At 64.5% G+C, this 107,779-nt stretch carries 77 protein-coding genes and 3 pseudogenes; 48 read left to right on the top strand and 32 right to left on the bottom strand.

The annotated features are described in order from the left end of the window. Positions 1–989 precede the first annotated feature (989 nt). The 4 genes from rsmG (at position 990) to J1M87_RS20755 (ending at position 4,746) form a co-directional block, all read left to right on the top strand. Entirely contained in the window at positions 990–1,667 is a 678-nt protein-coding gene (rsmG, locus tag J1M87_RS20770) for a 16S rRNA (guanine(527)-N(7))-methyltransferase RsmG (RefSeq protein WP_206491570.1), read from the top strand. Between the two features lie 82 nt (positions 1,668–1,749). Next, entirely contained in the window at positions 1,750–2,760 is a 1,011-nt protein-coding gene (locus tag J1M87_RS20765) for a ParA family protein (RefSeq protein ID WP_241257287.1), read from the top strand. A gap of 4 nt (positions 2,761–2,764) precedes the next feature. Beyond that, the gene (locus J1M87_RS20760; RefSeq protein WP_206491569.1) at positions 2,765–3,841 is read left to right on the top strand and encodes a ParB/RepB/Spo0J family partition protein; all 1,077 of its coding nucleotides are present in this window, start codon (positions 2,765–2,767) and stop codon (positions 3,839–3,841) included. Between the two features lie 224 nt (positions 3,842–4,065). Next, the gene (locus J1M87_RS20755) at positions 4,066–4,746 is read left to right on the top strand and encodes a GNAT family N-acetyltransferase (protein ID WP_206491568.1); all 681 of its coding nucleotides are present in this window, start codon (positions 4,066–4,068) and stop codon (positions 4,744–4,746) included. Between the two features lie 25 nt (positions 4,747–4,771). Here J1M87_RS20755 and J1M87_RS20750 read toward each other — a convergent pair whose 3' ends face one another. The 8 genes from J1M87_RS20750 to J1M87_RS20715 all read right to left on the bottom strand — a co-directional run bounded on the left by J1M87_RS20750 (position 4,772) and on the right by J1M87_RS20715 (position 16,338). Continuing rightward, a complete protein-coding gene (locus J1M87_RS20750) occupies positions 4,772–5,965 on the bottom strand; it encodes an N-acetylmuramoyl-L-alanine amidase (protein WP_206491585.1) in 1,194 nt (397 codons plus the stop codon). Between the two features lie 137 nt (positions 5,966–6,102). After that, entirely contained in the window at positions 6,103–6,435 is a 333-nt protein-coding gene (gene trxA / locus J1M87_RS20745) for a thioredoxin (protein ID WP_008711582.1), read from the bottom strand. A 47-nt stretch (positions 6,436–6,482) separates the two neighbouring features. Further along, a complete protein-coding gene (gene trxB / locus J1M87_RS20740; protein WP_206491567.1) occupies positions 6,483–7,472 on the bottom strand; it encodes a thioredoxin-disulfide reductase in 990 nt (329 codons plus the stop codon). A 127-nt stretch (positions 7,473–7,599) separates the two neighbouring features. Beyond that, the gene (locus tag J1M87_RS20735; protein WP_206491565.1) at positions 7,600–8,370 is read right to left on the bottom strand and encodes a hypothetical protein; all 771 of its coding nucleotides are present in this window, start codon (positions 8,368–8,370) and stop codon (positions 7,600–7,602) included. A 26-nt stretch (positions 8,371–8,396) separates the two neighbouring features. Beyond that, positions 8,397–8,978, bottom strand: a complete 582-nt coding sequence (sigM, locus tag J1M87_RS20730) for an RNA polymerase sigma factor SigM (RefSeq protein ID WP_206491564.1) — start codon at positions 8,976–8,978, stop codon at positions 8,397–8,399. A 99-nt stretch (positions 8,979–9,077) separates the two neighbouring features. Continuing rightward, complete coding sequence (locus J1M87_RS20725; RefSeq protein ID WP_206491563.1) at positions 9,078–13,358, bottom strand: murein biosynthesis integral membrane protein MurJ; 4,281 nt, start codon at positions 13,356–13,358, stop codon at positions 9,078–9,080. Further along, positions 13,355–15,736 (bottom strand): DUF6049 family protein, encoded by a 2,382-nt coding sequence (locus J1M87_RS20720; RefSeq protein ID WP_206491562.1) that lies wholly within the window; start codon positions 15,734–15,736, stop codon positions 13,355–13,357. The genes J1M87_RS20725 and J1M87_RS20720 overlap by 4 nt, the downstream gene beginning before the upstream one ends. Next, positions 15,733–16,338 carry an NUDIX hydrolase gene (locus J1M87_RS20715; RefSeq protein WP_206491561.1) on the bottom strand — a complete coding sequence of 202 codons (606 nt, stop codon included), beginning with the start codon at positions 16,336–16,338 and terminating at the stop codon, positions 15,733–15,735. Before J1M87_RS20715 ends, J1M87_RS20720 begins: the two co-directional genes overlap by 4 nt. Positions 16,339–16,434: 96 nt before the next feature. Between J1M87_RS20715 and J1M87_RS20710 the strand changes: the two genes are divergently transcribed. Beyond that, positions 16,435–17,901: a CCA tRNA nucleotidyltransferase gene (locus tag J1M87_RS20710; RefSeq protein WP_307830889.1), complete on the top strand. Its 1,467-nt coding sequence runs from the start codon at positions 16,435–16,437 to the stop codon at positions 17,899–17,901. A 20-nt stretch (positions 17,902–17,921) separates the two neighbouring features. On the opposite strand, the gene J1M87_RS20705 is transcribed toward J1M87_RS20710, so the two are convergent. The 3 genes from J1M87_RS20705 to J1M87_RS20695 are packed head-to-tail and all read right to left on the bottom strand — an operon-like array spanning position 17,922 to position 21,715. Next, complete coding sequence (locus J1M87_RS20705) at positions 17,922–19,424, bottom strand: DUF4185 domain-containing protein (RefSeq protein ID WP_206491560.1); 1,503 nt, start codon at positions 19,422–19,424, stop codon at positions 17,922–17,924. A 55-nt stretch (positions 19,425–19,479) separates the two neighbouring features. Beyond that, the gene (locus J1M87_RS20700) at positions 19,480–20,766 is read right to left on the bottom strand and encodes an MFS transporter (protein ID WP_206491558.1); all 1,287 of its coding nucleotides are present in this window, start codon (positions 20,764–20,766) and stop codon (positions 19,480–19,482) included. A 10-nt stretch (positions 20,767–20,776) separates the two neighbouring features. Then, entirely contained in the window at positions 20,777–21,715 is a 939-nt protein-coding gene (locus J1M87_RS20695) for an NAD-dependent epimerase/dehydratase family protein (protein WP_206491556.1), read from the bottom strand. Positions 21,716–21,833: 118 nt separating this feature from the next. Here J1M87_RS20695 and J1M87_RS20690 point away from each other — a divergent pair, with 118 nt between their 5' ends. Beyond that, entirely contained in the window at positions 21,834–22,523 is a 690-nt protein-coding gene (locus J1M87_RS20690; protein WP_206491554.1) for a TetR/AcrR family transcriptional regulator, read from the top strand. 87 nt (positions 22,524–22,610) lie between these two features. Next, positions 22,611–23,228 (top strand): YqgE/AlgH family protein, encoded by a 618-nt coding sequence (locus tag J1M87_RS20685; RefSeq protein WP_206491552.1) that lies wholly within the window; start codon positions 22,611–22,613, stop codon positions 23,226–23,228. Positions 23,229–23,295: 67 nt separating this feature from the next. On the opposite strand, the pseudogene J1M87_RS20680 reads toward J1M87_RS20685, so the two are convergent. The 4 genes and pseudogenes from J1M87_RS20680 to J1M87_RS20665 all read right to left on the bottom strand — a co-directional run bounded on the left by J1M87_RS20680 (position 23,296) and on the right by J1M87_RS20665 (position 27,079). Continuing rightward, a pseudogene (locus J1M87_RS20680) lies at positions 23,296–24,657 on the bottom strand (glutamate decarboxylase). A 34-nt stretch (positions 24,658–24,691) separates the two neighbouring features. After that, positions 24,692–25,681: a bile acid:sodium symporter family protein gene (locus J1M87_RS20675; RefSeq protein WP_206491550.1), complete on the bottom strand. Its 990-nt coding sequence runs from the start codon at positions 25,679–25,681 to the stop codon at positions 24,692–24,694. A 9-nt stretch (positions 25,682–25,690) separates the two neighbouring features. Then, a complete protein-coding gene (locus J1M87_RS20670; RefSeq protein WP_206491549.1) occupies positions 25,691–26,668 on the bottom strand; it encodes a DUF1648 domain-containing protein in 978 nt (325 codons plus the stop codon). 6 nt (positions 26,669–26,674) lie between these two features. Further along, the gene (locus tag J1M87_RS20665; protein WP_206491548.1) at positions 26,675–27,079 is read right to left on the bottom strand and encodes an SdpI family protein; all 405 of its coding nucleotides are present in this window, start codon (positions 27,077–27,079) and stop codon (positions 26,675–26,677) included. A 68-nt stretch (positions 27,080–27,147) separates the two neighbouring features. Here J1M87_RS20665 and leuS point away from each other — a divergent pair, with 68 nt between their 5' ends. Further along, positions 27,148–29,970: a leucine--tRNA ligase gene (gene leuS / locus J1M87_RS20660; protein WP_206491547.1), complete on the top strand. Its 2,823-nt coding sequence runs from the start codon at positions 27,148–27,150 to the stop codon at positions 29,968–29,970. 17 nt (positions 29,971–29,987) lie between these two features. Here leuS and J1M87_RS20655 read toward each other — a convergent pair whose 3' ends face one another. Beyond that, positions 29,988–31,445 (bottom strand): helix-turn-helix domain-containing protein, encoded by a 1,458-nt coding sequence (locus tag J1M87_RS20655; RefSeq protein WP_307830888.1) that lies wholly within the window; start codon positions 31,443–31,445, stop codon positions 29,988–29,990. 51 nt (positions 31,446–31,496) lie between these two features. On the opposite strand from J1M87_RS20655, the gene J1M87_RS20650 reads away from it, so the two are divergent. The 11 genes from J1M87_RS20650 (at position 31,497) to J1M87_RS20600 (ending at position 42,379) form a co-directional block, all read left to right on the top strand. Next, a complete protein-coding gene (locus tag J1M87_RS20650; RefSeq protein ID WP_206491546.1) occupies positions 31,497–32,483 on the top strand; it encodes an isopenicillin N synthase family oxygenase in 987 nt (328 codons plus the stop codon). 195 nt (positions 32,484–32,678) lie between these two features. Further along, positions 32,679–33,671, top strand: coding sequence for an isopenicillin N synthase family oxygenase (locus J1M87_RS20645; protein WP_206491544.1), 993 nt, complete (start codon positions 32,679–32,681; stop codon positions 33,669–33,671). After that, positions 33,668–33,958, top strand: a complete 291-nt coding sequence (locus J1M87_RS20640) for a 2Fe-2S iron-sulfur cluster binding domain-containing protein (RefSeq protein WP_206491543.1) — start codon at positions 33,668–33,670, stop codon at positions 33,956–33,958. The genes J1M87_RS20645 and J1M87_RS20640 overlap by 4 nt, the downstream gene beginning before the upstream one ends. A gap of 20 nt (positions 33,959–33,978) precedes the next feature. Further along, complete coding sequence (locus tag J1M87_RS20635) at positions 33,979–34,383, top strand: VOC family protein (protein ID WP_206491542.1); 405 nt, start codon at positions 33,979–33,981, stop codon at positions 34,381–34,383. 80 nt (positions 34,384–34,463) lie between these two features. After that, positions 34,464–35,774, top strand: a complete 1,311-nt coding sequence (locus J1M87_RS20630; RefSeq protein WP_206491541.1) for a uracil-xanthine permease family protein — start codon at positions 34,464–34,466, stop codon at positions 35,772–35,774. After that, a complete protein-coding gene (gene hydA, locus J1M87_RS20625; RefSeq protein ID WP_206491540.1) occupies positions 35,774–37,195 on the top strand; it encodes a dihydropyrimidinase in 1,422 nt (473 codons plus the stop codon). The genes J1M87_RS20630 and hydA overlap by 1 nt, the downstream gene beginning before the upstream one ends. 33 nt (positions 37,196–37,228) lie before the next feature. Then, positions 37,229–38,251 carry a TIGR03842 family LLM class F420-dependent oxidoreductase gene (locus J1M87_RS20620; RefSeq protein WP_206491539.1) on the top strand — a complete coding sequence of 341 codons (1,023 nt, stop codon included), beginning with the start codon at positions 37,229–37,231 and terminating at the stop codon, positions 38,249–38,251. A gap of 37 nt (positions 38,252–38,288) precedes the next feature. Then, positions 38,289–39,596 (top strand): M20 family metallo-hydrolase, encoded by a 1,308-nt coding sequence (locus tag J1M87_RS20615; protein ID WP_206491537.1) that lies wholly within the window; start codon positions 38,289–38,291, stop codon positions 39,594–39,596. A 63-nt stretch (positions 39,597–39,659) separates the two neighbouring features. Further along, complete coding sequence (locus tag J1M87_RS20610) at positions 39,660–41,018, top strand: aminotransferase class III-fold pyridoxal phosphate-dependent enzyme (protein WP_241257284.1); 1,359 nt, start codon at positions 39,660–39,662, stop codon at positions 41,016–41,018. Between the two features lie 46 nt (positions 41,019–41,064). Then, the gene (locus J1M87_RS20605) at positions 41,065–41,790 is read left to right on the top strand and encodes a molybdopterin-dependent oxidoreductase (RefSeq protein ID WP_206491532.1); all 726 of its coding nucleotides are present in this window, start codon (positions 41,065–41,067) and stop codon (positions 41,788–41,790) included. Then, complete coding sequence (locus J1M87_RS20600; RefSeq protein ID WP_241257283.1) at positions 41,774–42,379, top strand: cytochrome b/b6 domain-containing protein; 606 nt, start codon at positions 41,774–41,776, stop codon at positions 42,377–42,379. Before J1M87_RS20605 ends, J1M87_RS20600 begins: the two co-directional genes overlap by 17 nt. A gap of 48 nt (positions 42,380–42,427) precedes the next feature. On the opposite strand, the gene J1M87_RS20595 is transcribed toward J1M87_RS20600, so the two are convergent. From J1M87_RS20595 to J1M87_RS20585, 3 genes are all read right to left on the bottom strand, one after another. After that, positions 42,428–43,852: a phenylacetate--CoA ligase family protein gene (locus J1M87_RS20595; protein WP_206491530.1), complete on the bottom strand. Its 1,425-nt coding sequence runs from the start codon at positions 43,850–43,852 to the stop codon at positions 42,428–42,430. A gap of 77 nt (positions 43,853–43,929) precedes the next feature. Further along, positions 43,930–45,822, bottom strand: a complete 1,893-nt coding sequence (locus J1M87_RS20590; protein WP_206491528.1) for an ATP-binding protein — start codon at positions 45,820–45,822, stop codon at positions 43,930–43,932. Between the two features lie 46 nt (positions 45,823–45,868). Further along, positions 45,869–47,125, bottom strand: a complete 1,257-nt coding sequence (locus J1M87_RS20585; RefSeq protein ID WP_206491527.1) for a TetR/AcrR family transcriptional regulator — start codon at positions 47,123–47,125, stop codon at positions 45,869–45,871. Positions 47,126–47,298: 173 nt separating this feature from the next. On the opposite strand from J1M87_RS20585, the gene J1M87_RS20580 reads away from it, so the two are divergent. Next, complete coding sequence (locus tag J1M87_RS20580; protein WP_206491526.1) at positions 47,299–47,694, top strand: LuxR C-terminal-related transcriptional regulator; 396 nt, start codon at positions 47,299–47,301, stop codon at positions 47,692–47,694. Positions 47,695–48,269: 575 nt separating this feature from the next. After that, positions 48,270–48,401 carry a hypothetical protein gene (locus J1M87_RS29080; protein WP_274611015.1) on the top strand — a complete coding sequence of 44 codons (132 nt, stop codon included), beginning with the start codon at positions 48,270–48,272 and terminating at the stop codon, positions 48,399–48,401. A gap of 139 nt (positions 48,402–48,540) precedes the next feature. On the opposite strand, the gene J1M87_RS20575 is transcribed toward J1M87_RS29080, so the two are convergent. After that, entirely contained in the window at positions 48,541–49,182 is a 642-nt protein-coding gene (locus J1M87_RS20575; protein ID WP_206491525.1) for a GntR family transcriptional regulator, read from the bottom strand. A 531-nt stretch (positions 49,183–49,713) separates the two neighbouring features. Here J1M87_RS20575 and J1M87_RS20570 point away from each other — a divergent pair. From J1M87_RS20570 to J1M87_RS28785, 8 genes and pseudogenes are all read left to right on the top strand, one after another. Further along, positions 49,714–51,099, top strand: a complete 1,386-nt coding sequence (locus J1M87_RS20570) for an MFS transporter (RefSeq protein ID WP_206491524.1) — start codon at positions 49,714–49,716, stop codon at positions 51,097–51,099. 46 nt (positions 51,100–51,145) lie between these two features. After that, positions 51,146–51,958: a carbon-nitrogen family hydrolase gene (locus J1M87_RS20565; RefSeq protein WP_206491523.1), complete on the top strand. Its 813-nt coding sequence runs from the start codon at positions 51,146–51,148 to the stop codon at positions 51,956–51,958. After that, positions 51,955–52,641, top strand: coding sequence for a DUF2848 family protein (locus tag J1M87_RS20560; protein WP_206491522.1), 687 nt, complete (start codon positions 51,955–51,957; stop codon positions 52,639–52,641). The genes J1M87_RS20565 and J1M87_RS20560 overlap by 4 nt, the downstream gene beginning before the upstream one ends. 2 nt (positions 52,642–52,643) lie before the next feature. Continuing rightward, positions 52,644–54,101: a 4-hydroxyphenylacetate 3-hydroxylase family protein gene (locus tag J1M87_RS20555; protein WP_206491521.1), complete on the top strand. Its 1,458-nt coding sequence runs from the start codon at positions 52,644–52,646 to the stop codon at positions 54,099–54,101. Positions 54,102–54,105: 4 nt separating this feature from the next. After that, a complete protein-coding gene (locus J1M87_RS20550; protein ID WP_206491520.1) occupies positions 54,106–54,456 on the top strand; it encodes a cupin domain-containing protein in 351 nt (116 codons plus the stop codon). Positions 54,457–54,465: 9 nt separating this feature from the next. Beyond that, positions 54,466–54,990 carry a flavin reductase family protein gene (locus J1M87_RS20545; RefSeq protein WP_307830887.1) on the top strand — a complete coding sequence of 175 codons (525 nt, stop codon included), beginning with the start codon at positions 54,466–54,468 and terminating at the stop codon, positions 54,988–54,990. A gap of 874 nt (positions 54,991–55,864) precedes the next feature. Further along, positions 55,865–55,942, top strand: a pseudogene (locus J1M87_RS29485) (hypothetical protein); the annotation flags it as partial. Positions 55,943–55,987: 45 nt separating this feature from the next. Next, positions 55,988–56,914, top strand: a complete 927-nt coding sequence (locus J1M87_RS28785) for a hypothetical protein (RefSeq protein WP_241257281.1) — start codon at positions 55,988–55,990, stop codon at positions 56,912–56,914. A gap of 544 nt (positions 56,915–57,458) precedes the next feature. Here J1M87_RS28785 and J1M87_RS20530 read toward each other — a convergent pair. Beyond that, positions 57,459–58,130 carry an SDR family oxidoreductase gene (locus J1M87_RS20530; protein WP_206491518.1) on the bottom strand — a complete coding sequence of 224 codons (672 nt, stop codon included), beginning with the start codon at positions 58,128–58,130 and terminating at the stop codon, positions 57,459–57,461. Positions 58,131–58,215: 85 nt separating this feature from the next. Here J1M87_RS20530 and J1M87_RS20525 point away from each other — a divergent pair, with 85 nt between their 5' ends. Then, on the top strand, positions 58,216–58,881 hold the full coding sequence (locus J1M87_RS20525) for an XRE family transcriptional regulator (protein ID WP_206491516.1): 666 nt from the start codon (positions 58,216–58,218) through the stop codon (positions 58,879–58,881). A gap of 66 nt (positions 58,882–58,947) precedes the next feature. Here the strand turns inward: J1M87_RS20525 and J1M87_RS20520 are convergent, their stop codons facing one another. Beyond that, positions 58,948–60,303 carry an ammonium transporter gene (locus tag J1M87_RS20520; RefSeq protein ID WP_206491513.1) on the bottom strand — a complete coding sequence of 452 codons (1,356 nt, stop codon included), beginning with the start codon at positions 60,301–60,303 and terminating at the stop codon, positions 58,948–58,950. 152 nt (positions 60,304–60,455) lie between these two features. Here J1M87_RS20520 and J1M87_RS20515 point away from each other — a divergent pair, with 152 nt between their 5' ends. The 7 genes from J1M87_RS20515 to J1M87_RS20485 all read left to right on the top strand — a co-directional run bounded on the left by J1M87_RS20515 (position 60,456) and on the right by J1M87_RS20485 (position 68,038). Beyond that, on the top strand, positions 60,456–61,055 hold the full coding sequence (locus tag J1M87_RS20515) for a HutD family protein (RefSeq protein WP_206491511.1): 600 nt from the start codon (positions 60,456–60,458) through the stop codon (positions 61,053–61,055). A 149-nt stretch (positions 61,056–61,204) separates the two neighbouring features. Beyond that, positions 61,205–62,395: an FAD-binding oxidoreductase gene (locus J1M87_RS20510; RefSeq protein ID WP_206491509.1), complete on the top strand. Its 1,191-nt coding sequence runs from the start codon at positions 61,205–61,207 to the stop codon at positions 62,393–62,395. 35 nt (positions 62,396–62,430) lie between these two features. After that, the gene (glnT, locus tag J1M87_RS20505; RefSeq protein WP_206491575.1) at positions 62,431–63,786 is read left to right on the top strand and encodes a type III glutamate--ammonia ligase; all 1,356 of its coding nucleotides are present in this window, start codon (positions 62,431–62,433) and stop codon (positions 63,784–63,786) included. Positions 63,787–63,812: 26 nt separating this feature from the next. Then, a complete protein-coding gene (locus J1M87_RS20500) occupies positions 63,813–64,712 on the top strand; it encodes a glutamine amidotransferase family protein (protein WP_206491507.1) in 900 nt (299 codons plus the stop codon). Further along, complete coding sequence (locus tag J1M87_RS20495) at positions 64,697–65,407, top strand: protein glxC (RefSeq protein WP_206491504.1); 711 nt, start codon at positions 64,697–64,699, stop codon at positions 65,405–65,407. Before J1M87_RS20500 ends, J1M87_RS20495 begins: the two co-directional genes overlap by 16 nt. A 9-nt stretch (positions 65,408–65,416) precedes the next feature. After that, positions 65,417–66,733 (top strand): FMN-binding glutamate synthase family protein, encoded by a 1,317-nt coding sequence (locus J1M87_RS20490; RefSeq protein ID WP_206491502.1) that lies wholly within the window; start codon positions 65,417–65,419, stop codon positions 66,731–66,733. A gap of 51 nt (positions 66,734–66,784) precedes the next feature. After that, positions 66,785–68,038: an allantoate amidohydrolase gene (locus tag J1M87_RS20485; RefSeq protein WP_206491499.1), complete on the top strand. Its 1,254-nt coding sequence runs from the start codon at positions 66,785–66,787 to the stop codon at positions 68,036–68,038. Positions 68,039–68,047: 9 nt separating this feature from the next. On the opposite strand, the pseudogene J1M87_RS20480 reads toward J1M87_RS20485, so the two are convergent. Then, positions 68,048–68,551 (bottom strand): annotated as a pseudogene (locus tag J1M87_RS20480) (DinB family protein); the annotation flags it as partial. A gap of 107 nt (positions 68,552–68,658) precedes the next feature. Here J1M87_RS20480 and J1M87_RS20475 point away from each other — a divergent pair. Further along, on the top strand, positions 68,659–69,996 hold the full coding sequence (locus J1M87_RS20475; RefSeq protein ID WP_206491498.1) for an amylo-alpha-1,6-glucosidase: 1,338 nt from the start codon (positions 68,659–68,661) through the stop codon (positions 69,994–69,996). 10 nt (positions 69,997–70,006) lie between these two features. Here J1M87_RS20475 and J1M87_RS20470 read toward each other — a convergent pair whose 3' ends face one another. After that, on the bottom strand, positions 70,007–70,693 hold the full coding sequence (locus tag J1M87_RS20470; RefSeq protein ID WP_206491497.1) for a thioesterase domain-containing protein: 687 nt from the start codon (positions 70,691–70,693) through the stop codon (positions 70,007–70,009). Positions 70,694–70,922: 229 nt separating this feature from the next. Here J1M87_RS20470 and J1M87_RS20465 point away from each other — a divergent pair, with 229 nt between their 5' ends. Further along, complete coding sequence (locus J1M87_RS20465) at positions 70,923–71,597, top strand: glycoside hydrolase family 25 protein (protein ID WP_206491574.1); 675 nt, start codon at positions 70,923–70,925, stop codon at positions 71,595–71,597. 22 nt (positions 71,598–71,619) lie between these two features. On the opposite strand, the gene J1M87_RS20460 is transcribed toward J1M87_RS20465, so the two are convergent. The 4 genes from J1M87_RS20460 to J1M87_RS20445 all read right to left on the bottom strand — a co-directional run bounded on the left by J1M87_RS20460 (position 71,620) and on the right by J1M87_RS20445 (position 90,812). Further along, positions 71,620–72,633 carry an alpha/beta hydrolase family protein gene (locus J1M87_RS20460; protein ID WP_206491496.1) on the bottom strand — a complete coding sequence of 338 codons (1,014 nt, stop codon included), beginning with the start codon at positions 72,631–72,633 and terminating at the stop codon, positions 71,620–71,622. Then, entirely contained in the window at positions 72,630–87,233 is a 14,604-nt protein-coding gene (locus tag J1M87_RS20455) for a non-ribosomal peptide synthetase (protein ID WP_241257280.1), read from the bottom strand. Before J1M87_RS20455 ends, J1M87_RS20460 begins: the two co-directional genes overlap by 4 nt. A gap of 348 nt (positions 87,234–87,581) precedes the next feature. Next, positions 87,582–89,633 carry a PhoX family phosphatase gene (locus J1M87_RS20450; protein WP_206491494.1) on the bottom strand — a complete coding sequence of 684 codons (2,052 nt, stop codon included), beginning with the start codon at positions 89,631–89,633 and terminating at the stop codon, positions 87,582–87,584. A 72-nt stretch (positions 89,634–89,705) separates the two neighbouring features. Continuing rightward, positions 89,706–90,812, bottom strand: coding sequence for a beta-mannosidase (locus tag J1M87_RS20445; protein WP_241257279.1), 1,107 nt, complete (start codon positions 90,810–90,812; stop codon positions 89,706–89,708). A gap of 325 nt (positions 90,813–91,137) precedes the next feature. Between J1M87_RS20445 and J1M87_RS20440 the strand changes: the two genes are divergently transcribed. Genes J1M87_RS20440 through J1M87_RS20425 form a run of 4 tightly spaced genes read left to right on the top strand, consistent with a single transcriptional unit; the run spans position 91,138 to position 97,746 of the window. Then, on the top strand, positions 91,138–93,093 hold the full coding sequence (locus tag J1M87_RS20440) for a hypothetical protein (protein WP_206491493.1): 1,956 nt from the start codon (positions 91,138–91,140) through the stop codon (positions 93,091–93,093). Then, positions 93,090–94,598 (top strand): hypothetical protein, encoded by a 1,509-nt coding sequence (locus J1M87_RS20435; protein ID WP_206491492.1) that lies wholly within the window; start codon positions 93,090–93,092, stop codon positions 94,596–94,598. Before J1M87_RS20440 ends, J1M87_RS20435 begins: the two co-directional genes overlap by 4 nt. After that, complete coding sequence (locus J1M87_RS20430; RefSeq protein WP_206491491.1) at positions 94,595–96,103, top strand: glycosyltransferase; 1,509 nt, start codon at positions 94,595–94,597, stop codon at positions 96,101–96,103. The genes J1M87_RS20435 and J1M87_RS20430 overlap by 4 nt, the downstream gene beginning before the upstream one ends. Continuing rightward, entirely contained in the window at positions 96,100–97,746 is a 1,647-nt protein-coding gene (locus tag J1M87_RS20425; RefSeq protein ID WP_206491490.1) for a glycosyltransferase family 39 protein, read from the top strand. The genes J1M87_RS20430 and J1M87_RS20425 overlap by 4 nt, the downstream gene beginning before the upstream one ends. Positions 97,747–97,755: 9 nt before the next feature. Here the strand turns inward: J1M87_RS20425 and J1M87_RS20420 are convergent, their stop codons facing one another. The 4 genes from J1M87_RS20420 to J1M87_RS20405 form a co-directional block, all read right to left on the bottom strand. Beyond that, positions 97,756–98,484, bottom strand: a complete 729-nt coding sequence (locus J1M87_RS20420; RefSeq protein ID WP_206491489.1) for an amino acid ABC transporter ATP-binding protein — start codon at positions 98,482–98,484, stop codon at positions 97,756–97,758. Between the two features lies 1 nt (position 98,485). Beyond that, entirely contained in the window at positions 98,486–100,294 is a 1,809-nt protein-coding gene (locus tag J1M87_RS20415; RefSeq protein WP_206491488.1) for an ABC transporter substrate-binding protein/permease, read from the bottom strand. Positions 100,295–100,371: 77 nt separating this feature from the next. Beyond that, a complete protein-coding gene (locus J1M87_RS20410) occupies positions 100,372–101,136 on the bottom strand; it encodes an LLM class F420-dependent oxidoreductase (protein ID WP_206491487.1) in 765 nt (254 codons plus the stop codon). A 53-nt stretch (positions 101,137–101,189) separates the two neighbouring features. Continuing rightward, positions 101,190–101,699, bottom strand: coding sequence for a TIGR04338 family metallohydrolase (locus J1M87_RS20405; protein ID WP_206491485.1), 510 nt, complete (start codon positions 101,697–101,699; stop codon positions 101,190–101,192). Positions 101,700–101,807: 108 nt separating this feature from the next. Here J1M87_RS20405 and J1M87_RS20400 point away from each other — a divergent pair, with 108 nt between their 5' ends. The 5 genes from J1M87_RS20400 to J1M87_RS20380 form a co-directional block, all read left to right on the top strand. Then, positions 101,808–102,533, top strand: coding sequence for an ATP-binding cassette domain-containing protein (locus tag J1M87_RS20400; protein WP_307830886.1), 726 nt, complete (start codon positions 101,808–101,810; stop codon positions 102,531–102,533). Beyond that, a complete protein-coding gene (locus J1M87_RS20395; RefSeq protein ID WP_206491482.1) occupies positions 102,530–103,279 on the top strand; it encodes an ABC transporter ATP-binding protein in 750 nt (249 codons plus the stop codon). Before J1M87_RS20400 ends, J1M87_RS20395 begins: the two co-directional genes overlap by 4 nt. A 17-nt stretch (positions 103,280–103,296) precedes the next feature. After that, entirely contained in the window at positions 103,297–104,778 is a 1,482-nt protein-coding gene (locus J1M87_RS20390) for an ABC transporter substrate-binding protein (RefSeq protein ID WP_241257278.1), read from the top strand. A 3-nt stretch (positions 104,779–104,781) separates the two neighbouring features. Beyond that, positions 104,782–106,545, top strand: coding sequence for an ABC transporter permease subunit (locus J1M87_RS20385; RefSeq protein WP_206491481.1), 1,764 nt, complete (start codon positions 104,782–104,784; stop codon positions 106,543–106,545). Continuing rightward, on the top strand, positions 106,526–107,779 hold a 1,254-nt coding region (locus tag J1M87_RS20380), incomplete at its 3' end, for an MFS transporter (RefSeq protein WP_206491480.1). The genes J1M87_RS20385 and J1M87_RS20380, both read left to right, overlap by 20 nt.

Below are 107,779 nucleotides of genomic sequence, written 5' to 3'. Positions count from 1 at the left end.
GCCCGGTTCGACCCCCGCCCGGTTCGACAGCACCTTCATCGGCTGGTTCCTGTTCGGCTTGGTTCCTTTCGACCGGCACCTGTCGACCGTGGACGCGTGTCGACTTCTGGTGCTCTCCGGTGGACGTCGGTTTCACGTGAAACGGTGTTCCGCCGTGGGGTGGTGATCGGATCAATCGGCTGCGATTTCGTGACCGCAGGACCTCGGTTCTCCCCGGCGGACAGCGATCTACGGCGAGTCGGTTTAGCAGCCGGGCGACATGACTTTCCCGGTCCGCCAAGTTTCACGTGAAACGTTGACCGGGACGGTCCGGCTCCAACGCGACATGGGCGGGCCGTTCGGAGACAGAGGATGCGGAGTTGTGCGCGGACCGGCAACAGACCGGTGGCCGTCCAATCGAGCCCGTAGCCGATGCAGAGTTGCAGAAGCGATCGACAGAGCGACGCTCGACACCGAGTGAATGGCGAGTGGAGCGGCGATCAGAACACTGGCACGAGACAGGGTAACGGCGTCTTCGGTAACCGCTCCCCCGTCGACTGGTTCGCGTCGGACGGACGCCGATTAATCGGTGTCCCAGAGATGCGTTGTCGTCCCCGGGTTCGGACCGCCGGCGTCGATCCGTGTCGAGGATCGCGTCGTTCGGTTTCACGTGAAACATGTGCCGGGTCCCCGAACCATATGACCGACTGTGGGTCGTGCCCGATCGTGCGCGCGTTGGATCTGGGTGGCGGCTCGACCCCTTGTGATGGATGGTCGGTTGGTTGGATTCCCGTTGGTCGGAATCTCGTTGCCCGGCGGTGCCGACTCTGTGTCTATTCGAGCGCGAGTGGCTGATTGCGTACGAGGACCGGTCGCGTCGCCGGCCGACCGAACCGGTCATCCGTCGTGGACTCTCTGGTGCACCGGCATCGCCGTTCGGCGGAAGAAATGAGACGGCGCGCCGGTGTTACAGCGATGTCGTTTGGCGATCCGAGTCTGGGCACGGGAAGATGTTTCACGTGGAACAAGAACCCTCGGATAGCAACCAGCTGATGGCCGTCGCGGAGCAGGTTTTCGGGGATCGGCTCGAGTTGGCGCGGAGATATCACGACTCGCTCGCGACAGCTGGTGTCGAGCGGGGACTCATCGGACCGCGTGAGGTCCCACGATTGTGGGAGCGTCACATCCTCAACTGTGCCGCGATCGGTGAGCTCATCGACGAAGGTGAGACCGTGGTGGATATCGGAAGCGGTGCGGGGTTGCCCGGGATCCCGTTGGCGATTGCCCGACCCGATCTGCGCGTGACGCTCGTCGAGCCGCTTCTTCGCCGGACGGTGTATCTCGCCGAGTTCATCGACGAGCATGATCTGGACGTGTTGGTCGTTCGCGGCCGCGCCGAACAACCGGGGGTCAAGAAGGAAGCAGGCGGTGCAGACGTCGTCACGTCGAGAGCCGTGGCACCGTTGGAGAAGCTTGCCAAGTGGTCACTTCCTCTCGTTCACGAGAACGGGCGGATGTTGGCTCTGAAGGGATCGAGCGCCGGAGAAGAGATCGAACGAGACCGGGCTTCCCTGACTCGGATGGGTGCTGGCAAGCTGGAGGTAGTGGAGTGCGGAGTGGGCCTGTTGCCCACTCCCACCATCGTCGTCAGAGCGGTGCGTCAGCCGCGGAGACTGAGTCGTCATTGAATATCGATCGTGGGTCCGCACATCCCGCGCTCGTTCCTATCGACCGTATTGAACACAGTCAGTTCCGCACTAAGGAGCACATATGTCGGGTGGGTCCGATCCCGCTGTTTCACGTGAAACAGCATCCAAGCAGAACACTACGAGTTCGTCCGAAGGCGGTTCGGAGGTGAAGTCGAGTTCCGGGTTCGAGTACACCAACGCGATCTCACCGAACGACACTCCGATCGGTGCCGCCGCCCATCGGGCCAGTCAGGTTCTGCATCCCGGATCTGTATCGCTCCCCAAGCCGGCGAAACGACGAATGCTGACGATCGCCAATCAGAAGGGTGGGGTCGGCAAGACCACCACCGCTGTGAACCTGGCTGCCGCTCTGGCGCTCCAAGGACTGACGGTCCTGGTGGTCGATCTGGACCCGCAGGGCAACGCCAGCACCGCTCTGGGCGTCGAGCATCACTCCGGTGTGCCGTCGAGCTACGAGGTCCTCATCGGTGAAGTGAGCGCCAAGGACGCGGTGCAGCAGAGCCCACACAGCGAGCGCCTGTACTGCATCCCGGCAACCATCGATCTTGCCGGGGCCGAGATCGAACTGGTGTCGATGGTCGCTCGCGAAGGGCGCCTCAAGACGGCGTTGTCGGTCGAGGAGCTCGCAGGAATCGACGCAGATTTCATCCTCATCGACTGCCCACCCTCGCTCGGTCTGCTGACGGTCAACGCACTCGTCGCTGCGACCGAGGTGCTGATTCCGATTCAGTGCGAGTACTACGCCCTCGAAGGTGTGGGTCAGCTGCTCCGCAATATCGAGCTGGTGCAGTCCCATTTGAATCCCGAACTGCACGTGTCCACGGTGATCCTGACGATGTACGACGGTCGTACGAAATTGGCGGATCAGGTAGCGGAAGAGGTCCGCAAGCACTTCGGCGATGCCGTCCTGCGGGCCGTCATACCGCGGAGCGTCAAGGTCTCCGAGGCACCCGGCTACGGCATGACGGTGCTCGATTACGACCCCGGTTCACGAGGTGCCATGAGTTACTTGGACGCGGGACGCGAAATGGCCGCCCGCTCGGCCGGCATCGAACAAGCACGAAAGAAGTAACCAGATGAGTCAAACGCGCAAAGGTGGCCTCGGTCGTGGTCTGGCCTCGCTCATCCCTACCGGCCCCGATGCCGGTCCGCGTCTGGGCAACGCTGCCGCGGACGTGATCATCGGTGCCGACCGCCACGCACCGGATCGACCGGACACCTCCACCAAGTCCAAGCAGAGTGCCTCGGCGGACGACACCACCGAGACCGCGACGGCACCTACGCCGACCCCACCGGTGCTCAGCGGTGAGGACCTCTCCCCTGTCGGTGCCGTGTACCGCGAGATCGCACCGGACCGAATCGAAGCCAATCCCAAGCAGCCGCGACACGTCTTCGATGATGAATCGCTCGGCGAATTGGTGCACTCGATCCGCGAATTCGGGCTCATGCAGCCCATTGTCGTTCGCCTGGTGTCGGGTTCGGCAGCCGCCGGAGACGCGAAATATCAGCTCGTCATGGGTGAGCGTCGGTGGCGCGCGAGCCAGGAAGCGGGCCTCGAATCGATCCCGGCGATCGTCCGCGAGACGGCAGACGACGCAATGCTGCGCGATGCATTGCTCGAGAACATTCATCGGGTACAGCTCAATCCGCTCGAAGAAGCAGCCGCGTATCAGCAGCTGCTCGAGGAATTCGACGTCACGCACGAGGAGTTGGCGGCGAAAATCGGTCGATCACGTCCGGTCGTCACCAACATGATCCGGTTGTTGAGACTGCCGATTCCGGTGCAACGGCGAGTGGCAGCAGGCGTTCTCTCGGCCGGGCACGCCCGCGCATTGCTGTCGTTGGACGCCGGATCGGATGCCCAGGAAACCTTGGCGGCACGCATCGTGGCCGAGGGTCTCTCGGTCCGCGCGACGGAAGAAGCCGTCACTCTCATCAACAGGGAAGACGGCAAGAGCCCGGAACCGGCACCCCGGCGTAAGCCGATTCAGATGCCGGGCCTCCAGGACGTCGCCGATCGGCTTTCGGATTCCTTCGACACACGGGTCACCGTCAGTCTGGGTAAGCGAAAAGGCAAGATCGTCGTCGAATTCGGGTCGGTGGACGACCTCGAGAGGATCGTCGAGATGATGGAAGCACAGAAGAAAAAGTAGCCGCGATTTTTCAGGACCAGTCATACGCGACCGAAACGTCACTGTGACGTAGCTGGTCGCGAAAGTTCGAGTTTCGGTCGAAATATGTTGTTATGCACTGTATTTCGGCTACCGGGTCCGCCCGGTGGAGTGGGCCGCGGAGTCACCTATCCTTGTCGAGGAGAGTGTCGGCTCCGAAGGAGAATTCTCGGGTTGGAACGAGTGCACGAAGGCAGAGGTACGCGGTGTCGGCGATGGTGACCGGTGTGACGCTCGGATCGTTCGAACATTTGCCGGCGCATTCGCGGCGGTGCAGCTTCTGGGTACTCGATCCGGCGTCGGACAGTTCCTCGGTCGATCTCGAATTCGAGAACGAAGTGTGGCTGTCGACCATCATGCTCGAGTGGGGATCGTGTGGGCAGCTGTTGTCGGCCGACGGCAAGACGATCGGATGCGCGCTCTATTGCCCACCACGTGCGGTCCCCCGGGCATCGACCTTCCCCACATCACCCGTCAGTCACGACGCGGTTCTGCTGACGCAGTTACGGATCGATTCGGCAGACAATCCCGACGTGCACTCGGCCACCCTGATTCAGGCGGTCGTGGGTGACCTCGTCAATCGAGGAGTTCGCGCGCTCGAAGCATTCGGCATTCGGCACAATGCCGACGACGCGGCACCGGCGGTTCCGAACGCCACTGCCCATCTCACATGCTCGGCGTCGACCTGCATGATCGAAGCGGACTTCCTCGAAAAGGTCGGCTTCGAAGTGATTGCACCCCACCAGAGATTTCCGCGACTGCGGCTCGAACTCGATCGCGATCACGGTTGGAAACAGGACGTCGAATCTGCGCTCGAGCAGTTGCTCATCGCGGCCAGCATTTCCGTCGTCGATATCGAACAGAAATCCACCGTGGGCGCCCGCTGAGAGCGGGCGGTCACATCGTCCGGGTTCAGGGACGGTCGGCGGCGGCGAGTTCCTCGGCGAGCAACTCGGCGAAGGTGAACGTTCCGGTCGGCTGGTCGTCCTGACCCAGAAGGTACAGACGCTTGACGGCAATCAGGATTGCCTCGGCGATGATGTCGCGGTACCGGGGATCGCTCAGCACCTCGACGTCGGATTCGTTGGTGAGGTATCCCAGATCGATCTGAATGGTCGGCATGTTGGTCAGCCGCAACAGATCCCAGGTTCGGCCATGACTGCGGCAGTCGAGTAACGGTGTGCGAGCGACGATCTCACGCTGCACGTAGCTGGTGAGAACCTGGCCGATCATGGACGTGGAACCATGCGAATTTCCGAAGTGGAAGCTCGCGACACCATTGGCAACCGGGCTGGAACTCGATGCGCACCGCAACGAGATCATCAGATCGGCACCCCATGCATTGGCCGTCTCGGCTCGATCGGCTACCGAGGGATTGCTGCCGCGGGCGCGCGAGAGGAAGGTCTCCATTCCCGTCGCAGCCATTCGTCCTTCGAGGCGACTCGCCAAGTCCCACAGGATCTCCGATTCGGACACTCGCCCCAGAGAACCGTCGACGATGCGGCCGGTGTCGGCGCCGCCGAGATCGGGATCGATGACGATGCGCTTGCCGGTCAGCTGCGGGCCGGACTTGCGGACGAGTTCCTCTTCGCTCATGGCGTGCGGTGATCCGCCGGTGACGCGGGTACCGAGCAGATCGAGGGAACGGAGCGTGGCCGGTCCGCAGATACCATCCGGCGCGAGTCCGATCTCACGCTGGAACGAGGACAGGCCCTCGTGAGTCCGGGGACCGAAGAAGCCGTCGACACGGTCGCTGTAGAAACCGAGGTCCTGAAGTCGCGTCTGCAAGGACGCGACATCGTCTCCGTACAGCGGAGCCGACAACTGGTAGATGAGGGTTCTCGCACCGAGGTGGTACGACGCTTCCTTCAATGCGCGATATGTGGCCGGACCGACTACCCCGTCGACCAACAGACCGCGGTGTTGCTGGAAGGCGCGGACGGCCCCGCCGAGGGCACCGTCGAAGACCGAACCGGGGGCGGTCCAGTGACCGTCGTCCATCGGGCCGGGGGGAACCACAGCTTCATGGAGAAAGCCGAGCGCCGAGAGCGTGCCACGAACCTCGGCGACGGCGGGACCGGAATCGCCGTGACTGAGCTCCTGCATCCTCGACACGCCTCTCCATCGTTGCGACTGAAACCACATGTTGATGCGGCTGATGTGCCGACGCTGAGCATCGGCACATCAGATGATTGTCGCAGAAAGACTGCCTTCCGCTGCAATCCACATGCTGGCGAAGTGAATCAGATAACGCCTTCGAGGTCCTTGAGCAGCGCGGCCTTGCCCTTGGCGCCCACGATCTGCTTCACCGGCTTGCCACCCTGGAACAGGATGAGCGTCGGAATGGACATGACCTTGAAGTCACGTGCGGCCTGCGGGTTGGCGTCGATGTCGAGCTTGGCGATGGTGAGCTTGTCCTTGTGCTCGGCAGCAATCTCCTCGAGAACCGGAGCAACCATCTTGCACGGGCCGCACCAGGTTGCCCAGAAGTCGACCAAGACGGGCTTTTCGCTGGTCAATACATCATCGACGAACGATGCATCGGTGATGGTGACTGTGCTCTTGTCGTCGGACATGTCTATCTCCTCGAGGTATGAAAACTGGATGTGAAATGCGGACTTGATCAGGCGGTGACGGCGTCGACCGGTCGGTCGGCGTTGGCGAGCGTGTTGGTGGTGATGTCGCCCTGCTCGGCCAGCCAACGCTCCGCGTCGATCGAGGCGGTACAACCCGTACCGGCAGCGGTGATGGCCTGCTGATACACGTGATCGACGAGGTCGCCCGCCGCGAAAACGCCCTCGATCGAGGTGGCCGCGGTCGGCGAAGAGACTTTGACGTAACCGGCGTCGTCGAGTTCGACCTGGCCCTTGACCAGTTCGCTGCGGGGATCGTGCCCGATCGCGACGAACATTCCGGTCACGTCCAGGGTCGACTTCTCTCCGGTCTCCGCGTGCTCGAGCGAAATTCCGGTGACGCTCGTCTCGCCCAGGACCTCGAGCACCTTGGTGTCGGTGAGGAATCGGATCTTGTCGTTGCTCTTGGCGCGCTCGAGCATGATGCGCGAGGCGCGGAACTCACTGCGGCGGTGCACGATCGTGACACTACGAGCGAATCGAGTGAGGAACGTCGCCTCCTCCATCGCCGAGTCGCCGCCGCCGATGACGGCGATGTCCTGGTCGCGGAAGAAGAAACCGTCGCAGGTGGCACAGGCGCTGACGCCGCGGCCGAGCAACTTCTCCTCACCCGGAACGGACAGGTAGCGAGCGGCTGCGCCCATCGCGAGGATGATCGCGCGCGCCTGGTACGTTTCGCCGCCCGCCGAGACGGTCTTGATCGGGCCGGTGAGGTCGAGTTCTTCGACGTCCTCGGTGCGAATGTCGGCACCGAAGCGTGCGGCCTGCTCGCGCATCTGTTCCATCAGATCCGGGCCCATGATGCCCTCGCGGAACCCGGGGAAGTTCTCGACCTCGGTCGTCGTCATGAGCGCACCGCCGAACTGCGTTCCCTCGAACAGGATCGGTTCGAGTTCGGCGCGGGCCGCGTAGACACCGGCGGTGTATCCGGCCGGTCCCGAACCGACGATGATGAGATCGTGAACCTTGGGGGTACTCAATGCAGACCTTCCGATCTTGTGCGGCGTGTACTGGGGTGCCGACAGCCGAGTGCGCACTGCACACGTCGGTCGACGTACACCTGATCAACACCACCCTAGAGGCAGTTGTTCCCCGGTGAGCGGTGTGTCAGCCGATATCGCGCCGCGTCAGTACGTCCGGGTTGGTCGCACTGCAGTCGTTGCCGACAGCCAGAGCGATGAGCTGGGCTGGTTGCGGACCGGCGAGGACGAGCAGGGTTCCGCTTCGGCCGTCGATCCGGACCTGAGTCGAACCGAGCACCGTGGTCGCGGGGTCGAGGTCGTTGGCCGCCAGGCACGCAGTGAGATCGGCTGGATCGGAGAGGACGCCGGAATCGTGTTTGCCGATGATGCTGAACGCGACACCGGAGTCCACGTCCGCCGAATCGATCGTCAGTGACCCGTCGGGAGCAGCCACAGGGCCGGCAACAACGGAGTCCTGGGTGTCCTGGTTGTTCCACAGTGCAGCGAAGGCGATGGAACCACCGATGAGAAGCGCTGCGGCAGCGGCACTTCCGAGCACGGCGTAGCGTCTGCGTGGGCGGAGCGGAACCACGACGGAGTGGTCCTCCGGCCGAGCGGTGCGTTCGACGCCGCAGATCGTTCGACCGATCTGCTCGGCGACCTCGGGCGGAACGGGCAGCGTCCCCCGTGTGTCCTCGCCCACCTCGTGCAATCGAGCCGTCACGGCGTCGAGACCGGCGAGTACACGCATCGACTCCTCGTCGCGGAGGACCAGAGGCCACAGCCGGCTGCTGACGTCCTCGGGCAGTGCGTCCGCGTGCAGTTCGGCAAGTAGTTCCGGCGAGAACGGGGCAGCGTGCTCGACGTCGGTGTCCGACGACATGGTGTTGCCTCCCCTCACCGAATCTACTTTCACTCTCACACGGTATAGACGCGAGCGCGCTAGATTCGGTTCCCTGCGTCTTTCAAGTAAGCGAGCTGGGACGAGAGCTTGAGTCGACCACGCGCGCATCGACTCTTGACGGTACCGATGGGCACCCCGAGCAATGTGGCGGCGTCGGCCACCGAGTATCCCTCCATGTCCACGATCACGACGGCTGCACGCTGATCGGGTGGCAACGCCATCAGCGCCTGCCGAACCACGATGGTGGTTTCGGTCTCGGAGATGTGGTCTCTCGGAGAGGCCGGCTCGTGACTTTCGTTCTCGCTCAGCGGAACCGAGGGTCGTGCTTTGTTCCGCCGGATGCGGTCCAGGCAGGCATTGACGACGATCTTGTGCAACCAGCTGCGCACTGCGGCGTCCGCCCGAAACGACCCGGCCGTGCGATGTGCGGAGAGCAGCGCCTCCTGCAACGCGTCGGACGCGTCCTCGGCCGTATAACTCGTTCGGCGAGCCGTCAGCCACAGATGCTCGTGATGCCGGTAGATCAATGTCGCAAATGCGTTCGGCTCCCCGGCCGCATGAGCAGCCAGCAGGTCCGCATCCGTGCGCTCCCCTGGCGCCGAATCGATACGTTCGGTCATACGAAAACGGCTCCCCCCGTGTTAACGCACTGGGGGGAGCCTAGGCCATGAAGACCATGAAGTACGAAACAAGCCCGAATTGCGGACCGGTCGTTGGGTTCAGGAGTCGAAACCGATCTCGGAGATCGAGGTGGCGATGCGGCCGCCCTGCTCTCCGAGTTTGGTGATCCAGACGAGTACGTCGGCGGTGGGCTCCACGTCGTCGAGAGCGATATCGGTTCTGCCGTTCTGCAGGGTGGCTTCACCGAGCAGGGTGGTGTCGCTCAGGCTGGGAGAGCCGTTGGGTGCCGACCTGATCTCGACGACGGTTCCCGGCGATGTCGACTCGATCCACGCGTTCTTCAGCTGGGTCGACGGGATGGAGACGAGCAGGCCGACGCCGTTCTTGAGGGCCGGGAACTGCTGGAAGTAGCTGTCGGTGGTCCACGCCGTGGCAGGGTCGTTGTCGATCGCATTGCCGGCCGAGCCGGGGTTGTCGGCAGATCCCTGCGGGGAGAAGACACTGACTCCGTCGAGGGCGACCGGGCCACCCGTCGCTTCCGGTGCGGGCGGCGCAGCGGTATCGCCCGTGGGCGGTGCCTCGGCCGGAGTCGTCAGACCGAACTCCTGGGTGTCGAGGGGCGTGTCGTTGCTGTCACCGGCGATCGAGGTGAACAACCAGTAGCCGGCGAACGCGAGAATGACCACCGTCAGCGCGCCGAGAACTGCGATGGCGATGTTCGTACGGGTCGATTTCGCCTTTTCGGCGGCGATCTCCTCGGGGTCGGCAAGAGAGTGGCCGCTGGCACCCGGTGCGCGTTGTCCCAACCGAAGAGCCGGCATCAGATCGGTCTTGTCGTTGACGACGGCCGCCTGGTCGAGGACGTGCTGCACGGTGGCGGCCGTGCGGATACCACTGTTCTGCTCCAGCGCCCGCACGGCGACGGCGGAAATCTCGAACGGAACATCCGGACGAACCTGTCTCGGCTCGAGCGGGGTGCCCTCGTCGTCGCGGTCGGCCGGACGCATGCCGCCGACGCTGCGAGCCGGGCTGCCCTCGCCGGACACGACGGCTGCGCCGGTGGCGTCGGACAGCGGCCATCTGGCCGTGATCAGTGCATAGAGCATCGCGCCGAGCCCGCGGACATCCGAGCTGGGATCGGCGTCGGCCAAGGTCGCCGGGAATGCCAACACAGCGTTGCCACTGGAGCTGATGCGCACACGATCGGGATGATCGATCGACAATGCACCACCACTGCGGTGTGCCGCCTCGGCTGCCGCAGCGAGCACCTTGATCGCGCGAGCAGCACCGGTGGGTGACGGCACGGTGTCGGCCATTTCGCGTAGCGATCGGCCGGGAGTCCATTCCGCCACGACGATGCCACCCGAGCTGCCGCGCACCACGTCGAGCACGCGTGCGAGGCCGGGTGAGTTGATTCGGCCCAGCCGTAGCGTGCGCGAGAGGATGGCCTGTGGCCCCTCGGTGCGGTCGTTGGGTGACGCGGTGGACTGCTGTTCGGCATCGACGAACGTCAGCGCGACCTCGCGATCGAGTTTGACGTCGTGGGCTTGCCAGAATTTGAGGCCACGCGCGCCGCCGTGCGGCACCAGTAGTCGATACCGGCCACCGGCGACGGAGGCACCAGGAATGAGGGTGGGTCCGCGCAGAGTGCGCTCGGACGCGTCCTCGGGGGTGGCCGGCTGGTCTGCCTTGTCGGCGTCCTCGGCTGTGCCTGCCTTGTCGACCTTGCCTGCTTTGTCGGCGGTGCTTGCCGTGTCGGCGGGCTCTGCCGGTTTGTCCGCTGCCGCCTTCGCCGCAGAATCGGCTGCGGACTCGGATTCGGTGCTGGGCTCGCTCGGGGAGGCAGACTCTGTCTTCGAGTCCTTCGCTGCCTTCTCGTCGGCTGCAGTCTCGGGCGGCAGTTGTGCCTTGGAAATCGAGATCGTCTTGTCGGTCGGGCGCGAGGCCAGCGTGGCCTTGGAAATGGCAATCGTCTTGTCGACGGGCTTCGGAGGCCGCTTGTCGGAGGTGGTCTTCTCGCCCGACTTCTCGGTGCCCTGTTCGGGCTTCTCGGCGGCGCTCTGTGGCTTCTCGGGCGCAGGCGTTTTAGGGGGTGCAGGCGTCTTCGAGGGTGCCGCATCCTTCGAGGAAGCTGGTGTCGTGGACGAGGACGGGGTCTTGGCAGCAGACGCAGCCTCACCTGCTTCGGAGTCGGCGCGGTTCTGGGTGTCGACTTCGACTCCGCCGCTCGTTCGGTCGGCTTCGTTTGCTGGAGACTGCGCCGGCCCCCCAGCAACATCGTCGTCGGTCACTGTCACTCCTTCAGGCGTATATGCCCCGTGTTGTTCTGCAAACGGTCGACCTTCGTTGGCTTGTGCCCCCGGGCGCCGATGACCAGGGTACGGGAGCCGATCCCGCGCAGTGTCCCTTGTGGCCTCGGTTCGAATAACCGGAATGACGCCGGTTTCTGCCGAGGCCGGATCTGCGTCCTGCCGATCGTGCGCACCGCGGAATCTGCGAACGATGCGGCTCAGCGCCACGGTGACCGCGAGTACTTCGGGGATCTTCCCGAACCAGAGTATCGAGAACGTGATGCCGAGCATTACAACGGCGTCGATCGCGACGCGCAGGAAGTTGCCCAGCCAGCCGTTCATCGCCCCGTCGAGGCCGAGGACCTGATCGATCGCGAGCATGGCTGCGCCACCGGCCAGTGAGGCGATCAGAACCAGCCAGACGGTCTTGCCGACGTTGGCCATCCGCAGGCTGCCCAGGCTCTTGTGCAGCAGATATCCGCCGATGATCGCGCCGATGGTGTAGCCCAGGCCGGTCGCTGCGCCGAGCAGCAGCACCACCTGCTCGGGCGAGGACGCGAGGATCGGGGCAAGCAGGGAGAGCCCGATCTTGACGGCCGTGATGCCGAGGATGATCCAGGTCGGTGTCCAGGCTTTCTCGCGGGCGTAGAACACGCGGAGGTGGATCAGGACGAGGGCGTACGGGATGAGGGAGAACGCCGACCAGCTCACGGCCTCGCCGAGCCTGGGCGCGACGTCGGCGAACCGGCCGAAGCCGTACAGCGCCTGGCCCACCCACGGCCCCGCGAAGGTCAGGAACACCACGATCGGTACCAGCGCGACCATCGTCAGCCGAGTGGCGACCGAGAGATCGTCGACGACCGAGGGTGTGTCGCCGTTCGCGGCGTTGCGGCTGAGCCTGGGCATGATGGCCGTCAGGACGGTCACGCCGAGGATGCCGTAGGGCAGCTGCAGCACGATCCAGGCTTGTGAGTAGATCACGTTGCTGGCATCGTCGGTGCCCGACGCGATCCTGGTGGCCACGATCAGCCCGATCTGGCTGATGACGACGTAGAGCACGATCGCGGCGGCCATCGCGCCGAACTTCTTCAGTCGTTCGTCGAATCCCCACAGCGGGCGCAGGTCGATGCGTTCGCGCCGCAGAGCCGGGATCAGCGCAGCGACCTGGGTGATGACACCGGCGGTGACGCCGAGGCCGAGGACGAGGATTTTGGGGTTGCTCATCTCGATCGTGTTCAGAGTGATCTCGCCCGGAACGAAGGGGTACAGGGCGAAGACCGCGAGCACGATCAGGTTGTTGAACACCGGTGCCCAGGCTCCGGGCTTGAAGTTCTGCCGGGTGTTGAGCACGGCCGTGAGCAGGCCGGACAGGCCGTAGAACATCAGCGCGGGCAGCACCAGATAGGTGAACGCGATGGTCAGGTCCTCGTTGACCTTCGGATCACCGTCGAGCATCAGCCGCGCCAGCAGCGGGGCCGCGATCGTTGCCGCCAGCGCCACGGTTCCGAGCAGCGCCACCGCGAGAGTGAACAGGCGTCGAACGAATGCCCGTCCGCCGTCGGCGTCCTCCTGCTCGGCTCGGACCAACACCGGAACGACGATCGCTCCGAGCACGGCGCCGAGGACGAGCTCGGAGATCATGTTCGGCAGGATCGTCGAGACGGTGAACGCACTGGCCAGCGCCGCACCGAGGGTGGCCGTCATGGCGACCTGCTTGGCGAAGCCGGTGATGCGGCTGACCAGGGTCGCTACGGCGATCGAACCCGACGCTGCCAGTAGGGACTTCTGCGGTGCGGGTTCGGGCTGCGGTGACGGCTCGGACCCGCCCGGCGGGATCTTCGTCGGTGGAACCGTTCCGGACGGTGCCTGCGGGTAATCCTCGTCACGAAACCGCGGAATCAGCTGGGTGATGGTGTCGTCGGCGGCGGGCTGACCGTCGAGCGGCGGCGGTGCCGGGTACGAGCGCAGCTCCGGCTGCGCCCGCCGTTCCCAGGGCGCGGACCGGGGCGCGGTCGTGCGCCGGAAGACCTGTGCTGCGGGCATGCGTGACCGCGGCAGGTCGCCGTCGTACGGGACGTTGCCTGTCATGGTCTCTCGTACCCTTCGTCGGCCGGGTCGGGTTGCCCTCTGAATCGATGCCACAGTCGTCGACCTGCAAGCAACAGTAGGAGAGCACCGGCGCAAGCGGTAATTATGGCCAGGGCCTGGCCGTATGCGTTCGACCGTACGGACACTGTCGACACCTCGCCGAGCCTGGTGCCGTCGAGGGTGGTGACGGAGAAATCGACGGACAGGTTTCGAGTGTCGTCGACCTCGGCCGGGACGGTGATGGTTCGTGATCCACGGGCCGGGAGCTGGGTGACGCCGACGTCGCTGATCGTCATTTCCGGCGGCGCGTCGACTCGGAGCAGCACGTTGACGGGGATAGGAAGGTCGTTGCGGGCGACGAGTAGGAGGGGGCTCTGCTCGGAGGCGAGGGTGTACACACCGCCAGGAGCCAGGACGGTGACCGATCCGTAGATGGTGTCGAGGCCGATTCGGGTGGCGGCGAGTCGGGTGCGCGCAGCGTTTCGTGCGTCGTCGTCGGCCGAACTGGCTCGACCGGCGGTCGTCAGGGCGCGGAGCATGTCCTCACGCAATGGCGCGGCGTACAGGCGTGGGGTCAGCGGCGACTGGGGATCTTCGACGAGCGACTGCATCAAGGTCTCGACCCGAGCGCTCTGCGATCGGACCAGCTCGTTGGTGCCGGCGTCGAACTCGGTCCCCGCATCGATACTGGTCACCGGTGGTCCCGAGGCGGGCTCGGCCAGTAGCGCGGACAGTGGCCGCGGCGTCGCCAATCCCGAACGCAGCAGCGAGGACATCGAGGACAGAATGGCCGAGGGCTCGTCTGCCCCCGCGGTCCAGTACTGCGGCGGCGCGACGGTGACGGTTCGGCCCGGCCGGTCGGTACCGACGAGCGCATGGAAGTTGACGGCCCCGAGTGCGTCCTGCAGACGTGCTGTGCGTGAGTCCGTGTCGAGGTCGAAGCGTTGTTCGGCGGGAGTCAGCGGTGGAGTGGACGGTGTGGAACCGACGCCTGCCAGCGCCGCTGCGGTGGCGGCGTCGTACTGGGTGGCGGCCAGCGTCGACGTGGGTGCGGTCGTCGGGTCGAGCAGCGACATCGGTGCCGAGGTGGGCGGGCTGACGCTGTTGTCGGCCACCAGCACGGTGTTGGTGCCCGCGGTTCGAAGGGCCTCGGCGGTATCGGCGTCGACGCCGCCGGTGGTGCTCCAGGTGAAGCCTCGGGTCGAGGTGATTCCGAGGATGCCGTCGACGATGTCCGCCGGAGCGGCGATCGCGCCGCTGCGCAGGGCGGCGTCGTCGATGTCGGCCACCGCGCCCAGGTCGGTTTGCGCGAACGGCAGTGCCGTCACGCAGGTGTTCGATGCGAGCGTTTCCAGGCGTGCGAGCCACTGGGCTGCGGCGGCGCTGCCCGTGCCTTCACGAGCGGTGCTGGCCGGATCGGCCGGATTGTCGACCACGAGATAGCCGCGGGTCATGTTCGAGACCGTGACCAGCAGGTCGGGGTCGATGCCGAGACACAGGCTGGAGGCCAGATTGCCACCCGGGTCCAGGGCCGGCTTCGTCGCGAACTCCACAGCTTTGAGCAGGGTGTCGAGTCGTCCGCCTTCGGCGAGCTCGCCGGCCAGGTCGTCGTCGATCAGTCGAACTCGCTCGTCGACCGAACCGGGTGATCCGGCGGCGAGGCGGGGTTTGTCGGCGAGTGGCCACAGCACCGTCATCGCGACGGGGTTTCGGGTGTTCGGCGGTAGTGGCGTCGCGTCGGGTGCCAGGGGATCCTGCTCACCGGGGTTTCGGGGCAGTCCCACGACCGGAAGCAGGAAGCGGGCGTCGTCCAGGCGGGCCGTTCCGCCGTATTCGGGTGTGCCGTTGACGTTGAGCAGCAGCGGGTAGACGCCGGGCGCGTCGATTCCGAGCGAGGCCTCGGTGGTGCTGCGCAGCGGCATCGACATGTCGAACTGGCGGCTCTCGCCCTCCTCCAAGGCGTCGGCGACCGTGACGAACTCGCCGACGCGGTCGAAGCTGTCCTGGTCGAGGGTCAGCGAGGTGCGTAGTCCTGCGGTGGTGTCTATCGCGGCGGCGGCCTGCATGCGGACGCCGACGTCCTCGACGGATCGGTCTCCGGTGTTGGTGACGGTCGCGCGGACCGTGACGAACGGGTCGCTGGTGGTGGTGACAGTGGAGGGCGCGACGGTGTCGATGCTGAGCGTGAGGAAGGGGTTACCTGCCTGCGTCCTGGGAGTGTCGGGAAAGGTGCTGGTCTCGCCGGTGGACGTATCGGGCTGGGCGGCGGCATCGGGAAGCTGCCCGGGGAGCATCGTCGCCATGCCGACCGCTGGTGCTGCGGCAAGAAAAATCGAGGTCAGTGCGGCGGCAGTGACCTTCCGGGCCCGCACGATCACTTCCCGCCGGGGGTGGGTGCGCTCGGTTTTCCGCTGGTGGTGGTGCCGTCGTCGATGTCACCGTCGTCGATGTCACCGTTGTTCATGTGTGCGATGAGGCGGTCGGCGATGGCGGCCAGTTTGCGTTCGTCCGCGTAGGCGAGCCGAGACGGCAGCTCGCTGAGCGGCACCCAGGCGACCTCGGTGACTTCGAGGTCCTCGTCGGAGAGTTCGCCGCCGAGAAATCGCAGCAGGTAGTGGTGAACGGTCTTGTGGACGCGTCGGCCCTCGGTGACGAACCAGTAGTCGATGCTGCCCAACGAGGCCAGGACGGTTCCGCGGATTCCGGTTTCCTCGGCAACCTCACGCATGGCCGTCTGTTCGGCGGTTTCACCGTGCTCGATGTGTCCCTTGGGCAGGGACCAGAGCAGGCGACCGCGACGGTCGGTGCGGCCGATCAGGGCGGCGCAGCGGGTGGCGGGTGGACCGTCGAGGCCGGCGACCACCAGGCCGCCCGCGGAGGTCTCTCGGACGGTGCGCAGTTTGGGTGGTTCGGTGTCGGCGCGTGTCTGACGCCGCCGCGGGTTGCGGCGGCTCCTGTTCGATCGTTCGGCAGCAGACACCCAATCGATACTAGTTGCCTGCGGGCACTGTTCTGCCGTGCCGCACCCAGTGGCCCAGACAATCCCTTCGTCGTAGCGCCAGTAGGCTCTTCCACCGTGGCCGATCAGTCCTTGTCCTCCGTTTCCGCCGAGCACACCGATGCCCGCCGGGAAAGGTTGCTGGCCGGAGCTGCGGTGACGCTGCGCGAGCTCGCTCCGGTGTTGACTCCGCTGGGCGCACTCTTCGCCGCTGCCGGGCACGAGCTGTACCTCGTCGGCGGGACGGTCCGCGATGCTGTTCTCGGTCGACTCGGCACCGATCTGGATTTCACCACCGATGCCAGACCCGAGGAGGTCCAATCGCTGCTGTCGGGCTGGGCCGATCATCAGTGGGACACGGGCATCGCGTTCGGCACGATCAGCGCGGCCAAGGACGGCCAGCAGATCGAGATCACCACCTTCCGCGCCGACTCCTACGATCAGGTCTCCCGCAATCCCGAGGTGCAGTACGGCAACAGCCTCGAAGAAGATCTCGTGCGACGTGATTTTACCGTCAATGCCATGGCCGTCCGCCTCGGCGCCGACGGTGCCCAGGAGTTCGTCGACCCGCTCGGCGGCATGGATGCGCTGCTCGAGGGTGTTCTCGACACCCCGGCGGAGCCGGAGGTCTCGTTCGGTGACGATCCGCTGCGGATGTTGCGTGCCGCCCGGTTCGTCTCCCAGCTCGGCTTCGCGCTCCTGCCACGGGTGCACCGCGCCATGGTGGAGATGGCAGAGCAGATCGATCGCATCACCGCCGAACGCATCCAGGTCGAGCTGGACAAGTTGATCCTCGGTGCGCACCCGATCGACGGAATCGACGTGATGTGCGAGACCGGCCTGGCTCAGCGCATCATTCCCGAAGTGCCCGACATGAAACTCGAGATCGACGAGCATCACCAGCACAAGGACGTCTACTGGCATTCGTTGACGGTCCTGAAGCAGGCCATCGACCTCGAGGACGGCGATCCGGACCTCGTTTTGCGGTGGGCCGCGCTGCTGCACGACATCGGCAAGCCCGACACCAAACGCAACGAGCCCGGCGGCGGAGTCAGCTTTCACCACCACGAGGTCGTCGGTGCCAAGCTGGTGCGAAAGCGGATGCGCGCACTGAAGTACTCCAAGAAGATGATCGAGGACGTCTCGCATCTGGTGTTCCTGCATCTGCGCTTTCACGGCTACGGCAAGGGGCAGTGGACCGACTCGGCCGTCCGCCGTTACGCCACCGACGCCGGCGAGCTACTCCCCACGTTGCACAAGCTGGTTCGGGCCGATTCGACCACCAGGAACAAGCGCCGCGCTGCCGCGCTTCAGGCAACCTACGACGACCTCGAAGAGCGCATCGCCCGAATCGCCGAGCAGGAGGACCTGGCGCGGGTCCGCCCCGATCTGGACGGCAACGCGATCATGGAACTGCTCGGCATCCCGGCCGGGCCCGAGGTGGGCAAGGCCTGGAAATACCTCAAGGAGCTGCGGCTCGACCGCGGACCGCTATCCCGTGAAGAGGCCGAAGCCGCATTGCTCGAGTGGTGGCAGACCAGATAACGCGTCCCGCGCACGTGCACTCACGACGAGCGAAGCTCGGCCTTGACGAGGTAGACGTTGTAGCTGTCCCACTCCGAGACGGTGAAGTACAGCTCGTTCGGCGTCGACCACGGATGGATGAACCCACCGTAGGTCTTCGGGTACTCGGCCGTGTCGATCAGAGTGGTCGGTTCGGTCCACTCCCCCTGCGGTGAATTCGCTTCTCGTAGAACGATTCTTCCCCGAATCGGGTCGAGGTAGGTCATCTGCCAGATTCCCCGGGACTCGTCGTGACGAACCGACAGTTCCCCGGCCATACCGTCGGCGATGGGGGTGGCCTCGTTCGATCCGACGGGAGCCCAGGTGCCGTTCACCCAGTACTGGTAGGCGGTCTTGTTCAGCACCTGGTCCTTCGCGACCCGAGCGAGAGCGATCTGTCCGACGCGTCCGTTGACGGTGCCGAACATGTAGACGTACTCACCGGCGGGGACCATCGTCGAGACCTGGAACTCGGACAGGCCGAATCCGTTGTGCCACTTGGCATGCTCGTCCTTGACCCAGGTGGAACCGTCGTCGTCGGAATAGGCGATACCGCCGTAGTTGGTCCACCACATTCCGGGGACGATGCTCCAGCGCCGAATAGACATGTACGACATGTACTGGCGGTCGTCGATCGCGAATCCGGAGGTGGGAATGACCGTCGTCTCCCAGTTCTCGATCTTGCGTGAAGGCAGCAATTCTGCTGCGTGACAACGTGAATCCTGCACCATCGAGTCCAGGGTCATGCCGTCGGAGAGGTCGGTGTCGGTGCTGTGGCCCAGCGCGTTGGAGCGCCAGTCCCCGCCGCCCACGACGCCGAATTCCCAGCCCTTTCCGAACGAATCGCCGAAGGCGATCGCGACCTCGCCGGGCTTGCTCTCCCACATGATGCCGAGGTCGGTGCCGTCGACCTGCCAGCGCTTGTCGGTGCGGTTCTGCGAACCCGGACCGGTCAGCTGCGAGACCACCCCGACCTCGCCGACGGCAGGTGCCGGGGGCAGCGGAGTCCTCGGGCCCGACTCTGCGGAGGTGACGACGGGGGCCGGGGGCGGTGTTCCCGGGACACCACCAGGACCGGGAATCGGGATGGGGATCGTTTCGGGCTGCGGTTCGATCTCGATTCGCGGGAAGGGCAGGTGGCCCGCAGATCCGGTACCGGTTGCGGGTGGGTCGTCGGTACCGGTGAGATCGGGGCACGGGTCTGCGCACGGATCGGTCAGCGGCTCGGCCTGGACGCGGGTGTTGTTCGGTGGCGGGTCCGGTACCGGTACCAGTTCGAGGGACGGATACGGAACGGGTACCACCAGTCGGTCCGGTAGCGGTGGCAGCTGCGGCAGACTTCCCGGGCCGATGGGCTCGGGTGGGTAGAACTTGGGATCGAATCCTGTTTCACCGCAGGAGTTCACCGGTGGCGGCGGAGCGGCGAACGCCGGGGGCGCGGCAAGGACGGCGGTGCCTGCAGTAACTGCAAGTACGCAACCGAGCGATGTCGTACGGCCGTACATCCGGTGCCCCCATTTCTACCGAGACCTGCCGGTCCGGAAAGGAAGATACACCACCTCAGGGAGCTGCGCGCCTGGTGTTGACGGCCACCGCAGCCAATCCGAGGGCGTAGAGGCCCGCTCCGAGGAACACCAGTGTGTGCGCGGTGGGGTCACGGCTCAGATCGGTGGTGGCGGGGCCGACGGCGAACGCTGCTCCGGCCAGGGCGGCGACGAACGCGATGTTGAACACGGTGTCCTGCAGCGCGAAGACGCGTCCGCGGTGGGTGTCGTCGATGTCGATCTGCATCGCGGCGTCGCCGCTGAGTTTGACCGTCTGCCCGGCGATCCCCAGTAGGAAGGCCCCGATCGACAAGCTGTTCTGGGTCAGGCCCGATACGGCGGTGAGCTGGGCCACGATGGCGAACACGAGCGCGAGCGCAATCGTGGGGGTGCGTCCCCACCGCGGAAGTACGAAGGGAGTGATCACGGCCGCGAGGAACATTCCCGTGGCGGTGGCTCCGACGGCAATACCGAAACCGGCGAGGCCGCCGGGCAGCGAGCTTTCGGTGTTCTCGCGCAGGATCAACACCATGATCAGGGTGTTGATTCCGAAGACGATGCGATGGGTCCCGATGCCGAGCATCGCAGCGGTCACACCGGGCGAACGCCAGACGGCCAGCGCTCCCGATGCCAATCCGGCGGCAACGTCCTTGACCGGGTTGTCGGTCCGGCTTTCGCCGCCCGGCCCGAGTGACCGGGGGCTGAAGCGTGCGGCGGCGAGCGCCCCGACGATCGATCCGGTGGCGGCGAGACCGACCGCGAGCGCCGAAGCCGCGTCACCGGCCCCGACGACGCCGATCACCGCGACGGCGAGGCCGGCACCGGCGGCAGCGAAACCGGACCCGACGGTGGCCAGTACCGAGTTCATCGGCACCAACCACGACGGCCGAACCACGTGCGGCAGTGACGCCGAGGCACCGGCGAGAACGAACCTGCTCAGCCCCACGGTGGCCAGAGCCAGTAGCAGCAATGGTGTTGCGGGCAGTCCGGCGAACAGCATGATTGCCGTCACCAGGATCAACACGATGCGAATGATATTGGCCCACAACAGGACCGCTCTTCGATCCCAGCGGTCCAGTAATGCACCGGCGAACGGTCCGACCAGGGAGTAGGGCACGAGCAGCACGGCGAATCCCGCCGCGATCTCGGCCGGATTCGTTGCGCGCTCGGGATTGAACAGAATCGCGCCGCTGAGCGCGGCCTGAAACAGTCCGTCGCCGAACTGACCGGCGAACCGCACGGTGGTGAGCTTGCCGACTCCCGGCGACTGGCGCAGTCGGGTGCGGAAGGAGTCGTCGTTCACCGAGGGAACTCTAGTTGCCGGTGGCTACCGCCTGATGCGCAGCCGTCCACCAATCCATCGTGGCGGCGGTGCCCTCGGCCAGGGAGGTCGGTTCGAGCCCCAGAATCGCCTCGCTACGGGTCGAGTCGAGGACGTACGGGTAGCGGAACTGGTAGAGGGTGTCGCCGAGTTCTCTCGTCGGTCCGGGCACGACGCTCAGTGCCCGCATCAGCCAGGGCGCGATGACGCCGACCTTCGGGGTGGGCAACCCGGCTGCGGCGGAGTACATCTCGATCATCGTCCGCTGCGAGACCGCAGGAGCTGTCGGTGCATGCAGGACGGTGTTCCACATCGACGGCGACGCGGCGGCGGTGATCATCGCGGCGGCGAGGTCTGGTACGTAGGTGAACGAGTGCGGGAGGTCAGCAGCTGCGATGACGCGGATCGGCTTGCCGGCCAGAATGTTCGCGATCACGCGCTCGCCCATGTGCGAGGTCATGACGCGGGGCCCGTAGAAGTCCGAGGCCGCGACGCTGACGGTGGGAGTCGCGTGGCGGTCCCTGGCGTCCAACAGTTGCGTGCGCACGCCCAGTTTGCGGAAGGTGGCCTTCCGGGGCGAGTCCTCGCGAATGGGGCCGTCGATTCGGCCGTAGGCGTACAGACTTTCGGGAAAGACGACGACGGTGCCCGCGGACGCGTCGAGCACGCGCTGTTCCATTGCCTCGAGTTTGTCTCGCCACGCGCTGTTCGTGTAGGCGACGTGGGTGCAGTGGTAGACGGCGGTGGCGCCGTCGAGGTGTGGGTGCAGATCGTCGGACTCGATGTCCACCGAGCGACGCTCGATCATCGGGTGCTCGGGGCCGCTGCCGGAGCGGGTCAGCATTCGCACCGAATGGCCCTGTTCGGCAAGTTGTTCGGCGACGGTCCATCCGACGGGTCCGGCTCCGGTGACGACGTGTAGTTGGGTCATGGCTACTCCCTTTCCGATAAACGAGAGCGGTGCTCTCTGTTGCTTCCAGTGTGTACCGGTTCCGAGAAGAAAGCAAGAGCAGTGCTCTCGAACAAGAGCGGCCGTTACTGTGTGAGTCATGGCGAGCACCCCCCGCACCCGAGCCCGCGCTCAGACCCTGGCCGACATCACCCGCATCGGACGCGAACATCTGGCCGCCGACGGTGCCGCGGCCCTGTCGCTGCGTGCCGTCGCGCGCGATCTCGGGGTCGTGTCCTCCGCGGTGTACCGATACGTCGCGAGTCGGGACGAGCTGCTGACACTGCTCGTCGTCGACGGGTATACCGAACTCGGCGACACCGTCGACGCAGCGGTGGATGCCGCCGAGGGGCCGAGGGAGAAGTTCCTGGCACTCGGTCGGACGGTGCGGCAGTGGGGATTGCGCGAGCCTGCCCGGTATGCGTTGCTGTTCGGCAGCCCGGTGCCCGGCTACCACGCGCCGGCCGAGCAGACCACCGGTCCGGGCACCAGGGTGATCACCACGTTGGTGGGCGTACTGCACTCGGCCTGGAATGTTCGCCGACCGGAGGTGGCGCCCGATCTGCCGGGATTGGCGTCACTGCACGACAGCTTCGAGGAGATCCGAGAACAGATGGAGATGGATCAGCCCGACGAGCTCATCGCCTTGGGAGTGATGGTGTGGGCGTCGCTGTTCGGAGCGATCAGCTTCGACGTCTTCGATCAGTACGGTGCCACGACCTTCGCCAACAGGGACGATCTGTTCGAGTATCAGTTGGGACTTCTGACGAAGATCGCCGGCCTCGATTAGGAGTAGGGCGAGAGTGGGAGCCTGCGGAACGACGCGTAGGAACTGGCCGGATCACTTGCGCCACATCCGGCGGTGCTCGGTGCCACAATGGCTAGCGTGGCAACGCATGCGGAGGAACCCGAGGACCAGACGGCATCGGCCTTGCGCGATGTCCGTCCAGGCAGTCTGTTGGTGTCGTCCACCGAACTGGTCGAGCCCACGTTTCGGCGCACCGTCATCTACATCATCGAACACAACGACGCGGGCAGCCTCGGCGTGGTGATCAATCGGCCGAGCGAGACCGCGGTGCACAACGTGTTGCCCAACTGGTCCGAGTTGGCGGCCACGCCGCGGGCGCTGTACGTCGGTGGCCCGGTCAAGCGCGATTCGGCGCTGTGCCTGGCGACGCTGCGCACCGGCGTGTCGATCGACGGAGTTCCCGGACTGCGCCGCGTCGACGGTCGAGTGGTGATGGTCGATCTCGATTCCGATCCCGCGGATATCGAGCCATTGGTCGAGGGCGTGCGCATCTTTGCCGGGTATTCGGGCTGGACCTTCGGACAACTCGAAGGCGAACTCGACCGCGAGGATTGGATCGTGCTGTCTGCCTTGGCATCCGATGTGATGGGGCCACCGCGGATCGATCTGTGGGCGCATGTACTACGTCGGCAACCGATGCCGTTGGCGCTGCTCGCGTCCCATCCGATCGACGTCGACCGGAACTGAAAGCGGCTGCGCCGCATGTGAGTGGAAATTCGTAGCAGGGGTCGAACTTCCGCTCACATCGGCACGCTCAGTGAGAGAAGGCCCTCGCGCTCGAGTGCCCGCCTGATTTCAGTCCGTCGATCACCTCGTCGATGGCATCGCACAGCATTCGGCCCAGGTCCGCGCTGAAACCCTCTCGCACCACGATTCTGAGCACGGCGACGTCGGTTGCGTTGTCCGGCATCGTGTATGCCGGTACCTGCCAGCCGCGGGCTCGTAGTTCGTGGGAGACGTCGAAGACGGTGAAGTCGCAGTGCTCCTTCAGCATGAACGAGAGCACCGGGATGGCCGAGCCGTCGGTGATCACCTCGACGTCGGGATGTGTGTCCAGATGTGCGCTGACGCGAACGGCGGTGTCACGCAACGCCGTCATGATGCCGGTGTATCCGGCCCTGCCGAGCCTGAGGAAGTTGTAGTACTGACCGATCACCTGGTTGCCCGGCCGCGAGAAGTTCAGCGTGAAGGTCGGCATGTCGCCGCCGAGGTAGTTCACCCGGAACACCAGGTCGTCCGGTAGGTCCTCCTTGGTCCGCCAGACCGCGAATCCGATTCCGGGATAAGTCAATCCGTACTTGTGGCCACTGGCGTTGATGGACTTGACGCGCGGCAACCGGAAGTCCCATTACAGGTCCGGGTCGAGGAACGGCACGACGAAACCGCCGCTGGCGGCGTCCACGTGTACCGGTACGTCCGGTCCACCCGAGGTGGCCAGCTCGTCCAAGGTGGCGCAGATCTCCTGCACCGGTTCGAGCTCCCCGGTGAACGTGGTGCCGAGGATGGCGACGACTCCGATGGTGTTCTCGTCCACTGCCTCTCGAACCTGCTCGGCGGTGATGACGTAGCGGCCGCGTTCGACCGGCAGGTATTTCGGTTCGACGTCGAAGTAGCGGCAGAACTTCTCCCACACCACCTGAACGTTGCTGCCCAACACCAGATTCGGGGTACCGGTCCCGGCGCCTTTCGCCCGCCAGCGCCACTTGAGGGCCAAGCCGGCCAGCATCACGGCCTCACTGGATCCGATGGTCGAGACGCCGGTTGCCGAGGCCGAATCGTTCGGATCGAGACCGGGTGCGTGGAACAGATCGGCGACCATGTTGACGCATCGCTGCTCGATGGCGGCGGTGGACGGGTATTCGTCCTTGTCGATCATGTTCTTGTCGAATGTCTCCGCCATCAGCTTCTCGGCCTGCGGATCCATCCAGGTGGTGACGAAGGTCGCGAGATTGAGGCGTGAGCTGCCGTCGAGCATCAGTTCGTCGTGGATGAAGCGGTAGGCGGCATCGGGGTCGATCTGGTTTTCGGGAAGCCGCAGTGCCGGAACGGGATCGGTGCCCAGCCGTCCCGTGTAGGCCGCAGATACGACACCGTCGGTGTGCACGTTCCTCGTCATCGTTTTCTCCCTGTTGCCTCGACTGCCATCCAATCTAGCTCGCGGCGCTCACCACTGCGTCGGGTCGCCGCGCGACATGCTGAGCAATCACCGTGCACACCATCAACTGGATCTGGTGGAACAGCAACAGCGGCAGGACGATCAATCCGACCGGTTGACCGACGAAGAGCACTGCGGCCATCGGCAGCCCGCTGGCCAGGCTCTTCTTGGACCCGCAGAACAGCAGCACCAGCCGATCCTCGAGCGGAAAGCGCGCCAACAGGCCCACGTACCAGGTGATCGTCAGCACGAGGGCGAGCAGAACCACACAGACTGCGAGGACGACGCCGATGCGCCACACCGCCATCGAGGACCACACGTGCTGGTTCTGCGCCTCACTGAAGGCAGCGAAGACGACCAGCAGGATCGAGCCGCGGTCGACGAGCTTGGTGGGCGCACTGTGGCGGGTGAGCCATCCCGTCACCCAGGGGCGTATCAGCTGACCGAGGACGAAGGGCAGCAGCAGTTGGGCGATGATCCGGAGGATGGAACTCGGCTCGATGCCGGCCGAGCCGGTGGTGGTCATCAGTGCGATCACCAGCAGCGGGGTGACGAAGACTCCGAGGATGTTGGAGAACGATGCGCTCACCACGGCGCCGGCCACGTTGCCGCGGGCGATGGAGGTGAAGGCGATCGAGGACTGCACGGTCGAGGGAACCAGGCACAGGAACAACACCCCGGTGTAGAGGTCATCGCTGAGCAGGCCCGGTTTCAGTATGCGCAGTGCCAGCCCGAGCGCGGGGAACAGCAGATACGTCGACGCCAGGATCACCGCGTGCAGGCGCCAGTGCTTGAGGCCTTCCCACGCGTCGCGCGGGGACAGTCGCGCGCCGTAGATGAGGAACAGCAGTCCGATGGCGATGCGGGTGACCCAGGTGAGAACGTCCTCGGCCGTGCCCGTTGCCGGGAAGAGACTCGCCAGCACGGCGACCGTGACGATGCCCAACAGGAACGGATCGAGCACGGTATCGCGCAACAACTTCACTCGGCTAATTTAATCCAGTGCTGTGCGCGTTCGTGCGGTCAGGGTGTTGAGTGTGCCTGCGATCGTGTCGGCTTCGGCGGTACCGATGGTGAGGCGGTCACCGTTGGCGAACGTGACGAATGCCGCGGGGCCGGTTTCGGTGGCCACGGCGTAGTTTCCGCGCCCCTTGACCCGCAGGCCCCATCCGCCGAAGTCCTTGGCCGGATGCACCGTCCGCACCGAGGCCCCGGTGATCTCGTCGATGTCGTAGTCGAATGCGGCCATGCCGAGGCTGGAGACGTAGAGCCCGTCACTGTCGATGTGCACGGTGAAGCGCAGCAGCGACAGCGTCAGAATCGTCAACGGAGCGAACAGGAAGATCGGCCACAGTGAGCCGGACAGGTAACACGTCAGAGCCGCGGCGGCCAGGGCTACCGCCACTACGGTGATACCCGCGACACGGCTGGCACCGACGCGGACGACCAGAGGCAACTCGGCACCGCAGCGAGGTAGATCGGAGTGCGGCGGGGACGTGGCGAGCACGTGTTCGCGGTGGTCTCGCAACCTGGAAGCGCCGAACAACCCGGCGGCGAAGCCGACGACGCTGCCCGCCGCGATGGCCCAACCAGGGATGGTGACACTCTGACCGGACGCCAGATCCAACTCCCGGACCAGGGTGGCGATCTGCAGGACGCCGATCACTCCGACGACGGTCAGCCCGATGATCAGCATCGTCCGGCGCATGATGAGCAGGACCCGGGCCAGCGATGCGACCGCACTGCAGCCGCCGCCGACCAGCACGATCACGATCGCGAGGGTCCAGGTGCTCGAGATCGGATTGGAGAAGTCGTCCGGATCGGTGCCACTGAAGTGCGTGGCGACCTGCTCGGGTAGTCGACTGTGCCACAGGTGGGCCAAGACGGGTCCGAGTGCGGCCACGGCGAGCGGGACCACTACGCCGAACAGCACCCCGACAGGATCGAAGGTGCGCACGGACTTCGGCTTCATGGCGGGTCAGCTCGGCTGGCAGGCGTCCTTGAGGCTGCACGAGATGCAGGACTGTCCACATCCGTCGGCCTCGGCGGGCGCAGGGACGGCCGCTGCGGCGCGGGCTCCGATCGACCCGCCTGCAGCTGCAATGAACAGTGCGGCCACCAGAGCCACAACGACCGCGACGACGGCGGATATGCCGCTCAGTGCGAGAGCGGCCACCGCGCCGAGCGCCAGGACCAGCGCCGACGCGGCGGTGGTGGGCCCCGCGACGCGGTTGGCGAGGGTGAAGGTCTCGTCGTCACGCATGGCCTCGGCCGTGCGAACACCGGCGAAGCGGTTGCGTGGGAGCCGCCCCAGCAGCGACGCGAGCGCGACAGCGCCGACGACGAGGGCGAGCACGAACAACACAACGGAGACGATGACCACGTGGTCAGGATACGGCGCAGCGAGGTCCTGGTATCAGGCGGGCCGCGTCACACTTTAGGCTGGTGGGTGTGACCGATTCCGTTGACGCATCCACCGACGCCGCACACGAGTACCGCTACACCGCTGAACTCGCCGGGCGCATCGAGGAGCAGTGGCAGGACCTGTGGGAAGCCCAGGGCACGTTCGACGCGCCCAACCCGGTCGGAACACTCGCCGGAGACGTCCCGAAGGACAAGCTGTTCGTCCAGGACATGTTCCCGTATCCGTCGGGCAGTGGGCTGCACGTCGGCCATCCCCTCGGATACATCGCCACCGACGTCTTCGCGCGGTACCACCGCATGCAGGGTCGCAACGTGTTGCATGCCCTCGGCTACGACGCGTTCGGTCTGCCTGCCGAGCAGTACGCCGTGCAGACGGGTACGCATCCGCGTAGCACCACCGAGGACAACATCGTCAACATGCGACGCCAACTGCGCCGCCTCGGCCTCGGTCACGACCGGAGGCGATCCCTGGCGACGACGGACGTCGACTTCTACCACTGGACGCAGTGGATCTTTCTGCAGATCTTCAATGCCTGGTTCGACGCCGATCTAGGTAAGGCGCGACCCGTCTCGGAACTGGAGGCCGAGTTCGCCTCGGGTGAGCGCACGCTCGAGGACGGCCGAAGCTGGGATTCGCTCACCGTCGGTGAACGCCGCGAGGTGATCGACGGTTTCCGTCTGGTGTACGAGTCCAACTCGATGGTCAACTGGTGCCCCGGTCTGGGAACGGTGCTGGCCAACGAGGAGGTGACCGCCGACGGACGCAGTGACCGCGGAAACTTCCCGGTGTTCCGAAAGAACCTGCGGCAGTGGATGATGCGCATCACCGCGTACTCCGATCGCCTGGTCGACGATCTGGAGTACCTGGATTGGCCGGAGAAGGTCAAGACCATGCAGCGCAACTGGATCGGGCGCTCACGTGGTGCGCAGGTCTCGTTCTCCGGCATCGAGGTGTTCACCACCCGGCCCGATACCTTGTTCGGTGCGAGCTATGTGGTGCTCGCCCCCGAGCACGAGATGGTCGACGGCTTGGTTGCTCCCGAGTGGCCTTCCGATGTGTCGAGCAAGTGGACCGGCGGAGCCGACACCCCCGCGGAAGCCGTTGCGGCGTACCGCGCGTCGATCGCCGCGAAGTCCGATCTGGAGCGTCAGGAGAACAAGGAGAAGACCGGCGTCTTCATCGGTGCGTACGCCGAGAACCCGGTCAACGGTGAGCAGGTGCCGGTGTTCATCGCCGACTACGTGCTCACCGGCTACGGCACCGGCGCCATCATGGCCGTTCCCGGGCACGACGCACGCGACTGGGAATTCGCGACGGCCTTCGGTTTGCCCGTCCGCGAGGTCATCTCCGGCGGCGACGTCACCGAGGCCGCCTATGTCGGCGACGGTGCACTGGTCAACTCCGGCTTCCTCGACGGCCTGCCCGTCGAGGAGGCCAAAGCGGCCGTCATCGCGCGACTCGAAGCCGAGGGCACGGGCCGCGGCACCATCCAGTACAAGCTGCGCGACTGGCTGTTCGCTCGCCAGCGCTACTGGGGCGAGCCGTTCCCGATAGTCTGGGACGCCGAGGGCAACCCGCACGGTCTTCCGGATTCTGCTCTGCCGGTGGAACTTCCGGAGATCGAGAACTACGCTCCGGTCTCGTTCGACCCGGACGACGCTGCCTCCGAGCCGTCCCCGCCACTGGCCAAGGCCGATGCTTGGGTCAACGTCGAGCTCGATCTGGGCGACGGCCTGCAGACGTACACCCGCGACACCAACGTCATGCCGCAGTGGGCCGGCAGCTCCTGGTACCAACTGCGCTACGTCGACCCGACCAACTCCGAGGCCTTCGCCGACCCGGAGAACGAGAAGTACTGGGTCGGACCGCGTCCGGAGATCCACGGGCCCCACGATCCCGGCGGCGTCGATCTCTACGTCGGTGGCGTCGAGCATGCGGTGCTGCACCTGCTGTACTCGCGGTTCTGGCACAAGGTGCTCTTCGATCTGGGGCACGTCAGCTCGAGCGAGCCGTACCGACGGCTGTACAACCAGGGCTACATCCAGGCCTATGCCTACACGGACGCGCGTGGGGTCTACGTGCCCGCCGCGGAGGTCGTCGAGCGCGACGGCGGTTACTTCTATCAGGACCAGCCCGTCAACCGTGAATACGGCAAAATGGGTAAGTCACTGAAGAATTCGGTCTCCCCCGACGAGATCTTCGCCGAATACGGTGCCGACACCCTGCGTGTCTACGAGATGTCGATGGGTCCGCTGGACACCTCGCGGCCGTGGGCCACGAAGGACGTCGTCGGTGCGCAGCGCTTCCTGCAGCGCGTCTGGCGGTTGGTGCTCGACGAGACGACCGGTGAGGTTCGCGTCACCGATGCCAAGCCCACCGAGGACACGTTGCGTGTACTCAACCGGGTGATCGACGGAGTGCATGCGGATTACGCTGCACTGCGCGACAATACGGCCGGTGCCAAGCTGATCGAGCTGACCAACCACATCACCAAGTCCTACCCGGACGGCGCGCCGCGTGGTGTCGTCGAGCCGTTGATCCTGATGCTCGCTCCCCTGGCCCCGCACCTGTGCGAGGAACTGTGGGGCAAGCTCGGGCACGAGAAGTCGTTGGCGCACGGGCCTTTCCCGCGGGTGGAGAAGAAGTGGCTGGTCGCCGATACCGTCGACTATCCCATTCAGGTCAACGGAAAGGTGCGCAGCCGCATCACCGTTCCCGCCGACGCGACCAAGGACGATGTGGAGAAAGCCGCAGTGGCGGACGAGAAGATCGTGGCGCTGCTCGAGGGTAAGGCTCCGACGAAGGTCATCGTGATTCCGGGCAAGATGGTGAACGTCGTCCTGAAGTAGCCTGCGGGCTCGATGTGTCAGTCGCCTTCGACGTTGCTGTCGAGAGAGAACATCGACAATGCGGTGAAAATGGTGAGTCTGCGGTCGGGCTCGTTCATGAACTTGCCGGTGACCGTTTCGATTTTCGCTATTCGGCTGCGTAGGGTGTTGGGATGAACGAACAGTTCGCGGGCCGATTCTGCAATGTTGCAGTCCGTCGACCGTAGGACCTGGAGAATGCGTCGCTGGTCGAGGCCATCGGGGGTCTCGTCCGCAACCGAACCTAGTGTCTCGTTGACGAAGTTGCGCCGAGCATGCTCGGGCAGCTGGTACAGCAGACCGAGTACTCCCAGATCGCGATACCGCGTCACTCGGTTGATCGCGCCGACTCGGCGCCCCACGGCTACCGCGCGTGCGGCCTGCCGAAACGCCTCCGGATAGCTACGTGGATCGTCCACCGGATCGCTCACACCTACCGCGAGAGGTACCTGCACCCCTCGATACAGGGACCGCGCGAGGGTATCGAGATCCGTCGAGGACGTGATCACCACGACGAGAGCTCCTTCGTTGACGATCGTGATTGCGGCCGGATCGAATCTCGATGCAACCGGTGCCAGAGCGGTGCAGAGGTCGTGCAGCCCGCTGATATCGACCGATACGCCGAACGGTTCGAGTACCAGGAACACCACAGGGTGCCTGGGAAACAGGGACAGCCGCCGACTCCTCCGCAGGCTGGCCTCTCGCTGGGTCAGGTCCTCGCTCAGAATGTTCTTGAGGTTGCGGGCACTCTCCAGTGCGTGGTCGTCGACGTGTGAATCCCGCAGCTTCTTGTGCAGCCGGATGACGGCGAGCAGGCCCTCGACCATTGCCGCCTCGTCCGCTCGCAAGGGGTCAGCGCGGGTGATCTCCAGTGCGGGCAGTGTTCCGGTGATTCCGGACAGGGCAAACTCCTCGGCGTGCTCGGTCGCCGCTGAGGAGTGGGACTCGCTCAGTCGCACTGTCGCTCGCAGGGCCTGACCCATCGCTTGCAGCATCTCGTCGAGGTCATCTGCTCTGTGCAGAACGTCGAGCACCGCGGATCGGGCAGGTGATTGTGCAGGTGGTGTCTGCGTTTTCGCCACCAGCCGTGCGAGGGTGCCGACCAGATCGGTGGCGACCGCGTGGTCGGTATTCCAGATCAGACAGACGCGCGCTTGCTCTGCGCGTGACACCGCTTGTCTCGGAGCGTTGACCTGACGGGACGGAGTGACGACTATCCCCGCCGGGTGCTTCCTGATCAGTGGTTCGAGCAACGACGGTAGGTCGGGCAGCGGTCCATTGGGGCGGGTCGGTTGCCAGGATGCGAGGACCAAGGCACCGTCGAGGGAGAGCATCTCCTCGGCTCGGTCGGCGTCGATCACCGACGTCACAACGGCGTCCCAGGTGGTCGGGGCTGTGGCGATCTGGAGTCCGGTCGCGAGCGCAAGATCTGCGACCGTGGAGCCCGGGCTGGTCACAACAATCCTCCTCCGCGCGCGGGAGACCCGTCTGTCAGGCACAGTAGTCGGGTGTTATCCATCCCGCCGGTCGATCTCTCCGAGATTTCTCTCGGCTCCCGTGCTCGGGCACGCCAGATCGAGCTTCTCGACACCGCTTGTGCGCGTAGAGGACACGCGTACCTTGTCGGCCACGGCATACCGACCGCGTTGCTGACGGAGTTGTACTCGGTGTCGAGACAGTTCTTTCTGCTGCCCGACAGCACCAAATCCGCCGTGGCTCAGCCGGCCCCGGAACAGGTGCGGGGGTGGTCAGGGCTGGGGGGGCTGGGGTCGGAGGGGATGTCGTACTCGTTGGGGGAGGAATCTCACGGCGACTTGAAAGAGAAGATGGACATCGGTCCGGTCGACGCGCCTGTGCTGGGCGAAGCGGGTGCCGGGTCGATGGCCTACCCGAATCTGTGGCCGACGCTTCCCACCGGGTTCAGGCCCGTGTGGGAGCAGTACTACCGGCACATGCAGCGGATCGGGGACGCATTGATGTCGCTTACCGCGGAGCTGTTCGGTCTGTCTGCCGATCACTTCGTCGGTGACTTCGACACCGAACTGAGCATGCTGCGTGCGCTCTACTATCCAGCGCAGCCGGAGCCGCCGATGCCGCATCAGTCGCGGGCGGGTATCCATACCGACTACGGCGCGTTCACGGTGACCTCCGGTGAGTCGACCCCGGGTGGCCTGGAGATATTGGGGCGGCACGGCGAATGGCACGAAGTGATGACCACCCCGGCGACGCTCGTCGTGTTGGTCGGCGATCTACTTGCGGAGTGGACCGACGACCACTGGCCGGCGACCCTGAACCGGACTGTCAATCCCCACCGATCGCTGGCTCTCGACAGTTCGCGCCTCGAGTTCAGCTTCTACCAACATCCCAACGCTGACGTCGCGGTGTCTCCGTTGCTGGGCGGCGAGCAGCAGTCCAACGACGCGCTCATCGCCGGTCGGCATCTCACGGACAAATACTTGCGCCAGACGACATTCGGCCGCCGCCCCCGAAGGTGAGCTCGGGTGTCGACTCCCTCCGGCTGTTAACACCAGAGCACCGTCGAAGTCGGTTGCGTAATGCCGTGTTACGCAGATGTTTCTGTTCACGTGACATGACAGCGGTCGCGTGGATCTGCTGGACGACCGGGCCCTTGTCGACCGTCGACGGCGCACACAGACTTGGCACAGACGACGAACAAGGAGATGAACACGATGTCTGTGGTGCCCATCATCGATATTTCGGCTTTGCACGGCGATGACGACGAGGCCAAGTCCGCCGTCGCCGCCGAGCTCGACCGCGCTTGTCGCGAGATCGGGTTCTTCCAGATCGAGAATCACGGCGTGTCAACCGATGTCATCGACGCGATGTACCGAACGTCGAAGGCGTTCTTCGCTCAGCCCGAATCCGTCAAGCGCAGGGTCTTGCAGCCGAGTCCGGACACCGTCCGCGGTTACTCGTCGCTCGGCGAGCAGGCGTTCTCGTACAGCGAGGATGTTCATCAGCCGCGTGACCTGCACGAGAAGTTCGATGTCGGTCCGGTCGACTTCGACGCTGCCGATCCGTACTTCTCCGCAGAGGTGGCCGGGCCGCACTTTCTGCCGAACCAATGGCCGACGGATCCGGCAACGATGGAACAAGCCTGGACCACTTACTACCGTGCGATGAACGACTTGTCGCGAAAGATCATGAGCGCCTTCGCTCGTGGTCTGGGGCTGAACCCGAACTACTTCGACGACGCCATCGACAGAGACATCAGCATGCTGCGTGCTATCAACTATCCACATCTGACGGACGCGCCGCAGCCCGGGCAGATGCGCGCAGGCTCACACACCGACTACGGCAGCCTGACCATCGTTCGTCAGGAGGAGGCACCCGGCGGGCTCGAGGTGTTCACCAAGGACGGCGATTGGGTGCCGGTTCCGGTGGTGCAGGGTGCCCTGGTGGTCAACATCGGAGATCTGATGGCGCAGTGGACGAACGACCGATGGACTTCGACGCGGCACCGGGTGCGCACGCCCCGTTCCGATGTGAAGGGCGATACCCAGCGCATGTCGCTCGTGTTCTTCCATCAGCCCAATTACGACGCCATGATCGAATGCTTGCCCACTTGCGTCGACGAGGGCAGCGAGCCGAAGTACGCACCGATCAGCTCCGGTGATCATTTGACATCGAAGTTCGCCAAAACCATTGCGCTCACGACATGACGGTGCCTGAGAACAACGCAGCGTCCTTCGAGATCGAGTTGCGTCGAACGGGTTCGGTGGTGACCGTGCCGGCCGACCGTTCGGCTCTGGAGGTGGTGATGGAGCGGGTTCCCGACGCCGAGTTCGACTGTGCGAAGGGCGAATGCGGTGCCTGTGTGGTGACGGTTCTCGCCGGCGTACCCGATCATCGGGACACGGTGTTGTCCGACCGTGCCAAAGCAGCGGGGAAGCGAATCATTCTCTGTGTCAGTCGTTCTCTCACTCGTCGTCTCGTCATCGATCTCTAGGATCGAGGATCGGTGTACTCATGTCAGTAGGTCTGTCCTTCGCCAGCGTGTTCGCCGGCGACATCGAATCGCTCAGCCATTTCTATCGTCGGGTCTTCGGGTTCGATGAGGTGACCGAATTACGTTCCGAGCACTTTCGCGGAATGCGGGTCGGTGACACCATCCTCGGATTCAGCGCCCACACGGCGTACGGCATGCTCAATCTCGAGGCTCCCGAGCATCTCGGTCCCGGCGTCCGTTCTTTCCTGACATTCGAAGCCGACAGCGACGCCCAGGTCGATTCGCTGACCGCGATCGCCGTCGCTGCGGGCGGCACCTGTCTGACGCCACCGGCACGCACTTATTACGGGGCCTGGCAGTCGGTCCTTCTCGACCCCGAGGGCAACGCCTTCCGCATCAATCACCTGCTTCTGCAAGCTCACTGATCCTTCCTGATCTCGCAGTCGCGTCGACCCCACAACCGCAGCGTTGCTCCACTACTCGCGGGAACCGAAAGGAAAAACACGTGTCGATTTTCGATTGGCAGTTGAAGACTGGTTACGCCGTGGTGGCACCGTACGAAAGGCTGAGTTGGCCGCGAACGGTGGGGATCGGCCTGCAACATGTCGTCGCCATGTTCGGAGCCACATTTCTCGTCCCGGTACTGACCGGATTCCCACCGGCGACGACCTTGCTGTTCTCGGGTATCGGGACCATATTGTTCCTCCTGATCACCCGAAACCGACTTCCGAGTTACTTGGGATCGAGTTTCGCCGTCATCGCCCCGACGATTGCCGCCTCGACCTCGTACGGAATGGGCGGCGCTCTTGGCGGCATCGTCACAGTCGGACTGCTGCTGCTGATCATCGGAGTAGTAGTCAATTTCACCGGGGTCGGGTGGATCGAATCGCTCATGCCGCCGGTGGTCACCGGTGCGATAGTCGCGCTGGTCGGCTTCAATCTGGCACCGACCGCCAAGGTCAACTTCGAGCAAGGTGCGGTGACCGCATTCATCGTTCTCGTGCTGCTGCTGATGTCGCTGGTGTTGTTCCGTGGTCTGATCGGCCGACTCGCTATTTTCCTGAGCGTGGTCATCGGTTACTTCGTCGCGTTGGCTCGCGGCGAGGTCGACACCAGCTCGATCGGCGCGGCCAGCTGGATCGGAATGCCCGAGTTCACTACTCCGACGTTCCATCTATCGGTTCTGCCGATGTTCATTCCCGTTGTGTTGGTACTCGTCGTAGAGAACATCGGGCACGTGAAGTCGATCAGCACCATGACGGGCATCAACAACGATCGCCGCATCGGAAAAGCTTTGGCCGCTGATGGTCTCGCGACCGTACTGGCCGGCAGCGGGGGTGGGTCGGCGACCACCACATATGCCGAGAACATCGGTGTCATGGCCGCGACAAAGGTGTATTCCACTGCCGCATACTGGGTTGCCGGTGGGGCCGCGATCTTGCTCGGACTATCGCCCAAGGTGGGTGCGGTCATCGCATCGATCCCGCCGGGAGTTCTGGGCGGTGTGACCATTGCGCTGTACGGATTGGTCGGAATTCTCGGCGTTCACATCTGGGTCACCAACAAGGTCGACTTCTCCAAGCCGATCAATCAGTTCACCGCTGCGGTTGCGCTCGTCATCGGCATCGCCGACTTCTCCTGGAACGTAGGGAGTTTGAGCTTCGGTGGCATCGCCCTGGGTGCTGTATCTGCAGTCGTGATCTATCACGTGATGCGGCTGGTGGGCACGTGGCGAGGCACAGTCGTGGTCGACGAGCGGCTGCCTGCAGACCTCACCGGTCCGGTGCACGAGCCGACCGGGAAGCTGGCGACCTGATGACGACCACGCTGATCAGTGGGGGCACCGTCGTGTCCCCGACCGGGCGACAACTCATCGATGTCCTGATCGACGGCGAGAAGATCGTGGCACTGCTGTCGCCGGGGGCGGCGACCTTCGGGGTCGATCTCGCGGCCGGCGTCGACCGTGTGGTCGACGCCACCGGAAAGTACGTGGTTCCCGGCGGTGTCGATGCGCACACACATATGGAGATGCCTTTCGGCGGAACGACGGCCTCCGACTCTTTCGAGACCGGCACGCGCGCAGCTGCACTCGGGGGTACGACGACGATCGTCGACTTCGCCGTTCAAACTCCCGGTCAGCGACTTCAGGACACGATGGCCGCGTGGCACGAGAAGGCCTCGGGCAATTGTGCGGTCGACTACGGGTTCCATCAGATCATCGGTGACGTCGACGACGATGCCCTCTCTGCGATGGGTGAACTGATATCGGAGGGGGTCTCGTCCTTCAAGCTGTTCATGGCCTATCCGGGCGTCTACTACTCGACCGACGGACAGATCTTGCGCGCGATGCAGGAGGCGTCTCGAACCGGCGCGTTGATGATGATGCACGCCGAGAACGGGATCGCCATCGACGAACTCGTCAAGCAGCACATCGCACGTGGTGAGACCTCGCCCTACTTTCACGGCGCTTCACGACCGTGGCAGCTCGAGGAAGAAGCGACCCACCGAGCGATCATGCTGGCGGAGGTCACCGGGGCACCGCTGTATGTCGTCCACGTTTCGGCGAAGCAGGCGCTCGAGCAGATAGCGTGGGCACGCGGGCGCGGCCAGAACGTGTTCGGCGAGACCTGCCCGCAGTACCTGTATCTCTCGCTCGAGGAACAGCTGGGAGCCCCGGGCTTCGAGGGTGCCAAGTGGGTGTGTTCGACACCGCTGCGTTCGCGGGCCGAAGGGCACCAGGACGAGCTGTGGAAATTCATTCGGACCGGTGATGTCGCAGGAGTTGCCACCGACCACTGCCCGTTCTGCATGAAAGGTCAAAAGGAACTCGGCCTCGATGATTTCTCGAAGATTCCCAATGGAATAGGCGGCGTCGAGCACCGTATGGACTTGATGTATCAGGGCGTCGCGGATGGACGAATCACCCTCGAGAGGTGGGTGGAGGTCTGTTCGACGACACCGGCACGCATGTTCGGAATGTACCCACGCAAGGGCATCATCGCTCCGGGTGCCGACGCTGACGTCGTCATCTACGATCCGCGCGGACACACGAGTATCGGTGTGGGCAGAACCCACAACATGAACATGGACTATTCGGCCTGGGAAGGCTACGAGATCGACGGTGCCGTCGACACGGTGCTGAGCAGAGGAGCCGTCATCGCCTCGCGCGGTGAGTATCTCGGCGTCAAGAGACACGGCCGGTTCGTCAAACGCGGTCTCTCGCAGAACTTGATCTGACCGCTACTTCGAAGAGATTGGTGTGCTACCCACATGGAATTCGGCCTGGTGCTGCAATGCAACCCACCCGCGTCGCGCGTTGTCGATCTGGCAGTCGCCGCGGAGAACCGCGGGTTCTCTCACGTCTGGACCTTCGACTCGCACGTGCTCTGGCAGGAGCCCTACGTGATCTACTCGCAGATCCTCGCTGCGACGAGGAATGTGGTGGTCGGTCCGATGGTGACCAATCCCTTGACGCGCGATGCGACCGTCACTGCGTCGACGTTTGCAACGCTCAACGCCATGTTCGGAAACCGGACGGTGTGTGGAATAGGGCGCGGAGACTCTGCCGTTCGCGTCGTGTCGGGGAAACCGTCGACGCTGGCCATTCTGAAAGACAGCGTCGAGGTCATTCGCGAACTCGGAAGCGGACGGAGCGCCACGGTCAACGGCACCTCGGTGCGTTTTCCGTGGGCGTCGAAGTCGACGCTGGATGTGTACGTGGCCGGGTACGGTCCGAAAGCGTTGGAGCTGACCGGCAAGTACGCCGATGGATTCATCCTGCAGTTGGCGGACCCGGCAATAGCGAAGTGGACCATCGATCGGGTTCGCAGCGCAGCCTCCGACGCCGGGCGGGATCCGGCATCGGTCAAAATCGTGGTGGCGGCACCGGCGTACGTCGGCGACGATATCGCGCATCAGCGCGAACAGTGTCGATGGTTCGGCGGCATGGTCGGCAATCACGTGGCCGACCTCGTGGGTCGATACGGAACCGACGGCTCCGGGGTCCCCCAGGCTTTGACCGACTACATCGCCGGACGGCAGGGTTACGACTACAACGAACACGGCAGGGCGGGCAACTCTCATACCGAGTTCGTTCCCGACGAGATCATCGACCGGTTCTGCATTCTGGGTCCGCCGAGCCAACACGTCGAACGGCTCGAAGAACTGCGGTCTCTCGGAGTCGACCAGTTCGGCGTTTACCTACAGCACGACGGTAAAGATGCCACGCTCGAGGCATATGGCGAAACCGTCATTCCCGCGATGCAGCCGTTGGTTGCTGCGCGAGTCGACTGAAAGTCCCGCTTCCGTTCCTCCGACCCGAGGTCTTCACATGACAACCAATACCGACCGAATCCGCGTACCGGCCGATGCCGCAGCCGATCACGATCTGATCAGTGACTTCGTCACCATGTCCACGTTCGGTGCCACGCCGGCCGGAGGAGTCGAACGCCAAGCCGCCACCCTGGCCGATGGGGAGAATCGTCGATGGCTCGCCGGCTGGCTCGTCGAGCGCGGCTTCACCGTCGCGTACGACAGAATCGGCAACATGTTCGGGCTCTACGAGCTCGTGCCGGGAGCGCCTTATGTGTTGGCCGGGTCCCACCTCGACTCGCAGCCTCGGGGTGGCCGGTACGACGGTGCCTACGGTGTTCTCGCTGCCGCACACGCGATGGACCGGTTGCGCGATCACTACCTGCGTCACCCGTCGACCGCTCGGTACAACCTGGCGGTGGTCAATTGGTTCAACGAGGAAGGTTCGCGGTTCAAGCCGTCGATGCAGGGGTCGGGGGTGTTCACAGGAAAGATCGAACTCGACAGCGCCCGCGCAACAACGGATTCCGAGGGCATCACTGTCGAACAGGCACTGCTGGAGCTGGACATGCTGGGGACATCGGATGTGTTCACCGTCGGTGATCATCATCTTTCGGGTGGACTGGGGGTGGCATCGTACGCCGAGATCCACATCGAGCAGGGTCGTGAACTCGACAAGGCCGGTGTGGTCATGGGTGTCGTCGATTCCACCTGGGGTGCAAACAAGTACGAGATCTCGGTGGTGGGCTCGCAAGCGCATACCGGTGCCACCGCTATCGCCGATCGTCAGGACGCGCTGTACGGTGCTTCGCTCGCGGTGGTGGCCCTGCGTGATCTCGCCGATGAATACGGGGACGAACTGCATACCTCGTGCGGTCAATTGACGGTGTATCCGAACTCGCCGGTGGTGGTTGCTCGTGAGGTCCACATGCATCTCGACCTGCGCTCCCCCTCGGACGATCTGCTCGACGAGGCCGACGCGGCTCTGAGCAAGGCCTTCGCCGATATCGAACTCAAGGCCGATGTCGAGATTCAACGGAAGTTCGCGCATCGGTGGAAGGGGCACACCTATACCCCTGAGGGCGTCGAACTCGCAGGGCGGGTGATCGATGATCTCGGACTGAGCAGGCAGAACGTGCGCACTCGCGCGGGACACGATTCGACGAACATGAAGGATGTGGTCCCGACGGTGATGCTGTTCGTACCGAGCGTCGATGGCGTCTCTCATGCCGAGAACGAGTACACCCATGACAAAGACCTGATCAGTGGTGTCGACGTTCTCACCGAGACACTCGCCCGCATGGTGGAAGGCGAAATCGATCCGTGACCTCTCGACAGGCGCGTTGCTGACCGTTCGACTACCGAAGTATCGAAGATGGAGTACCAGAACATGATTCACGATCAACTGCAACGGTCTGCACGCGAGAGCCTGATCCTCCATTTCTCCAAGCAAGAGGTCGACGATCTCCTCGTGCTCGAGCGTGGTGAAGGACCCTACGTGTTCGACACTCAGGGTCGTCGGTACATCGACGCTCTGTCGAGTTTGTTCTGCGCGCAGCTCGGCTATTCCTACGGAGCCGAGATGGCCGACGCTGCCTCGGGTCAGTTGCGAACGTTGGCATTCAACACCAACTGGGGAACCGCGCATCCACCTGCCATCGAACTGGCCGAGCGCATCAGTGCACTCGCTCCGGCGGACGACTACCGAGTGTTCTTCACCGGCGGTGGATCCGAGTCGGTGGAATCGGCGTGGAAGCTCGCCCGGGAGCACTTCATCGCGATCGGACAACCGGAGCGCACCAAGGCAATTGCCCGCAAGGTTGCTTATCACGGAGTGACGTTGGGGGCGTTGTCGTTCACCGGAGTGCCGGGATACAAGGACGGGTTCGGTACCCCTCCCATCGAGGTGAGTCACGTAGCGAACACCAATGCCTTCCGAGCATCCGATGCCGACCCGGCCGCAGCGACCCGCCGACTGCTCACCGAGATGGAAGCGGCAATCGTGGCCGCGGGCGCAGACGAGGTGGCGCTGATCATCGCCGAGCCGGTGCAGAACGCGGGTGGATGCCTCACCCCACCGGCCGGTTACTGGGCCGGACTACGGGCGCTCGCCGACAAATATGGTGCTCTGCTCATGGCGGACGAGGTGATCACCGGGTTCGGTCGAATCGGTGAGTGGTTCGCCATCTCACGCGAACAGGTGGCACCTGACCTCATCAGCGTCGCCAAGGGTTTGACGTCTGCCTACGCGCCGATGGGCGCAGTCCTCGCTCGCTCGCGGGTAGTCGAGCCGTTGGTGGAGGGTCGACGTGTCTACCGGCACGGAATCACGTTCGGAGGCCATCCGGTCAGCGCTGCCATCGCCTTGAAGAGCATCGAGATCATCGAACGGGATCGAGTGCTCGAGAACGTCCGTTCGCACGAAGCACCGCTTCGAGAGCGATTGGTGCGCTTGCTCGATCTACCTATCGTCGGAGACGTCCGGGGTGCCGGATTCTTCTGGGCCATGGAGCTCGTCAAGGACGAGGACAACACGCGATTCGTTCAGGCCGAGCGGGATGACCTACTGCGCGGCTTCCTGCCCGGCAGGCTGCGTGAAGCGGGACTCATTGCCCGTTGCGACGATCGCGGCGATGCCGTGTTGCAGATTGCACCGCCCTTGATCAGTGATGCTGGGCTGCTCGACGAGATCGTTGCAGGTCTCGAAGATGTGCTCCGGGACGCGGCGAAGCACATGGGAGTCGGCTGACCGCTGTTCAAGTGACGGATCGGCGTCGAGCGTGGACAGTGGAGGGATGCCGATCGACGAACGAGAGATCCCAGGCAGACCCGTGGGTCGCCGCGTCGTGCTCGGCCTGGTGGTTGCCGGTGCCGCAGGGATCGTCGGTGGGGGCGCGATCCAGAAGGGCCTCGCGTCGGTACTCGGCCCGATCGGAAACCATGATCCGACCGGGTTGATCGGGCTGATTCCCGTAGGGAACAACTTTCGGTTCTACTCGGTGACGCAGGGTGCGCCGCGGAAAGACGAGAACTCCTATGCGTTGGCGGTCAGTGGGTCCGTCGATGCGGCTCGGACCTTCAGCCTGCAGGATCTGCGCGCGATGCCGCAGACGTCTCTCGTGCGTGACTTCCAGTGCGTCACCGGTTGGCGTGTTCCCGAAGTGCCCTGGAGCGGAGTGCGTTTGGCGGAGGTTCTCGATGCCGTCGAACCCACCGCGTCGGCCACGGCGGTTCGATTCACCTCGTTCGACGGTACGTACACCGAGAGTCTGACGCTCGACCAAGCCCGCAGCGATGACGTGATCATCGCGCTGACCATGCTCGACGCCCCGGTGACACATGATCACGGTGGGCCGGTTCGGCTGTTCGTGGCCTCGATGTACGGCTACAAGAGCATCAAGTGGCTCGGCGGAATCGAGCTCACCGACCATGTGGTGCCGGGCTATTGGGAGAATCGTGGCTACGACATCGATGCGTACGTCGGCGAATCGAACGGACGCAACGATGACCCGACCAGCTGAGGACGCCCATCGCTTCGGCCGCGTCGAACGGTACGTGCACTGGGCCGTGGGGCTGTTGGTGATCGTCTGCATGGTCACCGCCGCAATCCTCTACATCGGCCCGCTTGCGGTACTCGTCGGCAATCGTCCGGTCGTCGAGTTCGTGCACGTGTGGTCCGGATTTCTGCTGCCGATTCCGCTCGTCCTCGGCGCAGTGTCGAAGGGGTATCGACTGGATCTGGAGCGCCTCAACCGGTTTGTCGCCGACGACTGGAAGTGGTTGCGTTCCAAGGCTCGACGCATCGGAGCGATCGGCGTCGGTAAGTTCAACGCCGGACAGAAGCTCAACGCCGCGCTCAGCGGTGGCTCGATTCTGGTGTTACTGCTCACCGGCGCAGTGATGTATTTCCAGAACTGGAGTCCGCTGAACTGGCGTATCGGCGCGACGTTCGTCCACGACTGGTTCGCACTGGGATTCGGTCTGCTGGTCATCGGGCACATCACCTACGCGTGGAAGGACACCGAGGCGATGCGCGGAATGACGGAGGGCGTCGTCACGCGAGAATGGGCCCGGCGCGAGCATCCGGAATGGTTGGACGAGCGTCCCTGATTCGCGCCGTTCCGGATTCTCGCCGTTCCTGATTCGCGGCTCCGCACGCTAGTCGATCGATTTCTGTTTGCCCCCGGTGACGAATCCCTCCGAGCGAAAAGGCTTCAGCCGCACGACGGGTTCTGCATCCGGACCTTTCTGATCGTGCACGATGCGGTATTCCGCGCTCAGTTGGCGCAGGCTTGCGACGGAGAGTTGCCGGACCTGTTCGGCCGTCTCGGGGTCGGGCTGTTGCCCGGGACGAAGCTCGACGTCGAGCGTCAGGGTTTGGCGTTGCTCACTGTCGGTCTCACAGCGGGCGATGAACCGTCCGGTCAATCGCGTTGCCAAGGAGATGTGTTCGACGGCCGGGCGGAAGTAGTCGGGGTAGATGTTGACGGCACTGTAGATCGCGGCGACGTCGGTTCTGCCGAACACGAACAGGTAGTGGGCATTCGGGTCGATATCGGCGGCGAGGCCGGGATAGCCGGCGTCGAGGAGTCGGTGCCGGACGGCGCTGCCCAGCAGCGTGTCTCCTCTGTCGTTGACTCGGTAGCGTACGAGCGGCAGAACTCCACCGACGGTGAACAAGAGATAGCCGTCGGAATCGACTTCGATGTAGGTGAATTCCGGATGGTACTGCACGAAGGCGGGCTGTTGCACAACGTCACCGTCGTTGTGTTCGATGCCGAACACGGCGCGGTTCAACGTCGAATCATGTTCTGCCGCTGAGCGTATCGCGACGGTGGCGGCTGTCTCGTAGCCGACGAAACCGACGTCTGTTGCCCCGTACACCACGCGGACCCGGTCCCCGTCTCGGTCGCCGAGCATGCCGTGGACGAGGGTGCGCCACGCTTCGCTGACGGGTTCACCGCCGACGATGACGATGACGCGGTGCCGTCGAAGCAGGTCGCCGTGGGTGTCGAGCAGGTCGCGGGCGATCGGCGGATACGCGAAGATCACGATCTGCTGATATCCGTCGGCGGCCTCGGAGATGACCTGGGCGATGACGTCGGGATCCATACCGGGAGTTGCGATCGACAGCCGGTGACCACGTTTGCGGAGTTCGAGCAGCATGGCATACATGAATGCGCCTCCGATGTACGGCCCGAGTGGGAAGGTGACGAGGGCGAGGGTGGCTGTGCGCTCGGTGTCCGCACATTCACGCAGCACCTGTCCGAACATCGCCGCTCCGTGGTCGGTGCTGCGCTGCCCGCGCGACCAGAACGTGGGAGCTCCCGAGGAACCGGCGCTACTGGCGATGGTCTCGACGTCCTCCGGCCGACCGGCGTGCAGATCGGCGAGGGCATTCGGCCGCCGGTAGGTCTCCTTCGAGGTGGTCGGTAGCTGACCGAGGTCGGTCATCGCGGCGATCGTGTCGATCTCGATTCCGTGTCGGTCGAGAAATCGGCGATAGGCGGGAACCGAGAGGGCGATGGACTGGACGAGTCGTAGAGCGGTGGTTGTCGGGTCGTGCAGATCTGCCTGGTTCATGGCCTGGCCTTCCGGAATCACAGTGGGGGACGGTGTGATCCGATCGCGCGGCGGTGATGTTCGACTGTTCGAGAAATTCAGAACTGACGATGAACATCGTTGACCTGCGGCTGCGAATGTCCGGCCCTGGCATGGCGGGCATCGTCCGCCTCCTGAATCGCGGCCATGTACGCGTCGTACAACGGTGTGAGGGCGTAGCGCTCACCCAGTGTTTCGGCGTGGGCGTCGATGTCGGTGCAGAGCTTGCGTCCCGGTGCACTCCAACTCGAACCGGCTTTCAATCGATAGAACGCTGACCTGGAAATGTTGAACAGGGTTCGGCCCAGGTGGTCGTCGTCTCTGCTGTCGGCGGTGCGTCTGATCGCGCGATAGGCCTGGTCGGTCGCGCGTTCGAGGTCTCTGCGCCGTTCCTCGGCTCGGTGTAGAGCGCGGACGAGGCGTTGTTGGTACGTGGTGAGCTCGGTCGGTGTGTGAGCATCGGGTGAATGTGTGGAACTGTCGTGGGGAGAGAGGATTTCGTGAAATGTGTCGGTCCCGAGCACCCGGGGCACGATGTGGAGCTGGTGACCGAATTCTTTCGCCTGCTCGGCGAATCGCCGCGAGTCCAGCGAGGGCAGGGTCTGCAGGAAGCGGCGCAGCCGACGGTCGGAGACGGGGGCGATCATGTCGGCGGTGAGCTCGAGTATCGCTGGATGATGTGCCCAGACGGTCATGGCAATCGAGATGGGGTACGGAAGGCCCGTCCGGATGAGGGTGTGACAACTGGCTCGGACGGCGGGTCGAGCCAGCACGTCGGCTCCCAGGATGATCAGGGTTTGTTCGACCACGGCGCCGACGAACAGATCATCGGGTGTCTGTGCCACGCGAGCGATCAATCTGGGCAGCTCGTTTTCGGCACCCCGGTTGGCGAGTCCCTTGGCGGCGGCGAACTCGAAGAACGTCTGATGCAGGAACCGGGCTCGGTTGTCCGTTGTGGTCAGCACGCCGCGCCTGGTCAGAGCGCGTACGTGCCGACGGAGGACGATGTCGTCGTAGGGGTGATCCGCCGATGCGGCGACTTGGGCGGCGCGTCGAACGAGGACGTCGACGGGTGGTTCGGGGGTTCCCAATGCGAGCATGGCGATCGCCAGGAATCCGGCGGTGGAGGACAGATCGTCGGAATCCTCGGCCGGAACGTCGGGCCCGGAGCGGTGATCGCTCACGATACGGCGTGACCAGAACAGGTTGTAGAGGCCGGTCACGTCGAGTTCGAGTTGCGGGAAGTGTGGTGCCGACAACGAGAACAGCAGGCGCAGCAGCAGGGGGCTGGTGCAGACGTCGTCGACGAGAGCGCCACGCGCCCGGGCAGATTGAATCGCCGATACCGGACTGGAGGGCTTCACCGAGTCGCCGGCGATGAATTCGACGGTGAGCGCTTGTATCGCGGTCGGTAGTTCGGAGTCGGGCGAGAACGGTCCGAGCGAGATCTTGCGGCCGAGGTGTGCCGGAAGGCTGTGGCCCTCGAGCGGTCTGGTCGTCAGGACAACGGGCACCGGTATTCGTGCGAGGACGGTGATCAGATCGATGATGTCCTGGCGTGCAGATCGGCTGTGCAACAAAAGGTCTACGGTGTCGAGCAGGAGAATCGATCCTGGTCTGGAGGTGACGGCCGCGATGATGTCGTCGGCTCTGGCGGTGCGGAGTCCGTCGTCACCGGGCTGAAGCCAGGTGGCCGAGACCAGCAGCGGGTGCAGTCCTTGCTCGCGTAGCGAGCGGTGCAGCGACCACAGCAGGGTCGACTTTCCGTGCCCGGCCTCGCCGACGATGATCTGTGGTTCGGAGCCCACGATCGTGCGTCGAAGCAGGGCGAGTTCGATGTCGCGACAGACATACCAGGAGCCGTCGTCGCCGGAGCCGACTTCGATATCGCCCAGTAGTTGTCGGGACTGCCGGGCCAGCCGGTCCCACGGCATCGAACTCTTCTCGGTCACACTCACCTCGCCACGCAGCGGACCTGAACGCGGTGGTGCGGGGTGCTCACCGCGCCCGTGTCGTCACACCGGGCATCAGCACTCGCAGCACACCGTCGACGACCTCGACGGCGGATTCCTTCGGTCGCGTCAGGCAACGGAACAGGACGTTGTTGGTCAGCATGATTGCCACATCGAGTGCCGGCGCATCGTCGCTGAACAATCCTGCTTCGCGTCCACGTTCGAGGATCGGCTGAACAGAGGACGGAAGGTAGAGGTGCTCGAGAACGGTGGTCACGGTGTTGGGCTGTTGGAACTGCTCGAAGCTCAGCGCCAGCAGCATTCCCGAGCTCATCGCTCGGTTGTCGATGACGAACTCGCCCACTGCGATCAGTGTGCGTCGCAGCGCGATTGCCGGCTCGACGCCGAGTCGCTCGTCGGCGCGGCGCAACCGAAGAACGCGCTCGAATTCTGGCTTGAGTGCGGCAACGATGATGTCCACCTTGCTCGGAAACAGCCGTCGAAGGTCGTCCACGCGCAGCCGTGCGCCCGCTGCGATGTCGGCGAGAGTGACGAGAAAATACCCGTGGTCGACGAACAGGGCTTCGGTGGCGGCAATGACGTCGGCCTCGAGGTCGGGGCGTAGAAATGCGGAACTGTCGGCTGCTTCATCGGGCAGTGGTTCGGTGGCCGCGCGGTCCGAGTGCACCGGATCGATCGCGCACTGAAGGATCGTTGTGCTCAGTTGGGCTATTTCGCTTGCGGTGATCGAACCGGGGGTGAGCATCTGGCGCAGTGCCAAACCGTCGAGCATGGCTCCGAGAACGGTCGTCAGGGATGTCAGCGACATCGGTTGACGCACGGAACCGCCCTGAGCCTGGATTGCCTGACCGACCATTGCCCGCAAATCGGCATCGAGCCGCTCGAATTCGGGTGTGACGGACTTACGGGCTCCCTGGTGATCGGAGGCCAGCAGGATCGCGGTGATCCGGCGTCGCATCAGTCCCGAGGTGAGGTCCTCGAACAATGCGGCTACCGGTTCGGCGGCATCCCGAACCCCCGCAGGTGGGCCGGTGGTTGCGATTCCGCCGTAGTTCACGGTGAGGTTGTCGAGGAGGTCTTCCACGAACGCTTCCTTGCCACCGGAACCGCCGCCACGAGAGTTGCCGGGGTAGGTGTTGTGGAAGGTCTGTTGTGACAGTCCGGCACTGTCGACCACTGCCGATATTGACAGGGATCGAGCGAGATCGGTCATGTCCACTTCGCCGAGTAGTCGATGCCCGGCCTGCAGAAACTGTTCACGCGGAACCGGCCTGGAGTTCAACGTACACCGCCTTATCGGACTTCAGAGCGCCTGTGTGGACAGGCAACTATAGCAAGGTGCCGTTCTTCCTGCGGAAATGTAGTTCGAACTACATCACCGTGTAGTTCGTCCACGATAATCGATAACGAACTCGAATTACTTTGTGTTGCAGGAGATTCGAAGATCGTGGTCAGATGCTGAACGGCCATATGGCCGACTACGTGGAGGAGGCCAACATGGTGTTGATCGGTCATCGACCCCACACGCAAAGGCGAGTGTCGGCACCCGCAACCGCGCGCAGCCCACTCGGACCACGGCCTGCGCAGGACAAGAGCCCACGACCGCGACCGGTGCCGGTGTACGCCTCACCCGGACTGACCGAGCGTGAGATCGCAGTCATGAAAGTCTGGTTGGACTGCGACTCCAAAGTCGAAGTCGGGGCCCGTCTCCACATCGCGTTGGGCACCGTCAACACCCACCTCACCAGAATCCGGGACAAGTACTCCCGCGTCGGTCGAGCAGCGCCGACAAAGGCGGCACTGGTCGCGAGGGCACTGCAAGACGGAATCGTGAGACTCGACGACCTCTGATCGGCGGGGTTGATTGTGGGTTGTGTCGAGGGAGATTCGGGAACGGTGCGCTTGCGACAGTTTCCTCAGTGTCATGACATGTTGACGAGGGTCGGATTCGAACTCGTGGGTATCTGCGAATGGCCGCGGGCTCCAAGCGGCTGGTCCTGTTGACGGACGAGTGGAAAACGATCACCCCGGCCGCGGTAGTGGTATGGCATCCCGACACCAAGCCCCACAACGGGACTCAGACCGTCATATCTCACCACCGAGCCGCCTGAGCTTGCTCGATGGATGCGAGTCGAGTTGGAGGACCAGATTGCCAGCGTTCAAGTCCAGCAGCTGGTCGACGCCGGTCGCACCCGGTTTAGCACACGCCGAGCCGGGTTGCGAACGCCTGTCTGACCGAGCCGTTGACGTCTTGAGGGCCTGTGGCGAGCGCGCGCCGCGCGCGGATTGCGCGAGCCCGTGACAACCGCTGTCATTCCAAATGTCGGCGACGCCGCAGCGGCCGTGTCGGGCTTGCGGAATGCGGACCCGGCGATCATCGGAGTCAACGACTTCTGTGGGGCGCACCGGCAGACCCGGAGGTCGCCATGGTCACCGTCGACGCGCGCGCCGTCGCCACCCACGTTGCCGACATCGACACCGGCCTACTCGACGGGACGAACACTGAGCACCGCGCCGGCCCGAACGTAGCTACCTTGATCGACCGAATGACGGTCTGAAAGCTGCGGCTTGCTACGGGGCGAACAACTGTGTCGGCTTCGACAAAGTTGAAGCACTATCTTCGGTTCGCGAACGAGTTGGACCTCCGCTCGAGACGACTCGACCTTAAAAAGCACTGCGGACTTGTGAGCACTGCACCTAGGCGCGCAAGAGGATCTGCAACGTCACCTCGAGGTGCTGTTCGATTGCCCGGTGGGCGAACCGTTGGTCTCCCGATTCCAAAGCCACAACGATACTTTCGTGTTCCGCACATACGTTGCGCTGCCTGTCTTCGGCAGCGAACAATGCGGTGAGCCCTACGCGCAGTTGACGTGCCCGTAAACCCGAATAGGTGTGCGAGAGTAGTTCGTTCTTAGCCGAATCGATCAAAATCTGATGAAATTTGCCGTCTAGGTCGATGAAGCTCTTGGCCGCCTCTGGTCCTGATGCACAGGAAAGCGTCATCTGCTCGGCCAAGGCTTTGCGCATTGCGGCAACGGGTGCATCGCCGGACGAGATCGCGGCGGATGCGGCGTGGCGCTCCAGAACCCCCCGAAGTTCCATGAGTTCGGTGATCTGACGCCCCGACATCGGCGGAACGTGGGCTCCGCGCTGCGGAACCATTTCCACCAGGCCCTCTGCTTGCAGCATCAGCAGGGCTTCGCGGACGGGTGTCCGAGAGACTCCGATCAGGGTCGCCAACTCCTGCTCGTTGAGGAAAGTACCGCTCGACGCCGGCGAAGTGAGAATTTGGTCGCGCACATACTTGTAAGCTTTGTTCCTACCCGACTCGCGCTGCATACCAAATGTATACCCCAGCTCCCAGTCGGACGCTACTAACCAACGCAACTGGCCTCGGCGATGTCTTAGTACTCGATGACGGCTGCCGATCGATCAGCGTCGGAGGTGCGGAGCCGCGGTGGCTCTCGCCGGCTCACCGCTACATCGCTGACCCACGTAAATTCCGCGTAAAGCTCCTACGGCACTCGGCTGCATCGAATCTTGTTGTTCAACTAGGTCGACGCCCGCCGTCACCTGCGGTGACGTCATACAGCGGACCCGGGTGTCGGCGTCGTCTACGGGCTCTCGGCGACAAAAAGATCCCCATATAACCGTTGCACTCTCGTGGACACCTCGTATACAACTAGTATGACGGAAGGGCGACCTACTCCAAGTGAGGTCGGTACCCGATCCGGACGAAAGAGGTTCGGCAGCTGTTGGTGCAGCCGCCGAACCTGGCATCACCATCCCGCGCACTAGATAAAGGCTCTACACCCACGTAGAACCCGGTCCGCGGGCCGTCAACTAGGGACGATCCGACTGGAGTCGAACATGGCAACCGCCACCGAAAAACCTAACAAACGAGCCTCCCGTACCAGCCTTCCGGTAGTTGCAGCATCGAGCCTGGCCGGCACCGCAGTGGAGTGGTACGACTTCTTCCTTTATGGCACCGCCGCGGCGCTAGTGTTCAACAAGCTGTTCTTCCCTGCTGAAGACCCGCTCGTTGGAACAATGCTCGCCTTTGCCACCTACGCGGTCGGATTCATCGCCAGGCCTCTCGGGGCAGCCGTTCTGGGTCACCTTGGCGACGTCAAGGGACGCCGCTCGACGTTGATCGCCAGCCTGATGCTGATGGGTGTCTCTACGTTCCTGATCGCATTCCTACCCGGTTACGCAAGCATCGGTGTCGCAGCACCGATCATCCTGGTTCTTCTCAGATTGGTGCAGGGCTTCGCACTCGGTGGAGAATGGGGAGGCGCCGTCCTCCTCGTCTCCGAACACGGAGGTTCCGAGCGGCGCGCCTTCTGGGCAGCATGGCCGAATCTCGGACCCCCACTGGGCAATCTGATGGCTGCCGGTGTCATGGCGGTTCTCAGCGTCACCCTCTCGGAAGAGGACTTCCTGAGCTTCGGATGGCGTATCGCATTCGCTCTATCGGCGCTGCTCGTCGTCATCGGACTACTCCTGCGGTTGTTCGTCACAGAATCCCCAATGTTCGTCAAGGCCCAAGAGGTCAGAGCTGCGGCCACGGCTACGAACGAACCCGCCCTCGCGCGCACACCGCTCGCGGACGCTGTGCGCGGGCACTGGCGACTGATTGTGCTTGCTGCGGTGACTCGATTCGGTGAAAATGCAGGCTTCTACATCTTCTCGTTGTTCGTAATCACCTACATCACTCAGATCCTCGAATTGCCACGCAGCGTGGGGCTCAATGCGGTCATGATCGGCATGGTGGTGGCCCTCATCGCGATTCCGGCATTCGCGGTGCTCTCCGACCGCATAGGTCGGCGACCCATCTACATCGGTGCATCGCTCGCAACGATCGTGTGGGCGTTCGGGTTCTTCGCGCTGTTGGACACCAAGAGTCCGGGAGCCATCATTTTGGCAGTAGCGGTCGGTTTGTTGATTTTCGGTGCTTACAGCGCAGTAATCGGCGCATTCTTCTCCGAACTGTTCCCCACCGAGGTCCGCTACTCGGCTGTGTCGCTGGCTTACAACCTCGCATCGGTTCTAGCTGGATCGATTGCACCGATCTTGGCTATTGCGCTCTACACCTGGTTCGGAACTGGATACGCGATCAGTGCCTACCTTGCTGTCATGGGTGCACTTTCGCTGGGAGCGTCGCTGATCGCGAAAGAGACCCGGTCCGTCGACATGGCCACCGTAGGACGACCTGCGGAGTCCGCGGCCAGATCGCCGATTGCGGACTCGCACTGACTGATCCAGCACGTGATCCGGCCCGCCGAGAAGAAAGAAGACGCCGATGAAGATCGCACTCGTTCAAGTAGCCAGCCCCGATGACGAGACACCGACTCAACGCCGCGAACGTGTGTACGCCATTGTGGCCGGCATCGAACACAGCGTCGATCTCATCGTCCTCCCCGAGCTTTGGCGGGTCGGTTTCAACCATTTTGACCTCTACGAAACAGAAGCCGAGTCCCTCCACGCCGCGACAGTGCAAAGATTCGCCGCTCTGGCCGCCGAGCGCAGATGCTTCATCCACATCGGAAGCATCGTTCAGCGTAACGACGGGGCGCTGAAGAATACGTCCATCATGTTGGATGCATCTGGGCAGATCGCGCATCACTACAGCAAAGTTCATGTGTTCGGATACCAATCTCTCGAATCGAAGCTGCTGACGCCAGGGGATCAGATCTACAGCACTGCAACAGGATTCGGTGTCGTCTCTGCAACCACGTGCTATGACCTGAGGTTTCCCGGACTGTGGACCGAGCTCGTCGCCGCAGGAAGCGAAATCGTGATCGTGCCTGCGGCCTGGCCAGCTGCACGACGCGAACACTGGCAACTGCTAACTGCCGCACGAGCGGTGGACAATCAAGTTTTCGTAATCGCTTGCAACGCAGTAGGAACCCACGGCGGAGTCGAGCTCGCTGGGTACAGCCGAATCGTGGACCCGTGGGGCACTGTCGTTGCCGAAGCGGGCACCGACGAAGGAATCACGTACGCAGAGATCGATCCCGCACTCGTCGGCCGTACCCGCGCTGAGTTCCCGGTCTTGGCCGACCGATTGGACGACTACAGCAGTTTGAACAAAAGAAAGGCAGCACAGCTATGACAACCATGACCACAGAACCTCTCGCATTACACCCATTAGGCGGCGAGTGTCCCATCGCATTGACCGGCTACCGCTCCATCGTCGCTGGCTACACAGGTCGCGACGAAAAGCAGGTGCAGCACCACATCGACGAACTCGCTGCGATCGGTGTCGCCCCTCCCCCACAGGTCCCGATGTTTTACCCGATGCCCGTCACCGCCGTCACGACCTCGGACAAGTTATCGGTCGCGGGTGACAACACGTCAGGCGAGATCGAACCTGTACTCATACGATTCGCTGGTAAAAATTATCTCGGTATCGGATCGGACCATACCGACCGCACTCTGGAGACCGTGGACATTGGGCAATCCAAGCAAGTCTGCCCGAAGCCGGTCGGATTCGATATCCTCGAAGTCGACGACTGGGCAACGTTCGACTGGGACGGTTGCACCGCGCGTAGCTGGGTGGACGGGGAACTATACCAATCAGGGAGCCTGTCGGGACTCCGGCGACCCGATGCCCTGCTCGCGATCCTGAGCGGACGTGACGACGAGTTCGACGACGGCACAGAGTTCATCATCTTCGCTGGAACCATCCCGCTCATCGACGGCAACTTCGTTGCAGGCGAAAGGTGGGAACTCGAATTGACCTTGCCGGACGGTCGCAGTCTGCGACACACCTACTCAACGACGAAAGAAGTTTGATCATGCGTACTGGCGCTGAATATCTCGCTTCGCTGGACGACGGGCGAACCATCATTGTCGACGGCGAGAAAGTCGACAACGTCCTCGAGCATCCCGCGTTTGCTCCGGTGGCTCGTACGATCGCTGAGCTGTTCGACCTGGCCGCCGATGAATCGACAGGGATGCAGTACATCGCTCCTGAAACCGGCGAGCCGGCCAACAAAGTATTCGGCATTCCACGCTCGCACGACGAACTCGTTGCTCGCCGGAAGGCAATCGAGACATGGGCACAGCACACCCACGGCTGGATCGGGCGTAGCCCAGACCACGTCGGCACTTTTATGGCGGCGTTCGCCGCGCATCCGGAAGTGTTCGCCGTCGAAGGCGGACGCGACTTCGGAGCTAACGTCACGGCTCACTACAAGCGTTTGCTCAGCGAAAACCTGTACGTTTCCTACGCCATCATCCCGCCTCAGGTGTCGCGAGCGACGACCGCCTCCGGCTGGGAGGGCGAATACCTGCAGACCGGCGTCGTCGAAGAAACCGCCGAAGGATTGCTGATCCATGGCTCGCAGATGCTCGCTACCGGAGGCGCGCTGGCCGACGAGATCTTTGTCTCCTGCATCAAGCCGCTCGGACCGGACGACTCCGATTTCGCCGTTGGATTCATCGTGCCCACCAACACCCCCGGACTCAAGCAGTACGTCCGGCGTCCGTACATTCCCGCAGCCACCAGTTCGTTCGACTACCCGCTCACCAGCCGATACGACGAGCCTGACTCCTTACTTGTCTTCGACGACGTACTGGTGCCCTGGGATCGAGTGTTCGTTGATCGCGACACAACACGTGTCCGACGCCAATTCTTCGACACCGGTGCCCACGTTCTGGGCAACTGGCAGGCCCAGATCCGATTCGCGACGAAACTGCAGTTCATCGCCGGCGTCGCACGGCGGGTGACGCAAGTCAACGGCGTCGACAAGATCCCTAGCGTGCAAGAAAAGCTCGGGGAACTCGCCGCCCTTGTCTCGTCTGTGCAGTCCGCAGTCCTCGCAGCCGAGTACACCGCCGAGGCCGACGAATCCGGCTTCTGGCTACCGGGTCGCTCGGCACTCTACGGCTCCATGGGATTGCAGTCCGAGATTTATCCCAGGGTCATCGCGATCTTGCGGGACCTCGTAGGCGGAGGAGTTCTTCAGCTGCCGTCGAGCGTGAAGGACCTGACCAGTCCGCTGTCGGCACCCGACATCGAACGCTACGTGCAGTCCCCTGGAGTACCCGCCGAAGAGCGCGTGAAGCTGTTCAAGTTGGCATGGGACATCATTGGTTCGGAGTTCGGTGGCCGGCACCAGCAGTACGAGTTGTTCTATGCCGGTGCACCTTTCGTGGTCAAGGGTGTATACACCTACAGGAATTACGACTATGACACCGCGTTGGCCAGGCTGGAGCAGTTCACGAGCAGTTACAAAGTAGAGAGCGAATAACTAGATGGCGAAACCCGAATTCGAGTTCTTTCCGGTCACCGACGTCGAGTGGACCGTGTGTCCTGGTGACAATCCACTCATCACCGAGCGGATTTTGTCAAAGGATCCCGAGGGCGGGGTCGCGACACGAATCCTTCGGTATCAGCCTGGTGCGGACTCATCAGCGATGGGCGTGCAGATCCACGATTTCTGGGAAGAGGTCTACATATTGGAAGGTTCCTTCTTGGATTTGACCCTCAACAAGACCTTCACAGCGGGCGAGTATGCCTGCAGGCCTCCAGGTATGCCTCACGGACCATGGAGAACCGACGAAGGTGTAGTCACCTTCGAAGCTCGCTATCGCAGCGTCGAGTAAGGACCAGTAATGGCACTGTCAACGTTCGAGACCGCCAGCGCTACGTCGATGAGGCGAAGTATGGGCCGCTTATCGGCAGGCGTCTCCGTGGTTACCGCGGACGACGCTGAGCACAGCGCGTGCGGCATGACAATCAGCTCGATGACATCGATCAGTCTCGAACCGCCGGTACTGATGGTGTCCCTCACTCACGGTTCGCGAACCACCGATGCGGTCGAGGCAAGCGGACGCTTCGCGGTGTCCATCCTTGGCGCCCGGCAAGAGGCGATCGCTCGCCGCTTTGCAACACGTGGGGGTGCGCGTTTCGACGGACTCGAATGCGATCACGGGACCACCGGGCTGCCGATGATCAAAGACGCACTCGCTCAATTCGAGTGCCGCGTTCACAGCGCCCACGATATCGGGGATCATCGCGTCTTCTACGGCAGCGTGCAAGTCCTGCGATACCGGGAAGGAACTGGTTTGGTCTTCTATTCCGGCAGGTTCGGCAACTTTCGCGACTTCGGCCATGACGAAGTCCCCTGGCTGTTCTGATGAAGACTTGCCTGCGCGAAGGTCGGTTGTGCTGTGCGCCGAATACCCAGCAAGGGCGGCCAATCGGCCGTCGAATTGTGTCGGCCGACCTGCTCCGAAGTCGGGAGTAACTAGATCCCGCCGGCGCATTCGCATGAATGGGCCGGCGGGATCCGTGATTTCGAAGCTTCCTGTCATCCAGCGAGTGGCTCACCTCCTAAATACGTGAGACCTTTGGTGGGCGTTTGTTGTCCGTTGTGGCATCACTGGCGGATGCCTTGCTTTTGGGAGTTCTGGCGGTCGTTTCGAACGAGGAACAGCGGTGGTGACACGTTGTGCTGTTGGGATGCGTGGTGGCGGTTACGAACTACGTGACGATGATGTTCCGTGTCACTGCAAGACGCATGTATTCGATCTACTTGGAAGTGTTTGAGGGAGGCGTCCCCCTCCCCAAACGTCGATAGCCGCTGCTAGTCCAGTCCCGGTCGAACAGCGAACTGAGCCAAGATTCTTCATAGACTAATTTTGGCTGACTGAATTGCCGAGCAGGGGGCGCGTTCGCGTCGATACCCCTCGGGGGAGTCGGGACCGGGCGTGACCGGTCTGGCGGGCGATGGCGGATCAGTCGGCACCGTTACGTGTGAGTTGGGTGACGAACCCAGCACGGAGGGAGCGTCCGCATAGTTTGGCGAGTGCGGTGGGGTCGTAACCGGCGTGTTCGGCGCGGCGCGCCTAATGCTCTGGTGAATCGCCGCCCCAGACAGGGCCGTTCTGCCGAGGTTGCCGTTCTTCGAGATGGCGCGAAGCAATGGCACCCGAGAGGCCGTGCGAGGCAGTCCCTAGCGACACACGTGCGCGTCGAACGGTTCCTGCTTTCGGAGTAGCCGAATGATAAATACTGACCGGACGCGAATTCCTCGATGAAGCAGGCGCATTCGCCGACATCGCTGCTGCCCAAGCCGCCCTCGATGAATGGGTACACGCGTACAACACGCTGACGCCCCACCAAAGTCTGGACATGGCGACACCCGCAAGTCTGTTCCGCGCGCGAATCCACCACGAGCATGAGGACGGAACGACCGTCAACGGCCAGTCTGATTCGTCATCAACTCTCACCGTTGCAGGCCCCAGCCTGACAGCGGTCGGCCGTGAAAGAAGCAGCAGTGCGATCGAATTCGATACCCAGGTACCGCCGAGCGGCGTGACCAATGTCGCTGGAGCGCAACAATTGTGGATCGGAAGCAACCACGCCGAACAGACCGCCACCCTGTGGATCGACCTGATCAGCATTCATGTCATCCTCGACGACACCGTGATCAAGACAGTGCGATCGCGCCTGACCCACACCGACCTCGAACGCCCCGCCATGCGCGGCACCCGCCGAGGCCGACCATCGCCGGCAACCGCGGCAGTAGACACCGCAGACCTGGCCACCAAACCGAGACCGATCGAGGTCGATCGAACCGCAGGCAGAGACGGAACCGTCATCCTCGCCGGTCAACGACTTCACCTCGGAGCCGACCGAGCGGGTACACGGGTGACGCTGCGAATCGACTCAGGGCTGATCCATGCCAGTCTCGACAACGTCTTGCTCGCGACACTGCCGAACCCGCTCAATGCCAGCCAGGTAGCGGGTCTGACCGGCGCACGAGAAGCTACGGGAACGTTACCTGCGCCGCCGCCGGCTGGACCGCAGACCGTACAGCGACGCGTCCCGAAAGACGGCCGGGTCATGGTGACCGGCCAGTTGCTCGAGGTCGGACGTACCCACGCCGGAACCATCGTGACCGTCGTCGTCGAAGACAACTACTTTCGTGTCCTCTACGGCACTACCGAGCTTGGCGTCTACGCGCGAACCTCAACCAAACCCATTCGAAACTTCATTGCCCACCGCCCCAGAAGCGGGTACCCCTGTGTCGATGACGATTGGTCAAACCTGTCCTGAGCCCCCACACGCAGTTGATCGCCGCGATCCAGGTGCCGAAGGTGGCGACAGCGTAGGCCCGCTCCCCTGATTCGGTTCGGGTGTCGGCGGCGTCGACGAGGGAGGCAGCGACAGTGATCGGGTGCGCCGGCAACGTCACATGACCATTCGCCTCGCACCAGCTAATGAAGCGTCTCCACGCGGCTGCATACGTCTTGCGCGTTCCCTCAGGCCGGGAGGATTGCACGGCGCTCGCGATGCGTTTCGCGACAGCCGGTGGAATATCCGGCTCGACCGCCACTGACCCAACACCTGCAGGGATGCCCACGCCCGTGGTTGCCGCCGGTGCACGACCTGGTCGAGAGTCCATAGGAGCAGCCTAACGAAGGCCACTGACATGTCGGCAGAGCAAAACTGTGCTGAGCTGGCGTTTCAGTGGAGATTCTGCGGGAGATGCAATTTACCCAGCCCACAGCCCGCACCGGTTGATCGAGAGGAAGGACCACCAAATGCACGCCAAAGATCCTGTTGTGTAGAGAAATTCGACCCTAACACCAACTCTCACTCACCCGGTTCGCAGCACCAACTCGGTGGGATGTGCATCTGCCGGAGTATCGATGGCATTGCGTACGGCACGCGCAACGGTGCTGGGCTGCAAGAACTTCGAGCCGTCGTACTCCCCACCCTCGTGTGCGACGATTTGCTGCTGCATCTCGGTATCGATGCGGCCGGGATGCACGGACGTCACGCGCAACGTCGGCTCCTCTTGTCGTAGTGCGTCACCGAAAGCGCGCAGCGCGAACTTGCTTGCCGCATACCCGCCCCAACCCGGGTTGGCCCGGATGCCGGCACCTGAATTGATGAGCACAACATGCCCATTCGATTTTCGCAGTGCGGGCAGTAGTAGCCGAGTCAGCTCCACGACTGCGATGACGTTCACCTCGTATTGCCGACGCCAGTCCTCGGCCGTCGACTCCTCGATCGTCCCGAGCGCCGCCACTCCCGCGTTGTGCACCAACACGTCCAGAGAATCGATGTTCGACGCGGCCGCCGCAACCGCGTCGGAGTCGGTCAGTTCCACCGGCCACGGGGTAGCTCCGTCCAGTTCCGACGCGATCGGCTCGAGAGATTCGGTGGATCGGCCGCCGAGCAGTACGTGGTGATCGGGGGCGAGCAGCCTGGCGATATGGGCACCGAGGCCGCGGCTTGCTCCGGTCACCAACGCAGTACGAGTCATATAGCCAGAGTAGCCAGAGCGGCTGAATGCGCGGTTCCGGCCACTCCATCGTCCACTGGCAGTGGACGATGGTTAACATCGACGTGTGACGTCCAATGCGCGGCCGAAGACTCATCGGGACACCGGCGACCCGGCACCGGTTCAGCGGGAGGTACCGGAGGGTACGGCGACGGGCCCGGACCTGGAACGGGTGATCGCGACTCAGGTGCGCGCCCTTCGTCGGGCGACGGGATTGTCCGTCGGCGACATGGCGGCGAAGGTCGGTATCTCCAAGGCGATGCTGTCCAAGATCGAGAATGCTCAGACCTCGTGCAGCTTGAACACGTTGGCACGGTTGGCCGCCGGCCTCGATGTGCCGGTGACGTCGTTGTTCCGTGGTGCCGATTCGGCCCGGGAGGCGGTGTACGTCGAGGCGGGCCACGGCGCGGTGATCGTCGGCCGTGGCACACGCATCGGGCATCACTACGAGTTGCTGGGTTCGCTTCGGGGGCAACACAAGCGGTTGGAACCGGTGTTGGTCACGCTCACCGACGCCAGTGAGGTGTTTCCGTTGTTCCAGCATGCCGGCACCGAGATGCTGTACATGCTCGAGGGCGTGATGGTGTACGGACACGGCGAGTCGGAATACACTCTGCGGCCCGGTGATTCGCTTCTGCTCGACGGCGAGGGCCTGCACGGCCCACACGACCTGGTTCGGCTGCCGATCCGCTTCTTGGCGATCACCGCCTACCCGGACCAGCACACCGAATGACGCCGGGCGGTGCGGTCGCACCCGGTGTGCCACCGTACCGCCCGGAAAGTCGAACGCGACGTTGGATCAGGTCGTAGCGCGTTCGGATGTGGCCGACTCGGTGATACCTTCGGCTGTCGTGACAGCGTCGGTGGATGCGACCGGCCGACTTGTCGGTCCAGGTGTGTCGAACACGTACGCGCTTTCGCCGTGCACTGCCACATCGACGCCCTCGTGCTCGGTCTCGGGATCGAGGCGGATGCCGGTGACCATCGACATGACGGTGGCGATGATCCACGTGACGACGAAGGTGTACCCGAGCACCGCGACCACGGCCACCGTCTGACGCCACGCCAGATCGAGGCCGCCGCCGTAGAACAGTCCGGCGACGCCGTTCGGTGCGGCCTCGGTTGCCAAGAAGCCGACCAGCACCGTGCCGAGGATTCCCCCGACCATGTGGACGCCGACCACGTCGAGGGCGTCGTCGTAACCCAGGCGGTATTTCATCGACACGGCCACGCAGCAGACTGCTCCGGCGAGCCCGCCGATGATCAGCGCCCCGAGAGGTGAGACGGCACCGCAGGCAGGGGTGATGGCGACCAGAGCCGCGATCAGACCGGAGGACGCACCGAGCGAGGTGGCGTGGCCCTGCCGAAGTTTCTCGACGGCGAGCCAGGCGAGGATTCCGGCGCACGCCGCCGCGACGGTGTTGAGCACGACCACCGCCGCGCTGTTACCGGCCGCGAGTGCGGAGCCGCCGTTGAAGCCGAACCACCCGAACAGCAGGATGCCAGAGCCGAGTATCGTCAGCGGAAGGCTGTGCGGCCGAGGTGGATTGGAGAAGGACCTGCGACGACCCAGGACCAGGACGAGCGCCAGCGCTCCGACGCCCGCGTTGATGTGTACTGCAGTTCCGCCGGCGAAGTCGATGGCACCCAACTTGTTGGCGATCCAGCCGCCGGTGACCGAACCGTCCTCCGAGTCGAACGCGAAGACCCAATGGGCAACGGGGAAGTACACCAACGTGGCCCAGAGCCCGGCGAACACCATCCATGACCCGAACTTCATCCGGTCCGCCACGGCCCCGGAGATCAGCGCGACGGTGATGCCCGCGAACAACAGCTGAAAGGCGGACACCAGCGCCGGTGGCAGGCCGGGTTCGGCGGGGGCATCCAGCAAGGAACTCGAGCCGAAGAACTCGGCTGGGTCACCCAGGAGTCCGGCACCGCCGATCGAATTGCCGAGTACGGCGGAGTAGCCGAACAGGATCCAGAGTATTCCGACGACGGCGAACGCTCCGAACGTCATCATCGCCATGTTCAGAGTGCTCTTGATGCTCACCATGCCGCCATAGAAAAGCGCGAGCCCGGGCACCATCAGCGCCACTGCCGCGAACGCTGCGAGCATCCATGCCGTGTCGGCTGCCGCGACTGCTTCGTTCATAGGAGTTCACCTTGTCTCAGGAAGGAGTGTGGTCGAGCGGACCCGACTACCGCGATTCATGCGAGTAGTCTTGGTTCACGCACAGTAAACCAATACTGAGGTGGTCGACGCTCGGCTGCGCGTGAACTGTGTGTAAATACGGAAAGAGGCCGATGTCCACCGACTCGACTGATGCGATCGACTCGATCGATCTCGTTCGACCCGACGAGTTGGTGCCCGAGCCGTGGAAGAACGGCGCGGGCACCACCGTCGAGCTTGCGGCCGGACCGCGTGTGAACGGGATTGTGCTGTGGCGGTTCAGTATTGCCACCCTCGATGATGTCACCACTCGGTTCTCGACCTTTGCCGGCACGAACCGGGTGTTCACCGTCATCGGCGAGGCGGGCGTCCTCCTCGCCTTTCCGGCAGGAAGTAGCCGGGTGAATCCGCTCCGGCCGCTTCCATTCTCGGGTTCCGCCGATGTGGTGTGCACTCCCGATGCTGCAACGAAGGCCCTCAACGTGATGGTCGATGCGGTGCGGGCGTCGGCGAGCGTGTTCGTGCACGAGCTTTCGAGCGGTCCGGTGGTGACAGAGGTCCAGGCGGTGACGCTCGTTCTCGTCTGCTCCGGCACCGCGTCGACCGGATCCTCGACCGCCACCGCCGGCTGCTGCCTTCTCATCGAGGGCTCACCTGCGGAGGTGTCCGGGGACGCCCGCGTTCTGGTGGCACGGGTGAAGCAAGGCACGGGTGAAGCCATCGGCGCCGAGTAGTTCACCTCGAGCTGACGGCCGTGTAACCTGACCGACATATTTCGAGAGTTTCATAAAGGAAGACACCGATTCACTATAGGAAACCATCGCAGTGATCGAGGCCACCCACGGCCGCGCATTGCACCGGGGCCTCTCGAAGGAAACGACACGTGACAGACACAGCCAAGTTCTTGATCATCGGCGGTGGATTGGAAGGGCTGGCCATCGCCTATTCACTCGCCGAACGCGGGGAAACCGATGTCCTCGTCCTCGAGCGGGACACCCTGTGCTCCGGAATGACCGGAAAATCCAGCGGCGTCGTTCGCTGCCACTACGGAACGCCGTCGCTGGCTGCCATGAGTTGGTACGGCGTCGATATCTTCACTCGCGCAACAGAACTCTTCGACGACGACATGGCCTTTCGTCAATGTGGGTACGTCGTCGGCGTCGGCGAGAACAACGTCAAACCGCTCGAGGCGAACATCGCGATGATGCAGTCGCTCGGCATTGCAACGGAATTCATCGCCCACGACAAGATGGCCGAACTGTGGCCCGGGCTCCGTCTCGACGATTTCGCGCTGTTCGCCCACGAACCGCTCGGCGGCCGCGGCGAGGCATACATGGCCGGGATGGCATTCGCCGCGACCGCCCGGAAGATGGGCGTCAAGATCAGGCAGAGCACCCCAGTGATGTCTCTGCTACGTAACGCGGCAGGCGCGGTCCACGGGGTCACACTGAAAGACGGCTCGCAGGTGCATGCCGACCACGTGATCCTCGCGACCGGGCCGTGGGCCCCGGCACTGGCCGAGGGCGTCGGGGTACAACTCGACGTCTCGGCGCAACGCGCTCAACTGGTGCTGGTCGACCAGGGCGCACCGACCCCCGAGGTTCCGGTGCTGTCCGATCTCGCCGGCCTGCAGTACATCTGCCGAGAGCCCAACGGCGAGCTACTCGTCGGCAACTCCGACCACCAGGCACCCGAGTACATCGATCCCGACAACTACGTCAATCGCGCCGACGACGCGGCGATCGAGAAGAACATCGTCAAGCTCGGACATCGTCTGCCCGACATGCCCGATCCACGCATCACCAGTTCCTACGTCGGGGCGTACGACGTCACCCCGGACTACAACCCGATCATCGGGCCCTCCCCGGTGGACGGCCTGTTTCTCGCAACCGGATTCTCCGGCCACGGATTCAAGATCTCGCCTGCCGTGGGCAAGCTCGTCGCCGATCTACTCGTCGATGGACGAACAACGCTTCCGGGCGTCGACCCCGACGACTTCCGCTACTCGCGCTTTGCCGAAGGAGACCTCCTCTTCAGCCTCAATCCGTACGAGGGCGCAGGAGAAATGCGATGACCCTCGCCGATACCCGACTCCCGAAGGACCACGCCATGGCCGTAGACGCCGCGGAAGCAGCCCCCGTCACCGATTCACACGACCGCACACAGACGCTGACCGAGGTCGCCCGAGCCAGTGGCACCACGTTCATCCTCGCGATGTTCGTGACCCTGTCCGGCAAGCCCTGCGCCAAACTCGTTCCGATCCAGGCCGTCACACAGTTGGAGGAGGACGGCGTCGGGTTCGCCGGCTACGCCGCAGGCAACATGGGGCAGGAGCCCAAGGATTCCGACCTCGTCGCGATTCCCGATGTCGACTCGTTCACCCCCATTCCCTTCATCAAGCCCGGTCTGGCGATCGTGCACTGCGATCCACACGTGAACGGGGAACCCTGGCCGTACGCGCCGAGAGTCATCCTGAAAAAGCAACTGCGCACGGCCGCGGAGCTCGGCCTGACCGTCAATGTCGGTGCGGAGATCGAGTACTTCCTGGTCAACCGGGTCGACGGGCAGCTCGTCACCGCAGACCGCGGCGACACCAGCAGCAACCCCTGCTACGACGCCCGAGACGTCACCCGTATGTACGACCATCTCACCGAGGTCGCCGACGCGATGAACACCCTCGGCTGGGGCAACTACGCCAACGATCACGAGGACGGCAACGGCCAGTTCGAGCAGAACTTCGACTACGCCGATGCCATGACCACCGCCGATCGTGTCGTCACATTGCGATACCTTCTGTCGGTCATTGCCGAGAAACGCGGCATGCAAGCAACATTCATGCCGAAGCCGTTCACGACGCGTACCGGGAGCGGGCTCCACATGCACCTGTCGCTGTGGAACGACGCGGGCCCGGTGTTTCCGGATGCAGACGACGCCCTCGGTCTCGGTCTCTCGGCCACCGCCTACTCGTTCGTCGCGGGAATTCTCGAGCATGCGTGCGCGCTACAGGGCCTGATCGCGCCGACTGTCAACTCGTACAAGCGAACCGGTGCGACGGCTACCGCGAGCGGAGCGACGTGGTCGCCCCGGTTCGCAACCTACGGCGGAAACGACCGAACCCACTACCTCCGCATCCCGGACAAGAATCGAGTCGAACTCCGCGGTGGCGACGGCTCGGCCAACCCGTATCTGGCCGCGGCAGGAGCGGTGGCAGCAGGCCTGGACGGGGTGCGCCGCAACCTGCACCCGGGCGCACCGGGAAGCGGAGACTCGCCCAGCGAAATGTTGCCGATGACCTTGCTGCACGCCATGGATGCACTCGAAGCGGACCAGGTACTGATCGACGCACTCGATGCTGTCGGCCCCGGCGTCGCCGAGTACTTCGCCAAGACCAAACGCGAGGAATTCTTCGCCTGGCACAACACCGTCAGCGCCTGGGAAATCGACCACTACCTCACCGCCTTCTAACACCCGAACGTTCGAAAGGAACTTGCATGTGCGGAATAGTCGGGCTTCATCTACGTGACGCCACGCTCTATCCCCAACTCGGTGCACTGTTGACGGACATGCTCGACGCCATGTGCGATCGAGGCCCCGACTCCGCTGGTATGGCCGTCTACGGCGACCCGCACTGGTCACCGGAGGGTGAAGCGACTGTCTCGCTTCTCGATTCGATCGTTCCTGCCGGTGAACTGGCCGAGAAGGTCGGTGCGGCGCTGGGGGTCACGGTCACCGGAATCGATCTGGATCCGACCATCGTCCTGCATGGTCCCGCCTCTGCCGATGCGATCACGGCCGCGGTCCGTGAGGTAGTACCCGCTGCTCGAATCATCGGATTCGGTGACGACCTGACGGTACTCAAGGGCATGGGAAACCCGACCGAGCTCGCTCATCGATTCGGCCTACCGCAGGCCAGCGGCTGGCAAGGCGTCGCGCATACCCGGATGGCCACCGAATCGGCGGTCACTGCGGAGGGGTCGCATCCGTTCGCCGTCGGGCCGGATCAGTGCTTGGTGCACAACGGATCGTTCTCCAACCACATGTCGATCAAGCACGAACTCGAACGCGAGGGCGTGAGCTTCGACAGCGAGAACGACACCGAAGTGGGTGCGCGATTCGTCGCAAAGCAGCTCGCCGAAGGTGTCGACCTCGAGAAGGCGCTGTTGATGCTCAACGAGACGTTCGACGGCTTCTACACCCTGCTCGTCTCCAACAGCGACTCGTTCGCCGTTGTCCGCGATGCCATCTCGTGCAAGCCGGCGATCATCGCCGAAACGGACCGCTGGGTGGCCATGGCCTCCGAGTACCGAGCACTGGCGCACCTGCCAGGTATCGACACAGCCCGAATCTTCGAGCCCGAACCGGAAGAGGTGTACGTATGGCACCGTCAGTGATCACCACACAGGACACCGCCGAGACCACTGTCGATCTGCAGTCTTCGAGCACCCGCGCAGTCAACGAGTTGCTCACCTCCCCCGAGGCTCCGGCGCGAGTGCGAGTGACCGATCCGCAAGGTGCGCATGCGCTGGCCTGCGGACTCGACTCGACCATCGACGTCGTGATCGACGGGCACGTCGGTTACTACTGCGCCGGGGTGAACCAGAAGGCCACGGTCACCGTCAACGGCAACGCCGGAGTCGGCGTCGCCGAGAACATGATGTCCGGGCGCGTTCACATCAAGGGCGATGCCTCGCAATCGGCCGGCGCGACGGCGCACGGCGGCCTCCTCGTCATCGACGGCAACGCAGCTGCGCGCTGCGGTATCTCGATGAAGGGCGTCGACATCGTCGTCGGCGGCAACATCGGGCACATGAGTGCCTTCATGGGCCAGGCCGGACGGCTGGTCGTCTGCGGTGACGCCGGTGAGGCACTGGGTGATTCGATCTACGAGGCACGCATCTACGTACGAGGCAGCGTTGCGTCCCTCGGGGCCGACTGCGTCAAGAAGGACATGCGCGAGGAGCACCTGAAAGAACTCGCAGAACTGCTCGATGCCGCAGGGCTGAAACACGATCCGAGCGAATTCACCCGCTACGGCTCGGCCCGTCAGCTGTACAACTTCCACGTCGACAACGCCAGCGCGTACTAGGAGCTCGTCATGACCACACCGAACACCCGCCTTCGTGAGTCGGCGACCTTCGACCGCGGAGTCATCGCCGAAATCCAACGCGCCGCCGAGACCGGCATCTACGACATCCGCGGTTGGGGTGCCAAGCGCAAGCTCCCCCACTTCGACGACCTGCTCTTCCTCGGCGCATCGATGTCGCGCTACCCGCTCGAGGGCTACCGCGAGAAATGCGAAACCGACGTCGTCCTGGGTGACACTCACGCGAAATTTCCCCTCCACCTGGACATTCCGATCACGATCGCGGGCATGAGCTTCGGCGCATTGTCCGGTCAGGCCAAGGAGGCTCTCGGGCGGGGCGCGAGCGAGGTCGGAACCTCCACCACCACCGGCGACGGCGGGATGACACCCGAGGAACGCGGCCAGTCGAAGAACCTTGTTTACCAATATCTTCCGTCCCGGTACGGCATGAACCCGGACGATCTCCGCAAGGCCGACGCCATCGAGATCGTGCTCGGCCAGGGCGCGAAGCCGGGCGGTGGCGGCATGCTGTTGGGGCAGAAGATCACCGAGCGGGTGGCCCGGATGCGAACACTGCCGATGGGGGTAGATCAACGCTCGGCCTGCCGTCATCCGGACTGGACCGGGCCGGACGATCTCGCGATCAAGATCATCGAACTGCGCGAGATCACCAACTGGGAGAAGCCCATCTACATCAAGGTCGGGGCCACCCGCACCTACTACGACGTCAAACTGGCAGTGAAGGCAGGCGCGGACGTCGTGGTCGTCGACGGTATGCAGGGCGGCACCGCGGCCACCCAGGACGTGTTCATCGAGCACGTCGGAATCCCGACGCTCGCCGCGATTCCGCAGGCAGTGCAGGCCCTTCAAGAAATGGGTGTGCACCGCAAGGTGCAACTCATCGTCTCGGGCGGCATTCGTAGCGGCGCGGACGTCGCCAAGGCCATGGCGCTCGGAGCCGATGCGGTCGCCATCGGTACTGCCGCACTGATTGCACTGGGAGACAACAGTCCTCGCTATGCCGAGCAGTACGAGGAACTCGGATCGGCCGCCGGGTTCTACGACGACTTCCAAGCCGGACGCGACCCGGCAGGCATCACCACTCAGGATCCGGAGCTGTCGAAGAACCTCGACCCCGTTGCAGGTGGACGGCGACTGGCGAACTACCTGCGGGTGCTGACGATGGAAGCGCAGACACTTGCCCGTGCCTGCGGCAAGTCGCATCTGCGCAACCTCGAACCCGAGGATCTCGTGGCTCTCACCGTCGAAGCATCGGCGATGGCACGCGTTCCACTCGCCGGAACCAACTGGATCCCCGGCCGTTACTGACCGGGGCCGAGGCACACGATCGCTTCACTTTCGAAAGGGCAACACCTCGCCATGACCTCCTTCGACAGCCTGTGGACGTCGATTCTCGATGTCGGACAGCACCATTCCACAGGCGGCTACCGTCGATTCGCCTGGGGAGACGCCGATCTGACCCTGCGCGAATGGTTCGCGGGCGAGGCAGCGGCCCGTGGCATGGACGTGGAGGAGGATCGCAACGGGAATCTGTGGGCGTGGTGGCTTCCGTCAGGATGGGTGGGCGAACCCACCGGAGCGTTCGTCACCGGATCGCACCTGGACTCGGTGCCCGACGGTGGCGCGTTCGACGGCCCCCTCGGTGTCGTGTCCGCCTTCGCTGCGGTGGACATCCTGCGTGATCGCGGCGTGGAGCCGACCATTCCGGTTGCCGTCACTGCCTTCTCCGACGAGGAAGGTGCCCGCTTCGGCGTCGCCTGCGTGGGTAGTCAATTGACGACGGGTGCGCTGGCTCCCGAACGCGCTCTCGCATTGCGAGACGGCGACGGGATCACTCTAGCCGAGGCGATGACCAAGGCCGGTCGCACGCCGACACACATCGGTGCCGATCCGGCGCTGGCCGATCGCGTCGGGGTGTATGTGGAATTGCACGTGGAGCAGGGGCGAGCCCTGGACCTGGTGGACAGGCCGCTCGCGGTTGCGTCCTCGATCTGGCCGCACGGGCGCTGGGAGTTCACCTTCGATGGTGAAGCCAACCACGCCGGGGCCACGAGGCTGGTGGATCGCCGCGACCCGATGCTCGCATTCGCATCCTCGGTCCACAGCGCGCGCGCCGCCGCGTGCGCGCACGAGAGCGTGGCGACCTTCGGGAAGGTTCACGTACTTCCCAACGGGGCCAATGCCATACCCTCTCGAATCAAAGCCTGGCTCGACGCACGCGCTGCCGACGAGGCCACACTGAGCACGCTCATCGCGGCCATCGAAGCCGAGGCGCGCGCCCACTGCTCGAACGACCGGATCGAACTCGAAGTACTCGCCGAGTCCATCACTCCCATCGTCGAGTTTCCTGCGGAACCGCGGGAGCGGCTGCGCAGGGCACTGCGCCACCTCGGCGACATTCCTGTGCTCCCCACCGCCGCGGGGCACGACGCCGGAATTCTCTCCGCGAAGGTTCCCACGGCGATGTTGTTCGTTCGGAATCCGACCGGCGTCTCCCACTCGCCCGACGAGTTCGCCGAGCGCGAGGACTGCATCATCGGGGTCAGGGCACTTGCCGATGTCATGGCCGACTGGGTCTCGGCCGAGCCGGCCGTCCGGAACGTCGACGGCTAGAAGCTCATCCCCTGCCTCGGAGGCCCAGGTTCGGGTGGTGTTCGCACCGTCGAGTTCCTCGCGAATGATGTCGGCATGTCCAGCGTGCTGGGAGATCTCGCGCAGTATGTGCAGCACCGTGAATCGTGCGCTTTGCCAGATGCGCTCGGGGGCCCAGGGCGCCGTCGGGACCGGGACCGACAGGTCGAGGTCCAAGGACTCGAGCGCGGCCAAGGTGGATCGCGCGACCCCTTCCCACTCGGCGATCAACCCTGCCACTGTTTCGCCGTCCGCCATGACGTACTCCCCGCCCGCGGATGCCATGTCGAACTCGGCCGTTTCGTCGAGCTCCGCGATCACCGTCATCCAGTGCCGCTCGTTGTTGATGACGTGATGCAGCAGCCCGCCGAGAGTGAGTTCGCTCGAGGTGGTGCGCGTGCGGGCTTGTTCGTCGGTGATTCCCCGGACGGTGATGAGGAAGTTCGCGCGCTGTTCGTCGAGCATCTTGGTGATGTCTGCGTTCTCGGTGGCCATTTTTCCTCCTGTGTCGGCTGGTGAAGAGGACACTAACGAGCAATGCGGACAGTTTCGGTCCGCAATCGAAACGAGCGGAATCGGACGAGCGGACGCAAACTATCTCCATGGGCGATCGAGGTTTCACTTCCACGCAGCTGGCGGCACGCGCTGCATATTTGCTCAGGGGTAACGATCTGGGTTCGATGACCAGCGCAGCCCCGCGGTTGTATCCGCACATGTGGAGCTGGGATGCGGCGTTCGTCTCGGTGGGGCTGGCCCCGTTGAGCGTCGAGCGTGCCGTGGTGGAGATGGATACGCTGCTCTCCGCGCAGTGGAAGAACGGGATGATTCCGCACATCGTGTTCGCCAACGGGGTCGACGGTTACTTCCCCGGGCCGGCTCGGTGGGCCACTGGCACGCTCGCCCCGCACGCTCCGATGAGTCCGCAGACCTCGGGCATCACGCAGCCTCCGGTGCACGCGATCGCCGTGCAACGCATCCTCGATCACTCCAAGCGCCACGGACGTACGACGCGCGCCGTCGCCGAGGAGTTTCTCGATCGACGCTGGGAGGATCTGGTGCGGTGGCATCGTTGGCTTGCTCAGGCCCGCGATGTCGACGACAACGGACGCATCGCGGTGTTCCACGGCTGGGAGTCGGGCATGGACAACTCGCCGCGATGGGACTCGGCCTACGCCAATGTGGTGCCCGGAGACATGGACCCGTACTTCCGCGAGGACAAGGCCGTCATCACCGACGCCTCCCAGCGTCCCAGCAACCTCGAGTACGACCGCTACATCTGGTTGGTGGAGGAGATGAAGCAGGTCGGTTACGACGACGACGCGCTCAAGACCAAGATGAGCTTCGCCGTCGAGGACGTGTTCGTCAGCGCCATTTTCGCGGTGGCCTGCGACGTACTGGCCACCATCGGTGAAGATCATTCGCGTCCGCATTCCGATGTTCGGGAGTTGCGTTCCTGGGCGGAGAAGTTCCGCACAGGCGTCATCGCGACGACGGACGCGCGTTCGGGCGGAGCTCGCGATTTCGATCTACGCACCGGCCAATGGATCGGGACCGAGACCATCGCGATGTTCGCGCCGTTGCTGTGCGGCGGCTTGCCCCGTGAGCAGGAACGTAACCTGCTTCGAATCTTCGAGGGCACGCGATTCTGCGGGCATCCTGATCTGCGGTACGCGGTGCCGCCCTCGACGTCCCCGGTCTCGAAAGATTTCCGAGCTCGTGAGTACTGGCGCGGGCCGGTGTGGCCGGTGATGACGTGGTTGTTCTCGTGGGCCTTCGCGCGTCGCGGATGGTCGGAGCGGTCTTTGTCGCTGCGAGACGAAGGATTGCGACAGGCCAGCGACGGCAGCTTTGCCGAGTACTACGAGCCGTTCACCGGCAAGCCGCTCGGCAGCATGCAGCAATCGTGGACGGCCGCGGCGGTGCTGGACTGGCTGGGATAACCCGAGAAAATCAGCTCAGGTAGCTCTCGACCAGCGGTCCGACGAGCTCGAACGCGGTGGCGTCGGGCACGAGGTACTTGGCCACGGTGCCGCACACGAAGGGATGCCAGGCAGACCCGGAGTCGGTTCCAGTGGACGAGACGGCCACGATGTCGCCGAAGTAGATGCCGGGCAGGTGACGCTTGATCAGTTCGTCGTTGTGCGACGCGACGGCCAGCAGCTCCTCGGCGTGACTGCGATCGATCTCCTCGCCCATGGTTGCCAGCAGATCTGCGCCCTCGGTGAGGGCCCGGACGGGGTCGCTGTCGAGCAGCGTCAGGGTGCCGACGGTGATGCCACGGCTCTGCAGTTCCACGGCGATGGCGTGGGCGAGAACTCCGCCGAACTGGTGGCCGAGCAGGTGCACAGGGCCGTCGGTCTGGATACGAACGATGTCGTCGGCGTACTGCGCTGCCAGCGCCGCGAAGGACTCGGCACGCGCACCGGACGCCGGTACCTGAATCCCGTAGATGGGTCGGGCGTCGTCGACGTGCGCTGCCAGGGTCGAGTAGCAATCGATCAATCCCACCAGCGGGTGGATGCAGAACACCGGGTGGAGGTTCCCCGCGGTGCGGATCGGCGCGACGGTCGGGACGGCGTAATCGGACGGGTCGAGGTCCGTGAGAGCCAGATTCGAAAGATCGTTCACGACAGTCATGGGTGCGCCTCCGAGCCGAGAGATGTAGTTCGTGTTGAAATTGTTTGTTCGTGCCGACTGTGGGTATGTCGCCAGCGGCAGCGTGAGTGTTACCCACGTCTCATTATCGAAGACTCAACCACGTCTGCGAACAGAACGCATTAGTGACTGTTCACCATTGAGTGCCCAGGTCCGGGGCCATAATCTCAGCCGGGTGGTCTTCTCTCGCACCGTCCGTGCCCTGTTCGGAATGCTCTCGGTCGGCGTCATGGCAGTTGCCATGCCGGCGGTCGCCTCGGCTGTTCCACAGGGCCCCGATGTCTCGTCCTGGCAGCACATCGACGGCACCGCCATCGATTGGCACGCCGTCAAGGCGGCAGGCCACGGTTTCGCCATGGTCAAGGCGACCGAGGGGTTGGACTACGTCAACCCGTACTTCGTGGAGGATTCGATCGTGATGCGCACGGCCTCCGTGGCGCGCGGGGCCTACCACTACGCCGACGTGACGCTCTCCCCCGAATTGCAGGGTGCGTACTACTCCGCGCTGGTATTGGGCATCAACGGCCCGGGCGATCTGCCGCCCGTGCTCGATCTCGAGGACGCCAAGGGCAAATCCCCAGCCGAGTTGATCGACTGGACGCATCGCTACCTGAACACCGTCCAGACCCTGACCGGACGCCAGCCGATCATCTACACGTATCCGCACTTCTGGCGGACGGCCATGGCCGATACGCACGAGTTCAACAACTACCCGCTGTGGATCGCCGACTACAACGACGAGCTCGGACCGCTGCCCGGCGGCTGGAGCAACTGGCTGTTCTGGCAGTACACCGATCGCGGCACCATCCCCGGAATCGACGGGGGAACCGACATCAACCACTACTCGGGCACTCCGGAATCGCTGCGGACTCTCGCTCGCTGGTGACGCCCCCCGAGGGCAGCGACCCTCAGCTCAGCGCCCGTTCCAGGGTCGGCCACGAGGTCCGCAGCGCGTCCTGCCAGTACTGCCACGAATGTGTTCCGGAGGGACGGAAGTCCGTCGTCACGGGGATGTCGAGCTCGCCGAGACGATTCACCAGATTGTGAGCGCAGGTGTTGGCTCCGGCCTCGATCAGTCCGCCCAGCACGATCTGGTCCGCCAGCGGCGGGGATCCGGCCGGCCGGTCGGCACCGGGCATCTCGTACGGCCCGGGCAGACCGCTGGCGTTGGAGACGAACAGTTCGAGCCCGCGGAGTTTGTCGGCGTTGACGAGCGGGTCGTGTTCCACCCAGCGCGGATCACCGTCCGGACCCCACATGTTGTCGGTGTTGCCGCCGCCGCGCAGCGCCACCAACGCACGAATGAAGGTGCGGGTCACCGGATCACTGGTCTGCGCGCAACCGCTGTACGACGCCACGCCGCGATACAGTCCCGGCGCGTGGATCGCGAGATCGAGCACCGAGCCCGCAGACATCGACAGCCCGCCGATGGCGTTGACGCCGTTGGCACCCAACGCCTCGTCGAGGACCGGCGGTAGCTCGTGGGTGAGGAAGGTCTGCCACTTGTTGCGGCCGAGCTTCGGATCGTCGCGCTCCCAGTCGGTGTAGTAGCTCAGGTACCCACCGACGGGCATCGCGACGTTGACGTTCTTGTCCGCGAAGAAGTCCACGATATCGGTCTTGGCCAGCCAGTTGGCACCGTCGACACCCGCACCGGCACCGTTGAGCATGTACAGCGTCGGGCGCGGCACCGAGGTGTCGGCGGGCCTGATCACCTGAATCTTGATGTCGGTGTCCATCGACGGCGAGTAGACGTACACATCCCAGCGGACGTCGTCGATCTTGTCGATGCCCCGGACCGCTCCCACGGGTCCTCGGGCCTGTTCGGCAGCTGGGGACACAGGATCCGCGGCCGCGACCGCGGGCAGGCCGAACAGCAGCCCCGCGGCCACCAGGATGGCCGTCAGACGTGGAGCTTTCATCGATTCTTCGGTTCTCTCTTCTCGGTGGAGCGAAGTTCGTGGGCGATGCGTGGGCCGATGGCCGCGAGGGTGGCAGGCGCACACATCTGCCAGTGCGTGGCTCGCGCGGAGATCACCGTGACGTTGCCCGCGATATGCGGATACCACTGCCCGACGCCATGGCGGCGCTCGAGCCCGGCGTCGACGTACAGGACATCGCCGGGATATACCCCGGGTCGATGTTCTTGCAGCAGTTGGTGGTTGTGCTGTGCTGCTCCGATCAGTCGCTCGATGTCGGTTCGGTCGAGGATTCCGCCGGTGTCGACCGAACCGAGCAGTTCGCCCGCGGTGTCGAGGGAGACCATCTGGCCGTCGGGCACGGCGAGATCGAGGCCGAGCCCGGACATCAGGTCTGTCACCGGCAGCGCGTCCGCCCAGGCCCCCTGGTCGCCGTGGTGAGCGTCGAGCAGTATCAGCGAGGCCACGGTACGGCCGGACGCGACCAGCTGCCTCGCCATCTCGTGCGCGATGACGCCTCCCAGCGACCAACCGAGTAGGTGCACCGGCCCCTCGGGTGCGACGCGGATGATCTGCTCGAGATAGCGAGCGGCCAACTGCACCAACGTCCTCGGCAACTCCTCTGGGGCCGGGGTCTGCAGCCCGTACAGCGGATTGTCGAGGTAGGTGCCCAATCCGGTGTAGCACCAGGACAATCCGAGTATCGGATGGATGCAGAAGACCGGTGCGCCCTGGCCGCTCTGCTGCAGCGGGAGCAACACGGCCAGTTCCTCGGTGTCGGAGCGGCCGGACGAGATTCGTTCGGCGACAGCGGTCACCGTCGCATCCATCAGCAGCGACTGCATGCCGAGCTCGTACGAGCGGGCACGCAGCTCGCCGATCACCCGCATCGCAGACAGTGAACTGCCACCGAGATCGAAGAAGTTGTCGTCCAATCCGATTCGTTGTGCGCCGAGGACGGATTCGAATGCCTCGACGACGGCGATCTCCGCCGTCGTCCGGGCGGGCCGATAGGCGGTGGCGGTGAACACCGGAGTCGGCAGTGCGGCAACGTCGAGCTTGCCCGTTCCGGTACGCGGAACCTGGGCGATCACCGTGACGGCGGCGGGCACCATGTGGGCGGGCAACGAGCGTCGAGCATGCTCGCGGACCGCCTCCGGTATTGCGGTGCCGGTGATGTAGGAGACCAGTGTCTTCTCTCCTGTCGGTCCGGGCACAGCCAGCGTCACCGCGGTACCGACTCCGGCGTGTGTGGTGAGCACAGCGTCCACTTCTCCCGGCTCGATGCGGAATCCGCGAATCTTGACCTGCTGATCGCTGCGGCCGCAGTAGAGCAATCGTCCGTCGGCGGTTCGCCGCACCAGATCTCCGGCGCGGTACATCCGGGTTGCCGGGCAGCTGGGATCGGCAATGAATCGTGTTGCGGTCAGGCCTGGTTGGCGAAGGTATCCGCGTGCAACCGCGGGACCGGCGATGTACAGCTCGCCGCGTACTCCTACCGGGACGGGCCGCAGGCGCGCGTCGAGGACCAGTGCGCGCAGACCGTGCAACGGCGAGCCGATGGTGATCGGCTCGCCGGCCCGCACTTGTCCGAGCGTGGAGATGTCGGTGGCCTCGGTGGGGCCGTATCCGTTGAGCATGAGCCGTCCTCGACTCCACCGAGCGACCAGTTCGGTACTGCAGGCCTCGCCGCCGACACACAGAACCTCGAGGCAGTCCAGCCCCTCCGGGTCGAGTGTCGACAGTGCCGAGGGCGTGAGCACGGCGTGAGTGATCTGCTCGTCGCGGATGAACGCCGCCAGCTCGGATCCGCCCAGCACGGTCGACGGTGAGATCACCAGTGTCGCTGCGGCGGAGAGCGCAGAGATCATCTCTCCGACGGCCATGTCGAAACTCGGAGACGTATTGTGCAGAAAACGCGTCGAGGGCTCCACACGGTGCAGTTGCTTGCGCGATGCCGCCAGGTTGGCCAGTCCTCGGTGACCGACCACGACGCCTTTGGGTCGCCCGGTCGATCCGGAGGTGTAGATCACGTACGCGGAGCTGGAGTCGAGCACCGGACCGGCCAGTTCAGTTGCCGCAATGGGTGTTTCGTCCGCCTGCTCGAACTCGACGACCGATTCCGGATCGTCGAGTACGACCCAGGGTACGTCCGAGGGCAGACAGCCCCGCGAGCCGGACTCGGTGATCCCGAGCACGGCACCGGAGTCGGCGATCATGTGCGCGATGCGATCGGCCGGATAGGCGGGATCGACCGGGAGGTAGGCGGCACCGGTTCGGGTGACGGCCCAGGTGCAGAGCACCGACTCGGCCGAACGCGAGAGCGCCACCGCGACCACGTTCTCGGGTCCAACACCGTATCCGAGCAGTACCCGAGCCACGCGGTTCGCGTACGCGTTCGCCTGTCGATAGGTGTAGTCGATCCCGTTCCAGCGCAGGGCAGGCGCATCGGGTCGGGCCGCCACGGCGGCGTCGATGAGCTGGCCGAGGGTTCGGACGGGAGTATCGGCAGGGCCGTGGAGCACACCGTCGCGGGCCGGGGCGAGATCACCTATCGGAGCCGCCGGATCGGCCAAGGCGGCACCCAGCAGGGCGGTGAACTCGTAGACGAATCGTGCAGCGGTGTCGTGATCGAAAAGATCGGTCGCGTAACGCAGCGATCCGTCGAGACTGTCCGAGTCCGTGAAGGTCAGCGCCACATCGAAGCGGGTGACCTCGGATTCGTACGGGAACGGCGTGATGTCGAGCCCGGGCAACGTCAGATCCTTCGGCCGTTCGGTCTCGAGCGCGATCAGCGCTTGGAACAGCGGCGAGTGAGCGGTCGATCGCGCCGGTGCCAGTGCCTCCACCACCTGCTCGAACGGAACGTCCGAGTGTTCCATCGCCGCGAGATCGACGGTGCGGGCCTGCGCCACCAGATCGGTGAACGACCGAGAAGGATCGACGCTCAGTCGCAGGACGAGGGTGTTGACGAACATTCCCACGACCTCGTCCAGCGCACCCGATCCCCGGCCCGATACCGGAGTGCCGACCGGGATGTCCGAACTCCCGGTCAGCCGCGCCAGCAGTGCGCTGTAGGCCGCATGCAGCACCATGAACACCGAGGAGCCGGTACGCCGTGCCAGCGAGCGCACCTCTGTCGTGGTCTGCTGCGACAGTGAGAACTGCACTGCCCGGCCACGTTTGGAGGCCACCGCCGGCCGTGGCCGATCGGTAGGTAGTTCGAGAACGGCAGGCAGATCGGCCAGCGTTCGCCTCCAGTACCGAAGCTGCTGCGACAGAACCGATGCCGAATCCTCGTCGCTGCCGAGAACAGTGCGCTGCCATACGGCGAAGTCGGCGTACTGCACCGGCAACGGCGACCACTGCGGTGTGGTTCCGTGCAGCCGAGCCCCGTAGGCAATCGCCACGTCCCGCGCGAGCGGCATCATCGAGAGCCCGTCGGCACTGATGTGGTGCACGACGAGGACGAGCACATGTGCGCTCGGATTCGTCCGTAGCAGCGCCCCGCGCACCGGGACCGCGGCCGTGACGTCGAACCCTCGCCCGATCACGGCCGCCACCCGTGCCAGCACCTCGCTGTCGTCGACGTCGACGGGGTGCAGGTCGAGTGGGACGTCGTCGACGATCACCTGTACCGGGTCGTCGTCGACCACCGGGAAGTAGGTCCGCAACGATTCGTGGCGTGCGAGTACATCATCGACTGCGAGTTGTAGCGCCTCGCCGTCGACGGAACCGTTCAGCTGGACCGCGAACGCGATGTTGTACGCCGCCGATGCCGGGTCGACACGGTTGAGCAACCACATCCGCATCTGTGCGAACGACAGCGGTATCACCGACGGGCGCGGGCCGGCCACCAACCGCGGCAGGGCGGAACGTTCTGCGGCGTCGACCACCACGGCCAGCGACCGTACCGTCGACGATTCGAACACCGACCGCACCGGAAGCGCAGTGCCTGCGGCGTCGTTGATGTGGGCGATCACCCGGGTCGCCGACAGTGACGTGCCGCCGAGCGCGAAGAAGTCGTCCCCTGCACCGACAGCAGCGGTATCGAGCGCCACAGCGAAGGCCTCGGCGACGAGACGTTCGGTGTCCGTTGCGGGTTCGGCGAATTCCGGTGTGGACAGCGTCGGGGTAGGCAGTGCCGCTCTGTCGAGCTTGCCGTTTCCGTTCCGTGGTAAAGCGTCGAGGATCATGACCGTCTGCGGCACCATGTGGGTGGGCAGGAAGCCTCGAGCATGGTGTCGAATCAGTTCGGGGTCGAGTACTCGGCCTGCGACGGGGACCACATAACCGACCACTCGATTGTCGTGGACCGCCGTCACTGCCTGGGCGACACCATCGCAACCGGCGACTACCGCGTCGATCTCGCCGAGCTCGATCCGGAATCCGCGCACCTTGACCTGTGCGTCACGGCGTCCGATGTACTCGTACCGTTCCCCGGTACGGCGAACGAGATCGCCGGTGCGATACAGCCTGCGGCCGCGGTGGTCGGCGACGAAACGTGATGCGGTCAGCCCGAATCGACGGTGATACCCGCGTGCGACGCCATCTCCGGTGAGATAGAGCTCTCCGACCGTTCCGGTCGGCACCGGGTGGAGTCGATCGTCGAGAATCACCGACTCGGCACCCCGGACGGGACCCCCGATCGAGATGGGAGCGTGGGGCTCGAGGGGGCCGTCGATGGTGGCGAAGATGGTCGTCTCGGTGGGGCCGTAGCCGTTGAACAGTCGCAGGTGCCCGGCCCATGCATCGGCGAGGGTCGGTGGGCAGGCCTCCCCGCCGACGACGATCGTGGTCGACTCGGCAATATCGGTCGGGTCGACGGTCGCCAGGGCGGCTGGGGTGACGAAGGCGTGGGTGATGCGCTGCAGAACGGCCGCGAGCTCGGTGCCGCCGAGAACGTCCGAGTCGGCGATCACCATCGTCGATCCAGCGCCGACGGCCAGGAGCAGCTCGAGCACCGAGGCATCGAAGCTCGGCGATGCGAAATGCAAGGTGCGGGAGGAGTTGTCGAGATCGAAGCGATCCACCAGGTCGGCAACGAGATTGACCAACCCGCGGTGCGAGACCACGACGCCCTTCGGTTGCCCGGTGGTGCCGGAGGTGTAGATCATGTAGGCGGGGTGATCGGGCCGGAGCATCTCGGTGCGCTCGAGGTCGCCCACCGGAGTGCATTCGCCGTCGGACGCGGAGGCGTCGTCGATGCAGATCCAGGTCGGTCCGGTCGGTAGCGAATCCAGATGCTGGTGGTCCGTGATGCCCAGTGTCACCCCCGAATCCGCCAGCATGTACGCGATGCGGTCGGCCGGATAGGTCGGGTCGATCGGAACGAACGCAGCCCCGGTCTTGGCCACTGCCCAGGTCGCGAGCATCGAGGTGATACCTCGGCGCAGTGCCACCGCCACGTACTGCTCCGGTCCGATGCCCCGTCGAATCAGGCTGCGCGCCAACATGGTTGCCGCCTCATCGAACTCCGAGTAGGTCCACCGAGCGCTACCGGCCTCGACGGCGACAGCGCTGCCACCTGCACTCATCACCGCACCGATCAGCAGATCGGGCAGGGTGCGATGACCGAGCTCGGGTGCACCGTGCAGTCGTGGTGTCTCGCTCGCGGTGAGAATCGCAATATCGCCGACCGGCCGATTCGGCTCCGCCACGGCAGAGTCGAGCACGGTGCGATACCGCTCCGCGAGATCGGTGACAGTTTGGGCATCGAATATGTCCGTCGCATAGACGAACTCGATAGATCCCCCGTCCGGTGACGAGTAGACGGTGACGTGCAGATCGAATTTTGCCGCCACATGTGAGGTGTCGAGGGGGCGGATCGACAGGTTCGCCAGCTCCACCGACGGTGGCCTGGCATCCTCGAACGACAGCATCACCTGGAAGAGCGGGTGATACGCCGTCGAACGCGGTGGCGCGAGGATCTCGACGAGCCGCTCGAAGGGTATGTCGGCGTTGGCGTACGCGTCGAGATCGCGCTCACGCACCGAGCCCAGCACCTCGGTGAACGTCTGTGACGGGTCGATCGGAGTACGCAGCACCAACGTGCCGACGAACATGCCGACGAGGTCGTCGAGGGCGCGTTGCCCGCGTCCGGCTATCGGTGTGCCGACGGTGATGTCGGCACTGCCCGAGACACGTGCGAGCGTCACCGCCAGGGCCGCGTGCACGATCATGAAACGGGTGGTTCCGGTGCGCTCGGCCAGAGCAGTCAGCGCTGCGACGGTTCCGGCGTCCAGATCGATCGACAGACGGTCACCGCGATGGGAGGCCACCGGTGGATGGGGACGATCGGTCGGCAGCGCGAGCCGCTCGGGGGTGTCACCGAGAATCGCCTTCCAGTATCGGATCTGTTGAGAAGCAACCGAATCCGCATCGTCCTCGTCGCCGAGACGATCGAGGGTCCACAGCGTGTAGTCGGCGTACTGCACCGGAAGCGGCGTCCACTGCGGCGGGCGGCCCGCGGAACGCGATTGGTAGGCGATCATGACATCGCGGGCCAACGGGGTCATCGACCACCCGTCGGCGGCGATGTGGTGGGCCACTACGACCAGTACGTGGTCCTCGGCGGAGATCTCGAGCACTGCCACGCGCAGCGGCGGGGTCGCGGTCACCTCGAAACCCTGTGCTACGAGGGAATACAGGGCACCGTCGAGCATCGGTTCGGTGGTGTGGCCGAGGGTCACGTCCGGGTACTGCGTGGTGACGACCTGCTCGGGGCCGTCCGGACCGTCGGGATACACGGTGCGCAGGATCTCGTGACGCTCGACGACATCGACCACTGCGGCCCGCAACGCGTCGACGTCGAGGGCTCCGGCGATGCGGAAGGCACCCGCGATGTTGTACGCACCCGACGCGGGGTCGAATCTGTTGAGCAGCCACATCCGATGTTGAGCCGGGGACAGCGGAATCCGTGGGGGGCGAGGGCCGGCGAGGACGATCCGACTACCTCCCCCGCGCCCGAGACGATCTGTCAGTGCCCGGACCGTCGGGGCCTCGAACAGGTCTCGGACGCCGAGGTCGGAGTCGAGTTCTGCGTTGATCCGCGCGATCACCTGGGTGGCGGTCAGTGAGTCGCCGCCGAGGCCGAACCACGACCGGGTCACGCTCACCCGTTGGACGCCGAGGACATCGGAGAATATCTGTGCAACTGCCTGTTCGGCGTCCCCGGTAGGTTCGACGAACTCCTCGGCGGACTCGAACGGTTCCGGGAGAGCGGTGCGATCGAGCTTCCCGGTGGTACCCAGTGGCATCGCGTCGAGCACGAGGATGCTCGACGGCACCATGTACTCGGGCAGGGTGCGCACCGCCTGTGCCGTCACCGATTCGGAGCTCGCGGTGCCGACGATGTAGGCGATCAAGCGATCCGAGCGCACCACTGCCACCGCTGACTGCACGCCATCGGCCGCGAGCAGCGCGGCTTCCACTTCTCCGAGTTCGAGGCGCTGGCCACGGAGTTTGACCTGGAAATCGTTGCGGCCCAGGTAGTGCAGAGATCCATCCTCGGACCATCGGACGAGGTCTCCGGTGCGGTACAGCCGGCTGCCCGCGTCCGCGGCGACGAACCGGGCGGCCGTGAGATCTGGGCGGGCGGCGTAGCCGCGGGCCAGCTGCACGCCGCCGAGGTAGAGCTCGCCGGGGACGCCGACGGGGACGGGGCGAAGCAGCGAATCGAGTACGTGCACAGTGGTGTTCCACACCGGGACGCCGATCGGTACCGGACCCGGTTCGCCGGCACCGGTGCGGTGGTACGTGACGTCGACAGCTGCCTCGGTCGGTCCGTAGAGATTGTGCAACTCGGCATCGATCACGCCGTGGAACCGGTCGGCGACGGCTCGGGGCAGTGCCTCGCCGCTGACGAAGACCTGCTGCAGTGAGGTGCAGAACTCGGGTGCGCCGTAGGTGAGGAACAGCTCCAGCATCGACGGCACGAAATGCGCTGTCGTGATGCGGTGTTCGCGTACCAGGGACGACAGGTACATCGGGTCGCGATGGCCGACCGGCTCGGCGACGACTGTGCGGGCCCCGGTCATCAGCGGCCAGAACAATTCCCACACCGAGACGTCGAACGTGGCCGGAGTTTTGTACAGCACGACGTCTCGGGTGCAGAGTGGATACTGGTGTTGCATCCACAGCAGCCGGTTGACGATCGCACGGTGGGAGACGGTGACGCCCTTGGGCTGTCCGGTGGAGCCGGAGGTGAACAGCAGGTACGCACCGTGGTCCGGCCGTAGCCCTGGCGGCGGCGCGAGAGGCGCGGTGCTGAACTTCCTCAGGTCCAGCTCCGCGGGATCGACCACCTGCACCGGAGCGTCCGCCAGCGTGCCGAGAATCAGCGACGGCGATGCGGTACGAACCAGGTGAGCGATGCGCGCACGTGGCATCGAGGCGTCGATCGGGAGGTAGACACCGCCCGCGGCCACCACCGCATGCACTGCGACGAGTTGATCGAGTGAGCGATCCATCGCCACACCCACCACGTTCTCGGGCCCGACTCCGGTGTGGCGCAGGTACCGCGCCAGGCATCGCACTCTGGCCCAGAAGTTCTCGTACGTCAGACTCTTGTCCTCGAAGACCACCGCGGTGGCCGCGGCATGCTCGACTGCTGCTGCCGCGAGCAGGTCCACGAGAGTGTGCTCGGCCACCGGGTGTTCGGTGCGATTCCAGGCTGCCCGACGCGAATGCTCATCCTCGGACAGCAGGTCGAGGCGCGCCACCGGCGTTTGCGGATCACCGATCAGTGCGTTCAGCGCCGCGGCGACACGTTCGGTGATCGCAGCCGCTCGATGCGAATCGATCGCGGCGGCCGCGTACTTCACGGTCAGGCTCATCCCCGGTTCGAGGACGGTGATCAGCGTCAGTGGGTAGTGGGTGGCATCGGCGATGCGAAGATCGCGCACGCGCATCCCGGCTATGTCGGTATCGCGGTCGAGTGCGGAGTGGTCTACCGGATAGGACTCGAACACCGTCAGCGTGTCGAATCCGGCCCCGCTGCCCACTCGGGAGCGAACCTCGGGCAGACCTACGTGATGGGCGTCCAGCAGATCCACGCTGTGGGCCTGCACACGGGTCAGGATCGAGGCGACGGTGTCGTCCCGGTGGATCCGCACTCGCACCGGAACGGTGTTGATGAACAGACCGAGGGTGTCCTCGACGCCGGTCAGGTCGGCCGGTCGGCCCGATACCGTCGCGCCGAACACGACGTCGTGCCTGCCGAGTTCGGCGGCGAGCACCAGCGACCACGCCGTCTCGACGATGGTGTTGACGGTGACCGAGAGGTTCCGTGCGGCGTCCTTCAGTGCCGCGACGGCGTCGTCGTCGAAAGGCACCGGCAGCTCGACCGGCAGATCGTGCTCTGCGCCGTGGCCGGGTGCGAGCAGGGTTGCTTCGTCGAGGCCCTCCAAGGCCTGCGCCCATTTGTCCAGTGCGCCTTCGTGATCGCGTGAGCCGAGCCACTCGAGGTAGTCCCGGTACGTCCGCGCCGGTACCGGGATGGGTTGATCGGCGGCGTAGAGCACCAGCAGTTCTTTGACGAAGATCGGCATCGACCACCCGTCGAACAGGATGTGGTGGTTGGTGACCACCAGCGATGCCCCGTCCTCGGTGTTGACCAGTACGAATCGCAGCAGGGGCGGCGCCGCCAGATCGAATGCCGCGGTCCGTTCGGCGTGGGCGATGGCCGGGACGTCATCCGCATCGGCATCGACGGTGCGCCAGGGTAGTTCGGGATCGGTGAGCACCAGTTGCGCCGGAGCACCCTGGTTGTCTCGAACGAACGCCGTGCGCAGGCTGTCGTGCCGGGAGAGGAGTCGGCGCGCCGCTCGGTGCAAGCGGGCGGTATCGATATCGCCGCCGAGATCGAACACCAGCTGGGCGGTGTAGACATCGACGTGCCCACGCACGAGTTCGGAGTGGAACATCAACCCCTGCTGCAGCGGAGACAGCGGCCAGATGTCCTCGAGTTCGCCGAAGGACCGCTCCCACCGACCGATCTGGTCCTGATCGATGCGGACCAACGGAACGTCGCTCGGTGTCAGTCCACCCGCGTCCGCGGCACCTGCGTGCTCGGCCAGAAGAGTCAGTGCGGTGGTCCACCGTTCGGCAATGTCGCCGACGGCGTCGTGATCGAGCACGCCCCGCGGGAATGCGAACGTCGCACGCAGCTGTCCGTTGGTGACGACCGCGTTGATGTCCAGTGCCACCGGAACCGGCAGTCGATCGCCACTGCCCTGCCCGATCTGCGTCGATGCGTCCGGTATCCAGCCGCGTCCGCGCAGGGCATCGGGAATGTCGGTGTCGATCCGACCCAGATAGTTGACGCTGATCTGAGGACTGTTGCACTCGGCGAGTACGGCGGCGGTGCTGTCGTTCAGGTATCGCAGCAGACCGAAGCCGGAGCCCGCGCCCGGTATCGCGCGCAGCTGTTCCTTGATCCGCTTGATCGCCTCGCTCACCGTCGCCTCGCCTGCGAGGATGCGGTCGGCATCGATTCCGTCGAGTGACAGCCGTACCGGATGCGTCGAGGTGAACCAGCCGACCGTCCGCGACAGATCGGCTCCGGGCACGAGATCCTCGTCGCGGCCGTGACTTTCGATCGATACGAGGAACGAGGACGGTCGTTCGGTCCAGATCGCGAGCGCCAGAGCGGTGAGCAGAACGTCGTTGACGGTGCCTCGGTAGGCGCGTGTCAACGGACCGATCAACGCCTCGGTGATCTCGGCGGTGAGCTCGACCTCCACCTGATCACGGGTCGCACCGACGTCGATGCTCGGATCGAGCGGGCGAGAACCGACAAGATCGTGGGGACCGTCCAGAAGTGCTGTCCAACCGACCAATTCCGATTCGGCCGCAGCGGATACCTCGACCAGTCCATGGGCCCAGCGGCGCATCGAGGTCGCCACCGGCTGCAGGACCACCGCGGACTTCGCCTGCACCTGATGCCATGCCGCAGCCAGGTCGGGAACCAGAATCCGCCACGAGACCCCGTCGATCACCAGATGGTGTGCGATGACGATGATGCGCCCGATGCCGTGGGTGTCGATGATCTCGGGACGGCCGGTGTCGGGGGCCACCCAGACCACCTGCAGCATGACGCCCGCACGTGGCCGTAGCCGCCTCGCGAAAACTCGAGCGGATTCGGAGAGCACAGAGGCGAATTCGCGGCTTCCGGGCTTGCTGGCCGTCGACACTCGGGTGACGACCTCGTCGAGATCCACGCTTCCGATGGGCCGAATATTCAGGCCGTCCTCGGTCAGGACCGAGCGCAACGCGTCATGATGGTCCAGTAGTGCTGCCACCGTCCGCCGCAGCCCGTCGAGTTCGAGATCGACGGGTGCAGTCAGCACCATGGTCTGGTGAAACGCATCGATGCCGTCGGCCAGGATCTGCGATTGCACGGTCTGACGCATGATGGGGGTCAACGGCATATCGCCGACGCCGCCACCCGGCAACTCGTCGAGGGTCTTCTGGTGCGCGGTGTCCGTCGCCACTTCCGCCAGCCCCGCCACGGTGCGACGCTCGAACACGTCGCGAGCGGTGATCACGACGCCGAGCGATTTCGCACGAGCGACCAGCGCGATGGCGACGATGCTGTCGCCGCCGAGCGCGAAGAACGAGTCGTCGACGCCCACCGAGTCACGTTGCAGGACCGCGGCCATCGCGTCGGCGAGGGTCTTCTCGACCGGCGTGACCGGGGCCCGGTAGGCGGTGGTGTCGGACTCGAACGACGGCTCCGGCAGTGCGGATCGATCGACTTTGCCGGTGGGAGTCAGTGGGATGGCGTCGAGTTCGACGAACATTCCCGGCACCATATGGGTGGGAAGGAAGCCGGAAGCGAAGGTGCGCAACGCATTGTGATCGACGGTATGCGCCGGTTTGACGTACGAGACCAGGATCGCGGCATCGCCGCGGTGATGGACCACCGATACCGCGAAGTCGACGGACTCGTGTCGCGACAGGACGGCGTCGATCTCGCCGAGTTCGATGCGCTGGCCGTGGACTTGCACCTGAAAGTCGCTGCGGCCGAGAAACTCGAGCTCGGCGGAGTGGAGCGGGCCCGTCCACCGCACGATGTCTCCGGTGCGATAGAGCCGGTTCCCGTGGCCGAACGGGTCGGCGACGAAGCGAGCCGCGGTCAAACCGTGCCGCCGGTGATAACCGCGGGCCAGGCCAGGTCCGCCCAGGTAGAGCTCGCCTGCCGAGCCGGGCGGAACCGGTCGCAGCAGCCGATCGAGCACCAGAACGCGGGAGCCCTGCACCGGCCGGCCGATCGTGATGGCCCGCGGATCGGTCTGCGGCGCCGTCACGGTCACCACGATGGTCGTCTCGGTTGGCCCGTAACTGTTGAACAGCAGTGCTTTCGAGCCGAAGCGGGTGACCAGATCGGGCGGCATGACGTCCCCGCCCACGACGACGGCCTCGAGCTGCGCGAGCTCGGTTGCATCGACGGTGGTCAGCAGCGCGGGTGCGCAGATGATGTGGGTGACGCTCCGCTCCCGCAGGAAACGGGTGAGCTCGGTGCCGCCGATGACGGCGGGCGGGGCGAGAACCATCGTCGCTCCCGCGCTGAACGCCTGGATCATCTCGAACAGTGATGCGTCGAAACTCGCGGACGAGAACCGCAGCACTCGGGACGAGCTGCGAACGTGCAGTTCGGCTCTCGCGTCGGCGGCGAACGTCGCGAGTCCGGCATGGGTGACCAGTACGCCCTTGGGAGTACCGGTGGAGCCGGAGGTGTAGATCATGTACGCGGCGTGTTGTTCGGTGAGGTCGAGGCGTCGATCGGCATCGGTGACGGGTGCGCTGGATCGGGCGGCACATTCCTCGCGGAGATCTGCGTCGTCGAGTTCGAGCCAGTGCACTCGTTGCGGAAGCCGGTGCGAAAATTCGTGTTCGCTGATTCCGATCGTCACGGCGGAGTCGAGGAGCATGTGCGTGATGCGCTCGGACGGATATGCCGGATCGATCGGCAAGAAGGTGGCACCGGATGCGGCGACGGCCCACAGCGCCAGGATGGATGCCGCTCCACGGGGTAGCGCCACGGCCACCACGCGTCCCGGCCCGGCTCCCCGCGCGATCAGTGCCCGCGCGAGGGCGTTGGCGCGGTCGTCGAGCTCGCGGTAGGTCAGCGATTCCTCACCGAATTCGACCGCTACGTTATCTGGTGCCGTGTCCACGCCGCGGCGAAGCAGATTCGGAAAGAGCTCGGGAACAACAGCATCGGGGCCGGACAGCGGTACGAGCGTCGACCGCTCGATGGCGTCGAGTACGTCGAGACCCAGAATCGGTGCGTCGGATGCGGTGGTGAGAAAGCGCTCGAACAACGTCAGAAACCGTCGGTGCAGAACGGCGAACTGCTCGCTGCCGTAGATATTGGGATTGCCTTCGAACTCCAAGCGGGAGCGGGACCCGTCCGCCGCCGGGTAGATGTTGATCGACAGATCCTCCACCGGCCCGGTGGAGAGCACGTTGAACTCCCCCGTCAGCTGACCGAACGGAACCTCGGTTTCGTAGGCCATGATGTTGATCGCCGGGCCGAAGAATCCGCGGGTATCGCCGCCGCGCCCGGCGTCGCGGCGAATGTCCTCGGCTCGATAACGCTGGTGCCGAAGGGCACCGGTCAGCTCCAACTGGACGTCGTTCACCAGCGTCTCGAGCGTGCACTGCGGGGTGATGCGCACCCGGATGGGGAGCACATTGGAGACCATGCCGCCGGATCGGCGCAGCACCGCTGTCGTGCGGCCGGCCACCGGCAGACTCAGCACCAGGTCGGTGGTTCCGGTCATCCGTGCCAGAAAGGTGGCCACGGCAGCGATCGCGAGCGGAGCGAAGGCCGAGCCGAGCCGGCGCGTCGCTTCGTCCACGGCGCGTTCGATGTTCTCCGGTAGGTACCCACCGCACAGGTGGGCCCGAGCCGCTGGGGGCGCGACAACGCCGGTGATGGACGGCGGCGGCGGTAGGTCGGTCGTCTTGTCCTGCCAGTACTGGCGGTCCTTCGCCAATCGTGGGGACTGCCGATAGTGTGCCTCTGCGGCGTAGACCTCCGCGAGCGAGCCGGCTCGGGACGGGGTGGGCTCGCGGCCCGCGCTGACCTCGGTGTAGATCGACGCGACGCGTCGCATGAACTGCACGGCGCCGTAACCGTCGAGCACGATGTGGTGGACGTGGGAGTACCAGAACGTCCGGTCGTCGTCGATGCGAAGCACCGCGCCCTTGATCAGGCGTCCGTGGGTCAGATCGATGGCGGTGCTGTAGGCCTCGCGCATCCATGCGTGCGCGGCTGCCTCGGGATCGGCCTCTCGACGGAAATCGAGCACGAGGGTGTCGTCGCCCTGCTCGACGTCGATGTACTGGTGCGGTTCTCCGTCGATCTCGAGCAGTCTCAGTGAACCCGCTCCGAACTCGCGCGCGGTGCGGCGGCCGGCGTACCGCATCAGATCGAAATCCACGGCACCGCGAATATCGAGGTAATTCGCGATCGTGATCGGCACGGAACTCAACAAATGTTGAGCAAACCAGAGTCCGCGTTGGGCCGGTGTGAGGGGAAAAGGCTCGGTGTCCGCGATGGACGTCCGATCTAGCGTCTCTTCCCGAATCATCAGTGAATCAACGGATTCCAATGACTGGCCTCTTCGTGCACTCGAGGGAGCGAGTAACGGTACATCGTGCTGCGGTGAATGGAATTCGACGTTGCCCCGACACGTCCTCCATCTCGGGGCAATGCCCGCCATGGAGTTCCGGATACCGGCGTATCGAGGTAGGTTTGCACATCCCTCATCGACGGGTCAACCGGCCGTGCGGTATTCGCAGAGGGCCCTGTGAATACCCAGAATCGGCGCCGATCATGTCATGACATCTGACAACGCCGAAAGGCGCTCACAGTCGACCTGCATCGACTATGAGCGCCTCGGTTGAGCGAAAGAGCAACGGCTACGCAGATTTCCGCTCTATGCGGACTTCCAGACCGCAACCACGGAGGGGCGCGGCTGGGTGTCGCCACCGTCGGGCCAATGTGAAACCGGTGCATCGGCCGTCGCATCGTCGCTCTCACCCGGGTGCTGTACACACACCGTGACGCGATCGTCGCTGATGATCGGGCCGCAGGTCTCGGCACCGGCGGGAACCGTCAGGAACTGCCGGGTCTCTCCACGGCGCGCGCCGTCGAGTACCACGGCGAACAAGCCGTCGTTGGAATCGAGGGCATTTCCGTCGGTGGAGATCCACAGGTTGCCCTTGGAGTCGAACGCGAGATTGTCCGGGCACGAGATCGGACTGACCTGTGTCTTGTCGAAGCCGCCGAAGTACGTGTCGGCTTCGTTCGGATCACCACAGACCAACAGCAGGTTCCAGGTGAACGACGTGCCCGCGTGGTCGTCGTCGAGCTCGAGCACCTGCCCATTCTTGTTGGTGTTGCGGGGATTGGCCTCGTCGGCTGCCGGTTTGCCCTCGGTGCCGCGATTGGAGTTGTTGGTCAGCGCAACGTAGACCTTGCCGGTGACCGGGTTGGGCTCGAAGTCCTCCGGGCGGTCCATCTTGGTAGCGCCCACCTTGTCGCCTGCCTGGCGGGTGAACACCGCGACTTCCTCGGCGGACATGCCGTCCACCAGCGACCTTCCCCGGCCGTCCTCACCCGTCTCGAGCAGCGGGATCCACGTGCCGGTGCCGCGGAACTCACCATTGGAGGGCAGGGTGCCCGAGCCGTCGATCTCGTCGGGGGAATCACCGGTGAGGGTGGCAACGTACAACGTTCCTGCGTCCAGCAACGTCAGGTTGTGGCGCATCGCGGCCTGGCCGGTCCCGGGCATCATCTTTCGGCTCGAGACGAACTTGTACAGGTAGTCGAAGCGCTCGTCGTCGCCGCTGTACGCAACCACGGTGCCGTCGTCGGTGACGTAGATCGTCGCCGCCTCGTGCTTGAATCGTCCGAGCGCGGTGTGCTTGATGGGGGTCGACTGCGCGTCCCACGGGTTCACCTCGACGACATAACCGAAGCGGTTGACCTCGTTGGGCTCCTGCGCCAGGTCGAAGCGCTTGTCGAAGCGTTCCCACAGGCGTTCGCTCGCGGCACCCTTGACGCCGTAGCGCGAAAGCCGCTCGGCCGCAGTGGGATCGGTGATGGATTCTGCGTTACCGAAGTACTGGTTGAAGTTCTCCTCGCCGGAGAGCACGGTGCCCCACGGCGTCAGGCCGCCCGAGCAGTTGTTGAACGTGCCGAACACCTTGGTTCCGGTGGGGTCGACGCTCGTCTTGAGCAGGTCGCTTCCCGCGGCCGGGCCGGTGACGACGAACTCGGTGGTGCCGGTGATGCGGCGGTTGTACTCACCCATCGCCGGGGTCAACTTGCCCGTACCCGACTCGCCCTGGACCTGTACCACCGAAAGGCCATGTGCAGCAAGGGCAACGTCGAACTGCTCGCGGGTGGGGTTCTCGGCGTCGTAGCCCTTGAACATGGCCGGTTCGGTGGTGTATTCGTGGTTGACCACCAGCAGGTGCGCGTTGGGTGTGCCGTCGATCGCCAACAGGCCGGCGAAGTCGTTGTTGAAGCCGAACTGCTTCGCCTGCGCGGCAGCGGTTTGATTGTCGAAGTCGAACTCCGGGGCTCCGTCGACTACCGCGTCGCCCCAGCGGATGACGATTGCCTGCTCGTAGCCCTCGGGGATCACCACGGCGTCTTCGGTGTTCGGTTCCACCGCAACGAAATCCACTCCGTCGACGGTCGGAGCGTCCGTGCCCGAGGTGCCGGAAGCTCCGGTGCTGGCGGGTTCGTCGGTGGAGCACGCCGCCAAAGCGCTACCGGCGCCAACGGCGAGCACTGCCATGGCCCCGCCCTTGATGACTCCTCGCCGCGACATCGCGGTCTTGACGATGTCGCCGAAGTACTCGCCCGTCGAGGTATTGGGGATTTCGTGGAAGCACGCATCACCGCACTTGTACTTGCACGTCAGTGCTGATCGCTTGGAGCTTCCGTCGTGGACGGCGAACAAGGGTAGTGGCTTCATGACACGGCACGGTGTCACCCAAAAGCGAAAGTAAAGGAACGTTCAGATGAAGTTGGGGATAACGAGGTTGTCCTAAGATCCGATCGTCTGCCACAGCGGATCCGCGGGCCCGATGTCGTAGGTGCACTCACCGGGACGAGGATCCGGGACGAAAGCCCACAGGAGGGCCCCCGCGGTGCCGGCAGCTCGCTGGCCGTCGATCTTCGTCCCGATACTGCCCGCGCGAGCGCCGAGGTCGCCGCAGGAACCGGCCAACTCGCCGATCTCCCCGACCAGCAGCGGCTTGCCCACCTCGGCGGCCTGAGTGATGCGGCGCTGCAGCCCGTTCCATTGGTCGCCGGGGAGGGGCACGCCGTCGGCACCGTAGTCGTGATATTGCACGACGTCGACGAACGGTGATCCGGCGAGATACTCGTATTCCTCGCCCTGGCTTCCGCACTGCCCGCCGCCCGTCAGGCCGGCGGTGATCAGGGTGCGGGGATCGATCGCGCGGAGCTGTTCCCCAGCGGTGTCGAAGAACTCGCGCAACACCTGTGCGGCACCGGCCGCGCAGGTACGGGTGGTCCACGAGCACGAGGTATCGGTACACGTGCTGGTTTCGGGCTCGCCGACCAACTCCCATGCGGCCAGCGCAGGCGAGTCCTTCCATCGCGTCACCGCAGTGAGCATCCACTGCCGAAAACTGATCACTGCGTTGGCGCTGGGGACGGCAGGAGGCGTCGTCCAACCGTCGACGTACCACTGCCGGTCCTTGAACACGTTGCCCTCGCATGCTCCGTCCTGTGGGGACAGCACCGGGACGAGTAGCTGATCGTGCGCCGCAGCCGCCGCGAACACCGCATCCATCGGTCCGAAATCGAGTAGACCGGTGAATCGATTGATCGCCAACGCCTGGAAAGCATCGAATCGGGTCAGCGAATGGGGAGGGAGTGCCCCGAAATAGCTGTCGAGATCGACCATCGCACCGCAGCCGGCATTGACCGACCAATCGGTTGCGAGCTGGTAGGCATTGAAACCGGTTGGCCACCAGGGTTCGCCGTCGAGCGCCAACCCGTCCGCCCCCGCGGTCACGCGAGCCCCGTCGTCCGAGGCCGCGACAGCCGAGGGAATGCCGGCACTCGACGCCAGGAGTGCCACCACAGCGAGAGCGCGACACAAGAATTTCGAGACACTCGGCATTCGAGCAATGGTAGACGCCGGGGGCCGCGAGTCGAGACGTTGTTCTCACGTCACCGACCCGGCGAAAAGAACGAAATGCGCGCCCGAACAAAAAATCGATCGATGAAAGCCGCTGGTACAGAATTATGGGGAGCAATTCGTGAGTTTTCCTGTCGTGCAGTTGGTTTACTCCCGAGCGAAATAGCCGGACGGTTTCATTTCTGTGCAGCAAGGGGAATGGTGCAGTGAAACTCACGCTATTGTCCGAGTGTCAGTTCGAGAAGAGAAGGTTGGTCAATTCCCTATGCGGACCGAGCGTGTTGTTCCCTGTGCAGCTCTTCTTCTCGTGACGCTCGTGCTGTCGGCTTCGGTGGCCTCGGCGCAGCCGAGCGATCCGGAGCGACCACAGTCCTCGGACACCGCCGAGCCCGATCGCTTCACGTTCGCGCAGCTGGGTCTCGGCGACTCCACCACCATCGACCTGACCGGACCGCGTACGCGGGTGACCGTGCCATCACCCGCCGGTTCCGTGCCCGCAATGCTGACGGGAGTGCTGACCACGCCCGCCTGGCTCGACCGCGGCTGGGTCGATGTCGAATCCGGCGGACGGCCGATTGCCCGCATTTCCCTCGACAACGCCGCGCCGACGACTCCGGTCTCGATTCCACTCGACGCTGCACCGACCGTCGACGGGGCGATCGGCCTCGATCTGATTCCCTCGCTGATACCCGACGATCGGTTCTGCCCGGATCCGGACGCCGGTGCGGTTCGACTGATCGATGCAACAGTCGACTATCGCGGCGAACCGACCGTGCCCTCCACCATCGCGGAGTTCCTCCCGGCCGTGCTGCGCACGCTGACGGTGTTCGTTCCAGCCGAGCCGGACCGCGAGACGATCACTGCAGCCACACTTGTCGCGACGTCGGTGGTGCATCACTACGGGTCGCAACCGGTTCAGGTTCGAGTACAGCCGGACAGTGCACTTCAAGGAGCCGCACCCGACGGTCCGTTCGAGCGGTCGGTCGTGCTGGCCGAGAACTCCGACGCCGGTGCCGAGCTGATCTATCCGGTGGAACCGGCTCCGCCACGGATGTACCTCACCGGGACCGGATCCGACCTGACCGATCAGGCTCGTCTGATCACCAGCAACCTCGCCGATATCGCTGTCGCCACCGCGGCCGTTGCCGGGCCATCTGCACCCAAAGCCCAGCTCGCCCCCGATTCGGCCACACTCGACGAGCTCGGCATCGGAACGGTGACCGGAACGGGCGCCAGGACGGCAACAGCCTCCGTCCCGATCGATCAGACGCGCCTGGGCCGCTCTGCCTCGAATCTGTCCGTGCACCTGATCGGCAGCTACACCCCAGGGGTCGGATCGGTCCGGGCCACCGTGAACGGATCGCCGGTCGCGGTCTGGCCGGCGGAGGAGAGCGGCCGGCTCGACCAGTGGATCGATATTCCGAATTCGGCTCTGTCTCGAATCGACACGCTCGAGGTCTCCGTCGACCATCCGTCGACGACCACCGGTGGCTGCTCGTCCGCAGCCGCTTTCACCGTGACCGTGGACGGTTCGACGCTCGTGCGCTCGGCCGATTCCTCGACACCGGCACCGCTCGGTATGCGGTCGATACCGCAGGCACTGATGCCGCAGTTCGATATTGCCCTCACCGACGAGTCCTACGCCGGTGCCGTCCGGGCGGTCACGATGGTGGCCGGACTGCAGCGTTTGTCCAGTCGGCCACTCCTGCCCGAGGTCGTGTCCATGGATCGAGCTCTCGACGGTTCGACCCCGGCAGTGGTGATTGCACCGGTGGCAGATCTCCCGGACGCGCTGACCCTGCCGCTGTCCTCGTACGACGAGACGACCTTCCGTATCAACGACCCCGAGAACGACACCGAGGCAACCGAACTCACCGTAGACACCGCCCAACCCTTCGCAACCCTCCAAGTGACATCGGTGCAGAACAAGGCCGTCGTCGTTGCGTCGTGGAACTCGGCACCCGAGACGGTGGACACGATGCTGGCGTGGCTCGACGCCGACCCCGCCCGATGGTTCGCACTCGACGGCGACATCCTGTTCGCCGCGCCGAACACCGACCCCGTCTCGTTGTCCAGCTCGGCTCTGTCGGGGGCCGCGGACTCCGCTGCCGCCACCGAAGACGGGAGCTCCGACCGTTCGACGGCAGCGCTCGTCGGTGCGGGCCTGGTCGTCCTGGCTCTCGCGGTGGTGGCCGCCCTCGTGTTCGCGATTCGATCGCGCCGTTCAGCGCGCGCTCCCAGTCGGCACACCGGCGCACAATGACCGTGGCCACCGAGCCGACGCAGGCGCTCGCTCGCTGGAAGCAGTCACGCCACCCAGCCGGCATTCTGACGGTGCGCTGGGTGGTTCTCCTCGGCGGAGTCGCCCTCGCGTTCTTCCCGACCTGGGTGCGTTTGGCGCAGGAGTCGGCGGACGGCGCGATCACCGCGTACATCTTCGTGCTTCCGCTGCTTGCTGTCGTGGCGGCGCAAGGCGTAGCCCGTCGACGAGCCGACGAGTTGCCGATCCACGATCGCCAGACCGACAACATCGTCGGCGGCATCTTCTTGCTGATCTCGTTCGCGGTCAAGGCGCTGTGGCTTCCTCGATACGCCGATCAGTACGAACTCTCGCACCTCGACGTGCTTGCAGCATTGACCTTCTTCTTCGGTGGTTCCATCCTGATGTTCGGTCTTCGGCCGGTCGGCCGTTTCTGGTCGGTCTGGCTACTGCTGATCGCCCTGAGTCCGTTGGGTTATCGACTCGTCGCTGTCGGACTCGGCGGCAGCCGATTGGCCTACGCCTCGGTGATGGTGCTGTTGGCGGGCGTCGCGGGCGCTATCGCCGTCGGCCGAACAGCACGCCGGGGGTGGCTTGGTTTCGGATGCACGGTCCTGACCGGACTACTCGTCGCAGAGATCATGCTGCAACTGTCGCCGCAGATCGATATCGTCTGGCTCCAACTCGTTCCGACCGTCGGCGCTGCGGCGGTCACCGGCAGCGTGTTCTATCTCGTTGCCCGTCGTGGCCGATGGGAGCCGCGCCGTCCACATCGTCTTGCTGCCCCATCGGCGAAGTGGTCGCCGAGCTCGGTCCTCGTCGCGGTCGCGGCCGCAGTGGTCCTGTTCTTCATCCCGCTTCCCGACCGTCCTGAACTGCCGACTGTGATGGGGCCGACGGGATCTGTATCGACGCCGTTCGCGGCTCCGGCCGGATTCAGCAGCACCGGGATCGAGGAGTTCGATTGGGTCCGTGCCTTCTTCGGCACCAGGGCCACACTGGTGCGGCAAACCATGCGCGCCGACGAGGGTAATTCGGCGTGGGACGTCCGGGCGCGCCCGCGGACGGTGGTGGTCGATGTGTTGTCCACCACGAATCGGGCCAGTCTGGCCGTGTATCCGGAGAGCACGCTCTACCGTCTTTCCGATACCCGAACGAGTCGTTCGTTGCCCGTGGACCTCGGCCGTGGTGTGACCGGTTCGCTCTACACATCGGTGAGCGACGCTCTGCTGGTGACCTGGACCAAACTGGTATTCGTCTGGCAGCGCGGAGAATTCACTCAGCGAGTGACGATCATCAGCGTCGACAACCACGATGCGGATGCGGTGTTTCCGCAACCGATGCCGTCCATGGCGTCGAACCTCGGTACGGCGATCGGTACCTTCCTGCGCGGCAACGCCATTTCCATCGACGGGGACCCGGAGTTCAAGGATCGCGAACTGCTGACGAGCTTCGGAAAAGGGCTCGTTCGCGAGCAATGGGATCTCACGAACGGTTCGAGACGATGACCGCAACTCCGGCAGGCCGGAGACCGCATCCGCCGCGGGTCGGTACCGAGTCCGCAGAGTTTCGAGCAGCTGCGCTCGATGATGCCATCAACGGGCTGGCCGACCGAAACCCGTTGGCCTCGGCGGCCGTTGCCTTCGTACCCTGGCAGAAGTACACGGCAATCGGCAGCGCGCTGCTACTGCTTGCGTGCGCGATCGTCGTCCCCGTCGGGACGCTGCTGGCGGTCACCGTCGTCTGCACCGTCGGATACCTCCTCGCGATGATCGACCGCGTGTTGCTGTTCTCCCGAGGGCTGGACGCATCGGCGATCGTCACGGTCACCGACGAGCAGGCGCTCTCGATCCCCGATGACCTGTTGCCGCTCTACACGATCCTGGTTCCGGCCTACGACGAACCCGAGGTGGTCGGTGATCTCATCGCGGCGATGACCGGCCTGGACTATCCCCCCGAGAAGCTGCAGGTTCTGCTGTTGCTCGAAGAGGACGACGAGGTCACCATCGAAGCGGCAGCGCAGAGCGGCGTCAGTGATCTGGTGGACGTGGTCCTGGTGCCCGCCGGTGACCCACGCACCAAGCCGAAAGCGTGCAACTACGGACTGCATTTCGCGACCGGGACGATCGTGACGATCTTCGATGCCGAGGACCTCCCCGAGAAGCTGCAACTCCGACGCGTCGTTGCCGCCTTCGCCAGGTTGCCGGACACGGTCGCGTGTGTCCAGGCGAAGTTGGCCTTTCACAATGGATCTCAGAACTTGCTCACCGGGTGGTTCACCGCGGACTACGCACTGTGGTTCGGCTACCTACTTCCAGGATTGATGGCGAGCACGTCACCGATCCCACTCGGTGGAACCTCCAATCATCTGCGCCGCGACGTGATCGACGAAGTAGGTGCCTGGGACGGCTTCAATGTCACCGAGGACGCAGATCTCGGTGTGCGCATCGCAGCATCCGGCTACTCGACGGCCGTGCTGGACTCCACGACTCTCGAGGAGGCCAACAGCGATCCGATCAACTGGGTGCGCCAGCGGTCCCGCTGGTACAAGGGATACCTGCAGACCTGGCTGGTGCATATGCGCAGGCCGATGGTGACCGTTCGTGCCCTCGGCCCGGTCGGCACCTATCGCTTCACCTTGCTCCTTGCCGGGACGCCCGTCACCGCCTGCATCAACATGGTTTTCTGGTTCACCACGGCGGCATGGATTCTCGGCCAGCCCGGGTTGATCGCCCAGCTCTTTCCGCCGTACATCTACTACTTCTCGCTGTTGTCCCTGGTGGTCGGCAACATCGCCACCGTCTACATGTATCTGATCGCCAGTAGGGAGAGCGACAACGCCTACCTGCTGGTTCCGAGCCTGACGATGCCGCTGTACTGGGTGATGATGAGTGTGGCATCCATCAAGGGCTGCTGGCAGCTCGTGCGCAACCCGTCTTACTGGGAGAAGACCTTTCACGGATTGTCCGGGCCTGCGGTAGCTGCCGAGCCGGCCGAGGACGAAGCCACATGAGCTCGCGGGCACCGTGGATCGTGTTCGGCAGTGCTCTGGCGGGATACCTGGCCGTCGGCATCACGCTGAGCCTGCGCTTCGGCTTCATCCTGGGTGACGCTCTCTCGCGTACCGCAGCGGCGCAGGCGGTGCTGCTCAGCCGTGATCCGCACGTATCGGCGATCGGCTTCATCTTCACCCCGCTGACCGGCCTGGCCCAACTCCCCATGGTTGCGTTCGCGTCGTGGTGGCCGGCGATCACCCGGTGGAACATCTCCGGTATCACCGTCTCTGCGGCGTTCATGGCCGGTGCCGTGGTGATGGTGCACGGCATCTGCCGCGATCGCGGACTGCCCGGTCGATACAGGATCCTGATCACCGTCGTGTTCGCGATCAACCCGATGATCGTCTTCTACGGTGCCAACGGGATGAGCGAGGCAGGCTTCCTGTTCCTGCTCTGTTGGGCCGTGCGGAGATTGATTCGCTGGGTCGACACCGACGACGTCCACGATCTGCTGCTGGCCGGTATTGCGCTGGGTCTGGCCTTCCTGGCCCGCTACGAGGGCGTGGTCCCCATCGCGCTGGCAGCGGTGCTGGTGGCGGTCGTCACCGCATGTCGCCGGGGACGCGAGCACTGGAAAAGTATGCGGCGCAGAGCTGTTCTCGATGCCGTCCTCATCTCCGGCCCGGGGACGGCGATGTTCCTGGTGTGGATCACCACCAGTTGGTTGATCACCGGTGAGGCGCTCGCCCAATTGTCGTCGAGCTACGGAAATACCGCGATTCTGACGCAGTCCGGTGGGGCGAGCGGTGATCTGGTGCAGACCACCGCGTTCTCACTCGGTGCCCTCATCGCATTGGGGCCGACGTTGCTGGTGACATTTCCGCTCGCGGTGGTACTGGCCACGCGTCGGCGAGATCTCGAGTTCGTGGTGGCTCCCTTGCTGTTCGGCGGCGTGCTGGCATTCCAGGCCGGCAGCTATATCACCGGCTCGACCTTCGGATTCCTGCGGTTCTTCATCTGTGCCATTCCGCTGGCCGCCGTCGTCGTCGTGCAGTTGTTTCCCGCAGCGGGGGATCTGCCGACCCGGCGCGCGGGCGCATACCGCAGACATCGTCCGTCGTACCCGCCGATGCGTACCAGGGCGGCAGTGGCGGCGGCGGTACTGTGCGTATCCGCGCTGCCGATCACGGCCTGGGCGATGCTGCAGCCCTCGTTGTCCAGTCAGCAGTACGCCCTCGGCTACCTGCTCGCGGGGGATCCCTCCGCGGCCGACTCGGAGGCCACGACGGCACGGCGAGTCATCGACTCCTTCGCCACCGAACGGGAACTGGCGGCGTATCTCGACGGGCAGGCACTTCCCGACGGTTCGATACTGGTCGACTCCGTCTACGGATTCGCCGTTCTGGCCGCCTCGGAGTATCCGAGACGCTTCGTGATTCCATCGGATCTGGACTTCACGCAGATCCTCAACGATCCAGCGGCCGCCGGGGTTCGGTACCTGTTGACGGTGCCCAACGAAGGGCGCGGAGTATCGGATGCCATCAACCGGCGATACCCCACGATCTACGACAACGGTGCGCAGCTGTACCCGTTGGAATTCGAGATACCCAACACCGGTGCCGACCAACCGGATTGGCGTCTGTACCGGGTGCCCGCCTGAGCAAGTTCCTCAGAGCACCTGGGAGAGGAACGTTTTGAGTCGATCGGTGTGCGGATCGTCGAACAACTGCTCCGGCGTTCCGGTTTCGACTGCGCTGCCGTGGTCCATGAACAGCACCCTGTTCGACACCGATCGCGCGAAGCCCATTTCGTGGGTCACCACGACCATGGTCATGCCGCCCTGTGCGAGGTCGGCCATCAGCGCCAACACGCCCTTGACCAGCTCGGGATCGAGCGCGGAGGTCGCCTCGTCGAAGAACATCACCTCCGGCTTCATCGCGAGTGCGCGGGCGATGGCCACGCGCTGCTGCTGTCCACCCGAGAGGTTGCCCGGCCGCGAATCAGCCTTGTCGGCCAAGCCGACCAGCTCGAGTTGCTCGAGCGCCGCAGCTCGCGACGAGTCCTTGGACAGACCGAGCAACTTGTGTGGACCGAGCGCGATGTTGTCGGCGACGCTCTTGTGCGGGAACAGGTTGAACTGCTGGAACACCATGCCGATGCGCTGACGCAGCACGTCCGGGTTGTCCTTCAGGACCGACTTGCCGTCGAGCAGGATGTCACCCTGTTCCGGCTCGTGCAGTCGATTGAGAGCCCGCAGCAAGGTGGACTTGCCGGAGCCCGAGGGCCCGATGACCGTCGTCGTCGTTCCTGCCGGAACGTCGATGCTCACCCCGCGCAACACCTTGTTGGTGCCGAACGAGAGATGAATGTCCCTGCCTTGCAATGAAACAGAACTCATGTCAGCCTCTTTCCACGACGGTGGCCTGCTCCACCGGGTCCAGCGTTTGCTCGGCCTTACCGGTGCGCAATCGCTTGTCGATGTAGTTCACAAGATGGGTGAGCGGCACGGTCAACGCGAGATAGAACAGTCCCGCCGCGACGAGTGGCGACAGGTTTCCGGTCTGTGCGTTGAGGTCTCGGCCGACGGCGAACAGTTCACGCTGGGTGGCGAGCAGTCCGAGGAAGTAGATCAACGACGAGTCCTTGATCAGTGAGATGAACTGGTTCATCAGCGCAGGCAGCACGCGTCGGACACCCTGGGGAACGACCACGAGGTTCATCGAGCGACGACGGCTGAAGCCCAGTGCCCGTGCGGCTTCCATCTGCCCGGCCTCCACGCTCTGGATGCCGGACCGGAAGATCTCACCGATGTACGCCGCGGCCAGCAGCGACAGTGCCGCCGCACCGAGCCAGTACGGATTGCCTCCGGTCACACTCTGCACCACCGGACCGATGCCGAGCCCGATGATGAGAATGACCACCACCGCGGGCAAACCGCGGAAGATGTCGGTGTACACCCGGGCGGGCCAGCGTAGCCATCGCGTGCGAGACAGACCGGCCAAGGCCAGCAACATGCCCAGCACAGTGCCGATGATGCCCGACGCCAATGCCAGAATCAGCGTGTTCGGCAGGCCCACCCGGAGCAGGTCGGGGATGGCCGCCTTGTACAGCGACCAGTCGAAGAACGTGTCGCCGAGTTGTGCGAGGGTCGACTTCTGTTGCGGAGCAACCGCTTCGGTGGAATTCGAGTCGTTCTCGGCTGCAATGGCGGCGAAGTCCGGCAGTGTCGGCTCGGGGGCGGCCTTGCTGCCCGGCTCGAATCCCTCGGGCAACTCGCGAGGAACCCAGTCGGAGTACAGGTTTGCCCAGGTGCCGTCTGCGATCACCGCGTCGAGACCGGAATTCAGGGCGTCGATCAGCGGTTGATTGTCGCGGGCGACGGCCCAGCCGATGAAGTTGTTCAGCGAGAACGTGTTCTGCGTGATCGCGGTCCCGTCGTCGGCCTTGACCAAACCCTCCGCCTGCTGCGACGGAGCCACCCATGCGTCGATCTGACCGGTACGCAGATTGGCGTACGCGGTGTTGTAGTCAGGGAATTTCACGGGGTCCAGGCCGAGGGTGTTCACCACGTAGTCGTCCTGCACAGTGCCCTGAACGACGCCGATTCTGGTGCTCGCGTTCAGATCCTCGAACGTGGTGATCGGACCGCCGGCAGTGGCCACCAGGGAGAAGTAGCCGAAGTCGTAACCGTTGGTGAACCCGACGGTGTTGCGGCGCTCGTCCGTCGTCGTGATCGAGGACGATCCGACGTCGAAGCGGCGCCCGGCTACCTGGGCGAGCAGGCCCGAGAACTCGGTGCCCGAGAAGTTGATCTGCAGACCCAGTTTCGCGGCGACTGCCTTCAACAGTTCGTTGTCGTATCCGGTGTACTGGCCGGATGCATCCAAGCAGATGCTCGGCGGGGCGTCGGACAGGGTGCCGACGGTCAGCACCCCCGGCGTCACCAAGCCCAGTGTGCTCGTGTCGATCCGGTCCAGCGGGGTGACGTTCGCCGTCGTGTACTTGTCCTCTGTTGCCGCAGCACCGGCGGCGTCGAAGTTCGTCGGTGTGGACGAGGCGCTGTCGACTCCCGGAGGTGAGCACAGGTCGGTCGGACCTGCGGACGCCTGATCGTCGGACGAGGACGTGCCACACGATGCGAGTGTGAGAGCCATCAACAGTCCGAGAACGAGAACCACGAGCGCGCGTGAAGCGCGTACGGCAACCATGGACGAAACCCTAAGCGGACCGGGGCCCACTCACCCAAACGACCGTCACGCAAGGGTTTCGCTCATCGAACTGGCTACTACTTGTGTGTGTCCCGCCAAGCGATGGCCTGACTCAGTTCGGTCAGGTCGTACTCGGGGCCGTTGACGCCGACGGTGAACAGGGTGGCTCCGGCGTCGACGAAATCCGCAGCAGTGTCGGCCCCCGGCCACGAGACCGATCTGGTGATGACCGAGACGTCGCGGCCGACGGTGGTGCCGTGCTCGGCGAGGATCTCCGACTTGCGCTTCAACGCCTCGAGATCGGCGAAGCTGTGCCAGATGTGTGCGTACTCGGCCACCATTTTCAGTGTCTTCTTCTCGCCGCCTCCGCCGATGAGGATCGGGATGTCGCGGGTGGGTGCCGGGTTGCCGACGTCGAGGCGATGCCTGATTCTGGCGAGGCTCTCTTTCAGCAATGCCAGACGGGAACCTGCTGTGCCGAATTCGTAGCCGAAGTTCTCGTAGTCCTTCTCGTTCCAGCCGGCACCGATTCCGAGGATCAATCGACCGCCGCTGATGTGGTCGACGGTGCGCGCCATATCGGCCAGCAGGTCGGGGTTGCGGTAGCCGCCGCCGGTGACGAGGGCACCGATTTCGACGTTCGAGGTCTGCTCGGCCCAGGCACCGAGCATCGTCCAACACTCGAAATGCGCACCGTCGAGATCGCCGTACAGCGGGTAGAAGTGGTCCCAGTTGAAGACGATGTCGACGCCCGCGTCCTCCGAGCGCAGCACCGCGTCACGGATCAACTGGTAGTCGGGTGCGTGCTGGGGCTGAAGCTGAACACCGATCTTGACGGTCATGCGCGTCTCCTCGTCGTGTGGGCTGTCTCTCCCATGATGCACCTCACTCGGAGTCAGCCGATTCGGACGCCGCTCTCGGCCATCGTGGCCCGCAGGACGAAGGCCGCCTCGGAGCCGACGATCTCACCGACGAGGGTGATGTAGCGATCGACGAATGCGCCGCCGTGCTGCGGCTCGTCCTCGTCTCCGAAGTGGTGTGCCAGCTCGTGCAACACCACCAGTTCGCGTAACGCCCACGCGGTGTTTCCGCGATGCAGTGGCACGGCAATGGTGGCGGTGTCGCGTTCGTAGTGGGCCGCGCCCGCACCCGACCGAGCCCGGACGGTGATCGTGCGGCCTGCATCGGGCCACATTGCTCTGACCCAGTCCAGAGCCAGCACTGCATCGACATACCGCTGGACCGACTCGAGCGAGGCGAATTTGCGCTCTATCGGCAGCGTGATCTGCGAGCCCGCTACGTGCACGACGCGGATGTCGCGTTCCTCGGCGCGGTCGAACATGGTGCGCACCCAGTGTTCGGCGTCGTACACCGCCGATCGCTGTGCATCCCTCGCCTTGCCCACACAGTCAGCTTAAGGGGGCGAAGTTGTGCCGATTGTCCGACTCGCCTACTGTCCTATCGACAACGGTTGTCGAAGTCATTGCCATTTTCTATGTGTTCAGGAGTTTCCGTGCTCGTCGTCGATGACCTCAGCATCGATGCCGGCCGCACCCGCATCGTCGATCACGCCTGCTTCGAGATCCCTGATGGACGACGCCTCGGCCTGCTGGGGGCGTCGGGATCGGGTAAGTCGCTGATCGCATCCGCCCTCGTCGGGCAGCTGCCCCCGGGTGTCACCTGCACCGGCCGTATCCTCGTCGACGGTCACGAGGTCGCCGGAGTTCCGACACCTCGGCGTCCACGTTCAGCCCGTCCGGCAATGGTTTTCCAGGATTCGGCAACGGCCCTGAATCCGATGGTCACCGTCGGGCGGCAGCTGCGCACACCGGACGCACCCGCGCTGCTCGAGCGAGTCGGACTGCGAGATTCCGCCCGCATCCTGGCCTCGCATCCACTCGAACTCTCGGGCGGTCAGCGCCAACGTGTCTGTATTGCATTGGCATTGGCCCGCGAGAGTTCACTGGTGATCGCGGACGAGCCGACAACCGCCCTGGACGTGATCAGTCAGGCTCGCGTGCTCGATGCGCTTCGTGAGGCGGCGTCGCTGCTGTTCATCACCCACGACATCGCCGTCGCCGCGCACCTGTGCGACCACCTGCTGATCATCGATTCCGGCCGCATCATCGAATCCGGTTCCACCGCAACGGTGCTCGACAACCCCGTAGCGGATCGAACGAGACGGATGGTCGACGCGGCCCGGGCGGCAGATCCGTTCCGTCAGGTGGTCATGCGATGACTGCGGGCCTCGTGTGCTCGAACGTCACCCGGCGTCACGACCTCCACGGCTCCTCGCGAACCGCAGTGGACGGCGTGAGCGTCGCCTTGTCCCCGAGCGGTCGCGTCGGCCTGGTGGGTGAGTCCGGTTCGGGAAAGACAACTCTGCTGCGGGTGCTGTTGGCATTGACCGAGGTCAGTGACGGGACCGTCCAACTCGACGGGCGCACAGTGCGTCCCGGTTCGACGCGTTCGTTGCGGTGGTTTCGGCGGCGGGTGCAGTACGTGCCGCAGGACCCCGCGACCAGCCTCGATCCGCGCCGCAGTGTGCTGGACTCGGTGGCGACGCCGTTGCGCCTGCTCGGCGTCGACGGCGATCATCGAGCCAAGGCGAGCGCCGCACTGACGGCCGTCGGACTCGACGCGCGGTACCTGGCACGTCGACCCACCGAACTGTCCGGCGGCCAGAATCAGCGGGTCGCCATTGCCCGAGCGCTCGCGTGCGAACCGCAGTATCTCCTGGCGGACGAGCCGGTCAGCGGGCTCGACCCGGACCTGCGAGAACAGATCCTCTCGGTGCTGGCAGCGCTGCCGAGCGCCGTTCTGATGGTCAGCCACGACCTGTCCGCGGTGGTGCGGCTGTGCACCGAGGTCATGGTGATGCACGACGGCAAGATCATCGAAACCGGAAGTGCTCAGGGCATTCTCACCGAACCACAACACGAACACACCCGAGACCTGATCGACGCCATCCCCCGGCTTGCATGAAACCCACAGGAGTTATCTTGACCACGAACGCCTTTCGCCTAGGCGCGCTGGCGGCAGTAGGAACATTGACCCTCACCGCCTGCTTCTCCTCCGGAGCGGCCTCCGGCGACACCGAGAACCGCGCGCGCGTGGCGATGCTGCAACCGCCGCGCTCGGGACTGTCGCAGTTCAGCGACGACGCCTTCAAACTCTCACGCTGGTCGACAGCCGAAACTCTGATCACCCTCGACGACCTCGGCGACGCCGAACCCGGTCTCGCCACCGGCTGGAATCGCGTCGACGATCGCACCTGGAGCTTCGACCTCCGACCCGACGTCAGCTTCCACAACGGGACGCCACTCGATGCTTCCGCAGTCGTCACCGCGCTCACCGCAGCCACCACGGCCGCGCCCAAACCGCGCATCCTCGACGGCGTCGAGCTGACCGTCTCCGCCACCGACGACGACACCGTAGCCGTCTCCACCAAAGACATCGATCCGCTGGTGCCGCAGCGACTGTCGAGCCCGCAGCTGTCCATCCTTGCCCCCGAGGCGTACTCCGGCGGCGGCAGCGACCCCGTCGGCACCGGCACCGGGCCCTTCGTCCTCACCGCCGTGGACGGCACCTCCGGGGCCACCCTCGATCGCAACGACGACTACTGGGGCGAACCGGCGAAACTCTCGGGCATCGATGTCGATTTCGTGCCCGACGGAACCGCCCGCGCTGCCGCGCTACGCAACGGGACCGCCGATGTGGTGGAGGCCATTCCGGTCTCGCAAGCCGACAACATCGACCGATCGCTGGTGCACGAGGTGCCGATGCCGCGCACCAACACCCTGTACCTGAACACGGCGTCCGGCGTGTTCAGCGACCCGGCCATGCGCGCCGTCGCCCGAGAGGCGGTGGACGAGGATCGTCTGGTCGACCAGGTCTACGAGGGCAGGGCCGACATCGCGAACGGTCTGCTCGGACCAGCGCTGCCCTGGGCCGCGGATCGCCCCGCACGCACCGAAACCCCCGCGGGCGATGCCACCGGCAAGACGATCACGTTGGCCACCTTCACCGACCGAGCCGAACTCCCCGAGGTCGCGGTACTGCTGCAGCAGGAACTCGAAGCGAAGGGCTTCGTCGTCAACCAGGTGGTGCGGGAGTATCAGTTCATCGAAACCGATGCGCTCAGTGGCGCATTCGATGCCTTCATCCTCTCCCGCGCAACGGTGCTCGATTCCGGTGATCCGGTGGCCTACATGTATTCCGACTTCGCCTGCGACGGGTCGTTCAACATCTCCCAGTTCTGCGACCCACAGGTGGACGCAGCTCTGGACGGCGCCTCCGCAACCGAGCCGGGAAACGAGCGCCGCGCCGCGATCCTCGCCGCCGAGAAGCTGATTCTCGAACGCGATGCCGCCATCCCGATGCTGCACGAGCGCGTCGTTCAAGGTGAATCCGAGGCCATCACCGGCGTCGCACGGGACCCACGGGAGCGGATACTCATCACCAACCAGACCTCCTTCGAGTAATAGATGCGAACAACCGCCTCACGTCTGCTCGCGGTCTGCGGGGTCGTACTCGTGGTCGGGATGCTGCCGTGGTTGTCCAATCGCGATCCCGCACTGAGCATTCTGCGGGCTCGTTCGGCCGAGCAGGAGCCGACCCCGGAGGCCCTCGCCGCGATTCGACGCGATCTGGGCCTCGACGCAGGCCCGATCCGGATGTTCTGGGACTGGCTCACCGGGATCGCGTCGGGCAATCCCGGAACGTCCTGGAACACCGGAAAACCGGTACTTCCCGGGGCACTCGACGCATTGACGGTATCGCTGACGCTGATGGGTTTCGCAATGGTGGTTGCGATCCTGACGGCCGGGTTGGTGGTGCTGCCCAGCATGCGGGCCGGATTGCGCGGTACCCCCAAGCGCACCGCGGGCGGTGTCGCGGCCGCGCTCACCTCGTTGCCGGAGTTCCTACTCGCCTCGGTACTCGTTGTGCTCGGCGCGGTCTGGCTGTCGTTCCCTGCCTACGGCTGGAACGGCCCCGAGTACGCAGTGCTGCCTGCACTTGCTCTCGGACTTCCAGCCGGAGGGTTGATCGGGCGGTTGCTCGCCGACGCCGTCGCCGTCACGTTCACCGAAGGATGGGTCACCACGTGGACCGTCGCCGGATTCACCCGAGCGCAGATCGCCGCCGCGGTGTTGCGCCGAGCCCTCACCGGCATCGCGTCGCAGATCGGACTGATCATGGTGGCCATCACCGGTGGCGCGGTCGCCGTCGAAAAGGTCTTCGCCATACCGGGATTGGGGCGCACCACCCTCGGTGATGCGCAATCGCAGGACCTACCGGCCCTGCAGATCGACATCCTGCTTCTGCTCGCCGTCAGTGCAGCCCTCGGCATCGCGGCAGAACTCGTCCGGCGCATGCTGCTGGGCAGTGCACTGCGCGAGAAGGCCATGCCGATCCCGGCCGGGGTCTTCCACCGGTCACCGCGACGCTGGGTGGTGCCGAGTGCCGCAGCATCGGTGCTGGTGATCGTCGTCCTCGTCGGTCTTCCGCGGGACGGGCAGGTGACGAGGCGGGAGAAGTTCGCCGCCCCCTCCCTGGCTCACCCCTTCGGCACGGATGCCTCGGGGCGGGATCTGTTGGCCAGGGTCGCCGACGGTGCGTTGCGCTCGATCGGGTTGTCCCTCGCCGTGACTGTTGCGGCAACGTTCATAGGGGTGCTGTTGGGACTGGCACCGAAAGCGTCGCGGGGTTTGGTCGAGGTCACCAACGCGGCACCTCCCGTGGTGACCGGCATCCTCATCGCCGCCGTCTGGGGACCGTCGGCGGGCGGTGCCGCCGTCGCCGTACTGATCGTGACGTGGGCTCCGCTTGCCGCGCACACCGCTGCACTCGTCGAGGAGGCTCGGGCGCGGCCGTACATTTCGATCCTGCCGACGCTCGGTGCCAGCAATGCGCGCATTCTATTCGGCTCCATCGTGCCCAGCGTCCTTCCGGTAGTACTGCGGCACGCCATGATTCGACTGCCCGGTGTCGCACTGGCTCTTGCGGCGCTCGGTTTCCTCGGTCTCGGTCCGCAGCCGCCCACGGCAGACTGGGGCTTGATCCTGTCCGACGGGGTATCCGCCGTCGAACGCGCGCCCTGGGTGACGGCTGCTCCGCTCGCATCGTTGATCGCGCTCGCCGTTCTCGCGGTATCGCTCTCCGCGGCAACCTCGGGGCGGGCACGACAGGTACCGTCATCGAGACAGTCGACGCAGGAGGACGCAGTACATGACCACGAGAACCGATGAATCGCCGACGCGATGGCGGTGGTCGTTTCTCGTCGATCTGAGGCGGGCCACTCCCACCGTCCGGCTGCTCGTACTCACCCAGATGACCTTCAACATCGGCTTTTTCATGGTGTTGCCGTACCTGTCCGTACATCTGACGAGCGATCTCGGCCTCGGGGCCGCGCTCGTCGGGGTGGTCCTCGGAATCAGGACCTTCTCGCAGCAGGGACTGTTCTTCGTCGGTGGCACCCTCGCCGATCGGTGGGGTATCAAACCGGTCGTCCTCGTCGGCTGTGTGTTGCGAGTGCTGGGATTTCTCGGATTGGCGGTGTTCGATTCTCTTGCCGGCGTCCTGGCGGCCACCGTGCTGGTGGGATTTGCGGCGGCATTGTTCTCTCCCGCAGTCGAATCCGCCGTAGCGATCGAAGCAGGCAAGAGCGAACGTGACGGCGGGCCGACGCGGGTGGAGTCGTTCGCGCTGCTCTCGGTGTGCAGTCAGATCGGCTCGTTCACCGGCCCCCTCGTCGGATCGATGTTGCTACTGGCCGACTTTCGCATCGCGTGCCTGGTCGCTGCCGCGATCTTCGTCCTGGTCATCCTCGCCCACGCGGTGTGGTTGCCGCGCGAACCCGGCGAACATCGCGACGATCCGTGGCTCTCGGGCTGGACCGATGTGGTGCGCAACAGAACCTTCGTGCTGTTCGCCGTGGCGATGAGCGCCCAACTGGTGGCCTACAACCAGCTGTATCTGCTACTGCCGCTGGAAGTGGAGCGCGCCTGGGGATCGCAGACGGTGCTCGGTTGGTTTTTCGCGATCTCGGCGGTACTGGTGGTCTCGACCCAAATGCCGATCACCCGACGCATCGCGAATGTGGCACCGCGCATCACGCTTCCCGTCGGATTCGCCGTCATGGCAGCATCTTTCGTCCTGGTGGCGGTTTTCAGTCCCTTGGAGTTGGAAGGCCTGGTCGGGCTGATCCCGGCCGCACTGTTCGTGCTCCTGCTCGCGCTGGGACAAATGATCGCCATGCCCCAGGCCAGGGATCTGGTGCCGCGGATGGCAGCCGAACGTCGACTGGGGTCCTACTACGGCTTCATGGCCTCGCTCGGCGGCATCGGAGTCCTCATCGGATCCATCGCCCTCGGTGCCGTCATCGATGCCTCACCCGACACGGGCTGGGGTGCGGCCATCCCATGGCTGGTCGCTGCGCTGTTCCCCATCGCCAGTGTTCTCGGTCTTCGCGTGGTGCTCGCC

This window comes from Rhodococcus sp. KRD162 (genome assembly GCF_017168335.1).
Taxonomy (GTDB): domain Bacteria; phylum Actinomycetota; class Actinomycetes; order Mycobacteriales; family Mycobacteriaceae; genus Rhodococcoides.
Note: the sequence above shows the minus strand (reverse complement) of the source record. Positions and strands in the feature narration are given on the sequence as shown.

Coding starts and splice junctions, on each gene's coding strand:
- rsmG (WP_206491570.1), top strand. CDS start 990: ATGTTTCACGTGGAACAAGAACCCTCGGATAGCAACCAGCTGATGGCC.
- J1M87_RS20765 (WP_241257287.1), top strand. CDS start 1,750: ATGTCGGGTGGGTCCGATCCCGCTGTTTCACGTGAAACAGCATCCAAG.
- J1M87_RS20760 (WP_206491569.1), top strand. CDS start 2,765: ATGAGTCAAACGCGCAAAGGTGGCCTCGGTCGTGGTCTGGCCTCGCTC.
- J1M87_RS20750 (WP_206491585.1), bottom strand. CDS start 5,965: ATGCAGGAGCTCAGTCACGGCGATTCCGGTCCCGCCGTCGCCGAGGTT.
- trxA (WP_008711582.1), bottom strand. CDS start 6,435: ATGTCCGACGACAAGAGCACAGTCACCATCACCGATGCATCGTTCGTC.
- sigM (WP_206491564.1), bottom strand. CDS start 8,978: ATGACCGAACGTATCGATTCGGCGCCAGGGGAGCGCACGGATGCGGAC.
- J1M87_RS20725 (WP_206491563.1), bottom strand. CDS start 13,358: ATGACAGGCAACGTCCCGTACGACGGCGACCTGCCGCGGTCACGCATG.
- J1M87_RS20705 (WP_206491560.1), bottom strand. CDS start 19,424: ATGTACGGCCGTACGACATCGCTCGGTTGCGTACTTGCAGTTACTGCA.
- J1M87_RS20695 (WP_206491556.1), bottom strand. CDS start 21,715: ATGACCCAACTACACGTCGTCACCGGAGCCGGACCCGTCGGATGGACC.
- J1M87_RS20690 (WP_206491554.1), top strand. CDS start 21,834: ATGGCGAGCACCCCCCGCACCCGAGCCCGCGCTCAGACCCTGGCCGAC.
- J1M87_RS20685 (WP_206491552.1), top strand. CDS start 22,611: ATGGCTAGCGTGGCAACGCATGCGGAGGAACCCGAGGACCAGACGGCA.
- J1M87_RS20670 (WP_206491549.1), bottom strand. CDS start 26,668: ATGAAGCCGAAGTCCGTGCGCACCTTCGATCCTGTCGGGGTGCTGTTC.
- J1M87_RS20645 (WP_206491544.1), top strand. CDS start 32,679: ATGTCTGTGGTGCCCATCATCGATATTTCGGCTTTGCACGGCGATGAC.
- J1M87_RS20640 (WP_206491543.1), top strand. CDS start 33,668: ATGACGGTGCCTGAGAACAACGCAGCGTCCTTCGAGATCGAGTTGCGT.
- J1M87_RS20635 (WP_206491542.1), top strand. CDS start 33,979: ATGTCAGTAGGTCTGTCCTTCGCCAGCGTGTTCGCCGGCGACATCGAA.
- hydA (WP_206491540.1), top strand. CDS start 35,774: ATGACGACCACGCTGATCAGTGGGGGCACCGTCGTGTCCCCGACCGGG.
- J1M87_RS20620 (WP_206491539.1), top strand. CDS start 37,229: ATGGAATTCGGCCTGGTGCTGCAATGCAACCCACCCGCGTCGCGCGTT.
- J1M87_RS20615 (WP_206491537.1), top strand. CDS start 38,289: ATGACAACCAATACCGACCGAATCCGCGTACCGGCCGATGCCGCAGCC.
- J1M87_RS20610 (WP_241257284.1), top strand. CDS start 39,660: ATGATTCACGATCAACTGCAACGGTCTGCACGCGAGAGCCTGATCCTC.
- J1M87_RS20605 (WP_206491532.1), top strand. CDS start 41,065: ATGCCGATCGACGAACGAGAGATCCCAGGCAGACCCGTGGGTCGCCGC.
- J1M87_RS20600 (WP_241257283.1), top strand. CDS start 41,774: ATGACCCGACCAGCTGAGGACGCCCATCGCTTCGGCCGCGTCGAACGG.
- J1M87_RS20595 (WP_206491530.1), bottom strand. CDS start 43,852: ATGAACCAGGCAGATCTGCACGACCCGACAACCACCGCTCTACGACTC.
- J1M87_RS20580 (WP_206491526.1), top strand. CDS start 47,299: ATGCTGAACGGCCATATGGCCGACTACGTGGAGGAGGCCAACATGGTG.
- J1M87_RS29080 (WP_274611015.1), top strand. CDS start 48,270: ATGGTCACCGTCGACGCGCGCGCCGTCGCCACCCACGTTGCCGACATC.
- J1M87_RS20575 (WP_206491525.1), bottom strand. CDS start 49,182: ATGCAGCGCGAGTCGGGTAGGAACAAAGCTTACAAGTATGTGCGCGAC.
- J1M87_RS20570 (WP_206491524.1), top strand. CDS start 49,714: ATGGCAACCGCCACCGAAAAACCTAACAAACGAGCCTCCCGTACCAGC.
- J1M87_RS20565 (WP_206491523.1), top strand. CDS start 51,146: ATGAAGATCGCACTCGTTCAAGTAGCCAGCCCCGATGACGAGACACCG.
- J1M87_RS20560 (WP_206491522.1), top strand. CDS start 51,955: ATGACAACCATGACCACAGAACCTCTCGCATTACACCCATTAGGCGGC.
- J1M87_RS20555 (WP_206491521.1), top strand. CDS start 52,644: ATGCGTACTGGCGCTGAATATCTCGCTTCGCTGGACGACGGGCGAACC.
- J1M87_RS20550 (WP_206491520.1), top strand. CDS start 54,106: ATGGCGAAACCCGAATTCGAGTTCTTTCCGGTCACCGACGTCGAGTGG.
- J1M87_RS20545 (WP_307830887.1), top strand. CDS start 54,466: ATGGCACTGTCAACGTTCGAGACCGCCAGCGCTACGTCGATGAGGCGA.
- J1M87_RS28785 (WP_241257281.1), top strand. CDS start 55,988: ATGGCGACACCCGCAAGTCTGTTCCGCGCGCGAATCCACCACGAGCAT.
- J1M87_RS20530 (WP_206491518.1), bottom strand. CDS start 58,130: ATGACTCGTACTGCGTTGGTGACCGGAGCAAGCCGCGGCCTCGGTGCC.
- J1M87_RS20520 (WP_206491513.1), bottom strand. CDS start 60,303: ATGAACGAAGCAGTCGCGGCAGCCGACACGGCATGGATGCTCGCAGCG.
- J1M87_RS20515 (WP_206491511.1), top strand. CDS start 60,456: ATGTCCACCGACTCGACTGATGCGATCGACTCGATCGATCTCGTTCGA.
- glnT (WP_206491575.1), top strand. CDS start 62,431: ATGGCCGTAGACGCCGCGGAAGCAGCCCCCGTCACCGATTCACACGAC.
- J1M87_RS20500 (WP_206491507.1), top strand. CDS start 63,813: ATGTGCGGAATAGTCGGGCTTCATCTACGTGACGCCACGCTCTATCCC.
- J1M87_RS20495 (WP_206491504.1), top strand. CDS start 64,697: ATGGCACCGTCAGTGATCACCACACAGGACACCGCCGAGACCACTGTC.
- J1M87_RS20490 (WP_206491502.1), top strand. CDS start 65,417: ATGACCACACCGAACACCCGCCTTCGTGAGTCGGCGACCTTCGACCGC.
- J1M87_RS20485 (WP_206491499.1), top strand. CDS start 66,785: ATGACCTCCTTCGACAGCCTGTGGACGTCGATTCTCGATGTCGGACAG.
- J1M87_RS20475 (WP_206491498.1), top strand. CDS start 68,659: ATGGGCGATCGAGGTTTCACTTCCACGCAGCTGGCGGCACGCGCTGCA.
- J1M87_RS20470 (WP_206491497.1), bottom strand. CDS start 70,693: ATGACTGTCGTGAACGATCTTTCGAATCTGGCTCTCACGGACCTCGAC.
- J1M87_RS20465 (WP_206491574.1), top strand. CDS start 70,923: ATGCTCTCGGTCGGCGTCATGGCAGTTGCCATGCCGGCGGTCGCCTCG.
- J1M87_RS20460 (WP_206491496.1), bottom strand. CDS start 72,633: ATGAAAGCTCCACGTCTGACGGCCATCCTGGTGGCCGCGGGGCTGCTG.
- J1M87_RS20455 (WP_241257280.1), bottom strand. CDS start 87,233: ATGATTCGGGAAGAGACGCTAGATCGGACGTCCATCGCGGACACCGAG.
- J1M87_RS20450 (WP_206491494.1), bottom strand. CDS start 89,633: ATGAAGCCACTACCCTTGTTCGCCGTCCACGACGGAAGCTCCAAGCGA.
- J1M87_RS20445 (WP_241257279.1), bottom strand. CDS start 90,812: ATGCCGAGTGTCTCGAAATTCTTGTGTCGCGCTCTCGCTGTGGTGGCA.
- J1M87_RS20435 (WP_206491492.1), top strand. CDS start 93,090: ATGACCGTGGCCACCGAGCCGACGCAGGCGCTCGCTCGCTGGAAGCAG.
- J1M87_RS20430 (WP_206491491.1), top strand. CDS start 94,595: ATGACCGCAACTCCGGCAGGCCGGAGACCGCATCCGCCGCGGGTCGGT.
- J1M87_RS20425 (WP_206491490.1), top strand. CDS start 96,100: ATGAGCTCGCGGGCACCGTGGATCGTGTTCGGCAGTGCTCTGGCGGGA.
- J1M87_RS20420 (WP_206491489.1), bottom strand. CDS start 98,484: ATGAGTTCTGTTTCATTGCAAGGCAGGGACATTCATCTCTCGTTCGGC.
- J1M87_RS20415 (WP_206491488.1), bottom strand. CDS start 100,294: ATGGTTGCCGTACGCGCTTCACGCGCGCTCGTGGTTCTCGTTCTCGGA.
- J1M87_RS20410 (WP_206491487.1), bottom strand. CDS start 101,136: ATGACCGTCAAGATCGGTGTTCAGCTTCAGCCCCAGCACGCACCCGAC.
- J1M87_RS20395 (WP_206491482.1), top strand. CDS start 102,530: ATGACTGCGGGCCTCGTGTGCTCGAACGTCACCCGGCGTCACGACCTC.
- J1M87_RS20385 (WP_206491481.1), top strand. CDS start 104,782: ATGCGAACAACCGCCTCACGTCTGCTCGCGGTCTGCGGGGTCGTACTC.